102 protein-coding genes, 1 rRNA gene, 1 pseudogene and 1 riboswitch are annotated in these 113069 nt (G+C 72.6%); of the genes and pseudogenes, 50 read left to right on the top strand and 54 right to left on the bottom strand.

All coding sequences use genetic code 11. The features are described from left to right. The first annotated feature begins 36 nt into the window (after positions 1 to 36). The 5 genes from AB0F03_RS25430 to mug all read left to right on the top strand — a co-directional run bounded on the left by AB0F03_RS25430 (position 37) and on the right by mug (position 5559). A complete protein-coding gene (locus tag AB0F03_RS25430) occupies positions 37 to 1524 on the top strand; it encodes a hemolysin family protein (protein ID WP_361995869.1) in 1488 nt (495 codons plus the stop codon). After that, positions 1521 to 2555: a hemolysin family protein gene (locus AB0F03_RS25425; RefSeq protein ID WP_361995867.1), complete on the top strand. Its 1035-nt coding sequence runs from the start codon at positions 1521 to 1523 to the stop codon at positions 2553 to 2555. Before AB0F03_RS25430 ends, AB0F03_RS25425 begins: the two co-directional genes overlap by 4 nt. Before the next feature lie 59 nt (positions 2556 to 2614). Further along, a complete protein-coding gene (locus AB0F03_RS25420) occupies positions 2615 to 3403 on the top strand; it encodes an SGNH/GDSL hydrolase family protein (protein WP_361995866.1) in 789 nt (262 codons plus the stop codon). Positions 3404 to 3505: 102 nt separating this feature from the next. Next, positions 3506 to 4948 carry an adenylosuccinate lyase gene (purB, locus tag AB0F03_RS25415; protein WP_361995864.1) on the top strand — a complete coding sequence of 481 codons (1443 nt, stop codon included), beginning with the start codon at positions 3506 to 3508 and terminating at the stop codon, positions 4946 to 4948. Positions 4949 to 5049: 101 nt separating this feature from the next. Continuing rightward, positions 5050 to 5559, top strand: a complete 510-nt coding sequence (mug, locus tag AB0F03_RS25410; protein WP_361995862.1) for a G/U mismatch-specific DNA glycosylase — start codon at positions 5050 to 5052, stop codon at positions 5557 to 5559. On the opposite strand, the gene AB0F03_RS25405 is transcribed toward mug, so the two are convergent. The 3 genes from AB0F03_RS25405 to AB0F03_RS25395 all read right to left on the bottom strand — a co-directional run bounded on the left by AB0F03_RS25405 (position 5520) and on the right by AB0F03_RS25395 (position 7668). Beyond that, a complete protein-coding gene (locus tag AB0F03_RS25405; protein ID WP_361995860.1) occupies positions 5520 to 5972 on the bottom strand; it encodes a hypothetical protein in 453 nt (150 codons plus the stop codon). The two genes, mug and AB0F03_RS25405, sit on opposite strands and share 40 nt — an antisense overlap. Positions 5973 to 6034: 62 nt before the next feature. After that, the gene (locus tag AB0F03_RS25400; protein ID WP_361995858.1) at positions 6035 to 6745 is read right to left on the bottom strand and encodes an ABC transporter permease; all 711 of its coding nucleotides are present in this window, start codon (positions 6743 to 6745) and stop codon (positions 6035 to 6037) included. A gap of 2 nt (positions 6746 to 6747) precedes the next feature. Then, positions 6748 to 7668, bottom strand: coding sequence for an ATP-binding cassette domain-containing protein (locus tag AB0F03_RS25395; RefSeq protein ID WP_361995856.1), 921 nt, complete (start codon positions 7666 to 7668; stop codon positions 6748 to 6750). Between the two features lie 107 nt (positions 7669 to 7775). On the opposite strand from AB0F03_RS25395, the gene AB0F03_RS25390 reads away from it, so the two are divergent. The 3 genes from AB0F03_RS25390 to AB0F03_RS25380 all read left to right on the top strand — a co-directional run bounded on the left by AB0F03_RS25390 (position 7776) and on the right by AB0F03_RS25380 (position 10857). After that, positions 7776 to 8930, top strand: a complete 1155-nt coding sequence (locus AB0F03_RS25390) for a histidine kinase (RefSeq protein WP_361995855.1) — start codon at positions 7776 to 7778, stop codon at positions 8928 to 8930. A gap of 14 nt (positions 8931 to 8944) precedes the next feature. Then, positions 8945 to 9601, top strand: a complete 657-nt coding sequence (locus AB0F03_RS25385) for a response regulator transcription factor (protein WP_361995853.1) — start codon at positions 8945 to 8947, stop codon at positions 9599 to 9601. Between the two features lie 98 nt (positions 9602 to 9699). Then, a complete protein-coding gene (locus tag AB0F03_RS25380) occupies positions 9700 to 10857 on the top strand; it encodes an ROK family transcriptional regulator (protein ID WP_361995851.1) in 1158 nt (385 codons plus the stop codon). A gap of 655 nt (positions 10858 to 11512) precedes the next feature. Here AB0F03_RS25380 and AB0F03_RS25375 read toward each other — a convergent pair. Together AB0F03_RS25375 and AB0F03_RS25370 are read right to left on the bottom strand one after the other, a co-directional pair. After that, positions 11513 to 12274 (bottom strand): GntR family transcriptional regulator, encoded by a 762-nt coding sequence (locus AB0F03_RS25375; RefSeq protein WP_361995849.1) that lies wholly within the window; start codon positions 12272 to 12274, stop codon positions 11513 to 11515. Positions 12275 to 12549: 275 nt separating this feature from the next. After that, positions 12550 to 13434: an RNA polymerase sigma-70 factor gene (locus AB0F03_RS25370; protein ID WP_361995847.1), complete on the bottom strand. Its 885-nt coding sequence runs from the start codon at positions 13432 to 13434 to the stop codon at positions 12550 to 12552. A gap of 180 nt (positions 13435 to 13614) precedes the next feature. Between AB0F03_RS25370 and AB0F03_RS25365 the strand changes: the two genes are divergently transcribed. The 3 genes from AB0F03_RS25365 (at position 13615) to AB0F03_RS25355 (ending at position 17732) form a co-directional block, all read left to right on the top strand. Beyond that, positions 13615 to 14445 (top strand): alpha/beta fold hydrolase, encoded by an 831-nt coding sequence (locus AB0F03_RS25365; protein WP_361995845.1) that lies wholly within the window; start codon positions 13615 to 13617, stop codon positions 14443 to 14445. A 130-nt stretch (positions 14446 to 14575) separates the two neighbouring features. After that, positions 14576 to 16162 (top strand): alkaline phosphatase D family protein, encoded by a 1587-nt coding sequence (locus tag AB0F03_RS25360; protein ID WP_361995843.1) that lies wholly within the window; start codon positions 14576 to 14578, stop codon positions 16160 to 16162. Between the two features lie 145 nt (positions 16163 to 16307). Beyond that, the gene (locus AB0F03_RS25355) at positions 16308 to 17732 is read left to right on the top strand and encodes a GNAT family N-acetyltransferase (protein ID WP_361995841.1); all 1425 of its coding nucleotides are present in this window, start codon (positions 16308 to 16310) and stop codon (positions 17730 to 17732) included. A 94-nt stretch (positions 17733 to 17826) separates the two neighbouring features. Here AB0F03_RS25355 and AB0F03_RS25350 read toward each other — a convergent pair whose 3' ends face one another. Continuing rightward, positions 17827 to 19074: a PLP-dependent transferase gene (locus AB0F03_RS25350; RefSeq protein WP_361995839.1), complete on the bottom strand. Its 1248-nt coding sequence runs from the start codon at positions 19072 to 19074 to the stop codon at positions 17827 to 17829. A 60-nt stretch (positions 19075 to 19134) separates the two neighbouring features. Between AB0F03_RS25350 and AB0F03_RS25345 the strand changes: the two genes are divergently transcribed. From AB0F03_RS25345 to AB0F03_RS25320, 6 genes are all read left to right on the top strand, one after another. Next, positions 19135 to 19620, top strand: a complete 486-nt coding sequence (locus tag AB0F03_RS25345; protein ID WP_121789935.1) for an Lrp/AsnC family transcriptional regulator — start codon at positions 19135 to 19137, stop codon at positions 19618 to 19620. 51 nt (positions 19621 to 19671) lie between these two features. After that, positions 19672 to 21363 carry a DUF885 domain-containing protein gene (locus AB0F03_RS25340; protein WP_361995837.1) on the top strand — a complete coding sequence of 564 codons (1692 nt, stop codon included), beginning with the start codon at positions 19672 to 19674 and terminating at the stop codon, positions 21361 to 21363. Between the two features lie 179 nt (positions 21364 to 21542). Beyond that, positions 21543 to 22220: a hypothetical protein gene (locus AB0F03_RS25335; RefSeq protein WP_361995835.1), complete on the top strand. Its 678-nt coding sequence runs from the start codon at positions 21543 to 21545 to the stop codon at positions 22218 to 22220. 159 nt (positions 22221 to 22379) lie between these two features. Then, positions 22380 to 22628: a ferredoxin gene (locus AB0F03_RS25330; protein ID WP_361995833.1), complete on the top strand. Its 249-nt coding sequence runs from the start codon at positions 22380 to 22382 to the stop codon at positions 22626 to 22628. Next, a complete protein-coding gene (locus AB0F03_RS25325) occupies positions 22618 to 24009 on the top strand; it encodes an FAD/NAD(P)-binding oxidoreductase (protein WP_361995831.1) in 1392 nt (463 codons plus the stop codon). The genes AB0F03_RS25330 and AB0F03_RS25325 overlap by 11 nt, the downstream gene beginning before the upstream one ends. 33 nt (positions 24010 to 24042) lie before the next feature. Further along, positions 24043 to 25278 (top strand): cytochrome P450, encoded by a 1236-nt coding sequence (locus tag AB0F03_RS25320; RefSeq protein ID WP_361995829.1) that lies wholly within the window; start codon positions 24043 to 24045, stop codon positions 25276 to 25278. Positions 25279 to 25294: 16 nt separating this feature from the next. Here AB0F03_RS25320 and AB0F03_RS25315 read toward each other — a convergent pair whose 3' ends face one another. Then, positions 25295 to 25771 carry a rhodanese-like domain-containing protein gene (locus AB0F03_RS25315; protein ID WP_361995827.1) on the bottom strand — a complete coding sequence of 159 codons (477 nt, stop codon included), beginning with the start codon at positions 25769 to 25771 and terminating at the stop codon, positions 25295 to 25297. A 94-nt stretch (positions 25772 to 25865) separates the two neighbouring features. Between AB0F03_RS25315 and AB0F03_RS25310 the strand changes: the two genes are divergently transcribed. Continuing rightward, positions 25866 to 26312 (top strand): Lrp/AsnC family transcriptional regulator, encoded by a 447-nt coding sequence (locus AB0F03_RS25310; protein ID WP_361995825.1) that lies wholly within the window; start codon positions 25866 to 25868, stop codon positions 26310 to 26312. On the opposite strand, the gene AB0F03_RS25305 is transcribed toward AB0F03_RS25310, so the two are convergent. The 5 genes from AB0F03_RS25305 to AB0F03_RS25285 all read right to left on the bottom strand — a co-directional run bounded on the left by AB0F03_RS25305 (position 26309) and on the right by AB0F03_RS25285 (position 32531). Beyond that, the gene (locus AB0F03_RS25305) at positions 26309 to 29302 is read right to left on the bottom strand and encodes an SMC family ATPase (protein ID WP_361995824.1); all 2994 of its coding nucleotides are present in this window, start codon (positions 29300 to 29302) and stop codon (positions 26309 to 26311) included. The two genes, AB0F03_RS25310 and AB0F03_RS25305, sit on opposite strands and share 4 nt — an antisense overlap. Beyond that, positions 29299 to 30462, bottom strand: a complete 1164-nt coding sequence (locus tag AB0F03_RS25300; RefSeq protein WP_361995822.1) for an exonuclease SbcCD subunit D — start codon at positions 30460 to 30462, stop codon at positions 29299 to 29301. Before AB0F03_RS25300 ends, AB0F03_RS25305 begins: the two co-directional genes overlap by 4 nt. 107 nt (positions 30463 to 30569) lie before the next feature. After that, complete coding sequence (locus AB0F03_RS25295; protein WP_361995820.1) at positions 30570 to 31196, bottom strand: YigZ family protein; 627 nt, start codon at positions 31194 to 31196, stop codon at positions 30570 to 30572. 43 nt (positions 31197 to 31239) lie between these two features. Beyond that, positions 31240 to 31794 (bottom strand): histidine phosphatase family protein, encoded by a 555-nt coding sequence (locus tag AB0F03_RS25290; protein WP_361995818.1) that lies wholly within the window; start codon positions 31792 to 31794, stop codon positions 31240 to 31242. Further along, a complete protein-coding gene (locus tag AB0F03_RS25285; RefSeq protein WP_361995817.1) occupies positions 31791 to 32531 on the bottom strand; it encodes a hypothetical protein in 741 nt (246 codons plus the stop codon). Before AB0F03_RS25285 ends, AB0F03_RS25290 begins: the two co-directional genes overlap by 4 nt. A gap of 142 nt (positions 32532 to 32673) precedes the next feature. Between AB0F03_RS25285 and AB0F03_RS25280 the strand changes: the two genes are divergently transcribed. The 3 genes from AB0F03_RS25280 to AB0F03_RS25270 all read left to right on the top strand — a co-directional run bounded on the left by AB0F03_RS25280 (position 32674) and on the right by AB0F03_RS25270 (position 36222). Continuing rightward, positions 32674 to 33081, top strand: coding sequence for a CoA-binding protein (locus AB0F03_RS25280; RefSeq protein WP_361995815.1), 408 nt, complete (start codon positions 32674 to 32676; stop codon positions 33079 to 33081). 215 nt (positions 33082 to 33296) lie between these two features. Beyond that, positions 33297 to 34934: an APC family permease gene (locus AB0F03_RS25275; protein WP_361995813.1), complete on the top strand. Its 1638-nt coding sequence runs from the start codon at positions 33297 to 33299 to the stop codon at positions 34932 to 34934. Positions 34935 to 35001: 67 nt separating this feature from the next. After that, positions 35002 to 36222 carry a 4-hydroxybenzoate 3-monooxygenase gene (locus tag AB0F03_RS25270; protein WP_361995811.1) on the top strand — a complete coding sequence of 407 codons (1221 nt, stop codon included), beginning with the start codon at positions 35002 to 35004 and terminating at the stop codon, positions 36220 to 36222. Between the two features lie 25 nt (positions 36223 to 36247). On the opposite strand, the gene AB0F03_RS25265 is transcribed toward AB0F03_RS25270, so the two are convergent. The 3 genes from AB0F03_RS25265 to AB0F03_RS25255 all read right to left on the bottom strand — a co-directional run bounded on the left by AB0F03_RS25265 (position 36248) and on the right by AB0F03_RS25255 (position 38318). Continuing rightward, positions 36248 to 36805: a YbaK/EbsC family protein gene (locus tag AB0F03_RS25265; RefSeq protein WP_356824126.1), complete on the bottom strand. Its 558-nt coding sequence runs from the start codon at positions 36803 to 36805 to the stop codon at positions 36248 to 36250. 43 nt (positions 36806 to 36848) lie between these two features. Then, a complete protein-coding gene (locus AB0F03_RS25260) occupies positions 36849 to 37421 on the bottom strand; it encodes an XRE family transcriptional regulator (RefSeq protein ID WP_361995995.1) in 573 nt (190 codons plus the stop codon). A gap of 132 nt (positions 37422 to 37553) precedes the next feature. Continuing rightward, positions 37554 to 38318, bottom strand: coding sequence for an acyltransferase (locus AB0F03_RS25255; RefSeq protein ID WP_361995809.1), 765 nt, complete (start codon positions 38316 to 38318; stop codon positions 37554 to 37556). A gap of 108 nt (positions 38319 to 38426) precedes the next feature. Here AB0F03_RS25255 and AB0F03_RS25250 point away from each other — a divergent pair, with 108 nt between their 5' ends. Continuing rightward, entirely contained in the window at positions 38427 to 38954 is a 528-nt protein-coding gene (locus tag AB0F03_RS25250; RefSeq protein WP_361995808.1) for a gamma carbonic anhydrase family protein, read from the top strand. A gap of 24 nt (positions 38955 to 38978) precedes the next feature. Here AB0F03_RS25250 and AB0F03_RS25245 read toward each other — a convergent pair whose 3' ends face one another. Further along, entirely contained in the window at positions 38979 to 39626 is a 648-nt protein-coding gene (locus AB0F03_RS25245; protein WP_361995806.1) for a DedA family protein, read from the bottom strand. A gap of 425 nt (positions 39627 to 40051) precedes the next feature. Here AB0F03_RS25245 and AB0F03_RS25240 point away from each other — a divergent pair, with 425 nt between their 5' ends. Further along, positions 40052 to 40831, top strand: a complete 780-nt coding sequence (locus AB0F03_RS25240; protein ID WP_361995804.1) for a hypothetical protein — start codon at positions 40052 to 40054, stop codon at positions 40829 to 40831. A 395-nt stretch (positions 40832 to 41226) separates the two neighbouring features. Here the strand turns inward: AB0F03_RS25240 and AB0F03_RS25235 are convergent, their stop codons facing one another. Continuing rightward, positions 41227 to 43221: an RICIN domain-containing protein gene (locus AB0F03_RS25235; protein WP_361995802.1), complete on the bottom strand. Its 1995-nt coding sequence runs from the start codon at positions 43219 to 43221 to the stop codon at positions 41227 to 41229. Positions 43222 to 43644: 423 nt separating this feature from the next. Then, complete coding sequence (locus AB0F03_RS25230) at positions 43645 to 44097, bottom strand: DUF4442 domain-containing protein (protein WP_361995800.1); 453 nt, start codon at positions 44095 to 44097, stop codon at positions 43645 to 43647. A gap of 129 nt (positions 44098 to 44226) precedes the next feature. Here AB0F03_RS25230 and AB0F03_RS25225 point away from each other — a divergent pair, with 129 nt between their 5' ends. Then, a complete protein-coding gene (locus AB0F03_RS25225; RefSeq protein ID WP_361995799.1) occupies positions 44227 to 45231 on the top strand; it encodes a hypothetical protein in 1005 nt (334 codons plus the stop codon). Positions 45232 to 45250: 19 nt separating this feature from the next. Here AB0F03_RS25225 and AB0F03_RS25220 read toward each other — a convergent pair whose 3' ends face one another. After that, entirely contained in the window at positions 45251 to 46096 is an 846-nt protein-coding gene (locus AB0F03_RS25220) for a fused MFS/spermidine synthase (RefSeq protein WP_361995797.1), read from the bottom strand. Positions 46097 to 46177: 81 nt separating this feature from the next. Further along, the gene (gene tuf, locus AB0F03_RS25215; protein ID WP_361995795.1) at positions 46178 to 47347 is read right to left on the bottom strand and encodes an elongation factor Tu; all 1170 of its coding nucleotides are present in this window, start codon (positions 47345 to 47347) and stop codon (positions 46178 to 46180) included. Between the two features lie 307 nt (positions 47348 to 47654). Between tuf and AB0F03_RS25210 the strand changes: the two genes are divergently transcribed. From AB0F03_RS25210 to AB0F03_RS25195, 4 genes are all read left to right on the top strand, one after another. Further along, complete coding sequence (locus AB0F03_RS25210; RefSeq protein ID WP_361995794.1) at positions 47655 to 48476, top strand: TVP38/TMEM64 family protein; 822 nt, start codon at positions 47655 to 47657, stop codon at positions 48474 to 48476. Between the two features lie 73 nt (positions 48477 to 48549). Further along, complete coding sequence (locus AB0F03_RS25205) at positions 48550 to 48897, top strand: protein kilB (protein ID WP_361995792.1); 348 nt, start codon at positions 48550 to 48552, stop codon at positions 48895 to 48897. 121 nt (positions 48898 to 49018) lie between these two features. Then, positions 49019 to 49894 (top strand): undecaprenyl-diphosphate phosphatase, encoded by an 876-nt coding sequence (locus AB0F03_RS25200; RefSeq protein ID WP_361995790.1) that lies wholly within the window; start codon positions 49019 to 49021, stop codon positions 49892 to 49894. A gap of 283 nt (positions 49895 to 50177) precedes the next feature. Continuing rightward, a complete protein-coding gene (locus tag AB0F03_RS25195) occupies positions 50178 to 50357 on the top strand; it encodes a hypothetical protein (RefSeq protein ID WP_361995788.1) in 180 nt (59 codons plus the stop codon). A gap of 231 nt (positions 50358 to 50588) precedes the next feature. Here AB0F03_RS25195 and AB0F03_RS25190 read toward each other — a convergent pair whose 3' ends face one another. Then, the gene (locus AB0F03_RS25190; RefSeq protein WP_361995786.1) at positions 50589 to 50873 is read right to left on the bottom strand and encodes a hypothetical protein; all 285 of its coding nucleotides are present in this window, start codon (positions 50871 to 50873) and stop codon (positions 50589 to 50591) included. Between the two features lie 494 nt (positions 50874 to 51367). Beyond that, complete coding sequence (locus AB0F03_RS25185; protein ID WP_361995784.1) at positions 51368 to 51979, bottom strand: DUF4291 domain-containing protein; 612 nt, start codon at positions 51977 to 51979, stop codon at positions 51368 to 51370. Between the two features lie 91 nt (positions 51980 to 52070). On the opposite strand from AB0F03_RS25185, the gene AB0F03_RS25180 reads away from it, so the two are divergent. Then, positions 52071 to 52547 (top strand): nuclear transport factor 2 family protein, encoded by a 477-nt coding sequence (locus AB0F03_RS25180; protein ID WP_361995782.1) that lies wholly within the window; start codon positions 52071 to 52073, stop codon positions 52545 to 52547. A gap of 146 nt (positions 52548 to 52693) precedes the next feature. After that, the gene (gene lnt, locus AB0F03_RS25175; RefSeq protein WP_361995780.1) at positions 52694 to 54268 is read left to right on the top strand and encodes an apolipoprotein N-acyltransferase; all 1575 of its coding nucleotides are present in this window, start codon (positions 52694 to 52696) and stop codon (positions 54266 to 54268) included. Here lnt and AB0F03_RS25170 read toward each other — a convergent pair. The 8 genes from AB0F03_RS25170 to AB0F03_RS25135 form a co-directional block, all read right to left on the bottom strand. Beyond that, positions 54186 to 55097 carry a Gfo/Idh/MocA family oxidoreductase gene (locus AB0F03_RS25170; protein ID WP_361995993.1) on the bottom strand — a complete coding sequence of 304 codons (912 nt, stop codon included), beginning with the start codon at positions 55095 to 55097 and terminating at the stop codon, positions 54186 to 54188. The two genes, lnt and AB0F03_RS25170, sit on opposite strands and share 83 nt — an antisense overlap. Positions 55098 to 56155: 1058 nt before the next feature. Beyond that, a complete protein-coding gene (locus tag AB0F03_RS25165) occupies positions 56156 to 56674 on the bottom strand; it encodes a hypothetical protein (protein ID WP_361995778.1) in 519 nt (172 codons plus the stop codon). 152 nt (positions 56675 to 56826) lie between these two features. Then, positions 56827 to 57510, bottom strand: a complete 684-nt coding sequence (ung, locus tag AB0F03_RS25160) for a uracil-DNA glycosylase (protein ID WP_361995777.1) — start codon at positions 57508 to 57510, stop codon at positions 56827 to 56829. 82 nt (positions 57511 to 57592) lie between these two features. Next, positions 57593 to 59170 carry an ABC transporter substrate-binding protein gene (locus tag AB0F03_RS25155; RefSeq protein ID WP_361995775.1) on the bottom strand — a complete coding sequence of 526 codons (1578 nt, stop codon included), beginning with the start codon at positions 59168 to 59170 and terminating at the stop codon, positions 57593 to 57595. A 188-nt stretch (positions 59171 to 59358) separates the two neighbouring features. Then, a complete protein-coding gene (locus AB0F03_RS25150; RefSeq protein ID WP_356947047.1) occupies positions 59359 to 60120 on the bottom strand; it encodes an SDR family oxidoreductase in 762 nt (253 codons plus the stop codon). Positions 60121 to 60141: 21 nt separating this feature from the next. Further along, complete coding sequence (fabG, locus tag AB0F03_RS25145; protein ID WP_361995773.1) at positions 60142 to 60903, bottom strand: 3-oxoacyl-ACP reductase FabG; 762 nt, start codon at positions 60901 to 60903, stop codon at positions 60142 to 60144. 149 nt (positions 60904 to 61052) lie between these two features. After that, positions 61053 to 61502, bottom strand: a complete 450-nt coding sequence (locus tag AB0F03_RS25140) for a DUF3037 domain-containing protein (protein ID WP_361995771.1) — start codon at positions 61500 to 61502, stop codon at positions 61053 to 61055. Beyond that, a complete protein-coding gene (locus tag AB0F03_RS25135; protein WP_361995769.1) occupies positions 61499 to 62269 on the bottom strand; it encodes a HipA family kinase in 771 nt (256 codons plus the stop codon). The genes AB0F03_RS25140 and AB0F03_RS25135 overlap by 4 nt, the downstream gene beginning before the upstream one ends. Before the next feature lie 421 nt (positions 62270 to 62690). On the opposite strand from AB0F03_RS25135, the gene lanL reads away from it, so the two are divergent. The 6 genes from lanL to AB0F03_RS25105 all read left to right on the top strand — a co-directional run bounded on the left by lanL (position 62691) and on the right by AB0F03_RS25105 (position 69237). Then, positions 62691 to 65351: a class IV lanthionine synthetase LanL gene (gene lanL, locus AB0F03_RS25130; RefSeq protein WP_361995767.1), complete on the top strand. Its 2661-nt coding sequence runs from the start codon at positions 62691 to 62693 to the stop codon at positions 65349 to 65351. 46 nt (positions 65352 to 65397) lie between these two features. Then, complete coding sequence (locus AB0F03_RS25125) at positions 65398 to 65553, top strand: VenA family class IV lanthipeptide (protein WP_361995765.1); 156 nt, start codon at positions 65398 to 65400, stop codon at positions 65551 to 65553. Between the two features lie 421 nt (positions 65554 to 65974). Beyond that, the gene (locus tag AB0F03_RS25120) at positions 65975 to 67045 is read left to right on the top strand and encodes an ATP-binding cassette domain-containing protein (RefSeq protein ID WP_361995763.1); all 1071 of its coding nucleotides are present in this window, start codon (positions 65975 to 65977) and stop codon (positions 67043 to 67045) included. Further along, positions 67042 to 67905 carry an ABC transporter permease gene (locus AB0F03_RS25115; RefSeq protein ID WP_361995761.1) on the top strand — a complete coding sequence of 288 codons (864 nt, stop codon included), beginning with the start codon at positions 67042 to 67044 and terminating at the stop codon, positions 67903 to 67905. Before AB0F03_RS25120 ends, AB0F03_RS25115 begins: the two co-directional genes overlap by 4 nt. Positions 67906 to 68175: 270 nt before the next feature. Next, positions 68176 to 68634 carry a Rieske (2Fe-2S) protein gene (locus AB0F03_RS25110; RefSeq protein ID WP_361995759.1) on the top strand — a complete coding sequence of 153 codons (459 nt, stop codon included), beginning with the start codon at positions 68176 to 68178 and terminating at the stop codon, positions 68632 to 68634. A gap of 132 nt (positions 68635 to 68766) precedes the next feature. Continuing rightward, the gene (locus AB0F03_RS25105) at positions 68767 to 69237 is read left to right on the top strand and encodes a pyridoxamine 5'-phosphate oxidase family protein (RefSeq protein ID WP_361995757.1); all 471 of its coding nucleotides are present in this window, start codon (positions 68767 to 68769) and stop codon (positions 69235 to 69237) included. Positions 69238 to 69304: 67 nt separating this feature from the next. Here AB0F03_RS25105 and AB0F03_RS25100 read toward each other — a convergent pair whose 3' ends face one another. Beyond that, the gene (locus AB0F03_RS25100; protein ID WP_361995755.1) at positions 69305 to 70207 is read right to left on the bottom strand and encodes a LysR family transcriptional regulator; all 903 of its coding nucleotides are present in this window, start codon (positions 70205 to 70207) and stop codon (positions 69305 to 69307) included. A gap of 74 nt (positions 70208 to 70281) precedes the next feature. Here AB0F03_RS25100 and AB0F03_RS25095 point away from each other — a divergent pair, with 74 nt between their 5' ends. After that, entirely contained in the window at positions 70282 to 71214 is a 933-nt protein-coding gene (locus AB0F03_RS25095; RefSeq protein WP_361995753.1) for a DMT family transporter, read from the top strand. Between the two features lie 366 nt (positions 71215 to 71580). Here the strand turns inward: AB0F03_RS25095 and AB0F03_RS25090 are convergent, their stop codons facing one another. After that, entirely contained in the window at positions 71581 to 72912 is a 1332-nt protein-coding gene (locus AB0F03_RS25090; RefSeq protein ID WP_361995751.1) for an aminotransferase class I/II-fold pyridoxal phosphate-dependent enzyme, read from the bottom strand. A 63-nt stretch (positions 72913 to 72975) separates the two neighbouring features. On the opposite strand from AB0F03_RS25090, the gene AB0F03_RS25085 reads away from it, so the two are divergent. Further along, positions 72976 to 73656, top strand: coding sequence for a pyridoxamine 5'-phosphate oxidase family protein (locus AB0F03_RS25085; protein WP_361995749.1), 681 nt, complete (start codon positions 72976 to 72978; stop codon positions 73654 to 73656). A 10-nt stretch (positions 73657 to 73666) separates the two neighbouring features. On the opposite strand, the gene AB0F03_RS25080 is transcribed toward AB0F03_RS25085, so the two are convergent. The 4 genes from AB0F03_RS25080 to AB0F03_RS25065 all read right to left on the bottom strand — a co-directional run bounded on the left by AB0F03_RS25080 (position 73667) and on the right by AB0F03_RS25065 (position 77862). After that, positions 73667 to 74635, bottom strand: coding sequence for an EamA family transporter (locus AB0F03_RS25080; protein ID WP_361995747.1), 969 nt, complete (start codon positions 74633 to 74635; stop codon positions 73667 to 73669). A 189-nt stretch (positions 74636 to 74824) separates the two neighbouring features. Then, positions 74825 to 75829, bottom strand: a complete 1005-nt coding sequence (locus AB0F03_RS25075; protein ID WP_361995745.1) for an EamA family transporter — start codon at positions 75827 to 75829, stop codon at positions 74825 to 74827. 473 nt (positions 75830 to 76302) lie between these two features. After that, positions 76303 to 76935 carry a Clp protease N-terminal domain-containing protein gene (locus tag AB0F03_RS25070; protein ID WP_361995991.1) on the bottom strand — a complete coding sequence of 211 codons (633 nt, stop codon included), beginning with the start codon at positions 76933 to 76935 and terminating at the stop codon, positions 76303 to 76305. Positions 76936 to 77235: 300 nt separating this feature from the next. Beyond that, positions 77236 to 77862 carry a PadR family transcriptional regulator gene (locus AB0F03_RS25065; RefSeq protein WP_361995743.1) on the bottom strand — a complete coding sequence of 209 codons (627 nt, stop codon included), beginning with the start codon at positions 77860 to 77862 and terminating at the stop codon, positions 77236 to 77238. Positions 77863 to 78076: 214 nt separating this feature from the next. Here AB0F03_RS25065 and AB0F03_RS25060 point away from each other — a divergent pair. Beyond that, a pseudogene (locus AB0F03_RS25060) lies at positions 78077 to 78358 on the top strand (hypothetical protein); the annotation flags it as partial. On the opposite strand, the gene AB0F03_RS25055 reads toward AB0F03_RS25060, so the two are convergent. The 3 genes from AB0F03_RS25055 to AB0F03_RS25045 form a co-directional block, all read right to left on the bottom strand. Continuing rightward, positions 78244 to 78669 carry a P-loop NTPase fold protein gene (locus tag AB0F03_RS25055; protein WP_361995742.1) on the bottom strand — a complete coding sequence of 142 codons (426 nt, stop codon included), beginning with the start codon at positions 78667 to 78669 and terminating at the stop codon, positions 78244 to 78246. The pseudogene AB0F03_RS25060 and the gene AB0F03_RS25055 overlap by 115 nt on opposite strands. 278 nt (positions 78670 to 78947) lie before the next feature. Next, positions 78948 to 79640: a serine peptidase gene (locus AB0F03_RS25050; protein WP_361995740.1), complete on the bottom strand. Its 693-nt coding sequence runs from the start codon at positions 79638 to 79640 to the stop codon at positions 78948 to 78950. Positions 79641 to 79810: 170 nt separating this feature from the next. Further along, positions 79811 to 84238: an NACHT and WD repeat domain-containing protein gene (locus AB0F03_RS25045; protein ID WP_361995738.1), complete on the bottom strand. Its 4428-nt coding sequence runs from the start codon at positions 84236 to 84238 to the stop codon at positions 79811 to 79813. 415 nt (positions 84239 to 84653) lie between these two features. Between AB0F03_RS25045 and AB0F03_RS25040 the strand changes: the two genes are divergently transcribed. Both AB0F03_RS25040 and AB0F03_RS25035 read left to right on the top strand, forming a co-directional pair. Further along, the gene (locus AB0F03_RS25040; RefSeq protein WP_361995736.1) at positions 84654 to 85079 is read left to right on the top strand and encodes a VOC family protein; all 426 of its coding nucleotides are present in this window, start codon (positions 84654 to 84656) and stop codon (positions 85077 to 85079) included. Positions 85080 to 85186: 107 nt separating this feature from the next. After that, positions 85187 to 85999, top strand: a complete 813-nt coding sequence (locus tag AB0F03_RS25035; protein ID WP_361995734.1) for a PhzF family phenazine biosynthesis protein — start codon at positions 85187 to 85189, stop codon at positions 85997 to 85999. 19 nt (positions 86000 to 86018) lie between these two features. On the opposite strand, the gene AB0F03_RS25030 is transcribed toward AB0F03_RS25035, so the two are convergent. Together AB0F03_RS25030 and AB0F03_RS25025 are read right to left on the bottom strand one after the other, a co-directional pair. Continuing rightward, positions 86019 to 86819 (bottom strand): type II CAAX endopeptidase family protein, encoded by an 801-nt coding sequence (locus AB0F03_RS25030; protein ID WP_121789860.1) that lies wholly within the window; start codon positions 86817 to 86819, stop codon positions 86019 to 86021. Between the two features lie 613 nt (positions 86820 to 87432). Next, positions 87433 to 88950, bottom strand: a complete 1518-nt coding sequence (locus tag AB0F03_RS25025) for a glutamate--cysteine ligase (RefSeq protein WP_361995732.1) — start codon at positions 88948 to 88950, stop codon at positions 87433 to 87435. A 572-nt stretch (positions 88951 to 89522) separates the two neighbouring features. Between AB0F03_RS25025 and AB0F03_RS25020 the strand changes: the two genes are divergently transcribed. Both AB0F03_RS25020 and AB0F03_RS25015 read left to right on the top strand, forming a co-directional pair. Next, positions 89523 to 90107 (top strand): hypothetical protein, encoded by a 585-nt coding sequence (locus AB0F03_RS25020; protein WP_361995731.1) that lies wholly within the window; start codon positions 89523 to 89525, stop codon positions 90105 to 90107. A gap of 340 nt (positions 90108 to 90447) precedes the next feature. Further along, a complete protein-coding gene (locus AB0F03_RS25015) occupies positions 90448 to 90654 on the top strand; it encodes a DUF5999 family protein (protein WP_356824190.1) in 207 nt (68 codons plus the stop codon). Between the two features lie 73 nt (positions 90655 to 90727). On the opposite strand, the gene AB0F03_RS25010 is transcribed toward AB0F03_RS25015, so the two are convergent. Further along, a complete protein-coding gene (locus tag AB0F03_RS25010; protein WP_361995729.1) occupies positions 90728 to 92209 on the bottom strand; it encodes a glycoside hydrolase family 43 protein in 1482 nt (493 codons plus the stop codon). A gap of 449 nt (positions 92210 to 92658) precedes the next feature. Here AB0F03_RS25010 and AB0F03_RS25005 point away from each other — a divergent pair, with 449 nt between their 5' ends. The 6 genes from AB0F03_RS25005 to AB0F03_RS24980 all read left to right on the top strand — a co-directional run bounded on the left by AB0F03_RS25005 (position 92659) and on the right by AB0F03_RS24980 (position 98793). Further along, positions 92659 to 94617 carry an amino acid transporter gene (locus tag AB0F03_RS25005; RefSeq protein WP_361995727.1) on the top strand — a complete coding sequence of 653 codons (1959 nt, stop codon included), beginning with the start codon at positions 92659 to 92661 and terminating at the stop codon, positions 94615 to 94617. A 47-nt stretch (positions 94618 to 94664) separates the two neighbouring features. After that, positions 94665 to 95063 (top strand): helix-turn-helix transcriptional regulator, encoded by a 399-nt coding sequence (locus tag AB0F03_RS25000; RefSeq protein WP_356824081.1) that lies wholly within the window; start codon positions 94665 to 94667, stop codon positions 95061 to 95063. 300 nt (positions 95064 to 95363) lie between these two features. After that, a complete protein-coding gene (gene modA / locus AB0F03_RS24995; RefSeq protein WP_361995725.1) occupies positions 95364 to 96173 on the top strand; it encodes a molybdate ABC transporter substrate-binding protein in 810 nt (269 codons plus the stop codon). Then, complete coding sequence (locus AB0F03_RS24990; protein WP_361995723.1) at positions 96170 to 97030, top strand: ABC transporter permease; 861 nt, start codon at positions 96170 to 96172, stop codon at positions 97028 to 97030. Before modA ends, AB0F03_RS24990 begins: the two co-directional genes overlap by 4 nt. Further along, positions 97027 to 98346 (top strand): ATP-binding cassette domain-containing protein, encoded by a 1320-nt coding sequence (locus AB0F03_RS24985; protein ID WP_361995721.1) that lies wholly within the window; start codon positions 97027 to 97029, stop codon positions 98344 to 98346. The genes AB0F03_RS24990 and AB0F03_RS24985 overlap by 4 nt, the downstream gene beginning before the upstream one ends. A gap of 27 nt (positions 98347 to 98373) precedes the next feature. Then, positions 98374 to 98793, top strand: a complete 420-nt coding sequence (locus AB0F03_RS24980) for a TOBE domain-containing protein (RefSeq protein ID WP_361995719.1) — start codon at positions 98374 to 98376, stop codon at positions 98791 to 98793. Positions 98794 to 98848: 55 nt separating this feature from the next. On the opposite strand, the gene gcvP is transcribed toward AB0F03_RS24980, so the two are convergent. Further along, positions 98849 to 101734 carry an aminomethyl-transferring glycine dehydrogenase gene (gene gcvP, locus AB0F03_RS24975; protein WP_361995717.1) on the bottom strand — a complete coding sequence of 962 codons (2886 nt, stop codon included), beginning with the start codon at positions 101732 to 101734 and terminating at the stop codon, positions 98849 to 98851. 174 nt (positions 101735 to 101908) lie between these two features. Continuing rightward, positions 101909 to 102003, bottom strand: a riboswitch (glycine riboswitch). Positions 102004 to 102122: 119 nt separating this feature from the next. On the opposite strand from gcvP, the gene AB0F03_RS24970 reads away from it, so the two are divergent. Beyond that, complete coding sequence (locus AB0F03_RS24970; protein ID WP_361995715.1) at positions 102123 to 102512, top strand: PRC-barrel domain-containing protein; 390 nt, start codon at positions 102123 to 102125, stop codon at positions 102510 to 102512. Here the strand turns inward: AB0F03_RS24970 and AB0F03_RS24965 are convergent. The 11 genes from AB0F03_RS24965 to rrf form a co-directional block, all read right to left on the bottom strand. Further along, positions 102416 to 103951, bottom strand: coding sequence for a DNA polymerase IV (locus AB0F03_RS24965; protein ID WP_361995714.1), 1536 nt, complete (start codon positions 103949 to 103951; stop codon positions 102416 to 102418). The two genes, AB0F03_RS24970 and AB0F03_RS24965, sit on opposite strands and share 97 nt — an antisense overlap. A gap of 68 nt (positions 103952 to 104019) precedes the next feature. Beyond that, complete coding sequence (locus tag AB0F03_RS24960; RefSeq protein ID WP_361995712.1) at positions 104020 to 104703, bottom strand: MerR family transcriptional regulator; 684 nt, start codon at positions 104701 to 104703, stop codon at positions 104020 to 104022. A gap of 261 nt (positions 104704 to 104964) precedes the next feature. Then, positions 104965 to 105438, bottom strand: coding sequence for a bifunctional nuclease family protein (locus tag AB0F03_RS24955; RefSeq protein WP_003988851.1), 474 nt, complete (start codon positions 105436 to 105438; stop codon positions 104965 to 104967). Between the two features lie 154 nt (positions 105439 to 105592). After that, the gene (locus AB0F03_RS24950) at positions 105593 to 106330 is read right to left on the bottom strand and encodes a MerR family transcriptional regulator (protein WP_361995710.1); all 738 of its coding nucleotides are present in this window, start codon (positions 106328 to 106330) and stop codon (positions 105593 to 105595) included. A 44-nt stretch (positions 106331 to 106374) separates the two neighbouring features. Next, positions 106375 to 107205: an FHA domain-containing protein gene (locus AB0F03_RS24945; RefSeq protein WP_361995708.1), complete on the bottom strand. Its 831-nt coding sequence runs from the start codon at positions 107203 to 107205 to the stop codon at positions 106375 to 106377. Positions 107206 to 107395: 190 nt separating this feature from the next. After that, on the bottom strand, positions 107396 to 108271 hold the full coding sequence (locus AB0F03_RS24940; RefSeq protein ID WP_361995706.1) for a DUF881 domain-containing protein: 876 nt from the start codon (positions 108269 to 108271) through the stop codon (positions 107396 to 107398). 5 nt (positions 108272 to 108276) lie between these two features. Continuing rightward, entirely contained in the window at positions 108277 to 108609 is a 333-nt protein-coding gene (locus AB0F03_RS24935; protein ID WP_003988855.1) for a small basic family protein, read from the bottom strand. Continuing rightward, positions 108606 to 109514 (bottom strand): DUF881 domain-containing protein, encoded by a 909-nt coding sequence (locus AB0F03_RS24930; RefSeq protein WP_361995704.1) that lies wholly within the window; start codon positions 109512 to 109514, stop codon positions 108606 to 108608. The genes AB0F03_RS24935 and AB0F03_RS24930 overlap by 4 nt, the downstream gene beginning before the upstream one ends. Before the next feature lie 121 nt (positions 109515 to 109635). Next, entirely contained in the window at positions 109636 to 112131 is a 2496-nt protein-coding gene (locus AB0F03_RS24925; RefSeq protein ID WP_361995703.1) for a mannose-1-phosphate guanyltransferase, read from the bottom strand. Between the two features lie 124 nt (positions 112132 to 112255). Then, entirely contained in the window at positions 112256 to 112864 is a 609-nt protein-coding gene (locus tag AB0F03_RS24920) for a CDP-alcohol phosphatidyltransferase family protein (RefSeq protein ID WP_361995701.1), read from the bottom strand. A gap of 110 nt (positions 112865 to 112974) precedes the next feature. Further along, positions 112975 to 113069: ribosomal RNA gene (gene rrf, locus AB0F03_RS24915) — 5S ribosomal RNA — on the bottom strand; the annotation flags it as partial.

Genomic DNA, 113069 nt, shown 5'->3' with positions numbered 1-113069 from the left:
CCCTGCCCTGTCCGACCATGGGACGGGGGTGACCCGATGACCGAAGTGCTCCTCCTCCTGGTGGCGATCCTGCTGTCGGTCGCCTGCGGCGCCTTCGTGGCGGCGGAGTTCTCGCTGACCACGGTCGAGCGGGGTGAGCTGGAGCGGGCCGCGGAGCGCGGCGAGCGCGGCGCCGCGGGCGCCCTGAAGGCCGTACGGAACCTGACCTTCCAGCTCTCCGGCGCGCAGCTCGGCATCACCGTCACCAACCTGGTGGTCGGCATGCTCGCCGAGCCGTCCATCGCGAAGCTGCTCGCCGGCCCGTTCCGGGCGATGGGCCTGTCCGCCGGCGCGGCGAGTTCCGCGGCGCTGGTGCTGGGCACGGCCCTGTCCACGGTGTTCCTGATGGTCGTCGGCGAGCTGGTGCCGAAGAACTGGGCGATCTCCACACCGCTGGCCGTGGTCCTGCGCGTGGGCAACGCACAGCGCTGGTTCAGCGCGGCCTTCCGGCCCTTCATCACCCATCTGAACAACACCGCGAACCGTCTCGTACGGCGGTTCGGCGTCGAGCCCGCCGAGGAGCTGGCCTCCGCGCGCGGGCCGCAGGAGCTGGCCGCCCTCGCCCGGCACTCCGCCAAGCAGGGCTTCCTGGAGGCGGACACGGCCGAGCTGTTCGTCCGCACCCTGAACCTGGCCGACCTGACCGCGGAGAACGTGATGACACCGCGCGTCCAGGTCGTCGCCCTGGACCTCCAGGCGACCTGCGAGGACGTGGCGAACGCGACCCGGGCCACCGGCCTGTCCCGGTTCCCCGTCTACCGGGGCGGCCTGGACTCCGTCGTCGGCACCGCCCACATCAAGGACGTGCTGGCGGTCCCCGCGGACCAGCGGCGCCACCGCACGGTCGCCCAGGTGATGCGCGAGCCGCTGCTGGTGCCCGAGTCCCTGACCGTCGACCGGCTGCTGGACCGGCTCGGCGGCCGGCGCACCATGGCCGTCGTCATCGACGAGTACGGCGGCACGGCCGGCGTGGCGACGCTGGAGGACATCGTCGAGGAGGTCGTCGGCGAGGTACGGGACGAGCACGATCCGCACGAGACGTCCGGTCTCGCCCCCGCCGGCGCCGACGAAGAGGGCCGGGCCCTGTACCTGGTCGACGGCGCCGCCCGCGCCGACCAGCTCGCGCGCGTGGGCCTGCGGCTGCCGGAGGGACCGTACGAGACGCTGGCCGGTCTGGTCGCCACCGAGCTGGGCCGGATACCGGCGGTCGGCGACCGCGTGCACGTGGCCGGCTGGCGGCTGGACGTGGTCGACGCGTCCGGCCGCCGGGCCGCCCGGGTGCTGCTGCACGCACCGCTGGACGACGAGAGCGTCGCCGGGAGCACCGGCGGGAAGGCCGGCGGGCGGGCCGAGGCACGAGCCGGCGCAGTGGCCGACGCGCGACCCGGCGACATGCCCGGCGACCGAGCCGGCGACAAGCCCGGCGACCGAGCCGGCGAGAAGGCCGGCGGACGGACCGACGAGAGGCCGGAGGGGACTCGATGACCGCCCTGCAACTGCTGATCGGCCTGACGACCCTCGTCGTCAACGCCTTCTTCGTCGGCGCCGAGTTCGCGCTCATCTCCGTGCGCCGCTCACAGATCGAGCCGCTCGCCCAGGAGGGGGACCGGCGGGCGCGGAGCGTGCTGTGGGGGCTCGAGCACGTGTCGGCCCTGCTGGCCGCCACCCAGCTCGGCATCACGCTGTGCACCCTGGTGCTCGGTGTGGTCGCCGAGCCGGCGATCGCGCATCTGCTGGAGCCGGTGTTCCACGCGGCCGGCGTGCCGACGGGAGTCGGTCACGCCGTGTCCTTCGTGATCGCGCTGGCCCTCGCGACCTATCTGCACATGCTGCTCGGCGAGATGGTCCCCAAGAACATCGCACTCGCCGAACCGGTGCGCAGCGCGCTGGCCCTCGGCCCTCCCCTGGTCGCGCTGTCCCGGGCACTCCGGCCGGTGATCTTCACCATCAACACCTTCGCCAACGGTCTGCTGAAGCTGCTCCGGGTGGAGGCGAAGGGCGAGGTCGCGGCGACCTTCACCGACTCCGAACTGGCGCAGATCGTGAAGGACGCCAGCGAGGCGGGCCTGATCGACGACCGCGCGCAGGAACGGCTGCACGACGCCCTGGAGCTGGGCAGCCGCCCGGTACGGGACGTGGTGGTGCCGCTGGCACGGGTGGTCTACGCACGCGTGGGCGTCACCCCCGAGCAGCTGGAGCGGCTGTCGGCCGAGTCGGGCTTCTCCCGCTTCCCGGTGGTCGACGCGGGCCGCCGGATCGTGGGCTATCTGCACGTGAAGGACGCGCTGGACATGACCCCGCGGGACGTGCCGTTCCGGCTGGGCGACATGCGGTCCATCGCGCGCGTACGGGAGCGGACGCCGCTGGACGACGTGCTCACCGCGATGCGGCGCAGCCGGACGCACCTCGCGGCCGTACTCGGCGACGACGGCCGGCTGGCCGGCCTGGTGACCATGGAGGACGTGCTGCGCCAGCTGTTCGGCCAGCCCGCCCAGACCGGACCTGACCTGACCTGACCACTGTGGCGGACCCGACCGACCGGCAGGTATGGGGCCGGGATAACATCGCTGTCGCCATGCAGACGAATCCCACTCCTCCCCCCTTCACCAGCCTCGTCGCCCTCGGTGACTCGTTCACCGAGGGCATGTCGGACCTGCTGCCCGACGGCTCCTACCGGGGCTGGGCCGACCTGCTCGCCGCGCGGATGGCCGCCCGCACCCCCGGGTTCCGCTATGCCAACCTCGCCGTGCGCGGAAAGCTGATCGGGCAGATCGTCGACGAGCAGGTGCCTCTGGCGGCGGCCATGAAGCCCGACGTCATCACCCTGGTCGGCGGGCTCAACGACGCCCTGCGCCCCAAGTGCGACATGAACCGGGTCCGGGATCTGCTCACCGAGGCCGTGAAGCGGCTGGCGCCCTCCTGCGAGCAGCTGGTGCTGATGCGCAGCCCCGGCCGCCGGGGCCCGGTGCTGGAACGGTTCCGGCCGCGCATGGAGGAGCTGTTCGCCTGCGTGGAGGAGCTGGCGGACAAGCACGGGGCCCGGGTGGTCGACCTGTACGGGGCGCCCGCGCTGGCGGACCCGCGACTGTGGGACGTGGACCGGCTGCACCTCACGGCCGAGGGCCACCGCCGGGTCGCCGAGGCGGTGTGGCAGACGCTCGGGCACGAGGCGGAGGACGCCGAGTGGCACGTGCCGATGGAGCAGACGCTCCCCCCGGGCTGGGTGTCCCGGCGGGTCGCCGACGCCCGGTTCGCCCGGCAGCACCTGCTCCCGTGGATAGGCCGCCGCCTGACCGGCCGCTCGTCGGGCGACGGCCGCCCGCCCAAGCGCCCGGAACTACTGCCGTACGAGGGGCAGGCGTAGCGTCCCGGCGGGGCGCCGCCGGGACGTGACACGGGTCTCGTAGCTTCCGCCGAACACCCCCATGGCGCTGGCCTGCACGAACCGCCAGTAGACTCTGGACACGTGACTTCTGCGCCCGCCAAGCCCCGCATCCCGAACGTCCTCGCCGGACGCTACGCCTCCGCCCAGCTCGCCACGCTCTGGTCCCCCGAGCAGAAGGTGAGACTGGAGCGGCAGCTCTGGCTCGCCGTGCTGCGGGCCCAGAAGGACCTCGGCATCGAGGTGCCGGACGAGGCGATCGCCGACTACGAGCGTGTCCTCGACACCGTCGACCTGGCCTCGATCGCCGAGCGCGAGAAGGTCACCCGGCACGACGTGAAGGCGCGGATCGAGGAGTTCAACGACCTCGCCGGGCACGAGCACGTGCACAAGGGCATGACCTCCCGCGACCTCACCGAGAACGTCGAGCAGTTGCAGATCCGGCTCTCGCTGGAGCTGATGCGCGATCGTACGGTGGCCGTGCTGGCGCGCCTCGGCAAGCTGGCCGGCGAGTACGCCGAGCTGGTCATGGCCGGCCGCTCACACAACGTCGCCGCGCAGGCCACGACCCTGGGCAAGCGGTTCGCGACCGCCGCCGACGAGCTGCTCGTGGCCCACGGGCGCGTGGAGGAGCTGCTGGCCCGCTACCCGCTGCGCGGCATCAAGGGTCCGGTCGGCACCGCGCAGGACATGCTGGACCTGCTGGGCGGCGACGCCGGCAAGCTCGCCGAGCTGGAGACCCGGATCGCCCGGCACCTGGGTTTCTCGCGGGCCTTCACCTCGGTCGGCCAGGTCTACCCCCGCTCGCTGGACTACGAGGTCGTCACCGCGCTCGTGCAGCTGGCGGCGGCGCCGTCGTCGCTGGCGAAGACGGTGCGGCTGATGGCCGGGCACGAGCTGGTCACCGAGGGCTTCAAGCCGGGTCAGGTCGGCTCCTCGGCGATGCCCCACAAGATGAACACCCGCTCCTGCGAGCGTGTCAACGGACTGATGGTCATCCTGCGCGGCTACGCCTCGATGACGGGCGAGCTGGCGGGCGACCAGTGGAACGAGGGCGACGTGTCCTGCTCGGTGGTGCGCCGGGTCGCGCTGCCGGACGCCTTCTTCGCGCTGGACGGCCTGCTGGAGACCTTCCTGACCGTCCTCGACGAGTTCGGCGCCTTCCCGGCCGTCGTCGCCCGTGAACTCGACCGCTACCTTCCGTTCCTGGCCACCACCAAGGTGCTCATGGGCGCGGTGCGGGCCGGTGTCGGCCGCGAGGTCGCGCACGAGGCGATCAAGGAGAACGCCGTGGCCACTGCGCTCGCGATGCGCGAGCAGGGCGCCGAGCGCAACGACCTGCTGGACAAGCTCGCCGCGGACGAGCGGCTGCCGCTCGACCGTGCGCAGCTGGCCGCGCTGATGGCCGACAAGCTGTCCTTCACCGGCGCCGCCGCCGACCAGGTCGCATCGGTCGCCGGCCGGATCGAGGAGATCGTCAAGCGGCACCCGGAGGCCGCCGGTTACACCCCCGGAGCGATCCTCTGACCCCCGCGCCCCGCACCCCCCGCGCTCCCCGCTTCACCCAGGCGGAACTGGAGGCCGCCCGCGACCGTCTCGTCCCGGACCTGGTCGCGGACGGTCTGCGGGTGCTGTTCTGTGGCATCAACCCCGGTCTGATGACGGCGGCGACCGGCCACCACTTCGCCCGGCCCGGCAACCGGTTCTGGCCGGTGCTGCACCTGTCGGGGTTCACGCCCCGGCTGCTGAAGCCGGCCGAGCAGGGGGAACTGCTGTCGTACGGGCTCGGCATCACCAACATGGTGGCGCGGGCGACCGCCCGGGCGGACGAGCTGACCGCCGAGGAGTACGCCGCGGGCGGGCGGCTGCTGACCGAGAAGGTGACGCGGCTGAGGCCGAGGTGGCTGGCCGTCGTCGGAGTGACCGCGTACCGGGCCGCCTTCGGTGACCGTACGGCCCGGGTGGGCCCGCAGGAGCGGACGATCGGCGGCACGCAGGTGTGGGTGCTGCCCAACCCCAGCGGGCTGAACGCGCACTGGACGACGGCCACGATGGCGCAGGAGTTCGCCCGGCTGCGGGAGGCCGCGGACGGGGCCGGTCACGGCGGGTCGGTTTCCGTCACTATCCCGAGCAGCTGACAGGGCAGTTCCCTGTCCCGCCGGGACACCCCGAGGGCGACCCAGCGGTCCGCCCCCGGGGCCCGCCACAGCTGGACGTCGGGGACGTGACCGCTCAGCCCGGCCCACGGCTCGGCGACGTCCTCGCCCGCCACGGTCCGGTCGAGCACGCTGTACAGGCTGAAGTACTGCGGCTGTCCCCACCGCTCTTCGAGCCGCTCCGCCAGGCCGTCCCGGTCGGCCTCGTACTGCGCCTCCGTCTCGTCCCGCCCGCTGCCGTCGCCGTCTTCCCCGCCCAGGATGTCCCCGCTCGCCCGTAAGGCGGCTATGTGATAGCCGGGCCCGCTCTCGCCGTGCTCCGTCCTGCCGTGCGCCGCCGGGAACTCCCGGGCGCACAGCACGTCGATGAGGTTCAGACACGTCGCGATGTCCATGCCGTCAAGTAAAGCGGGCACCACTGACAATTGGCGGTCTGTCAGGCGTGCCCCGCCCGCCGTCAGGCGTCCCGGTGCCGCAGGCTCCATCCGCCCGCCACCAGGGCCGCCGCCGCCCACAGCGCGGTCACCGCGAGTCCGCTCCACGGGCCGAGGGCGCCGTTCCAGCTGCTGTGCAGGGCCACTTGGCCGGCCCGGTCGGGGAGGAAGTCGGCGACGCCGCCGGACAGGTCGCCGACGACGAAGGACACGATCAGCAGGAACGGGATCAGCACGGAGAGGGTCGCGGTACCGCTGCGCAGAACGGCCGCCACACCGGCGGCGAACAGCGCCATCAGCGTCAGGTGCAGGCCGCAGCCGACGGCGCCGCGCAGCCCCTCGGCCCAGCCGGGCGCGGACGCGCCGAGGGCCGCCCGGCCGCACAGGAGCGTGACGAGGCCGGTGAACAGCCCGACCGCCAGCGTCGGCAGGGCGATCGCGGTGGCCTTCGCCGCGAACCAGCGCACCCGGTCGGGCACCGCCACCAGGCTCAGCCGCAGCGCGCCGCCCCGGAACTCCGACGAGACGGCCGTCGTCCCGAAGGCGATCGCGGCGATCTGCCCGAAACTGATGCCGAAGAACATCGAGTACAGCGGATCGGAGTCGTCCGCGTCGACCCGGGCGAGCGCGGAGAACGCGGCGGTGGCCACGAGGATCGCGGCGAGGCTGCCCAGCAGGGAGCGCAGCGTACGGATCTTCATCCACTCGGCGTGCAGCACGGGTGCGAACGGCATGGTCAGGCCTCCTGGGACGGTGCGGTGAACTCGGCCTCGGCCGCGGTCAGATCGAGGTAGGCCTCCTCCAGGGTGGCCTCCCGTGCGGCGAGTTCCAGGACGGGCACACCCGCCTCGGACATCAGCCGGCCGAGGTCGTCCGCGCGCGCGTGCCGCACGGTCCAGGTGCCGTCCTCGCCCGGGGACGCCTCGTGGCCGTGCCGGGCGAGCAGGGCACCGAGGGCGGCGGGATCGCTGGTCCGGATGCGGACGTGGGGCCGTACGCGCGCGTGGATGAACTCCCGGACCGGTGTGTCGGCGAGCAGACGGCCCCGGCCGAGGATCAGCAGGTGGTCGGCGAACACGGCGGTTTCGCCCATCAGATGGCTGGAGACCAGGACCGTACGGCCCTCCGCGGCCAGCCGGCGCAGCAGCGTCCGGATCCAGACGATGCCTTCCGGGTCGAGGCCGTTGGCGGGTTCGTCGAGCAGCACGACCTCGGGGTCGCCGAGCAGGGCGGCGGCTACGCCCAGCCGCTGGCGCATCCCGAGGGAGTACGTCCGCACCCGGCGCCGCGCCACCGGGGCGAGCCCGGTCTCCTCCAGCACGGTGTCGACACGGCCGGCCGGGATGCGGTTGCTGACGGCGAGGGCGCGCAGGTGGTCACGGGCGGTGCGGGAGCCGTGGGCGGCGCGGGCGTCGAGCAGGGCGCCCACCCGGCGCAGGGGATCGCGGAGCCGGGCGTAGGCGTGGCCGCCGATGGTGGCCGTGCCGGCGGTGGGCCGGTCCAGGCCGAGCAGGAGGCGCAGGGTGGTGGACTTCCCGGCGCCGTTGGGACCGAGGAAGCCGGTGACCCGGCCGGGGCGGACAGCGAAGGTGAGGCCGTCCACGGCCCGCCGTCCGCCGTACTCCTTGGTGAGGTCTCGTACGTCGATGCTGGTCATGGCACCAGCCTGGCCGCCCGGGCGCGTCGGCTCCTCCCCCGGCGGTGGGGACCCTCTCCCCCGTGCGGGGGACGGCCGTTGTCGGTGCCGCCTGCCACGATGAGGTCATGGCCGGCTTTCTGCGCCCGCTGCTGCGCGGGACGACGTACACGCGCCTGCTGCATCTGTGGGTGCCGATGCTGGCGGTCAGCGTCTGGCTCTTCATCGACATGTCGACCCCTTGGGTGCCCGCGCTGCTGCTCGTCCCGTTCGGGCTCCTGCCCGCCGTGCGGCGAGGGGAGGGCATGCAGGCGCGGTTGCTGCTCACGCCCGACGAGCCGGAACCGGGCATCTCCGAGGCCCCGTCGGCGACCTGGCCGGACCGGCTGCGTACCGTGCTCTGGCTGGAACTGCGCATGCTCCTCGGCGCGGTGGCCGCATTCGCCACCGTGTGGCTTCCCGTCCTCTGCTTCGAGCTGGCGCGCTGCGCGTGGACCGGGGGCCCGGCCGGGGTACCGCTGCTGGACCGGCTGCCGGCGCACCGCGCCTGGGCCCTGCTGGCCCCGTTCCCCCTGCTCGCCCTGTACGGCGTGGCGGTCGGGCTCGGGGAGCTGGTCACGGCCGCCGGGCGGCGGCTGCTCGGGCCGTCCGCGGCCGAGCGGCTGGCCGCCCTGGAGGAGCGCACCGAACAGCTGCTGGAACGCACCCGGATAGCCCGGGAGTTGCACGACTCGATCGGGCACGCCCTGACGGTCGCGGTGGTGCAGGCCGGTGCCGCGCGCGCGGCGGGCGACCCGGAGTTCACCGACCGCGCACTGGTGGCCATCGAGGAGACCGGCCGGGCCGCGCTGGAGGACCTGGAGCGGGTGCTGGGCGTCCTGCGGGAGGCCGGACGGCCGGTGAGCGCCCGGCCCACGCTCGCGGACGCCGGGCGGTTGCTGGAGTCGGCGCGGGCCTCCGGGGCGAAGGTCGACGCCGAGGTGACGGGTGCGGTGGCGGCGGTGCCGGGGCCGGTCTCGCGTGAGGGGTACCGCATCCTTCAGGAGGCGCTCACCAATGTGCTGCGGCACGCGGGCGCCGTGCCGGTGCGGGTCCGCGTCTCGGTCACGGGCGGCACGCTCGTGCTGGAGGTCCGCAACCCGCTGCCCGGGCCGGTACCCGGCTCCGGGCGGGGCAGCGGGCTGCGCGGGATACGGGAGCGGGCCGCGCTGCTCGGCGGCACCGCCCGCAGCGGTCCGGACGAGGGCGACTGGCAGGTGCGCGCGGAGCTGCCGCTGGACTGATCTACGCTGGCCGGATGCCGGTCACCGTTCTGCTCGTCGACGACGAACCCCTGGTGCGCGCGGGTCTGCGGGCCGTGCTGACGGCGGAGCCCGACATCGAGGTGGTGGGCGAGGCGGCCGACGGCGCGGCGGTCGTCCCACTGGTGCGGCAACTGCGGCCGGACGTGGTCGCCATGGATGTGCGGATGCCGCTGCTGGACGGCATCGAGGCCACGCGCGCTGTGCTGCGCACGGTGGCCGAGCCGCCGAAGATCCTCGTGGTGACCACCTTCGAGGACGACGAGTACGTGTACGAGGCGCTGCGCGCGGGCGCCGACGGGTTCCTGCTGAAGCGGGCCCGGCCGGCCGAGATCGTGCACGCGGTACGGCTGGTGGCGGAGGGCGGATCGCTGCTGTTCCCGGCCTCCGTACGGCGCCTCGCCACCCGGTACGGCGACGCCCGCGGTCCGGCGCGGGCCGCGCTGGAGCGGGCCCGGCTGACCGAGCGCGAGGCGGAGGTGCTGCGGCTGATGGCGCGGGGGCTGTCGAACGCGGAGATCGCCGGCCGGCTGTTCGTCGGCACCGAGACGGTGAAGTCACATGTGAGTGCCGTCCTGGCCAAGTTGGGGGCCCGCGACCGCACCCAGGCGGTGATCGCGGCCTACGAGTCGGGCTTCGTGGAGCCGGGGTGAGCGAGTGGCTCCTGCCGCGGGCGGTACCGGGCACTCGCCGGGGCGGACCGGGCCGAGTACGATCCGGCCAACACGGCCGCGAGCTGGGAGGACGGACGGTGGGGCAGCTGACCGGCGGCGATCCCTCGCTGCTGCGAAGGATCAATTCCGCGGTGGTGCTGCACGCGCTGCGGGCGACGGACTGCGCGACGCTCACCGAGATCACCCGCGTCACCGGGCTGTCCCGGCCGACCGTCGAGGGCGTCGTCGAGGGCCTCATCGAGGCCGGGCTCGTCGTGGAGGCGGCGGCCGACGAGGGCGGCGCGCGCCGGCAGGGCCGGCCCGCCCGCCGGTTCCGGTTCCGGGCCGAGGCGGGGCATCTGCTGGGCCTGGAGATCGGGCCGCACCGGGTCGCCGCGGTGCTGTCCGCGCTGGACGGACGGGTGCTGGGCGCGCAGGCCAAGGACGTCGACGAGACGGCCCCGGCGGACGAGCGGCTCGACCGGCTGCGCGGAGCGGTCGCCGAACTGCTGCGCCGGGCCGGCGTCGCCCGCGATTCGCTGCGGGCGGTGGGCGTCGGCACGCCGGGCATCGTGGACGCGGACGGCACGGTACGGCTGAGCACGGCCCTGCCGCAGTGGACCGGCCTGAAGCTCGGCGAGCGGCTGAGCCGGTCCTTCAAGTGCCCGGTGCTGGTGGAGAACGACGCCAACGCGGCGGCCGTCGCCGAGCACTGGAAGGGCGCGGCGAGCGAGTCGGACGACGTGGTGTTCGTACTGGCCGGGCTGAGCCCGGGGGCGGGTTCGCTGATCGGCGGACGGTTGCACCGGGGGTACGGCGGGGCGGCCGGGGAGATCGGCGCGCTGCATCTGCTGGGCCGCGAGGCGACGCCGGAGACGCTGCTGTCCACCACCGACGAACCGCTGCACCCACTGGACGAGCAGGCCGTCGCCGAGGTGTTCGCACTGGCCCGCGAGGGTGACCAGCGGGCGCGGGCGGCCGTCGAACGGTTCATCCAGCGGCTCGTGCACGACGTGGCCGCGCTGGTGCTGGCGCTCGATCCCGAACTGGTCGTGATCGGCGGCTGGGCGGCCGGCCTGGACGGTGTCCTGGAACCCCTGCGCCGCGAACTGGCCCGCTACTGCCTGCGTCCGCCCCAGGTGGCCCTGTCCCTCCTGGGCGAGGCGGCCGTCGCCACCGGGGCACTGCGCCTCGCCCTGGACCACGTCGAGGAACAACTGTTCGCGCTCGACGCCACGGTGACCGCCCGCCGCTGACCGGCGGGCGGGGGTGTGAGGCGCCGGGTGCGGGGGTGCTGGGTCAGGGGCGCGGGGCGCGGGGTGCGGGCTGCGGGCTGCCAGGTGCGGTAGTCGGCCGACCGGTGCGGTGGTCGCGGACCGGGCGCGGTGATCGATGGCGGTAGTAAGGGCGCCTGAGCGCGGTGATCCGGCCGCCGGCCCGCCGGGGGCGGGGTCGCCGGGCAAGGCGATCGGGCCGCCGGGAGACCGGGGGCGGTAGCCGGCCGACGAGTGCGCTGACCAGCGGTGCTGAGCACGGCGGTCCGGCCGTCGGAGCGCCGGGCGCGTGAGTCGGGGCGCCGGGCGCTCCGGCTGCGGCCCGTCGAGCACGGCCTTCCGGCTGCCGGGGCCGTCCTCGTGGCCCCGGGCGCTCGCCGGGCCGTCGGGGCGACAGGCCCGGTAATCGCGGTGCTGGGGACGGCAGTCGTACGGCGGTCGGGCCGCCGCGGCGCCGGAGGCGGGGCTCGCGACGCCGGGTGCGCCCGGTGCCGTGAGCGTGCCGCTCCGACGCCGGGCATGGCCGTCCGGCCGCCGGAACAGCGAGGCGACCTGGGGGGAGCGTGCTGGTCCGGCGCGTCCGGCAGGGCACTGTCCCCCGGCTACGCGCAGCCGTGCGGGGAAGGCCTGGCCGGGGTCAGGACGCCCGGCGCTCCGGGTCGTGGTGTATCTCCACGCCCGCCGAATCGCCGAAGGTCAGCCGGCAGGTGTCGGCGCGGTAGGTGGCGACCGACAGTGCGGCGGTACGGCCCTGGGCGAAGAAGCGGGTGGTGACGACCAGGACCGGCGAGCCGGGAAGCCGGTCGAGTTCCCTGGCGTCCTCCGCGCGCGCGGAGCCCAGCTCGACGGCGCGGTCCTCCCCCTCCAGCGGCAGGTGCTGCAACTCGCGCAGCACCGCACGCGCGCGTGCCGCGCCGGACGGGGCGTCGATCGCGGTGAGGTCGGGCAGGGAGGCCGCCGGGATGTAGAGCAGCTCGGTGGCGACCTGCTGGCCGTGGGACATGCGGGAGCGGCGGACGGTGTGGACGGCCTCGTCCGCGCCTGTCTCCAGGGCCGCGGCGACGACGGCGGGCGGCGGCGCCTGCACGCTGTCGAGGAGCTGCCAGTCGTCCCCGGCGGCGCCGGGCCAGGTGTGCTGTTCGGTACCGACGGCCACACCCACGCGCGGCGGCGCGACGGTCGTGCCCACCCCGCGGCGGCGTTGCAGCCGGCCCTCCAGCTCCAGCTGTTCGAGGGCCTGGCGGAGCGTCGCGCGGGCCACGCCGAAGCGGGCCGCGAGGTCACGCTCGTTGGGCAGGATCTCACCGACCGAGAACTCGGAGTCCAGTGCCTCGGTGAGCACGGTCTTGAGATGCCAGTACTTCGGTTCCGGCACCGTTTCCAGCTGCGTGGTCCCCACCCTGTCCTCCGCAAGAGCCTTGGTCCGGCGGCTTTTAGCGCCCTTGTTTATTAAAGGTTGTTGCACTTATCTGCGACCATAGGGCTGCCGCCACCCTTGGTCAAGACCAATCCTCGGTCCGTGGGGAACCCGTGGCGGACCCGCCGCGGAGCGTTCACGAGCCGTTCGCACCGGGCGGCGTGTGTGACATCGCGGCAAAACCCCCGTCGCACCGCGGAGTCGCCACGGCACGGCGGAGCCCCCGCCGTACGACGGGGGCTCACGGAGTGGCCGGTTCAGCGGGCGGCGAGCGAGCGCAGCTTGTCCGGGTTGCGGACGACGTACACGGCCGCGACCCGGCCGTCGGCCATGTCCAGCTGGAACAGGCTGTCGGGCTGGTCGCCGGTGAGGACGAGCACGGCGGGGCCTCCGTTGACCTCCACGAGCCGGAGGGCGAGTCCCGGCGGGCCGGACCGCGAGACGCCGACGAGGAAGCGGGCGACCTTGTCGGCGGTGTGCAGAATCCGCAGCGGCGCCTTCGCCTTGCCACCGCTGTCGCCGACCAGCCGGACGTCCGGCGCGAGCAGGGACATCAGCCCCTCGAGGTCGCCCTCGACCGCGGCGGCGATGAAGCGTTCGGTCAGGTCCCGGCGCCGGGCGGGATCGACGTCGTAGCGCGGGCGCCGTTCCGCCACATGCCGGCGGGCGCGCCCGGCGAGCTGCCGTACCGCCGCCTCGCCGCGGTCGAGCAGCGCGGCGATCTCGGCGTACGGGTAGCCGAACGCCTCCCTGAGCACGAAGACCGCCCGCTCCAGCGGCGAGAGCGACTCCAGGACGACGAGGACGGCCAGGGACACGGTGTCGGCGAGCACGGCGCGGTCGGCGGAGTCCGGCGCGGTGTCGCCGAATGCGGTGAGGTACGGCTCCGGCAGCCATGGCCCGACATACGCCTCGCCGCGCGACTGCACCTGCCGCAGCCGGTCGATGGCCAGGCGGGTGGTGATGCGTACGAGGTAGGCGCGCGGTTCGCGGACGTCCGTGCGGTCGGCCCGGTACCAGCGCAGCCAGGCGTCCTGGACCACGTCCTCGGCGTCGGCGACGCGCCCGAGCATGCGGTAGGCGACGCCCATGAGGAAGGGCCGGTGTTCTTCGAAGACGTCGGTGGCGAGGTCTGCGGTCACGGCCCCATCTCATCCCGGCACATCTGCCGGTGTCCACCCGGAACGACCTGCTCCGGGGCGGGGCGGGTGCGGGCGAGGGCCGGGGTGCGTGCCGGAGGGACGCCGGGGGCTACCCGCCGGTAGCAATTGCTGACAAGCTGTCTACGGCGTCCGTCACCAGCCCAGACGAGGAGCACCCCCATGTCCGCCACCGTCTCCTTCCCGGTCCCCACTCCGCACGGCCCGAAGGACGTGACCGTGTCCTACGCGCGCGTGGGCCGCGGGGAGCCGCTGGTCCTGCTGCACGGCATCGGCCACCACCGGCAGGCCTGGGACCCGGTCGTGGACATCCTCGCCACCGAGCGCGACGTCATCGCCGTCGACCTGCCGGGCTTCGGCGCGTCGCCGGCCCTGCCCGACGGCCTGGCGTACGACCTGCCCACCACCCACACCGTGCTCGGCTCCCTGTTCGAGGCGCTGGAGCTGGACCGGCCGCATGTCGCCGGCAACTCGCTGGGCGGTCTGCTCGCGCTGGAGCTGGGCCGGGAGAAGCTCGTACGCTCCGTCACCGCCCTCTCCCCGGCGGGCTTCTGGACGGAGGCCGAGCGGCGGTACGCGTTCACGGTGCTGCTCGCGATGCGCGGTATCGCCCAGCGGCTCCCGCTGCCGCTGGTGGAGCGGCTGGCGCGCACCCCGGCCGGCCGGACGGCGCTGACCAGCACCATCTACGCCCGCCCCCGCCGCCGTTCACCGGAGGCCGTGGTGGCCGAGACGCTCGCGCTCGTGGGGGCCGCCGGCTTCGAGGCGACCCTGCGGGCGGGCACGACCGTCCGGTTCGCCGACACCCTGCCGGGCCTGCCGGTCACGGTGGCCTGGGGCACCCGGGACCGTATTCTCGTACGCCGCCAGGGCGTCCGGGCCAAGCAGCTCATCCCGCACGCCCGGCTGGTCCGGCTGCCCGGCTGCGGGCACTGCCCGATGAACGACGACCCCGCGCTGATCGCCCGGGTCATCCTGGACGGCAGCCGCTGAGCCACCGGACCGGGTGAGCGGTGGCCGGCCGGAGCGGGCCGTTGTTCACCCGGCGTTCGCGCACGCGCCGCGGCGCCCCAGTAGGTGTGGCTTCGCACACCGGCCGGATCCCGTCCCTGGAGGCGCAGCCATGTCCCACCGTCCGCTCCCCGGCCGCCGCAGTGTTCTGCGCGGCTCCCTCGTCACGTCGGCGGCCCTGACCCTGCCCGTCGGTCTCGGCGCGGCACCGGCGTTCGCCCGCTCCGGACGCCCCGAGGCGGGCTGGGGCGTGCAGACGGGCGACGTGAGCGCCGACTCCGGTCTGGTGTGGGTGCGTTCGGACCGGCCGGCCCGGATGATCGTGGAGACCTCGGCCACCGAGTCGTTCCGCGACCCGCGCCGATGGCACGGCCCGCTGCTGGACGCCGGCACGGACTTCACCGGCACCACCCGGCTGCACGGCCTGCCGTCCGGCGAGCAGATCCACTACCGGGTCCTGCTCGCCGACCCCGACGACCCGCGCCGCACCGGCGCACCCGTGACCGGCACGTTCCGCACGGTCTCCCGGCGCCGCCGGGACGGCGTGCGCTTCCTGTGGTCGGGCGACCTGGCCGGCCAGGGCTGGGGCATCAACCCCGACCGCGGCGGCTACCGCATCTACGACGCGATGGCGAAGCTGGACCCCGACTTCTTCCTGTGCAGCGGCGACGCCGTCTACGCCGACGGGCCGATCGCCGCCACCCAGGCCCTGCCCGACGGCAGCGCCTGGCGGAACGTCACCACCGAGGAGAAGTCGAAGGTCGCCGAGACCCTCGACGAGTACCGGGGCAACTTCCGCTACAACCTGCTCGACGCCAACCTGCGCCGCTTCAACGCCCAGGTGCCCTCGGTCGTCCAGTGGGACGACCACGAGGTCCGCAACAACTGGTACCCGGGCGAGGTGATCGCCTCCTCCGACACCCGGTACACCGAGAAGAGCGTCGATGTCCTCGCGGCGCGCGCCCGGCGGGCGTTCGGCGAGTACTCCCCGGTCTCCACCCTGCGTCCGGGCGCCCGTGAGGGCCGCATCTACCGGGTACTGCGCCAGGGGCCGCTGCTGGACGTGTTCGTGCTCGACATGCGCACCTACCGCGACGCCAACTCGCCGGACGACCGGACCGTCGACCCGCAGGGCATCCTGGGCCGCGAGCAGCTGGAGTGGCTCAAGCGGGAGCTGGCCCGCTCGCGCGCGGTGTGGAAGGTGATCGCCGCCGACATGCCCCTCGGGCTGGTGGTGCCCGACACGACGGAGAACCGGCCGAACTTCGAGGCGGTGGCGCAGGGTGACCCGGGGGCCCCGCTCGGCCGGGAGCTCCAGATCGCCGAGCTGCTGCGGTTCGTCAAGCACCGGCGGATCACCGGCACGGTGTGGCTGACGGCGGACGTGCACCACACCTCCGCCCAGCACTACCAGCCGTCGCGGGCCGCGTTCACCGACTTCGAGCCGTTCTGGGAGTTCGTCTCCGGGCCGCTGAACGCCGGTGCGTTCCCGGCGAGCGTGCTGGACGGCACGTTCGGCCCGGAGCGGGTGTTCGTGAAGGCACCGACCGCGTCGAACGTCTCGCCGGCGGGCGGCTACCAGTTCTTCGGCGAGGTCGACATCGACGGGGGCAGCGGCGAGCTGACGGTGCGGCTGCGTGAGCAGGACGGCACGGTGCTGTTCACACGGACGTTGCAGCCGGGCCGGGTCGGTCAGTAGCGGTGCGACGGGCGGGCCGGCGGCCGGTGGACCGGCCGCCGGCCCGCCCGTCCGTAGAAAGGACAACAAATAGGACGGAGCATGCTTTACCCATCGGTCACAATCAGTTCGTGATCACGCAACACCGTTCCTTCACAGTGGCTGCATGACTCCAGACATGCCTGACGTGACCCGGACCAAGCACGGGCGGCCCGTGCACCACTGGCGGCGGGACGTCGTCGAACTCGCCGCGCTGTTCACCGCGGTCGCCGTGGCGGACGCCACGGCGAACCTGATCGGACACGGACCGGACGGCCCGGCCCTGCTGGTGATCTCGGCCGTGGTGCTGGCCGCGACGGCGGGTTTCCACGTGTGGTGGTCACGCCGCCACGGACACGCGCCGCCGGTGAGTGATACCGGCGCCCGGCCGGGCGCCGCCCCGCGGCCGGCCGGGCCCTCGACCCGGCCCGGCACCACGGCCGGTGAGGTCACCGGCGCCGGCACGCTGTGGCGGATGCGTACGACGGTGCGGGACGCGCCCGGTTCGCTGGCCGCGCTGTGCACCGCGCTGGCCGAACGGCGGGTGGACATCCTGAGCCTCCAGACGCACCCGCTGGCCGACGGCACCGTGGACGAGTTCCTGCTGCGCTCCCCGGGCGCACTGGCCGCGGCGGAGATCACCCGGGCGGTCGCGCTGGCCGGGGGTACGGCCACCTGGATCGAGCGGGCCGACGCCCACGACCTGGTCGACGCGCCCACCCGGGTGCTCGGGCTGGCCACCCGAACCGCCCTGGACGCCGCGGAACTTCCCTTGGCTCTGCGCCAGTTGCTGGGCCGCTGCACGATCCGGTCACTGCCCGGCACCCCGGTCGGCGGCGGCCGTGGTCCCGAACCGGTGCCGGCCGGGGGCGTCCTCGAAGAGACCGTGATGCGGCTGCGGGCACCGGAGGGCGGTGTGCTCACCGTGGAGCGGCCGTATCTGCCGTTCACCCCGACCGAGTTCGCGCGGGCCCGGGCGCTGGTGGAGCTGGACAGCCGGCTCGGGCCGCGGATCCCGGCCGGTCAGGACGTGCTGACGCTGCCGGAGGGCAACGACATCACCGTGCGCCGGGTCGACACCGGTGACCTGGCCGCGGCCAGGGAGATGCACGAGCGGTGCTCGCCCCGCACCCTCGGCATGCGCTACCACGGCCCGGTCGGTGACGCCGACCGCTATCTGACCCACCTGCTCAGCCCCCGTTTCGGCCGGACGCTGGCCGCGCAGACCGCCTCCGGCCGGATCGTGGGTCTCGGGCACCTGCTGTGGGACGGCGACGAGACGGAGGTCGCGCTGCTGATCGAGGACGACTGGCAGCAGCGGGGCATCGGCGGGGAACTGCTCGGCCGGCTGGTGGCGCTGGCGGTGGAGGCCGGCTGCGAGAGCGTGTACGCGGTGACGCAAGCCTCCAACACCGGCATGGTCGCCGCCATGCGCGGCCTCGGCCTGCCCCTCGACTACCAGATCGAGGAGGGCACCCTGGTCATCACGGCCCGCCTGGACACCACGGCACTGGCCGTGGCCCCCCGGACCAACCCACCGCACCTCGGCTGACGGCGAGTCGAACCGCCCTGGCCGGAGCCGTCACGCCTCGGGCGCCCCCACCGGACCGCGTCGGGGCAGGGGCGCCACAGGCCGACAGGGGCCGTCAGCGCACCGCCTCGCGCACCGGCTGTCGTACCGCCTCCCGCACCGGCTGCCGTACCGGCTTCGGCGTCGGCTCCCCCGAGGGACCGGGGGCGCCCAGGGCCTGGTCGAGGTCACTCCACAGGTCGTCCACGTCCTCCAGGCCCACCGACAGCCGCAGCAGCCGGTCGCTCACCCCCGCCCCGCGCCGGTCGTCGGCGTCGACGATGCGGTGGCTGATGGAGGCGGGATGCTGGATCAGCGTGTCGACGCTGCCCAGGCTCACCGCGGGGGTGACGAGCCGGACCCGGGAGATCACCTCGTGCGGGTCGCCGTACACCTCGAAGGCGATCATCGCGCCGCCGAGCCGCGGATAGTGGACGCGGGCCACACGGGGGTCGGCGCCGAGGCGGCGGACCAGTTCGGCGGCGTTCGCGGAGGCGGCCCGGACCCGTACCGGGAGCGTGGACAGTCCCCGCAGCAGCAGATAGCCGGCCAGCGGATGGAGGACTCCCCCGGTGGCGAACCGTATCTGCCGCAGCCGGCCCGCGAACTCCTCGTCACAGGCGACGACGCCGGCGAGCACGTCGCCATGGCCGCCGAGGTACTTGGTGGCGCTGTGCAGCACCAGCCGCGCGCCGTGCTCGGCCGGGCGTTGCAGCACGGGCGTGGCGAAGGTGTTGTCGACGAGCAGCGGCACCGAGCCGCAGGCGTGCCCGACGGCCCGCAGGTCGAGTTCGGCGAGCGTCGGGTTGGCCGGGGACTCGACCAGCACCAGGCCGGTGTCCGGGCGCAGCGCGTCACCGATGCCGGCCGGGTCGGTCCAGGTGACCTCCGTGCCGAGCAGCCCGGCGGTCAGCAGGTGGTCGCTGCAGCCGTACAGGGGCCGTACGGCGACCACGTGCCGCAGGCCAGTGGCGGAAAGCGCGAGGAGGACGGCGCTGAGCGCGGCCATCCCGCTGGCGAAGGCGACCGCGGACTCGGTGCCCTCCAGACGGGCGAGGGCCGTCTCGAAGCGGGCCACGGTCGGGTTGCCGAGGCGGCCGTAGACCGGCGGCCCGGCCGGATCGGCGCCGTCGGTGGCGAAGGCGTCGATGCGGGCGGCCTCGGCGCGGCTGTCGTACGAGGGGTAGGTGGTCGACAGGTCGATCGGCGGGGCGTGCAGGCCCTGGCGGGCGAGATCGTCGCGGCCGGCGTGCACGGCCTCCGTGGCCAGGGCTCTCGATACGGCGCGTACGTCGTCGTAGGCGCCGGTGCTCGCTGTGTCCATGGCCGGAAGGGTGAACAGTGAACGGTTCACCGGGGGCGGGCACCGTGTTACGTTCGGCCCATGGCCGATTCCGTCGTACTGGATCCGGTGGACCTGCATCTGCTGCGGCTGTTGCAGAACGACGCCCGGACCACCTACCGCGACCTCGCCGCGCAGGTGGGTGTGGCACCGTCGACCTGCCTGGACCGGGTGACCCGGCTGCGCCGCTCCGGCGTGATCCTCGGGCATCGGCTGCGGCTGGATCCGGCCAAGCTCGGGCGCGGGCTCCAGGCCCTGCTGTCGGTGCAGGTGCGTCCGCACCGACGGGAACTGGTGGGGCCCTTCGTGGAGCGCGTCCGGGCGCTGCCGGAGGCGCGTTCGGTGTTCCATCTGACCGGGCCGGACGACTATCTGGTGCATGTGGCCGTCGCGGACATGGCCGATCTCCAGCGGCTGGTGCTGGACGAGTTCACGGCGCGGCGCGAGGTGGCGCGGGTGGAGACCCGGCTCATCTTCCAGCAGTGGGAATGCGGGCCGCTGTTGCCTCCTGGCCACGCCCAGAGCTGAATCCTCCGTACGTGGTGACGTGGGGATCATCCTCGTACGAGGATGGACCGCATGTCTGAGACCAAGAGCCCGCTGCCCCGTCAGGTCGCCGACGCGTACGTGGACGACCTCATCGCCCTCGACCCGGTCACCGGCACGTATCTCGGCGTGCCCGAGAGTTCGCGGCGGCTGCCCGACTACTCACCCGCCGGTCAGCAAGCCCTGGCGGCGCTGATCCGCACCACGCTGGCCCGGCTGGACGAGGCGGAGCGGCGGCCCGGCGCGGACAGCGACGCGGAACGGCGCTGCGGACGGCTGCTGCGGGAGCGGCTGACCGCCGAACTCGCCGTCCTGGAGACGGACGAGCACCTGCGCATGGTCGGCAACATGGGCACGCCCGGCCACGCGGTGCGGGACGTGTTCACCGTCATGCCGGTGAACACGGACGAGGACTGGTCGGCGATCGCCGAGCGGCTGCGTGCCGTGCCGGGCGCGCTCGCGGGTTACCGGACGTCGCTGGAACTGGGTCTGGAGCGCAAGCTGTTCGCGGCGCCCCGGCCGACCGCGACCTACATCGACCAACTGACCGAGTGGGTGGACACGGACGGCTCGGGCCGCGGCTGGTACGAGGACTTCGCCGCCGCCGGTCCCGAGGCGCTGCGCGCGGAACTGGACGAGGCGGCGCGGGCGGCGACCGGCGCCCTGCGGGAGCTGCGGGACTGGATGCGGGACGTGTACGCGCCCGCGGTCGCGGACGCCCCGAACGTGGTCGGCCGCGAGCGGTACGCGCGCTGGGCCCGCTTCTACAACGGCACCGACCTGGATCTGGACGAGGCGTACGCGTACGGCTGGGCCGAGTTCCACCGGCTCCTCGCCGAGATGAAGAAGGAAGCCGAGAAGATCCTGCCCGGCGCCGGGACGCCGTGGGTGGCCCTCGCGCACCTGGACGAGCACGGCCGGCACATCGACGGCGTGGACGAGGTCCGCACGTGGCTCCAGGGCCTGATGGACAAGGCCATCGAGGACCTGGACGGCACGCACTTCGACCTCGCCGAGCGGGTGCGGAAGGTGGAGTCGCGCATCGCCCCGCCCGGCGGCGCGGCCGCCCCCTACTACACGCCCCCGTCGGAGGACTTCTCCCGGCCGGGCCGCACCTGGCTGCCCACGATGGGCCAGACCCGGTTCCCGGTCTACGACCTGGTGTCGACCTGGTACCACGAGGGCGTGCCGGGGCACCATCTCCAGCTCGCCCAGTGGGCGCACGTCGCGGAGAACCTCTCCCGCTACCAGGCGACGGTCGGCGGGGTCAGCGCGAATCTCGAGGGCTGGGCGCTGTACGCGGAGCGGCTGATGGACGAACTGGGCTACCTGACGGACCCGGAGGAGCGGCTCGGCTACCTCGACGCCCAGATGATGCGGGCGATCCGGGTGATCATGGACATCGGCATGCACCTGGAGCTGGAGATCCCCGCGGACTCGCCGTTCCACCCGGGTGAGCGGTGGACGCCGGAGCTGGCGCAGGAATTCTTCGGCGCGCACAGCAGCCGGCCGGCGGACTTCATCGAGAGCGAGCTGACCCGGTACCTGACGATCCCGGGCCAGGCGATCGGCTACAAGCTGGGCGAGCGGGCGTGGCTGCTGGGCCGGGAGAAGGCACGCGAGCGGCACGGCGACGCGTTCGACCCGAAGGCGTGGCACATGGCGGCGCTGTCGCAGGGTTCGCTCGGCCTGGACGACCTGGTGGACGAGCTGTCCCGGCTCTGACGGTCCGCCGCTGCCCGCGTCCCCTTCCGTCGGCCGAGGAGGCCGGGGCCGACGGTGTGCGCCGTCCTTCCCCGTGCGGCGAAGGCCCGCGGGGTGTCCGTACGGGCGCCCTGCGGTGGCGCGGGCGGGGTGGAGGCGGCTAGCTGGTGCCGGGGGCCGATGCGGAAGGCGGGCCTGGCATGCGCGAGAAAGGGCCGGGACAGCAGGCGCTGGAGACACCGCGGGCGGCGGGGCTGGCCGGCGTCGTCTTCGCGCTTCTTCTGGCGGCGGCGATCGTCCTGGTCCGGCTGGGCATCCCCGAGGGAGCCGACGCGGTCGGCGCGCGGGGGTTCACGGACCCCGGCCGGCGCGACGCGCTGCGCACGGCCCTGGCGCTGGTGCCGTTCGCCGGCATCTTCTTCCTGTGGTTCATCGGCGCGGTACGCGCGCACGTCGGCGACGCCGAGGACCGGTTCCTCACCACCGTCCTCCTCGGCAGCGGACTGGTCTTCACCGCCATGATGTTCGGCGCCGCGGCGGCGGCGGGTGCCGTGCTCGCGGTCGCCCACCCCGCCGGTGCGGCGCCCGCGCCGGCCACCTGGGACTTCGGCCGCCACTTCGCGTACACCCTGATGACGGGGTACGGCATGCGGATGGCGGCCGTCTTCGTGTCCTCCCTGTCGGTGATCGGCCACCGCCTCGGCGTCCTGCCGCGCCCGCTCACGGTCCTGGGCGTCCTCACCGCGCTGACGCTGCTCTTCCTGTCGTCGAACGTGCCCTGGGCGGAGCTCGTCTTTCCCGCGTGGTCACTGGTGATCAGCGTGTACATCCTCGTGGCCGGCCGCCGTGACCGGCTCCGGCCGGCGACGGCCCGGTGACCCCCGTGCCCCGGGTGTCCCTCACTCGAACGGCGTGCCGGGCGCGCGGGTACCCCGGTCCCGCTCGCATGCTGGCCCGGGGGACGACCGCCGTCCGGAGCCGCCCGCGCGAGCCGCGTGGCCGCACCGGACCTGGCCATCGGGAAGGGCGGAGCGTCGATGAGGCTCGTCGTCGATCTCAACAAGTGTCAGGGGTACGCCCAGTGCGCGTTCCTCGCACCCGACGTCTTCGCCATGCACGGCGAGGAGTCGCTGATCTACAACCCGCGCGCGGACGAGGAGCAGCGGGAGCGGCTGGCGCGTGCCGTCGCCGCGTGCCCGGTGCAGGCGATCACGGCGGACGGGCTGGACGGCGCCGCGGGTGAGCCGGTGACCGGTTCCGCCGGGGAGGCGTCCGATGCCCGCTGACCACGTGGAATGGCTCAGGCGCGAGGGCCGGATCGTGATCGTGGGTGCCTCGCTGGCGGGCCTGCGGGCAGCCGAGACGCTGCGCGCCGAGGGCTTCGCCGGCGAGCTGACCCTGATCGGCGACGAGCCGTACGAGCCGTACGACCGGCCGCCGCTGTCCAAGTCGGTGCTGCTGGGCAGGGCGTCCCCGCATCACACCGAGTTGCCGCACCGCCGGGAGATCGACGCCAAGTGGCGCCTGGGCGTCGCGGCGGCCGGGCTGGATCTGACGGCCAAGCGGGTCCTGCTGGCCGACGGTGACGGGGTGGAGTACGACCGGCTGCTCATCGCGACCGGCGTCCGCGCCCGGCCGTGGCCGAAGGAGGAGGAGGCCCGGCTGGACGGCGTCCGTCTGCTGCGCACGCGGCAGGACGCCGCCGACCTCTACCGGCGGCTGAAGGCCGGGCCGCGCCGGGTGTTCGTCATCGGCGCCGGGTTCGCCGGTTCGGAGGTCGCCTCGGCGTGCCGGGAGATGGGCATTCCCGTCACCGTGGCGGAGCGTGCGGGCGCGCCGCTGGTGGGCGCGCTCGGCGGGGTGATCGGCGCGGTCGCCGCCGGCCTCCAGACCGAGAACGGCGTGGATCTGCGCACCCATGTCACGGTGACCGCCCTGGAGGGTGACCCCGTCGGCAGGGTGCGGGCCGTCCACCTGTCGGACGAGACCGTCGTCGAGGCGGACGTGGTCGTCGTCTCGCTGGGTTCGCTGCGGAACACGGAGTGGCTGGCCGGGTCGGGGCTGGGCGCCGGGCCGCGGGGCATCGCCTGCGACGCGGGGTGCCGTGCCTTCGACTTCCGGGGCATCGTCACCGACGACGTCTTCGTGGCCGGTGACGTGGCACGGTCCCCGCACGCCCTCTTCGGCTACCAGTTCCTGTCGCTGGAGCACTGGGGCAACGCCGTCGCCCAGGCGGAGACGGCCGCGCACAACATGATCTGCCACGGCGCCGAGCGGCGCCCGCACCTGTGGATGCCGGCCTTCTGGTCCTCGATGTTCCGGGTGAACATCAAGTCGGTCGGGGTGCCGCCCATGGGTGACCAGCTCATGATCACGCAGGGTTCGCTGGCCGAGCGCCGGTTCGTCGGGGTCTACGGCTACCAGGGCCGCATGATCGCCGCCGTGAGCTTCGACAACACCCGGTGGCTGGAGTTCTACCAGCGGCAGATCGAGCGGGGCGCGCCGTTCCCGGTGGAGTTCCCGACGATGGACCGGCGGCCCGAGGGCCTGCGGCCGGTGGCGGCCGACTTCCCCGACCCGTCCCTTCCGACCCACGGCCCCACGGTGACCCTCAGCGGTTACTCACCGGCCGACCAGCAGCTGGTCTTCCACCCCTCCCGGCACTGACCGCCGCCGGCCCCGACGCTCCAAGGACCTGTCATGACGCAAGCCTCGCTGGTGCGCCAGATCACCGACTTCGCCAACCGCGCCGACCCGTACCCGCTGTACGAGGAGTTGCGCAGGACGCCCGTCCTGCACGAGGAGGAGGGCGGCCCCTACGTCGTCAGCTCGTACTACGACATCGAGGGCCTGCTCCACGATCCGCGGGTCAGCTCCGATGCCGCCAACCTCGCCGCGACGGGGGACGACGAGGTCTCGCAGGGGGAGAACACGGGACTGCCGCCGTCCTTCCTGCGGCTCGACCCGCCCGAGCACGACCGGCTCCGGCGCATCGCCAACAGCGCCTTCGGGCCGCCGCACCGGCCGCGCCGGGTCGAGAACATGCGGGGCGAGATGGCGGCCATCGTCACCGGGCTGATCGACGGTCTCGCGGACACCCGGCAGATCGACCTGGTCGACCAGTTCGCCTACCCCTTCCCGGTGACGGTGATCTGCCGGCTGCTCGGCGTGCCCCGGGACGACGAGCCGCGGTTCCGCGCCTGGGTCGATCCGGTGGTCGCCGGCCTCGATCCCGCGACGCGCACGACGGCGGACGCCGAGTCCGTGAAGGCGGCCCAGGAGGCGCGGATGCAGCTCGGCATGTATCTGGCCGGTCTGGTCGAGGAACGCACCAAGGAACCGCGGGACGACCTGCTGTCCGACCTGGTGCACAGCCAGGGCGCGGACGGTTCCATGACGATGATGGAGGTGCTCAGCACCGCGGTGCTGCTGCTGATCGCCGGTCACGAGACGACGGTCAACCTGATCACGAACGGCATGCTGACGCTGTTGCGCCATCCGGACATCCTGGCCCGGCTGCGGGTGGAGCCGGGCCTGTCGGTGCGGATCGTGGAGGAGCTGCTGCGGTACGAACCGCCGGTGCAGATCGTGCCGCAGCGGACCTGCATCGCCGACATCGAGGTGCGCGGGGTGACCATCCCCAAGGGGTCACGGCTGTGGCTGGTCCTGGCCGCGGGCAACCGTGACCCCGAGCGTTTCAAGGATCCCGGGCGCTTCGACCCGGACCGCGAGGACATCCAGCACCTCGGATTCGGCAGCGGCATCCACAGCTGTTTCGGTGCCCCGCTGGCCCGGCTGGAGACCCAGATCGCCCTGACCGAGCTGGCCCGGCGGATGGAGAATCCCCGGCTGGCCGAGGACCCGCCACCGTACCGGCAGAACGCCGTGCTGCGCGGCCCCCGGCATCTGGACATCGTCTTCGACGGGTGGCGTTGACCCGCGCGGGCGGGCGTCAGCAGCCGCACCCGCCCGCCACGGGCGCCGTCAGCGGGTCGGCGTCCCGGCGGGCCGGCCCCTGCCGGGTCTCGTAGGCGAGACCCTCACGCGCCCAGTACTCGAAGCCGCCGAGCATCTCCTTGACCCGGTAGCCGAGTTCGGCGAGGGCGAGGGCGGCGCGGGTGGCGCCGTCGCAGCCGGGGCCCCAGCAGTACGTCACCACGGGCACGGACCTGTCGAGGAGCTGTCCGGCCCGCTCGGGGATGAGCGCGGTCGGCAGGTGGACGGCGCCCGGGATGTGGCCCTGGTCCCAGGACTCGGTGGAGCGGGAGTCGACCACGACGAAGCCGGGGTCACCGCCGGCCGCGAGCGCCTCCGCCACGTCGGCGACGTCGGCGTGCCGGGCGAGGCTCGCCCGGAAGTGGGCGGCGGCCTCGGCGGGAGCGGCGGGCGGGAAGCGCAGGACGGGATTCTCGGAAGCTGCGTTGATCACGACGGGAAATCTACGGTCCGTGCGCCACGGCCTGAAGGGACGATCCACGGGCCTCCCCTTGCCCCACCGGGGATTTCCCTGCTATCCATCCCTGATGACCGTGTATTCCCCGGACGCCACCGACTGGCGCATTCTCGAGGTCCTCCAACGCGACGGACGGGCCACCTACGCCGAGCTGGCGCGCGCCGTGTCGATGTCACCGAGCGCCGTCACCGAACGGGTACGGCGGCTGGAGGAGGCGGGCGTCATACAGGGGTACGCGGCGGTGGTCGACCCGGAACGGCTGGGCCTGCCGATCCTGGCGTTCGTACGGCTGCGCTACCCGAACGGCAACTACCGCCCGTTCCACGACCTGGTGGCCGCGACGCCCGAGATCCTGGAGGCGCACCACGTGACGGGCGACGACTGCTTCGTCATCAAGGTCGCCGCGCGCTCCATGTCCCACCTGGAGGAGGTCTCGGGCAGAATCGGCTCCCTGGGCTCGGTCACCACCAGCGTCGTGTACTCCTCCCCGCTACCCCGACGCCCGCTGGGCCGCTAGCCCACTCCGTGCTGGCGCAGCGTGGAGCCCGATCTGCCCTTCACGACCTCCAGTTGGGCGTGGATGCGGCGGCGCAGGTCGGCTACGTGGCTGACGATGCCGACGCTGCGGTCGCGTTCGCGCAGTGAGTCGAGGACGTCCAGGACCTCGTCCAGGGTCTGGTCGTCCAGGCTGCCGAAGCCCTCGTCGATGAAGAGGGTGTCCAGGCGGACGCCGCCCGCCTCGTCGGTGACGACGTCGGCGAGGCCGAGGGCGAGCGCGAGGGAGGCGAAGAAGGTCTCGCCGCCGGACAGGGTCGCGGTGTCCCGGGCCCGCCCGGTCCAGGCGTCGACGACGTGCAGCCCGAGCCCGCTGCGTCCGCGGCCGGCGCGGTCGTCGGAGTGGACGAGGGTGTAGCGGCCGGACGACATGCGCTGGAGGCGGACGGTCGCGGCGGCGGCGACCTGCTCCAGCCGGGCCGCCAGGACGTACGACTCCAGGCGCATCCGGCGTTCGTTGTCGGCGGAGTTGCCGGCGGCGAGCGCGGCGAGCCGGGCCACCCGGCCGTACTCCTCGCGCAGCGGGGCGAGGCGGCGTACGGCCTCGGTGGCGTGCGCCGAGAGGCGGTCCAGCTCGGTGCAGCAGCGGGCGGCGGCGTCGCGGGCGGAGGCGGCCTCGCGCAGCCGGCGTTCGGCGCCGGCCGCCGTCCGTTCGGCGGTGGCCGGGTCGGCGGGCGGCTCCTTCGCGGCCGCCGCGGCGCCGGGCTCGTCGAGGACCGCGCGGACGGCGGCCTCCTCCTGCTGCCAGGCGTCGAGGCGGTGTTGCAGGTCCCGGTAGGCGGCGGCGTCCAGCAGGGCCGCCGCCGCGGCCTGCGGGGTGTCGAAACCGGCCCGGTAGGCGGCGTCGGCGAGGCGCGCGTCGGCGTCCTTCAGCCGCTGGGCGGTGTCCTCGGCGGCGCGCACGGCGTCGGCGGCCTCGGTGAGCAGTGCCGCGAGCCGCTCCAGCTGCGCGGCGCGCGCCGCCACGCTGTCCGAGGTGCCGCGCGCCTGCGTCAACTCGGCTTCCAGCGCAGCCTGTTCGCGTTCCAGGGTGTCGCGCCGGGTGAGCCGGGAGGCGGCCCGAACGGCGGCCTGGTGGCGGTCGGCGAGACGCTGCTCGCGTTCGTGTCCGGCGCGCCGCAGTTCCTCCTGGGCGGCGTGCAGGGCGGAGGCCGCACGCCGGGCGCGAACGTACTCCTCCTCCAGTTCGCCGGCCTCGGCGGCGAGCCGGTCGGTGGGCGTCTCGCCGGCCTCGGCGGTGGCGGCGGCCAGTGCCTCGCGGACCTCGCCGAGTCGCCGCTCGTCCGCGGTGTGCTGCTCCTCGGCCCGCCGGTATGCGGCGAGGGCGCGGTCCTCGGTGTCCCGGTCGACGTGTCCGGCGGTCTTGCGGGCGGGGGCGGGGTGTGCGGTGGCTCCGCAGACCGCACAGGGCTCGCCGTCGGTGAGGTGGGCGGCGAGTTCGGCGGCGATGCCGTTCAGCCGCTGTTCCTTGAGGTCGAGCCAGTGGGCGCGGGCGTCGAGGGCTCGCTGTGCCGAGGCCTCCGCGCGCTGCCGGGCCTGCGCGAGGTCGGTGGCGAGGCGGTCACGGGTGCGGGCCGCGTCGAGCCGCCGCTGCATCGGGGCGCGCTGGACGGCGAGCTGTTCGGCGCGGGTGGCGGCCTCCTGGGCGGAGTCGACGCGGGCCTGGAGTGCCGCGCGGGTGCCGTCCCAGTCGGCGAGCCAGGCGTCGGCCTCGCGCAGGATGTCCTCGTCGGCGCTCTCCTGCCGTTCGAGTCCGGTGCGTTCGTCGGTGAGTTCGGCGAGCCGCCGTTCGGCGCGCCGGGCCGCGTCGAGGCCGCCGAGTTCCTCGGCGGTCCGGCGGGCGGCGGCGGTCAGTCCGCCGGCGTCGGCGCCGGCGTGGGGGCCGGAGAGCCGCCCGCGCGCGTGGGCCTCGGCCGTGGCGGCCCGGCGGTGGTCCGCCTCGGCGGCGTCGCGCAGCTCCAGCGCGGGCGCGACGGCCTCGGCCTTGCGGGCCCGTTCCATGCGCTCGCGCGTCTCCCGGCGGGCGGCGGCGCTCTCCTGGAGGCGTTCGGCGCGCTGCCGGGCCTCGGCGAACCTGTTCTGGAGGCGGGCGCGTTCACGTATGTCGTCCAGGGCGCGGCGGGCCGCGGCGTGGGCGGACTCGGCGGCGGCCAGCCGGCAGCGGGCGACGGTGAGGCGTTCGCGGGCGGTGCTGCGGGCGACGGCGGCGGCCCCGAGAACGGCCTCGGCCAGGCCGGGGTCGCCGGGGGCCAGGCCGGGCAGGTCCATGGCGTCGCCGGCCGCCTGCTGCATGCGGTGGGCGTCGGCGAGGAGCGCCGCGTCGCCGTCGCGCACGCGCGCCTCGGTGGCCTTGCGGCGGTCGGCGAGGCGTTTCTCGACGTCGGCGAAGCGCCGGGTGTCGAAGAGGCGGCCGAGCAGTTTGCTGCGGGCTTCGGCGTCGGCGCGCAGGAAGCGGGCGAAGTCGCCCTGGGGCAGCAGGACGACCTGGCAGAACTGGTCGCGGCTCATCCCGAGCAGCTGGGTGATCTCCTCCCCCGTCTCCTGGTGGGAGCGGCTGCGGTCCTGCCAGGCGCCGGCCGTGCTGTCGTACTCGCGCAGCCAGGTCTGGGCCTTGTCGACGGTGGTGCCCTTGCCGCGCAGCTTGGGCCGCTCCCAGGGGGGCTGCCGGGTGATCTCCAGGCGGCGTCCGGCGACGGTCAGGTCGAGGCGGACCTCGGTGCGGGTGCCGGGCGGGGCGTGGTCACTGCGCAGGTGCGCGCCCTGGCCGCTCTGCCGGGCGCCGGGGACGGAGCCGTAGAGGGCGTAGCAGACGGCGTCCAGGACGGAGGTCTTGCCGGCGCCGGTGGGACCGTGCAGCAGGAAGAGGCCGGCGGCGGAGAGGGCGTCGAAGTCGACGGTCCGGGCGCCGCCGAAGGGTCCGAAAGCGGTGATGTCGAGCCGGTGCAGCCTCATCGTGCCACCTCTCGTACGGCGTCGTCGGCGCGGACGGCGTCGAACGCGTCGCGCAGCACGGCCGTCTCGTGCGCGTCGGGTCCGGTGCCGCGGACATGGGCGACGAAGTCCTGGGCGATCTGGTGGTCGCTGCGGCCGGCGAGCCGCCGGGCGTACGACAGGTGGGGGTCGTCGGGGGCCCGCTCGGGGTCGAAGACGAGGCTGAGGGTGTGCGGGAAGCGTGCGGTGAGGCGGGCCATGGGGTCGGCCGGGCGGGCCGGGTCGGTGAGGGTGGCCTCGATCCAGGCTTCCTCGTGGCGGGTCAGTTCCGGGTCGGTGAGGAGCGCGTCCAGGGTGCCCCGGATGCGGGCGAGCGGGCGCGGCACCGGGCAGTCGACGCGTGCGGCGGTGACCGAGCCGTCCGCGTCCAGGTCGACCAGCCACATGCTCTTGCGGTGGCCGGCCTCGGAGAAGGAGTAGGCGAGCGGGGAGCCGGAGTAGCGCACGCGTTCGGTGATGGTCTGGCAGCCGTGCAGGTGCCCGAGGGCCACGTAGTCGACGCCGTCGAACACGCCGGCCGGTACGGCGGCGACCCCGCCGACGGTGATGTCCCGCTCGCTGTCGCTGGCCTGGCCGCCGGTGACGAAGGCGTGGGCGAGGACGACGGAGCGCGTGCCGGCCGCGCGGGTGGCGAGGTCGGCGCGGACCCGGTCCATGGCGGCGCCGAGCACGGCCTCGTGCCCGGCCTTGGCGACGGCGAACTCGTCCTTGACGAGGGCGGGTTCGAGGTAGGGCAGGCCGTAGAACGCGACGTCGCCGTGGGCGTCCTGAAGCACGACCGGGGTGCCGGCGGCGGCCGGATCGGTGCGCAGGTGGATGCCGGCGCGGTCGATGAGCCCGGCGCCGACGCCGAGGCGGCGGGCCGAGTCGTGGTTGCCGGAGATCATCACCGTGGGCACGCCGAGGTCCGCGAGACGGTGCAGGGCGGTGTCGAACAGTTCCACGGCGGCGAGCGGGGGCACCGCCCGGTCGTACACGTCGCCCGACACGACCACCGCGTCCACCGCGTGCTCACGCACGGTGGTGACGAGGTGGCCGATGAACCCGGCCTGGGCCCCGAGCAGGTTCGCCCGGTGGAAGGCCCGGCCGAGATGCCAGTCGGACGTGTGCAGGAATCTCATGGGCCCCGAGACTATCGGCCGGGTCTGACATCACGGGCGGTCACTCCCGTACCCACCCGTCACGGCCCGCCTCCACCAAGGGCGTTATGCCCGATTCGCCGCAATGGTCAGGCATCTCCGTAGGCTTCGCCGCCCAGTTCGAAGCCGGCCGTGCCCGCCGTCACATCGGCGAGCCACGCGCGGAAGGCGGCCACGTCGGCGTCCGGCAGGCCGATCTCCAGGGTGACGGCCTCGCCGTAGCGGACGTCCCGCACCTCGCGTCCGGTGGCCCGCAGGTCGTTCTGGACCTTGCCCGCGCGCTGGTGGTCGACGGTCACCGTGGCCAGCCGGAAGCGGCGCCGGGTGCGGGTGCCGAGCGCGTCCAGGGCTTCGCCGACGGCTCCGCCGTACGCGCGGATGAGCCCGCCGGCGCCGAGCTTGACCCCGCCGTAGTAGCGGGTGACGACGGCGACGACGTACCGCATGTCACGGCGCAGCAGCATCTGGAGCATGGGGACGCCGGCGGTGCCGCCCGGTTCACCGTCGTCGCTGGCCCGCTGCACGGAGGCGTCGGCACCGATCACGTACGCCCAGCAGTTGTGGCTGGCGTCGGCGTGGTCCCTGCGGACGGCCGCGACGAAGTCCTGCGCCTCCTTCTCGGTGGCGGCCGGGGCGAGGGCGCACAGGAAGCGGGAGCGGTTGATCTCGGTCTCGTGCACACCCGCGCGGGCGACGGTGCGGTACTCGTCCTGCATCCCGTCACCCTATGCGCAGCACGTCACCGGTCCGCCCCCCGCGTCAGCGCGGCCGCTCCCCCTTCGCTCCGCGCGGCACCGTGAACGAGGTCAGCAGGGCCGTGCCCGGGGCCAGTGCCGGCCAGCCGGTGCCGCGCCAGGCGAGGACGGCGATCGCGGCCGTCGGGAACTTCTCCCCCACCCGGGCCAGGGTGTCGTCGAGGCCGTCCGCGGCGAGCGCCCGCACCAGATCGGCCAGGCCCGGGTTGTGCCCGACCAGCAGCAGCGTCTCCACCTCCGGCGGCACCTCGTGCACGACCTCCAGCAGCTCCGGCACGCCGGCCGCGTACAGCCGCCCGTCCAGGCGCACCGGCGGCGGGGTGCCCCACTCGGCGGAGGCCAGCTCCCAGGTCCGGCGGGCGCGGACGGCGGTGGAGCACAGGGCGAGGTCGGGCAGGGAGCCGGAGTCGGCGAGGGCGCGGCCGGCGGCCGGGGCGTCCCGCAGCCCCCGGGGCGCGAGCGGCCGGCGAGGGTCCTCGACGCCTTCGGGCCACGCGGACTTGGCGTGCCGCAGCACCACCAGCCGGCGCAGCGGGCCCGCGCCCGCGCGTTCGATCACGTGGGGTTCCCGAGGTCGCGCAGGAGATCCAGGGCGAGCAGCCGGTCGGCGTGGGCGTAGGTCTCGAAGCGTGCGCCGTCGGGCAGGTCCGGGGCGTGCTCCACGTCCCGGAGCACCGCGAGCGAGCGGGGCAGGTCGAGGTCGTCGTCCCAGGCGGCCCGCAGCCGCGTCCGGATCTCCTCGGGCACCGGCCGGGAGGGCCGCCGGGCCCAGCCCGCCACGGCCCGCCGCCAGTGGGCGAGCTGCCCGGCGGCCCGGTCGAGGGTGCTGGCGTCCAGCCGAGCGGTTTCCCGCCGGGGGACGGAGAGCAGGGCGAGCCGCAGGGCGGCGGGGTCGGCGAGGAGGGCGGGCAGCGGCGGCTCGGGGCCGGTCCAGGCCACCGGCGCGACGGCCGCCACCGGTCCCTCGGCGCGGACGGTCGCGGCGTGGGGCCCGGCGACGTGGACCACCTGGGCCTCACCCAGCCCGGACGCGAGGTCCCGGCCGTCCTCGAAGGGGCGGATGGCGAGGTGGGTGGCGGCCGTGCGCAGCTCGGGCTGTTCCCGGGGTGCGGTGAGGATCGTCCAGACCGGGGTGCCGCCCAGCTCCAGGGCCCGGACGAGCAGGTCGGCGGTGAGCAGCACCCGCAGCGCGGTCGGGTCGAGACCCGAGGCGTGGGCCTCGACGCGGGTCAGGCCGCGGCGGGCGGGCGCGGCGGCGACGGGCTCACCGGTTCGGACGTCGAGGATGCGCAGCACGGGGCGAGCGTAGGCGGACGGACGGCCGTATGCGGGCAGCTTGCGCCGATTCCGGTCATCGTGGCGCGCCGCGGCGGGAATCCGCACCGGTGGGGGCGCTGTTGCCCCCACGTTCTGTTCCCGCAGCCCGAGGAGGCGGCCGATGTACGGCGACGAGGCGACGATCCGCAGGATTCTGACCGAGCTGGGCGACACCTGGGCGGTGGTCGGCCTGTCCGCGAACCGGAGCCGGGCCGCGTACGGGGTGGCGCGGGTGCTCCAGCGGTTCGGCAAGCGGATCGTGCCGGTGCACCCCAAGGCGGAGACGGTGCACGGCGAGCGGGGGTACGCCTCCCTCGCGGACATCCCCTTCGACGTGGACGTGGTCGATGTCTTCCTCAACAGCGCCCTGGCCGGCGCGGTGGCCGACGAGGCCGTGGCGCGGGGCGCGAAGGCGGTGTGGTTCCAGCTGGGGGTCGTCGACGCCGGCGCGTACGACCGGACCAGGGCGGCGGGTGTGGAGATGGTCATGGACCGGTGCCCGGCGATCGAGATTCCACGCCTGAACTAGCCCGGCCCACCCCCTGTCTCACTTTCTTCTCACAATTAGCCGCTGAATATTGACATTCGGAGTGGATCTCTGACCTGTGTGAACGCTGTTCCCAAGACCGACAAGATCCTGGGTCAAGTTTTGGGAAACAGTCTTCTGCCGAAGCAGAAAGTCTTTCTAGCCTGTGGCGTCCTTGCTCGTTTGTTTCGTGTTCATGAACTGAGAGGCCACCTGACATGGCGAAAGTCGACCATGCCGTGCCACAGGCCACGACGGAGTCCGGCGGCCTGCGCCGCGATGTCGGACTGATCGGTCTGATGTGGGCCTCCGTCGGCTCCATCATCGGCTCCGGCTGGCTGTACGGCGCCGAGAAGGCGGTCGTCGTGGCCGGCCCCGCGGCGATCATCTCGTGGGTGATCGGCGCGGTCGCGATCGTGCTGCTGGCGCTCGTGCACGCCGAACTCGGCGGCATGTTCCCGGTGGCGGGCGGCACGGCCCGCTACCCGCACTACGCCTTCGGCGGCCTGGCCGGCATGTCCTTCGGCTGGTTCTCCTGGCTCCAGGCGGCCACCGTGGCCCCCATCGAGGTCGAGGCCATGATCGGCTACGCCGGTCACTGGGAGTGGGCGCAGGGCCTCCAGCACACCGACGGGACGCTGACGCCCGTCGGTCTCCTCACGGCCGTCCTGCTGATGGCGGTCTTCGTCGGGGTCAACTTCTTCGGCGTCCGGGCCCTGGCGCACACCAACAGCGCCGCCACCTGGTGGAAGATCGCCGTCCCGCTCGGGGCGATCTTCATCATCGCCATGGGCAACTTCCACGCCAGCAATTTCACCTCGGAGGGCTTCGCGCCGTTCGGCGCCAAGGGCATGCTCGGCGCCATCAGCTCCAGCGGCATCATCTTCGCGCTGCTCGGTTTCGAGCAGGCGATCCAGCTGGCGGGTGAGAGCCGCAACCCCAAGCGCGACCTGCCGCGTGCGACCCTCGGCTCCGTCGCGATCGGCGCCGTGATCTACATCCTGCTCCAGGTCGTGTTCATCGCCGCACTGCCGCACGCGTCCTTCGCGCACGGCTGGGCCAAGCTGGACTTCCCCGGCATCAGCGGTCCCTGGGCGGGCCTGGCGACCCTGGTGGGCCTGGGCTGGCTGGGCTGGGTGCTCTACATCGACGCGATCATCTCCCCCGGTGGCACCGGCCTGATCTACACCACCGCCACCTCGCGCGTCTCCTACGGCCTGGCCAAGAACGGCTACGCGCCGAAGGCCTTCGCCAGGACCGACAAGCGCGGCGTGCCGTGGTTCGGTCTGCTGATGTCGTTCGTCACCGGTGTGATCTGCTTCCTGCCGTTCCCGAGCTGGCAGGAGCTGGTCGGCTTCATCACCTCGGCGAGCGTGCTGATGTACGCGGGCGCGCCGCTGGCCTACGGCGTCTTCGCCGACCGGCTGCCGCACCACGAGCGCCCCTACCGGCTGCCCGGCGGCAGGTTCATCTCGCCGCTGTCGTTCGTGGTCGCCAACCTCATCATCTACTGGGCCGGCTGGGACACCCTGTGGCGGCTGGGCTTCGCGATCCTGCTCGGCTACCTGCTGCTGGGCTCCTACGCCTGGTACGCCACCAGCAAGCGGCTGCCCGACGCGCCCCGGCTGGACTTCCGGGCCGCGCAATGGCTGCCCGGTTACCTGCTCGGCCTGGGCGTGATCTCCTGGCTGGGCGGCTTCGGCGGCCGGGGCGTCATCCCGCTGTGGTGGGACATCCTGGTCGTGGCCGCCTTCTCGCTGGGCATCTACTACTGGGCCAGGGCCACCGCGTCCAGCCCCCAGGCGATCGAGCGCAGCATCGAGGAGGTCGTGGTCACGGACGCGCCCGCGCACTGATCCCTCCCCCGTCCCACCCCGCGGTGTCCCGTCGGCTCGTCTGACGGGACACCGTCATAATGCTCGGATGACGTCTCCTTCCCCCCACTCCGGCTCCCCCGCCGCGCCCTACTGTCCGGTCGTCATCGTGGGCGCCGGCCCGGCCGGGCTGACCGTCGGGAACATCCTGCGAGCCGCCGGCGTCGACTGCCTGGTCCTGGAGGCCGGCAGCCGCGCGTTCATCGAACAGCGGCCCCGCGCCGGGGTCATCGAGGAATGGGCGGTACGGGGCCTGGAACAGCGCGGCCTGGGGAGCAACCTGACGGCGCACGCCCAGCGGCACACCGAGTGCGAGTTCCGCTTCGACGGCCGCGGTCACCGCTTCGCCTACGGTGACCTGACGGGACGTCACCACTGGATCTACCCGCAGCCGTCGCTGGTGACGGATCTCGTGCGCGAGTACGCCGACGTGCGCGGCGGCGCCGTCCGTTTCGGCGTGCGCGACGTCCGCCTGCACGACCTGGACTCCGACCGGCCCTCGGTCTCGTACACCGACCCGGACAGCGGCGAACGGCTGCTGGTGCGCTGCGACTTCGTGGCGGGCTGCGACGGGGCCCGCGGGGTGAGCCGGGCGGCGCTGCCCGAGCGGGCGCGGATCTCCCGGCACGACTACGGCATCGGCTGGCTGGCGCTGCTCGCCGAGGCACCGCCGTCCTCCGACTGTGTGCTGTTCGGCATGCACCCCGACGGATTCGCCGGACACATGGCCCGGAGCCCGCACCTGACCCGGTACTACCTCCAGTGCCCGCCGGGCGACGACCCGGACGACTGGCCGGACGAGCGGGTCTGGGACGAACTCCAGCGGCGCCTGCACGCCGCGGACCGCCCGCCGCTGACACGGGGCCGGCTGCTGGAGAAGCGCGTGCTGGACATGCACAACTACGTGGTGGAGCCCATGGTGTCCGGCCGGCTCTTCCTGGCCGGTGATGCCGCGCACCTCGTCGCGCCGATCGCCGCGAAGGGCATGAACCTGGCCCTCCACGACGCGTTCCTGCTCGGCGACGGCCTCGTCGCCCACCTGACCGCAGGCGACGGCACGGCCCTGGACGGCTACGCGGAAGCCTGTCTGCGCCGGGTGTGGGACTACCAGGAGTTCTCCCAGTGGCTCTCCGAGATCTACCACGGCATGTCCCACGGCGACCCCTACCGGGCCGGCACCGCCCGGGCCCGCCTGCGCCGGCTGTTCACCTCACCGGCAGCGGCGGCGGCCTTCGCCGAGCAGTACCTCGGTACGGCGGGCGCGTACTGAGCGCGTGACGGCCGCCGCTCGGCGGTCAGGCGACGCCCAGGCCCTCCCGTACGACCGCGCCCGGCAGTTCGGCGAGGGCCTTGCCCGGCACCAGCAGTTTGCCGCGCCTGCGGCCACTGCCGATCAGCACGTAGGGCAGGTCGACGACGGCCGCGTCCACCAGCACCGGCCAGCCGGTGGGCAGTCCGAGCGGGGTGATGCCGCCGTACTCCATGCCGGTCTCGCCGGTCGCGGTCTCCATGGGAGCGAACGAGGCCTTCCGGGCGCCCAGTTGACGGCGTACGGCGCCGTTGACGTCGACCCGGGTGGTGGAGAGCACCACGCAGGCGGCCAGGGTGGTCATGCCGCCCCGCTTGCCCGCGACGACGACACAGTTCGCCGACCGCTCCAGCAGGTCGCGGCCGTAGTGCTCCACGAAGACGGCCGTGTCGGCCCACTGCGGGTCGGTGTCCACGTAGAGAATCCGGTCGGCCGGGACAGCGCCCTGCCAGTCGCGTACGGCATCGGCGACGGGCGCGGTCAGCTCGTCCAGGCAGTCCGGGGCAGGGGTGGCGGTGTCGAAGTCTCCGATGGGTGGGCGCATGGCCGCACGCTAGCAAGACCCGCCCGCGCGCCGTACCCGCGTCTCAGGGCACGGGCGGCACGGACACCGCCATCACCATCTCCATCGGCAGGTCGCCCCGGTTGGTGTACCGGTGCGGGACGCTGGCCTCGAAGGAGGCGCTGGCGCCCGCCGGAACGCGGTACTCCGTCCCGTCCACGACCAGCGTCAGCTCGCCCGCGGTCACGTGCACCAGCTCGACGGTGCCACCGGGATGCGGCTCGGAGGGGCTGCTCTCGCCCGGCATCAGCCGCCAGTCCCACATCTCCAGCGGTCCCGGCGCCTCCGTGCCGGCGAGCAGCCGGTTGTAGCTGCCGGCTTCCGTGTGCCACAGCCGTACCGCCCGTTCGGCGGGGACGATCCGGACCGTCGGGCCCTGTTCGTAGTCGAGGAGCGTGGTGACACTGACGCCGAGCGCGTCGCCGATCTTGACGACCGTGCCGATGCTGGGGTTGGTGCGGGCCTGCTCGATCTGGATGAGCATGCCGCGGCTGACCCCGGCCCGGGCGGCGAGCACGTCCAGCGTGAAGCCGCGCACGGCACGCCAGTGCTTGACGTTGCGCGCCAGGGACTGGGTCAGGAGTTCGAGGTCCGACACGTGGGGTCCAATATCCGGGAAGTCCGAGGTGACGCCTGGCGCGGTGCTGTGCACCGCACTACGGTGCGATGCACCCGAGCGTTCACCGAACTGTACTGCGAGGCCGGCCGTGCCGGTGGCCGGCCGGTCGCCTCAGGCCTCCGGTTCGAGTGCGGCGAGCCGGGCGACGACGTCCTCGTCCAGCTCGCCCAGCGCCCGCAGCTGCTCCGGCGTCGTCCCGTCGGGGATGGGCACCGGGGCCGGGGTCCGCAGTGGCGGCTGCCAGCCGTCGCCGGCCGTCCAGCGCCGTACGACCCGGGCGGGCGCCCCCGCCACCACCGCGTGGTCGGGCACCGCGCCCCGGACCACCGCGCCGGCCGCCACGACGACGTTCCGGCCGATCCGCGCGCCGGGCAGGATCACCGCGCCGGTGCCGATCCAGCAGCCCGGGCCGATCTCGACGGGCTCCATCCGCGGCCACTGCCGGCCGATGGGCTGGTGCGGGTCGTCGTAGGAGTGGTTGGTGGAGGTGACGTAGACGTACGGGCCGAAGTAGCAGTCGCTGCCGATCGTGACCGTCGTGTCCGCGATGACATGGCTGCCGCGGCCGAGGACCACGCCGTCGCCGATGCGCAGGATGGGGTCGGGGCCGAGGTCCAGGTCCGGCATCAGGCCGGCCGTGAGGGTGACCTGCTCGGCGATGATGCAGTGGGAGCCGAGCCGGATCCAGGGCTCGCCGAAGACCGTGCCGAGCGGGAAGGCCAGCCGGGTGGCTTCGCCGATCGCGCCGAACCGGTAGCGGCCGGGGTGCTCGGCCGTCACCGAACCCGCGCCGCGCACCCACGACCAGCCCGCGTGCACGGCGCGCTGCGCCAGCCGGCGTCGCCAGGATGAGAACGTGTTCTTGCGCTTCGACACGGGCTCACGTTACTCACCGGTCGCCCGGCGGAGGGCGCGGGCTGCTGTGATCTTCACCCCACCCGGTGTCGTACCGTGCGGTGTACTGCCGACACGAGGAGACGGGTGATGACGCACAAGGCGCTGGTCGTGGGTATCGGGGGCAAGGAGCCCCAGGTGGATCCGGAGGCGTTCGTGGCGCCCACGGCCTCCGTCATCGGGGATGTCACGCTGCACGCGGGAGCGAGCGTCTGGTACGGGGCGGTCCTGCGGGGCGACGTGGAGAAGATCACCGTGGGCGCGCGGGCCAATGTGCAGGACAACGTCACGCTGCACGCCGATCCCGGGTTCCCGGTGACCGTCGGGGAGCGGGTGTCGATCGGGCACAACGCGGTGGTGCACGGGGCGACCGTGGAGGACGACTGCCTGATCGGCATGGGGGCGACCGTGCTCAACGGGGCGGTGATCGGGGCCGGGTCGCTGGTCGCCGCGCAGGCTCTGGTGCCGCAGGGGATGGTGGTGCCGGCCGGGTCACTGGTCGCGGGGGTGCCGGCGAAGGTGAAGCGGGAGCTGACCGCGGAGGAACGGGAAGGGGTCACTCTCAACGGCACCTTGTACGCGGAGCTGGGCAAGGCCCACAAGGATGTGCACCGCTAGGACCGGGCGCGGGGGCGGGGGCGCTCAGTCCCCGGCGTTCACGGGTTCCGGTTCCCGCTCGGCCGGCGGCTGCGCCGTCTTCGCCTTGCGCTTCAGGACCAGCACCGACACCAGGCCGATCAGCAGGGCCGCCACCAGGCCCAGGTAGGAGAACCGCTTCAGCCAGTCCTCGGCGACGAGACCGACGTAGTAGATGACGGCCGTGGTGCCGCCGGCCCAGCAGATGCCGCCGAGGACGTTGGCGATCAGGAACTTCCAGTACGGCATGTGCAGGACGCCCGCGAGGGGACCGGCGAAGATACGCAGAAGGGCGACGAAGCGGCCGAAGAAGACCGCCCACATGCCCCACTTCTGGAAGGACCGCTCGGCGGTGGCCACATGGCCCGCGCCGAAGTGCCGCGGGAACCTGGCGCCGAGCCAGGCCAGCAGCGGGCGTCCGCCCTTGCGGCCGATCGCGTAGCCGATGGAGTCGCCGATCACGGCGCCCGCGGTCGCGCACACTCCGAGGACGACCGGGTTGACACCCGACTGCTGGGAGGACATGAGGGCCGCCGAGACGAGGATGATCTCGCCGGGCAGCGGGATGCCCAGGCTCTCCAGGCCGATCACCAGGGCCACCACGGCGTAGACGGCGGTCGCCGGCACCGAGTCGAGCCATTCCTGGACGTGCACCGCCGGTACCTCCCCTGTCGCTGCCCTTGCCCTCCGGGTCACCGCATGTGCGGCGCGCCCCAAGGGAAGGCTACCTGGTCGGCGATGAACGGCTGCCTGCTCGCGCCGCCCGGCCGCACCGTCCCGTCCTCGCCCCGCACGTTTCCGGACACCGCGATGTCCGACCGCGGGGGAACACTCCTCGCGGTCCGCCCGGCCCGCCTCTTCCAGGTCCCCGCCGCGGGGCCCGCCGCGGAAGGACGACGTCCCCGTGTCCTCACCGGCTCCTCCCACCCCCTGTCCGCCCGCCGCCCCGCGAGCCGGAACCCCCGTGCCCCGGGGCCCCGGCCGGCCCGGCGTCGCGGACCCTGCCCCGGCCGCTGCGGCTCGGCCTGTCCCTGGCTCCCCTGCTCCTCGCCGCCGGCTGGGCCGCGGCCCACCGGTCCGTGCTGTACGAGGGGCCGGCGGCTGCCGCGGCCGAGCCGCGGTGGCTGCCGGCCGGGGCCGGCCTCACCTGTCTGAGCTGGGTGGCCGCGTCCTGCGTACGGCAGGGGGCACTGCCCGAACGGCTGCCGTCGGGGCTGTTGCCGGCCTCCCGGTTCGCCGCGGGCGCCGCCGACCACGCCCTTCCCTGCGGGCTCGGCGCCCACGCCGTCACCCTGCGCTTCCTGCGCGGGCGGGGCGTGCCGCTGGAGCGGGCGACCGCGTCGATCGGCCCGCACTCGCTGGTGAGGTCCACCGCGAAGACACTCATGCCGCTGGTCTTCCTGGCCGTCTCACCGGTCCGGCGGCGCCTGGGTGACCTGGCCCCGGAGGAACGACTCCTGCTGCCGCTCGCTCTCGCGGCGGGCGGGACGGTCGCGCCGGCCGCGGTGCTGCTGACGGTCGTACGGCCGGTGCGGCCACCGATGACCGAGCTGCTGCGCTCCGCCCCGACCGACGTACGGGTGGTGCACGCGCGGCCGTCCTGGGTGCTCGCCCTGTGGGGCGGGGCGGTCGGGATGCCCCTGGTGCAGGCGGGCACCCTGGCCTGTGTCGGGCCTCGCTCGGGCTGGGACTGCCCTGGCAGCAGGTGGTACTGGCCTGCCCGGCGGCGGGCACGGCCGTCGGGGCGGTGCACGCGCCGGGCGGGCCGGCGGTCGACGCGACCCAGGTGTGGACGCTGGTCACCTTCGGCGCCCCGCCCGCGTCGGCCACGGCGGCGGTCGTCGGTCACCGGCTGCTGACCGACTGGGTACCGCTGTTGCCGGGCGCCCTGACGCTGTCCGCGCTGATCCGCGCGGGCGTGCTGTGAGGGGCGGCGGCTGCGAGCGGCGACTGTCGCGGTGGCCGCTCCGGGCGGGCCGCCGGCCGGCGGGCGTCGGCCCGGCGCGGCCGGTCGGCCGACGCCGGTGCGCCGACGGACGGCCGGTGGGCCGGCGGCCCTCCCAGGAACCGGTCCGCGACCCCGCTACCTCGCGCCGCCCTCGCCGGAGGCGCGTCCCGCCCGCTGTTCACCGAGTCTGTCGCAGTGGTCCCGGTGACAGAGCGCGGGTCGCGCGTCGGTGAGCCGGGGACTCCGGAAGGCGTGGCCGCAGTCGGCGGAGCGCCCGGGCCGCCCGGCGGGCGGGCCCGGTGCCGATCAGCCGGCCAGTGCCCGTACGACCGCTGAACCCGCCTCTGCGGTGCCGGTGGCCAGTGAGGTCGTCCGGGCGTTCAGCGGCTGGGTGAGCGTGCCCCCGGCCGGCCTGACGGCATCCCCCGCGGCCACCACCACGTCCGCCACGTCCGTCGTCGCGGCATCCGCCGCAGGGCCCGCGCGGTCCGCACCGCCGGTCCCGCCCCGGCGCCGGTCCTCCTCGGCGTGCGCCTGGGCGATCCGCGGTCCGGTCTCCTGCCCGGCTCCCGTTCGGTCGCGTTCCGGCTTCCCGGGTGGGACGGCGCCGTCGCCCCGCTGGACGGAGTCCGGCCCGGCGGCGTCCGGCGGCGACGCCCCCGGTCCCGCCGTGCCGGTCCCGCCGGACAGCCTCGGCCGGTCCCGCTCTCCAGGCACCCCGGACGTCTCGGGTGCGCGCTCGCTCTCCGCCGTACCGGAGGCCTGCGGCACCTCGGCGGTCACCGGCTCCAGCACCCACCGCTGCCGCGGCGAACCGTCCCGTCCGGCCACTTCGACCCGCGTGGTGGAACGGCCGGAACCCGGTGTGAGCACCAGGCCCTTGTACCGGCGGAGCAGGATCTCGCCGCGGACCGTGACGTCGTAGGACACCTCGCCGGTGGGAGCGAGGCAGCCGGCCAGTCCGACGCGCCGCGGGCCGGGGCCGGCGGCCAGGCAGAGGGACGGGTCCGCGGCGCTGCGCAGTCGTCCGTCGTCCCGGTACGACCACTGCTGCGAGGCGGCCGGGGAGCACAGCGCGAGCCGGACGCCCGCGCCCGCGGTGACCCGGTTGCCGCGCACGTCCAGGCAGAGCCGGGAGCCGAGGCCGCGCAGGGCGCCGTGGGCGGTCTCCGCCGGCTCACCGGCGGAGGCGGCCGAGGCGGCGGAGGGCGAGGATGCGGAGCGGGTGCCGGTGCCGCCCGGGCGCGCGGCGTCGCCGGCGGGGGCGCTCCAGGTGGCGGGTGCGGAGACACCGTTGTCATCGGACCAGCTCCTGGCCGCGAGGACGGTGGCGAGCAGCGCGAGGGAAGTCAGTCCGACTCCGACGGCCACGGCCGTGCGGCGGCGGTTCTCCGGCCCGGTGCGGTGCCGGCCGGTGGTCGCCGGGGGCGCGGGCCGCGCCGCCGACGGGGGCGGCCATTCACCGGGGGCGCCGCGGCCCGGGCGGGAGTCGAGGTAGCGGCGGGCACCCCAGCCGAGCACGGTCTCGGCGAGCAGGAGGTGCAGGCCGCCGTCGAAGTGGCCGAGTTGTCCGGCGGCATACCGGCAGTGCTCACAGACCGTCAGATGCCGGCGTACGTCGGCCAGCAGGGCGCCGCCACGGCGGATCGGGGCGTCGAGGAGGCGGTTGTGGAAACGGCATTCACTGGAGGGTGCGAGTTCCCGGTGGGCGCGGACGCAGCCGGCACGGAATTGCTCGCGTGCCTGTTCCAGGGCGGCGACGGCGGTGGCCGGGTCGACCCCCAGCAGACCTGCCGGTATGTTTATGGGTTCGGCTTCGACCTCGGTGTGCCAGAGAAGGCATTGCGAGGCGCCGGGAAGAGCCTGGAATGCGCGCGCGGCGAGCTGCCGGCTTTCCGGTGTCCCGGGGTTCGTCGCGCGAAGGCCCCGGCCGCCGGTGGGTTTGCGCAATTCCGGCAGGGCGATGCGCGCCGCCTCGTCGGCGGCCCAGGAGCGGACGGTGTCCCGGACGGCGACGAGCAGTTGCGGCCGGAGGGCGCCGCCGAGGACGCCACCCGCCATGCGGCCGAGCACCTGATGGAAGGCCGCGGTGGCGACCAGCTGGGCGGCGGAACCGGCCGAGGCCAGGCAGACCACGGCATAGTCTCGGGTGGGCCGCCAGTGCCGGGCCAGCAGCAGGGCGAGGGCGTGATGGCAGGCGTCGCCGGGGCCGGTCAGCCGGGCGACGAGGGCACGGTCGGACTCACCGGCCGGCGCGGGTGGGGGCCGGAACGGCGGGCGTGGGGGGTGAGGGGACGGCACGGGACCATTTCCTTTCCAGCCGCAGGAACGCAGACACAGGCGCGTCCTGTCGGAAAGCAGTACCTGGTAGGTACGTACCTGATGGGTATGTACCTGAGAGCCGGCCCTGACATCGGCGTCTGCCGCTGCCCTCCCGCGGGGAGGCTCACCTTCGCACACGCGGGTCACAGGAAACAAGAAGTGCGGATATCTCCGACGCCAAAATCGTTTTACCGCACGACAGTTACCGCCGGTATCCCCAGGGCGGTCTGATAGGTGCGGCCAACTCGGCCACCGTAAAAGCCATATGGCGCACGAAATTTCCAACTTCCGTCCGCTGTCCCACAGTCGGCTGCCGGGCTTCGCCGCGCCCGGTCACCCTCTCCCCTCCCCGGCGCCGCCGTCGGTGCGCCGGGGAACGGGCCGCGATCGCGGACCACCGCGTCAGCCGTTGGGCCGCAGCGTCCAGACGACCGTCATCTCTCCGGTCACGGCGCCGTCCGCGCGCCGGATCTCGATCGTCACCGGGAACTCCGGGCGCTGACCGGCGTCCAGCTCGGCGACGACGTCGGCGGCCGGGCGGCCCAGCGTCGCGGTCGCGGTGACGGCGCCCATCGCCAGCTTCCGGTAGGCGATCTCGGCGCGTACGGCGAGCGGTACGGCGCGCGAGAGCTGGTCCCCGAAGGCGGCCAGGACGATGGCGCCGCTGGCCGACTCCCCGAGGGTGAACATCGCGCCGGCGTGCGGGCCGCCCACGTGGTTGTGGTACGCGCCCTGATCCGGCAGGGACACCACGGCCCGGTCGGCGGTGGTCTCCCGGAACTCCAGGTTCAGCGTCCGGGCCATGGGCACGGTGGCGGCGAGCATGTCGCCGATCGACATCTGGTCTGCGCTCATGTCCGTCATGTTACTCACGAGTAGCCGAAGCTGACCAGAGCCGGTGTCCGCGGTCACCACGGTTTCGCCACGATCCTGACGAACACCGGTGACCGGAACGTGTCCCGCGCCCCACTAGGGTTACTGGCCATGTGGCCAGATCAGCAGCCGCCAGGGGGCGCGCAGAACCCGCAGCACAACCCGTACCAGCAGCCGGGTTACCAGCAGCCGAACCCGTACCAGCAGCCCGGATACCAGCAGTACCCGCAGCACGGGCAGCAGGCGCAGTGGGGACAGCCGCCCACGGCGTCCTCGCCGCAGCCGCCGCACGGCGGTGGCGGCCGTACGAAGCTGGTCGCGATCGTCGCGGCCACGGCCGTGGTGATCACCGCCGCCGTGACCGGCTATCTGGTGCTCGGCGGCGGCTCGAAGGACGACGAGGCGGACAACGGCAAGGACGGGCACAGCACGAGCCCGTCGCCGAAGGGCAGTCCCGCCGCCTCGCCGGCCTCCTCCGCGGCCGGCAACCCGCGGGCGAGCGGGACCGAGAAGCCGACCGTCGCGGGCTGGAAGCTCGTGGTCAATCCCAAGTACGGCACCGCGTTCGACGTGCCCGCGGACTGGGAGGTGGAGCGGCCCGGCATCTTCTCCTTCTTCGAGGACGAGCAGAAGGGCGACGGCTCCCCGTACATCGGCTTCTCCAGTCCCACGTACCTGAAGCCGGACTACTGCACGTCCGAGAAGGGCGGCACCAAGGAGTCGCACGCGCTGGTGGCGAGCGGCACGAAGGGCGAGAACGGCGCGAAGGACACCGCCGGGATCGCCCGCGGCGACTCGGCCGCGTTCGTGTTCGGCGGCTACACCGACCAGTCGGACGCCGCCAAGAAGTACCTGCGGATAGGCAAGCCCAGGAACTACACGACGGCGTCGGGCGTCAAGGGCAGTGTGGCGACGTCGTACGTCGTCGGCGTGCCGAAGAAGGACAAGTGCGACACCGACGGGAAGGCCACGACGTTCGCCTTCAAGAACTCCACGGGCAGCTTCGTGGCGTGGACCCTCTACGGCGCCAAGGGCGTCAAGGACGAGATCCCCGACGCCACGGTCGACAGGATCCTCGCCACGGTACGGCTGCACGGCGACCCGGTCGTGGAGTGACGTCGCCTCCCCCGCCGCGTCAGCCGATGCCGAAGGCGCCGGCGGGGGGCTCGGGTGACGGTACGGCGTCGGCGTCCTCGACCGGCCGGGCCGAGCCGATGAACTCCCGCACCGAGGCGCCGTGTTCGACTCGTGCCGGAAAGACGTCGGCCGCGCTGCGCCGGGCCAGCGCGGCGACGTCCAGCGGCCGGTGCGAGGCCACGACCACCGCGTTGCCGAACCGCCGTCCACGCAGCACCGCCGGCTCGGCGATCAGCGCGAGTTCCTCGAACACGGCGGCCAGGTTGGCGAGTTGGGCCCGCAGGAAGCCGAACGGCGCCGCGTCGGCGAGGTTGGCCAGATAGACCCCGCCGGGACGCAGCACCCGCTCGGCCGCACGCGCGTAAGCCAGCGTGGACAGGTGGGCGGGGATCCGGGACCCGCCGAACACGTCGGCGACCAGTACGTCGGCACGGTCGTCCGGAGCCTCCTCCAGCCAGGACCGGGCGTCCTCGGCGTGCAGCACGACACCCGAGTCCCGCGGCAGCGGCAGGTGCTCGGCGACCAGTTCCAGCAGCCCCCGGTCCGCCTCGACGACGTCCTGCCGCGAGCCGGGCCGGGTCGCCGCCACGTACCGGGGCAGCGTGAGGGCGCCGCCGCCGAGGTGCACCACGTCCAGCGGCGCGCCCTCGGCGGCCACGGCGTCCAGCGCGAACCCCAGCCGGCGCGCGTACTCGAACTCCAGGTACGCCGGATCGTCCAGATCGACGTACGACTGCGGCGCCCCGTCGACCGTGAGCAGCCAGGCCCGCTCCCGGTCGACATCGGGCATCAGCTTGGCGGTGCCGTGATCGGTGGTGCGGAACACGGGTATCTGCTCGGTCACCCGTTCATTGTGACCTGCCCCGGAGCGCCGCGGGACCGTGCCGGTACGGCCCCGCGGCTCCCGGCGGCGCCCCCGGCCGTCTCATCCCACGGCGGTGACGGTGCCCGCGCCCACGGTCCGCCCGCCCTCGCGGACCGCGAACCCGAGCCCCGGCTCCAACGGCACCTCCCGGCCCAGCTCCACGCTCATCTCCACCGTCTCCCCGGGCCGGGCGGCACCCGCCCCGCCCAGGTCGACATGCCCCACCACGTCCGCCGTACGGATGTAGAACTGCGGCCGGTAGCCGGTGGTGACCGGGGTCGTACGGCCCCCGTCGCGCCCCGGCAGCACGTACACCCGGGCAGAGAACCGCCGGGCCGGCACCACGCTTCCCGGCGCCGTCACCACGTGTCCCCGCCGGACGGCGTCCCGGGGAACGCCCCGCAGCAGCAACGCGACGCTGTCCCCGGCCTGCGCCTGTGCCATCGGCCTGCCGAAGGTCTCCAGCCCGGTCACGACCGTCCGGACGTCCGCGCCGAGCACGTCGACCCGGTCGCCGACCCGCACCACGCCCCGCTCGACGGCACCGGTCACGACGGTCCCCCGCCCGGTGATGGTCAGCACGTTCTCCACCGGCAGCAGGAACGGCGCGTCCAGATACCGCTCCGGCGTCGGCACATAGGTGTCCACCGCGTCGAGCAGCGCCTCGACGGACGCCGTCCAGCGCGGGTCGCCCTCCAGCGCGCGCAGTCCGGAGACGCGTACGACGGGGACGGCGTCGCCCGGGTAACCCTGGGCGGTGAGCAGGTCGCGGACCTCCAGCTCGACGAGGTCGGTCAGCTCCGCGTCCCCCGCGTCGGCCTTGTTGAGCGCGACGACGATGTGGTCGACGCCCACCTGCCGGGCGAGCAGCACGTGTTCGGCGGTCTGCGGCATGATCCCGTCGAGCGCGGAGACGACGAGGATCGCCCCGTCGAGCTGCGCCGCGCCGGTGATCATGTTCTTGACGTAGTCGGCGTGACCCGGCATGTCGACGTGGGCGTAGTGCCGGGTGTCGGTCTCGTACTCGACGTGCGTGAGGTTGATGGTGATGCCGCGGGCGGCCTCCTCGGGGGCGCGGTCGATGCGGTCGAACGGCACGAAGGTGCCGGTGCCGCGTGCGGCGAGGACCTTGGTGATGGCGGCGGTCAGGGTGGTCTTGCCGTGGTCGACGTGACCCATGGTGCCGATGTTCAGGTGCGGTTTGGTGCGCAGGTAGGCCCTTGCGGACATGGCTGTACCTCGAAGCCTCTCAGCCGGGAAGAAGAACGCGGGGACCCCTGGGACCCGCCGACCCTCCCCCTGCGGGGTCCGCCGGACTGTCCGGAGAAGGTCAGCTTCGGGTGCCGCCGGCAGCGGCCACGAGGAGCGCGACGGCAGCCTTCGGGGCATCCGCGACGGCGGATGCTGCGGGGAGGAAGGCGAACCGGGACATGCCGTCCATCATCACCGACGGTTTGTCCGACGTCGAACCCTTTTCCACCGTGGGCGAGTTCCGACCATACGGCGATCACACACGTCCGTCGGTTAGTGTCACAAGATGCTCGATGCCAACCGCTCTGGCACCGCCACGGCCTCTCCCCGGGCCGCCGGCACGGAGCTCACCGTCCCCCTGACCGCCCCCACGGCCACGGCCGTCACCGCGGGTGTCCCCGTGGCCACGCCCGCCGCACCGCTGCCGCACTTGAGAGTCACCGCCCGCTGCGCCCGTGTGCTGCGGTCCCCGCATGCCCGGCTCTCGCTGCTGTTCGCCCTCCTCGCGGGCGGCGTGGTGGCCGTGCTGCTGTTCGAGCCGCAGCGGCTGCTGACACACGGCTGGCCACCGCAGCTCGGCGGGGTCGCGGCGGCCGTCGTCTTCTCGGCGGCGTACGGGCTGTGCACCGTGGCGTTCGTCCCGCGTCCCCTGCTGAACCTGGCCGCGGGCGCGTTGTTCGGCTCGCAGCTCGGGCTGACGACGGCACTCGCCGGCACCGTGCTGGGCGCCGGGGTGGCGTTCGGGCTGGGCCGGATGCTCGGGCAGGACGCGCTGCGCCCGCTGCTGCGGGGCCGCTGGCTGAAGGCGGCCGACGGGCAGCTGAGCCGGCACGGGTTCCGGTCCATGCTGATCGCCCGGCTGTTCCCGGGGGTGCCGTTCTGGGCGGCGAACTACTGCGCGGCCGTCTCCCGGATGCGCTGGCTGCCTTTCCTGCTGGCGACGGCCCTGGGCTCGATCCCGAACACGGCCGCCTACGCGGTCGCCGGCGCCCGCGCCTCGACGCCGACGTCCCCCGCCTTCCTGATCGCGATGGGCTGCATCGCCGTACCGGCGCTGGCCGGCTCGGTGGTGGCCTGGCGCAAACGCCACCAGCTGCGCGGCCGGTGAACCGTCCCGGCGGACCGGCCGGCCGAGGAGGCGGCTCAGCCGCTTGCGGCAGTCAGCCGAGGAAAATGTCTCGATGTGGTCCAGCCTCATCGCCGTGGCCGGCACGCTGCTCGGTGGCGCGCTCACCGGGCTGATGCAGTTCAGGCGCGACCGGGCCGCCCCTGCCGACCGCAGGGCCGATGCGCTGCGGTCGGCGCCGGGCGAGCTGGTGGCCGCGCTGGGCGACCACCGGCGGGCCATGTGGCACCGCGAGGACCTGCGGCTGAGCTGTGCGAGCGCGGAGGCCGTCGCGGCGGCCCGGGCGGCGTCCCACGCCACCCGGTCCGCCGTCACCGCTCCCCTGGCCGCGGTCTGCGTGCTGGAGCCGTCCCCGGCGGAACCGGCCCGCCGGGCTCCGCAGAGGCCCCCGGCTGGACCGTGACCGGGCCGACAGCCGCCTGAGAGCGCGTCAGGCCCCTGTTCCCGCGCTCTCACCCGGGCCCGCTACGCTTCGGTCGTCACATGATCACCTTTTCTCCCCAGCGCTTGGACGCCGTACCTCCATGTCTTGGTTTGAATCCCTCGTCCTCGGACTCGTCCAGGGACTGACCGAGTTCCTGCCCGTCTCCTCCAGCGCGCACCTGCGGCTGACCGCGGCGTTCTCTGGCTGGGAGGATCCCGGGGCGGCCTTCACGGCGATCACGCAGATCGGCACGGAGGCGGCGGTGCTGATCTACTTCCGCAAGGACATCGGCCGGATCATCGCGGCCTGGTTCCGGTCGCTGTCCGACCGGGCCGTGCGCCGCGACCACGACGCGCAGATGGGCTGGCTGGTGATCGTGGGCTCCATACCCATCGGCCTGCTGGGCGTGACCCTGAAGGACCAGATCGAGGGGCCGTTCCGCGATCTGCGGATCACCGCCACCATGCTCGTCGTCGTCGGCGTGGTCATCGGCGTCGCCGACCGGCTGGCGGCCCGGGACGAGACCGGTGGCCGGCACCGCGCGCCCAAGCAGCGCAAGACACTGGACGACCTGGGCGTCAAGGACGGTCTCGTCTTCGGCCTCTGCCAGGCCTGCGCCCTGATCCCCGGCGTGTCCCGTTCCGGCGCGACCATCAGCGGCGGCCTGTTCATGGGCTACCGGCGCGAGGCGGCTGCCCGCTACTCCTTCCTGCTCGCCGTCCCGGCCGTCCTCGCCTCCGGCGCGTTCGAGGTGAAGGACTCCCTCGGCGAGGGTCAGGTGGCCTGGGGGCCGACCCTGTTCGCCACGTTGATCGCGTTCGCGTCCGGATACGCGGTGATCGCGTGGTTCATGAAATGGATCTCCAACAAGAGCTTCATGCCGTTCGTCTGGTACCGCGTCGCCCTCGGCATCGTCATCATCGCGCTGGTCTCGGCGGGCGTGCTGAGCCCGCACGCGGCCGAGTCCGCGAGCTGATCCCGCCCCGGCGGTCCCCGTAGCGCTGTCGCGCGTCGCCGCCCGGCTCCCCCGGCGGCGCACCCGGCCGGCACCCGCCCCGGAGCGGCGCCCCGCTCCGCACTGCCGTTTCGGCCATCTCCCGCGCTCTTCCGCTCGCCGGCCCGGAACGGCATATGCCTCCTGGGCTGGGTGGACGGAGGGGAACTGGTGTACGCCGCAGGCCTCGGCGGTGACCGAGCCCATACCTGCTGTGTAGCCATTCGGTGGCGCACGGTCAGCTTCTGCCCCTAGGCTGGCCCGCATGTCCCCCGATTCCCTGCCCCCTGGTTCCGTGCGGCCCGCCGCCGAGGTCAACGACCAGATCCGGGCGCTGTGGCTGCGCGCGGGCGGCACCCTGTCGGCCCAGGAGCGCGCGGAGTACGAAGCGCTGGTCGTCGAGTGGGCGGCCGCGGTCCGCGGGCGGGTCGTGGAGGCGGCCTGATCGGCGGCCTGCGCCCACAGCCGCGTCGGCACCTCGTCCGCCACCGGGAACGGCCGCTCCCCGGGCCGCAGCCGGCTCGCCCGCTCCTCCTCGCCCGCCCGCGCCAGGCCACGGATCTCAGCGGTCGGCGGGGCCGCGGGCCGGCTCCCGCTCGGAGGCCGCCCGGTCCGGGTGCGGCATCGCGGGCCGGTACGGCCTCGGAGACCGTCGCGTGTGTCTGGTCCGGAGCCGTCAGGCGGAAGCCACGACCTCGCCGGCCATGACCTGGGGAGGGTTGGGGAGCAGTGACGCGAGGTTGTCCCGCACGAAGTCCGCAGCCCTCGAGATCGACTCGTCGGCACCGGCCTGGTCCTGGAAGACGCTGGTCGAGACCATCGCTCCGTCCCCGGTATCGATCCAGTAGTAGGCCACGAAGCCGGAGACCTGGCGCATGAGCGGCACGAACCCCTCGTTCACGATACGTGCGGCCTCGGCCGAATCGGTCACTCCTGTGTACCGCCGGACTGCTGCGTACACGCCCAAGCTCCTCACGGTGTCTCCGGGTTCGTCCTCTGCTGGGACGTCGTACCCCTGCGACGGCTGCCTGGCCCACAAGGCGTCCGGCGATCACCCGAAGGGCCGCCTCGAGTGATCCGAACGGCGGCGGCCGCGGGCCCGATCACACGGCCCTCGGCACGTCGTCCGCCCGCCGTCAACGAGGGCCGTTTCCCCGCCGGGCGGGAGTGGAACCCGACGGGTTCTTGTGGCGGTCGGCGACGGCGGCGATCAACCCCGGGCGGGACGGGGCCGCCGAACTCGGCCGGCGGGGTCCTTGCCCGGCGGCCGTGTCGGAGGCTCGCGGAGTGCGCCGGCCGGCGGTCTTCTCCGCGCGTGTACGTTCCGAGGCCCATCGGCGGCGTCGGCCCTCGGCCTTCGCGACGCCGATCGGGCAGGACGCCCGGTGCCGGCGCACCTGTGCCGCGATGTGTCCCAGGGGCCCGCGGCCGGCTGCCGGGTGAACCAGCCGGCCGTCATTCGCACAGCCGGGCGTGAAGTTCGTCTGCGACGGGATAGGGGCGTTCCGGGGGCAGCAGTCGGGCGGCGGAGTCCAGGTCATCGGCACTGACGAGGGCGTGGATCTCGTGGGCGAGCGCGGTCACGTCGCGGATGGAGACCGTCCACTCGTCCGCGTAGCGACGCGCCGCCTCACCGGCGAGACCGAGTTGCAAGGACCGGTACGGCAGCGGGTTGTGGTGCAGGTCCCGCTCGGGGTCCCACTGGACACGGGCGGGCGCCCGCTTCAGCTCACGCCGCCAGGCGGCGCGGTCGGGGTGCACTCCGGGTACGTAGCTCGACAGACACGCGTGGCGCAGCGCCCACTCGAAGCCCGCACGACTGATCTCGACAGCCAGAACGGTCTCCTGCCCGGGCTTCGCTCCCCACCCGGAGCGGTACATCATCCACAGGAACGACGGTTTGATCCAGGTCATCCGGTCCCGTTTCCAGGTGGCCGGGAAGCGTCCGGTGCGGGCGGCTGGGCGGCCGATCTCGGGGCGGTAGGCCTGGTAGACGACGATCGTGGAGTCGGTGTGCCGGGCCCGGACCCGGAACTTCGGCTCGGTGTCGATGGATTGTTCGTTCACAGCGACAAGGTTCGAGTGCCGGCCGCACCGGGCACCACCGAATATCGGGGCCCCTCTTGGCGCCGCGTCCCCCGTGCCCAACACTGTGCCGATGACGCAGCGTGCGGAACTCGCGATCGTGATGGACCGGCTGGCCGTGGACGACCTGGTCACCGAGTACGCCGTGGCGGTGGGCGACGGTGACTGGACGGCGTACGAGGGGCTGTTCACGGCGGACGGGCGGGCCGACTACCGTTCGGCCGGCGGCATCGAGGGTGACGCGGGGCAGGTCGCCGGCTGGCTCGCCGGTAACACGGCGCTGTCCGCCGTCCGCCAGCATCTGATCCTCAACCGGCGGGTACGGTTCGGCCTCCTGGACCACGACACCGGCGACACCGCCCGGGTACGGGCCGACTACCTCACCCCGACGCGGTGGACGGACGCCGGTGTCCCCGCCGCGCCGGACCTGGTGTCCGGGGGCCGGTACGACTTCGCCCTGCTGCGCACCCCGGACGGCTGGCGGCTGCGCGATGCCGTCGTGCACGAGAAGTGGCGCCGGCCGCCGACCGGGGAAGCGCCGGCCTCCTGACGGCTCGGACGGCCGGACACCCGGCCGCGTACGGCCCGCGGCCGCTGGCGGGACCGGGCCGTGGGGGCACCGGTTTCGGACCCGCCCTGTCAGGGATCGGGCTCCCGCACGCACACTGAGGCATTCCCTGGGTAGGGAGGGTCCCTATGAGGACGATCGACCGCTGCCTGACCTCCCCCTGGCCGCGCTCCGGCGCCGCGGCTCTCGCGGGCGCCCTGCCCGTACTCGCGTTCCCCGCGCCGTCGCTGTGGTGGTTCGCGTACGTCGCCCTGGTGCCGTGGCTGCTCCTGGCCCGCTCGGCGCCGACCGGGCGGCGGGCGGCGTACGACGGCTGGTGCGGCGGCTTCGGCTTCCTGGTGGCCGTGCACCACTGGCTGCTGCCGAGCCTGCACGTGTTCATCTTCCTGATAGCCACCCTGCTCGGCGCGCTCTGGGCGCCCTGGGGCTGGCTGGTGCGACGGTTGCTCGGCGGGGTGCCGTCGCCGGGCCGGGGCGCCGCCGCGCTGCTGGTGCTGCCGTCCGCCTGGCTTGCGGTGGAACTGGTCCGCTCCTGGCAGGGCCTGGGCGGGCCGTGGGGCATGCTGGGCGCCAGCCAGTGGCAGGTCGGCCCGGCGCTGCGGCTGGCCTCGGTCGGCGGGGTGTGGCTGCTCAGCTTCCTGGTCGTGGCCGTCAACGTGGCGGCGGCCGTGCTGGTCTCCGTTCGTGCCGCACGCGTGCCGGCGGTGGCCTCGCTGGTCGCGACGGCCGCCGCGGCCTCGGCCGTCTGGGCGTGGGCGCCGCGCCCGGAGGTCGACGGACGGGTGCGGGTCGCCGTCGTCCAGCCGGGCGTCGTGGCCGGGCAGGACAGTGGCGAGAAGCGGTTCGACCGGGAGGAGCGGCTGACCCGGCGGCTCGCCGGGCAGGACGTCGACCTGGTCGTATGGGGCGAGTCCAGCGTCGGTTTCGACCTGGACGACCGGCCGGACCTCGCCCGGCGGCTCGCGGCCCTGGCCCGGCGGACCGGCGCCGACGTGCTGGTGAACGTGGACGCACGCCGCTCCGACCGGCCCGGCATCTACAAGAGTTCGGTCCTGGTCGGCCCGGACGGCCTGACCGGCGACCGGTACGACAAGATGCGGCTGGTCCCGTTCGGCGAGTACATACCGGCCCGTTCCCTGCTCGGCTGGGTCACCTCGGTGGGCCGGGCGGCCGGCGAGGACCGGCGGCGCGGCAGCGGACAGACGGTGATGAACGTGGGGCACGGGCTGCGGGTCGGCCCGCTGGTGTGCTTCGAGACGGCCTTCCCGGACATGAGCCGGCATCTCGCCGAGGACGGCGCGGACCTCCTCCTCGGCCAGTCGTCGACCTCCTCCTTCCAGCACAGCTGGGCGCCGGAGCAGCATGCCTCGCTGGCCGCGCTGCGCGCCGCGGAGACCGGCCGCCCGATGGTGCACGCCACCCTCACGGGTGTGTCGGCGGTGTACGGCCCGGAGGGGGAGCGCCTCGGGCCGTGGCTCGGTACCGGCGCGGACACCGCCCGCGTGTACGACGTGCCGCTCGCGCACGGTGTCACGCCGTACGCCCGTTACGGTGACTGGCCGGTGCCCGCCGCGCTGCTGGTGCTTGCCGTGCTGTGCGCGACCGAGTGGGCGCGGGCCCTCAGGCTGCGCCGCAGCGGTCCTGCACCGCTCGTACGACCCGTTCGCACAGTTCGTGAGTCGCCAGCGCGTCCCGGGCGCTGAGCGTCTTCCCGGCCCGGACGGCGTCCAGGAAGGCGAGGGCCGCCTGCTCGATGCCGCGCTGCCGGGCCACCGGCACCCAGTCGCCGCGCCGGCGCACGGTCGGCTGCCCCTTGTGGTCGATCACCTCGGCGAGGTTGAGCACCTGGCGCTTGCTGTCCTGCCCGGAGACCTCCAGGATCTCCTCGCTGGAGCCGCTGAGCCGGTTCATCACGCCGAGCGCGGTGAAGCCGTCGCCGCCGAGCTGCACGACGAGGTGGTGGAGCAGGCCGCCCTCGACGCGGGCCCGGACGGTCACGTCGTCGACCGGGCCGGGCGCCAGGAAGCGCAGGGTGTCCAGGACGTGGATGAAGTCGTCCAGGATCATCGAGCGCGCTTCCTCGGGCAGCCCGATCCGGTTCTTCTGCATGAGGATCAGCTCGCGGGGGTGGTCCAGGCACTGCGTGTACCCGGGGGCGTACCGGCGGTTGAAGCCGACGGCCAGCGGGACACCGCGCCGGTCGGCGAGGTCCACGAGCCGTTCGGAGTCTTCGAGGCGGTAGGCGAGCGGCTTGTCCACATAGGTCGGTACACCCGCCTCGAGCAACCGCGTGACGATCTCGGGGTGGACGGCGGTCGGGGCGTGCACGAAGGCCGCGTCGGGTCCGGCGGCGAGCAGCGCGTCCAGGGTGGTGTGCCGCCGCTCCGCCGGCAGGTGCAGGGTGTCGGCGACCCGGTGCAGGGTGGCGGGCGTGCGGGTCTGTAGGTGCAGGTCGATCCCCGGCTGCGTGCCCAGCACCGGCAGGTACGCCTTCTGCGCGATGTCCCCGAGTCCGATGCAGCCGACCTTCACGTGTTCTCCCCTGCCGCTCGCCGATGTGCGCGTCCCCGGCAGCATACGGCGGCCGCCGGCCGGCGATGCCGTCGAAGCCGCGCAGGACAAGCGGGGCCCGGCCTGCGGCAGGACCGCGATCACGGTGTCGCGTACGGCGACGACGGCACGGTTGCCGGCCATGTCGATGCGGGCGGCCCTGACGGCCCGACGGCGATCGCGGTCGTACGCGGCAGCCGGGCGGCGGCGATCACGGCGGGGCCGTTTTCGGCGGGTGGGCGAGGTTCTCCTGCGCGGCCGGTTCCGTCAGCGCGCGGGTGCCGGGTCCGCAGGAGATCCACGCGGGACTGCGGGAGTTGCCGGCGGGGATGTCCCGGCTCCACGGCTCTCCGGCCGCGCCCGGCGACGTGGCGCGACCCGCGGACGTGGCGCGACCCGCGGACGTGCCGGGCGCGGGGCAGGAAGCCGCCACCTGAGCGTCATCTCCGGTACCCGGAGCGCCGCCGTACGGGGCAAGAGACCACCCGTGCGAGGGTACGGACCCCGGTTTCCCGGTGCCGGGCCTGGCGCCGACCCAGCAGAGTGGCCCGGGTGCATCGAACGACGACGACCGCAACGCTTCTGGTCACCGTTGCCGTCTCCGCCCTCACCGGCTGTGTGACGGTGCGGCATCCGACGGCGCCCGGCCCACCACCGAGCACCGTCTCCTCGCAGCCGGCGGCGCCCCGGCCGGACGGCAGCGCGGGGCCCCGGGTGGTGCGGGCACCGGCCCGGGAGGCACTGGAGCCGGCCCGACCGTCCCGGCCCCCGGGAGGCTCCGGGCCCCGGGCGCCGCTCCGGACGGCGCCCCCGGCCCCCCACCGGCCGCCGCCTCCCCCTCGTCCCCCGCACCCGGACCGGCCCTGGCGCTTGCCCGCCGAGCTGCCGTCCTCCCGGCTCCCGACGGGCCGGGAGATGTGCGCCCTGGGCGAGCGGTACGGCGGCTGGTACCCGGACGGCCCGCACCTGGTCTGCTGACGGGCGTACGGGCACTGAGGCGCCCGGTGTCCGGTGTCCGGGCGCTACCGGGTCGGCCTGCGCTAGCTGGGACGTTGCCGCGGGGGCGACCAGCCGTCGTCGCCCGGGGTGCCGTCCTGGCCGAGCCGCAGTTCGAGCCGGCTGATCGCGGACCGCACGCCTGTGCCGTAGCCGTCGTCCGTCAGGTGGCTCGCGGCGCGGCGGGCGCGGCGCAGGTGGCTGCGCGCCGCGTCGGTGCGGCCCAGCTTGACGTAGTCGGCGGCCAGGTTGAGGTGCAGGGAGGGCAGGAAGCCCCGGACGCTGTCCGGGCCGTCGGCCGCCCGGCCGTCCGACAGTTCCTCGGCCGCCGACAACGCGCGCAGGTCCCAGGCGAGTTCGTCCCCCGGATCGTCCTGGGTGTCCGCCAGGTAGTGGGCCAGGGTGCAGCGGTGCAGGGGGGCACCGTCCTCGCCGATCTCCGCCCACAGGTCCAGGAGACGGCTGCGGGCCTCCTCGCGGTCGCCGCCGTGGTGCAGCATCACGACCTGCCCGATCCGCGTCAGCACGGCATCGGGCGCCGCCTGTTCCCGTCGCTCCGCCACCGCGTCCTCCAGGCCGTCGTCGGCTGTTCGTCCGGTCAGCCGTCTGCCCCGACGCTAACCGGCGCCGCCGGCAATCCCCGGCAGGCCGCCCCGGACGGCCGGTAACGGGCCGGCGGCGGACGGGCGCGGCCCGGGCCGGGCCGCGCGGGCCGTCAGCCGAGGTCCGGGATCCGCCAGTCGACCGGCTCGTGGCCCTGGCGGGCGATGGCCTCGTTGATCTGGGTGAACGGGCGGGAGCCGAAGAACTTCTTCGCGGACAGCGGCGAGGGGTGCGCGCCCTTGACCACGGCGTGCCGGGTCTCGTCGATCAGCGGGAGTTTCTTCTGGGCGTAGTTCCCCCACAGGACGAAGACCGCCGGGTCGGGGCGGGAGGCCACCGCGCGGATGACGGCGTCGGTGAACCTCTCCCAGCCCTTGCCCTTGTGCGAGTTGGCCTCGCCGGCCCGGACCGTGAGGACCGCGTTGAGCAGCAGCACGCCCTGTTCGGCCCACGGCATCAGATAGCCGTTGTCCGGGACGGGCAGCCCCAGCTCGTCCCGCATCTCCTTGTAGATGTTCCGCAGGGACGGCGGGGTCCGCACGCCCGGGCGGACCGAGAAGCACAGGCCGTGGCCCTGGCCCTCGCCGTGGTACGGGTCCTGGCCCAGGACGAGGACCTTGACCCGCTCGTACGGCGTCGCCTCCAGCGCGGCGAAGACCTCTTCGCGCGGCGGATACACCGGCCCCTTCGCCCGCTCCTCCTCGACGAACTCGGTCAGCTCCTTGAAGTAGGGCTGCTGTAGCTCGTCACCCAGAACCCCGCGCCAGGACTCGGGCAGCATGGCGGTGTCGGTCACGTCAACGTCCTCACGGTGTGCGGTCACTTCCAGGCGTCCGAACCTACAGGCGACCACTGACAACCGGTGTTCCGAGGGCGGATCACCAGCTGGTCTTGCGGTGCAGCGTCCACATCATCATGATCGTCGACGGGTCGAGGGCCTGCTCGCCGCCGGAGATGTCGTCACTGGCCGCGACGAACTGCCGTCCCTGCCACAGCGGCACCAGCCGGGCGTCGTTCACCATGATCTGCTGGGCCTGCTCCACGTCCTTCACGGTACGGGCGCGGTCGCTCTCCGCGCGTGCGTGGGGCAGCAGCCGGCCGGTGATCTCCTTGGCGGGGTAGGGCGTGCCGAGCGCGTTGTGCTCGCCGACGAACGGGGCGATGAAGTTGTCCGCGTCCGGGAAGTCGGGGAACCAGCCGCGCCCGAACACCGGGTACTCGCCCTTCTGGTAGCCGACCACATAGCTCTTCCAGGGGCGGCTTCGCAGGGTGATGGTGAACAGGCCGGAGTCCTCCAGCTGCCGCTTCAGCTCCTGGAACATCCGGCCGGTCTCGGAGCCGTAGCGGTCGGTGGTGTACCAGAAGGTGAGCGGGACGCGCCGGGTGATGCCCGCGTCGGAGAGGATCTTGCGGGCCTTGGGGACGCTCGGGTCGCCGTAGTCGTCGAAGAAGCCGGTGGCGTGTCCGGTCAGGCCCTTGGGGACCATCGAGTACAGCGGGTCGACGGTGTCCTTGTAGACCTTGTGCGCGATCGCGCCACGGTCCACGAGCTGGGCGATGGCCCGGCGCACGGCGGGCTGCTTGGCCCAGGGGTCCTTGGGGTTGAACACCAGGTAGCTGATGTCGGTGCCGGCGCCGTCGACCAGTTGCAGGTCCCCGGTGTCGTGCTGCTGGAGGGCGAGGATGTCGTCGGCGGCGAGGCCGCGGTAGGTGACGTCGATCTGCTTGTTCCGCAGCGCCTTGACCATGGCGGCGGAGTCCTGGAAGTAGCGGATGGTCACCGCGTCGTTCTGCGGCTCGGCGAAGCCCCGGTAGTTGCCGTTGCGCACCAGGACGGCCTTCTCGTCCTCCGTGTACGACTGGAGCTTGTACGGGCCCGAGCCGTGGACCGATGTGTCCTTGCGCAGGGACGTCGCCGGGTAGTCGTCGGGGTCGACGATCGACATGGCGGGGGTGGCCAGGACGAACGGGAAGGTCGCGTCGGACTTGTTCAGGTGGAAGACGATCTCGCGGTCGCCGGAGGTCTCGACGCGGTCCAGGCTGCCGAGCAGCCCGGCCGGGCCACCGGAGGCGTTGATGGTGCGGATGCGGTCGATGGAGTGCCGCACGGCCTGGGCGGTCAGCGGGTCGCCGTCGGAGAACTTCATGCCGGCGCGCAGCTTGCAGCGGTAGACACGGCTGGTGGAGTCGGTGAAGGCGCAGCTCTGGGCGGCGTCCGGCTGGGGGGTGGTGGCCCCGTTCGGGTAGGCGAGGAGCGTCTGGAAGATGTTCCGGTACAGCTCCCAGGAGCCGTCCCAGGCACCGGCCGGGTCCAGCGTACTGGGGGCGCTGGTGGTGCCCACGACGATCGGCCCCTGGCTGTCGGGGTCGCCGTCGGACAGCAGGCCACAGCCGGCCACCAGGGATATGGACGCGATCGCCGCGACTCTTCGCAGGAATCGGTTCCGGTTGAACACGCGCACGCTCCTCGATCCGCCGTACCAAGGGTCGGCAGACCATACCGCAGCGTCCGGCCCCCTGAACCTCCCCGGAAACAGGCCTTCTCGACCGACTGGGCGATGACGACGTTGTCAGTCCGCTCTGCGGATTCCCGACGGTGTTCCGGGCGCCGATCCGTCCGAAAATCGGCGCCCGGAAGGGATGCTCAGTGCACGCCGGCGTTGAGGAAGATGCCGCCGTCCACGACGAGCGTCTGACCTGTGATCCAGTCGGACTGCCCGGAGGTGAGGAACGCGGCGGCGCCGCCGATGTCGGAGGGCACGCCGAGCCGGCCGAGCGGGTAGGGGGCCGCGGCCTCCTCCTCCCGGCCCTCGTACAGGGCCTGTGCGAACTTGGTCTTGACCACGCCGGGCGCGATCGCGTTGACCCGCACCCCGGGCGCGAACTCGTGCGCCAGCTGCTGGGTCAGGTTGATCATGGCGGCCTTGCTGATGCCGTAGGCGCCGATGAACGGCGAGGCGGACAGGCCGGCGATCGAGGCGATGTTGACGATCGCGCCGCCGTTGTCCTTCTGCCAGGCGTGCCAGGTCTTCTGGGCGAAGCCCAGCGCGGAGACCACGTTGGTCTCGAAGACCTTGCGGGCGACCTCCAGGTCGAGGTCCGCGATGGGGCCGAAGACCGGGTTGGTGCCCGCGTTGTTGACCAGGAAGTCGACGCGGCCGAAGGCCTCCATGGTCCGCTGGACGGCCTCGCTCTGGTGGTCGAGGTCGTGGGCCTTGCCGGCGACGCCGATGACCCGCTCGGCGCCGAGCGTGCCGACGGCCTCCTTCAGGGCGTCCTCGTTGCGGCCGGTGATGCACACGCGGTCACCGCGGGCGACCAGCGCCTCGGCGATGCCGTAGCCGATGCCGCGGCTCGCGCCCGTGACGAGGGCGACCTTGCCGGACAGCTCCGGGAGTTCAGTCATGTCCGTGTTACCTCTGAATCCCTAGTCGAGCGGTCCGCCGGCGACGTACAGCACCTGGCCCGAGACGAAGCCGGCCGCCTCGCCGGTGAAGAAGGCGATGGCGTTGGCGATGTCCTGGGGCTCGCCGACGCGCTGCACCGGGATCTGGGTGGCGGCGGCCTTCTTGAAGTCCTCGAAGCCCATGCCGACGCGGTCGGCCGTGGCCTTGGTCATCTCGGTGGCGATGAAGCCGGGCGCGACGGCGTTGGCGGTGATGCCGAACTTGCCCAGCTCGATGGCGAGGGTCTTGGTGAAGCCCTGGAGACCGGCCTTGGCGGCGGAGTAGTTGGCCTGGCCGCGGTTGCCGAGCGCCGAGGAGGAGGACAGGTTGACGATCCGGCCGAAGCCCGCGTCGACCATGTGCTTCTGGACGGCCTTCGTCATCAGGAAGGAGCCGCGCAGGTGGACGTTCAGGACGGTGTCCCAGTCGGAGACGCTCATCTTGAACAGCAGGTTGTCGCGGAGCACGCCCGCGTTGTTGACCAGGATCGTCGGAGCGCCCAGCTCCGCCACGATCCGGGCGACGGCCGCCTCGACCTGCGCCTCGTCGGAGACGTCCGCGCCGACCGCGACGGCCTTGCCGCCGGCCGCGGTGATCTTCTCGACGGTGTCCTTGCAGGCGGCCTCGTCGAGGTCGATCACGGCGACCGCGTGGCCCTCGGCGGCCAGTCGTACGGCGGTGGCGGCGCCGATGCCGCGCGCCGCGCCGGTGACTACCGCGACCCGCTGTTCAGTGGTGGACATTGCTGCTTCTCCTCGCCCTTGAGAGAACTGCCGGGACTCCCGGGGGGAGAGCCCCTCAAGCGGTGAGCGACCGCTTAGTACCTTCAGCACAGGTGACGCTAGAAGCCCTGGCACCCGGTGTCAACGGCACACCCGGCCGGTGTGATCCATTACCTCACCAGAAGGTCCAGCAACCGCTCCGTCTCGGCGGCCGGGTCGGCGGTCAGCCCGGTGTGCACGGGGCCGGGCTGGACGACCGTGGAACGGGGCGCGATCAGCCAGCGGAACCGGCGTCCGGCGTCGTCGCGGCCCGCCTGCCCGGCCTCCGCCCCGCCCGCGCACACCTTCTCCACGGCACCGAGCGCCGCCCGGACCCCGGCGACGTCGGCCCGCGGGTCCAGCGCGAGCAGCCGCGCCTCGTCCAGGTGGGTCCGGGCGCCGACGTACGCCCGGGCGCGGCAGTAGACGACCACACCCGCGTTCACGCACTCCCCGCGCTCCACCCGGGGGACGACCCGCAGCAGCGCGTACTCGAACACGTCCCGGTCGCCGCCCTGGCCCGCGCGGGTGATGTGCCGCTCGGTGACATGGCCGGCCATGTGGATGTGGCGCTCGCTCACTTGCCCTCCTCGGTGCCGATGCCGGTGATGCGCCCAGCGATGACGGCCGCCCGCGCCAGCAGCGGCCGGACGTAGGCCCGGCGCAGGTCGTCCGGGGTGTCGAAGCCCGGCTCACCGGCGAGCCAGGCGTCCGGGATCTCGGCGGTGACCTCGGCGAGCAGGTCCTCGGTGACCCGGGGCGCCAGCTCGGCCGCGGCGGCGCTCACGTCCGGGGCGAACCGGGCGAGGGCATGGTCGCCGGCGTCGTAGGGGCGGGCCGCGGAAGCCTCGGCGGAGGGCCAGTTGTGGTGCCAGATCATCGTGGCGCCGTGATCGATGAGCCACAGCTCGCCCCGGTGCACGAGCAGGTTGGGGTTGCGCCAGGAGCGGTCGACGTTGTTGATCAGCGCGTCGAACCAGACGATCCGGCCTGCCTCCTCGGGGCTCACCGGGAAGGCGAGCGGGTCGTAACCGAGGGCGCCGGAGAGGAAGTCCATGCCGAGGTTGGTGCCGCCGCTGTTGCGCAGCAGGTCCTGTACCTGCTGGTCGGGTTCGCCGAGCCCGAGGACCGGGTCCAGCCCGACGGTGACCAGGCGGGGCATCCGGAATCCGAGGCGCCGGGCGAGTTCACCGCACACCACCTCGGCGACCAGCGTCTTGCGGCCCTGCCCGGCACCGGTGAACTTCATGACGTACGTCCCGAGGTCGTCGGCCTCGACGAGCCCCGGCAGCGAACCGCCCTCCCGCAGGGGCGTGATGTAGCGGGTCGCGGTGACCTCTTTCAGCATTTCCCCGGGCCATCCGTCTCTTCAGCCTTGCCATACCAGAGCGACCTCGGGCGGAGTGCGGACGTCCGCGTCTCCCCCGGCAGTCCGTCAGCGGCCGTTCGCCCCTTGCTTCCGGCCTCGGACCTGAAGGGAGCATAGTAACCGAGGGTGATCGTCCGCGAGGAGCGCCCGAGCCGGTGGGCCGGGGACACGACGGACTCCGCCGGGCGCCTCCGCACGTGGCGGCCGGCCGCCGGGACGGCGACCTGTCATCCGGCACATACGCCCGCTCACCTCTGCCTGCGCCAGGCGCGCTCCCCGGGTGGGAGGGACACCACCACGCGCTAACCGGATGGGATGAATCCGGTCAATTGTGTGTTGGTGTGTTTATGTCATCGGGGCACGTCTCCACCAACGGTTCTCGCCGTTCGGAGGGACACGCATGACGAGCCAGACCACCGAAGTCGACCTGCAAGGCCTTCTCGACCGAGCGCTGCGCGCCACAGCCACGGACGCGCGCTGGACCACCGGCACGGACGGGATGTGGTGCCTCGTCACGCCCCGGTCCGGGACACGGCGCGAGCAGGGCTGGAAGCTGCATCTGTCGGCGACGGCCGCCTCCGCGCCGACGGTCCTCGCGAAGGCTTTGGACGTACTGCTTCCGGAGGAGTCGGCGTTCAAGTTCGCCCGCTCGCTCGACCAGGTCAGCGCGCTCAACACCCGCGCGACCCCCCGGGGCAACTCGGGCAAGTTCATCACCGTCTACCCGCGCTCCGACGCCGACGCGGCCCGGCTCGCCCAGGAGTTGCACCGGGCCACAGCGGGGCTGGCCGGCCCCCGGATCCTGTCCGACCACCCCTATGCCGCACACAGCCTGGTGCATTACCGCTACGGCTCCTTCGTCGGCCGGCAGCGGCTGGCGGACAACGGCCTGCTGGTGTGGTTCATCGAGGATCCCGACGGCAACCCCGTGGAGGACAAGCGGACGGGCCAGTACTCTCCGCCTGACTGGGCGGTCTGCCCGTTCCCCGCCGCGGTGCCTGTCCCGCCGCGCCCGGCGGAGGCGGCGAGCGGCCCGGTGGTGCTCGGCGGCCGTTTCGCGGTGCGGGAGGCGATCCGGCACACGAACAAGGGCGGCGTCTACCGGGGCACCGACGTCCGCACGGGCGCTCCCGTGGTGATCAAGGAGACCCGGCCGCACGTGGAAGCGGACGCGGCCGGCCGCGACGTCCGTGACTGGCTGCGCGCCGAGGCCCGGACTCTGGACAAGCTCAAGGGCCTGGGGCTGGCTCCGGAGCCGCTGGGCCTGTTCGAACACGGCGGGCACCTGTTCCTGGCCCAGGAGGAGGTGCCGGGGGCGGCCCTGCGCACCTGGGTCGCCGAGCACTCCCGTGACTTCGGGGGCGAGCGCTACCGCGCCGACGCGCTGGCCCTGGTCGCACGCCTGATGGACCTGGTCGCCGCGGCCCACGCCCGCGGCTACGTCCTGCGGGACCTCACACCCGGCAACGTCATGGTCCGCCCGGACGGCGAACTGCGCCTAATCGACCTGGAACTCGCGGTCCTGGAGGACGACTCCCCCCGGCCGACGCGCCTGGGAACCCCGGGATTCAGCGCGCCCGAACGCCTCGTCGACGCGCCCGTCTCCCCGACGGCCGACTACTACAGCCTGGGCGCCACCGCGTGCTTCGTCCTGGCCGGGAAGGTGCCGAACCTGCTGCCCGAGGAGCCTGCCGGCCGGCCCGCGGAACAGCGGCTCGCCGCATGGCTGGCCGCTGTCACCGGGCCGCTGTGCCTCCCGGACGGTCTGGCGGACATCCTCCTCGGCCTGATGAGGGACGATCCGGCCGAGCGCTGGAAGCCGAGCAGGGCCCGCGAGGCTCTCCGGAAGGCGCTTCCGGCACGGCCGGTGTGCGCCGCCGCCGGCCCGGCACGGGACGGTAACCTCCGGGATCCGGTGGCCGGGCTCGTCGACCACCTCATCGACTCGATGACCCCGGCCGGCGACCGGCGGCTGTGGCCCGTGTCCACCACGGCCGGGGAGACCGACCCCTGCACCGTGCAGCAGGGCGCGGCCGGCGTCCTGGCGGTGCTCACACGGTACTGGGAACTCACCGGAGACCCGCGCCTGCCGGAGCTGATCTCCACCGCGGGCCACTGGATCGCACGTCGCGCCGAGAGCGGCGCCACCCGCCCCGGCCTGCACTTCGGCGGCCGCGGAACCGCCTGGGCCCTGTACGACGCCGGACGCGCCGTCGATGACCGCGAACTCACCGATCAGGCGCTGGCCCTGGCCCTGGCACCGCAACAGTCCACGCCCAGCCACGACATCACCCACGGCGCCGCGGGCAGCGGACTCGCCGCCCTCCACCTGTACCACCGCACCGGCGACGCACGCTTCGCCGAACTGGCCGTCGCCGCCGCGGACCGGCTGGTCACCGCCGCGGAGCGCAAGCAGTCCGGAGTCAGCTGGGCGGTTCCCGCCGAAGCCGTTTCCCAGGAAGCCGGCAAACGCTACCTGGGCTTCGCCCACGGAACGGCCGGCATCGGCTTCTTCCTCCTCGCCGCCGCGGCCGTCTCCGAACGCCGCGAGCACCTGGAACTGGCCGTGGAGGCCGGCGAGCACCTGGTGGCCAGTGCTGTGCTCACCGGTCCCGCGGCCCACTGGCCCGCCCAGGCCACGGACGCGCCCACCTCCCCCTACTGGTGCCACGGCGCCGCGGGCATCGGTACCTTCCTCGTCCGGCTGTGGCAGGTCACCGGCGAGGAGACGTTCGGCGATCTCGCCCGCCGAGCCACGCACGCCGTCATGGAACGTGCCTCCTGCGCCGCGCTCACCCAGTGCCACGGGCTGGCGGGCAACGGCGACTTCCTCCTCGACATGGCCGACGCCACCGGTGATCCCGCCTACCACGCCATGGCCGGGGAGGTGGCCCGCCTCATCGTCGCCGAACGGGCCCACCGCCACGGCCACGTGGTCTTCCCCAACGAGTACGGGGACGTCTCGACCAGTTGGAGCGACGGGAGCGCCGGAATCCTGGCCTTCCTCCTCCGGATCCGCCACGCCGACCCCCGGCACTGGATGGTCCAGCTGCCGGTCTGAGCGGCAGGAAGATCTGCCGCCGCCCCCACAGAAGAAGGAGAAACCCATGGAGAACCAGGACCTCGAACTGCTGGCCCGGCTGCACGCCCTTCCCGAGACCGACCCCGTCAGCGTCGACGGAACGCCGTTCGCCGGCGGGACGTGTGTCTGCGTCGGCCTGCTGACCGCCCTCAACACCATCTGCATCGGCGTCACCTGCTAGTTCGATGGCACCACTCGGCCGGCAGCTGACCCGGGCAGCCCCGGACAGCCGCCGGCCGGAGTGACGGCCGGACCTCGGACGCAGCCGTCCCACCGGCCAACGGCCTCCGCTGCTTTCCATGACCGCGTGAGAAGCGCCGGAGAGCCTCACGCGGCAGCGGCCCGCCGCCTCCGCGACCGCGACCCAGCCGCTCCCACGACCAGTGAGGCCGACGAGACGACATGAGCCCCTTGGCCCCGCGCCCGTACATCCGTACCGCTCCGACCGCCGACGGAGCGGTCCCGCCCGTCCAGCGCGCCGGCACCATCGGCCGTCAGCGCCGCCATTCCGCCGGCCCCCCTGTTCCCTGCCTGGCGGTGGACGGGGTCCGGACCGCAAGCAGCCGTACGCCGCTGGAGACGATCACACCCGGGCAGCCCTCATGACAGCTCCCCTCACCAGCCCGCACGCCACCCAGCACACTCCCGGGCCCGCGTACGCCATCAGCACTCGTGGTCTGACGAAGAGCTACCCGGGACCGGAGGGCACCCTCACCCACGCCGTACGCGACCTGGACCTGGACGTACCGCAAGGCGAGACCTTCGCCTTCCTCGGCCCCAACGGCGCCGGGAAGTCCACCACCATCGCGTTGCTCTGCGCCCTGGCCCGGCCCACCGCCGGTCACGCCACGGTGGCCGGGGCCGATGTGCTCACTCAGCCCCACCAGGTACGTCAACAGGTCGGCATGCTCTTCCAGCACAGCGCCATGGACCCCGACCTGACAGCCGACCAGAACCTCTACATCCACGCGCGCCTGTACGGGCTGCGTCGCCGCCACGCCCGCCGGCGCGCCACGGAAGTGCTGGAGATGGTCGGCCTCACCGCCCGGCGGAGCTCCCCGGTACGCACCCTGTCCGGCGGCATGCGACGGCGCCTGGACATCGCCCGCGGGCTCCTGCACGCACCCCGGGTGCTGTTCCTGGACGAGCCGACCACCGGACTCGACCCCTACGCCCGCGCCCAGGTCTGGGAGCACCTGCGCGCACTGCGCGACCGGCACGGCAGCACCCTCTTCGTCACCACCCACTATCTGGAGGAGGCGGAGAACTGCGACCGGATCGCCATCATCGACCGCGGCCGTCTGGTGGCACAGGGCGCGCCCGCCACGCTCAAGGCCGCCATCGGGGACGACCGGGTGGTGCTGCGCACCAGCGACGACGCGACGGCACGACGGGTCGTGCGCCGGATGGCGCCGTCGAACGGCGTCATCACCGTGGACGCCGACGGGGTCTGCCTGCGGGCGCCCGACGGCAGCACCTGGATCCCCCGCCTGTGCGCGGCTCTGGAAGGACACGGCGTCGCCGTGCACGCCGCCTCCGCGACCGCGCCCACGCTCGACGATGTCTTCTTCCACCACACCGGCCGCAGCCTTCGGGCCACGCAGCCCGCCCGGACTCCGGCCACCACCCCCATCCCGCGCGCAACCACGGCAGAAGCTGACGGCGGCCCATGACCACACTCACACTCCAGACCCCAGGCCCCTCGGGCCCCTCCGGCAGCGAACGGCCGGCCCGTCTACGGCACGAGCTGCGCGCGGTCCACGCGTTGGTCCACCGCGATCTGCTCCGCCTGGCCGGCCAACGCACCCACACCGCGCTGATGCTGCTCCAGCCCGTGCTCTACCTCCTCATCCTGGGAGGCGGACTGGCCGCTCTCATCCCCAGCGCCTCACTGGGCGTCGGCTACCGGACGTACCTGTTCCCCGGGATGCTGATGATGACGGTACAGATGCCGGCCATCACCGTCGGCGTCCGTCTGATCAACGACCGGGAGAGGGGTTATCTGCGTGAACTCCTGATGGCTCCGGTCAGCCGCACCACCCTGCTCCTGGGCAGCTGCGTCGGCGGCACACTGGCCGCCACGGCCCAGGGCGCCGTACTGCTCGGCCTGGCCGGGGCCGCCGGTCTGCCCTACGACCCGCAACTCCTGGTGCTGCTCCTCGTCAGCATGATCCTGGCCTCCTTCACCATCACCGCCCTGGCCCTGGCCCTGGCGGTGAGCCTCCGCCGGGCCGAGACGTTCCACGTGCTGCTCGGCCTGGTGATGATGCCGCTGCTGTTCGTCTCCGGTGCCTTCTTCCCGCTGCGGACCATGCCCGACTGGGCGCGCGTACTGGCCGATGCCAATCCGATCGCCTACGGAGTCGACCTGCTCCGCGGCTGCATCTCGTCGCGGGCGCCGGACCGGGCAGCCGTCGGGGGCGTCGAATGGGCCGGCTGGCAACCGCCCCTCCCCCTAGAAGCCGCCCTCCTCCTCGCCGGTGGCGCGATGGCCCTCCTCTGGGCCGCCCACCGCTTCAAGCGCCCGGAGTGACAAGCAACGCATCCGCCGCAGTCGCGCGACGGGCAGGGTGCACCGCCGGCCGGCCGCCACTCAACTGCTGCCCGGTCAGGTGACTTTCTTGAGTGTCGCCGGAGGTCAACGGGCTGGACGGACGTCCGGCCGGCACCCGCCGCACCGTCGCGGCCCACGGCCCGCCGATCACCGGACGGCAGGGATCCGGGCACCCGCCTGAACGGCCGCCGCCGCCGGGCCGTACCCCATGACGGATCACGAAAAGGCTCCGCGGAAGGGAATCCCCACATGACCAGCGCTTCGCTCCCGCCGGAAACGGCACCGGCCCGCCGAACCGTCATGGCGGCGGCCGGAGCGGCGGGGCTCGCCGCCGCACTGACCGCCTGCGGCTCGGCCGACACCACCGGCACCGGGGCCGGCGCCGGCGGCTCCTCGCAGGACAGCGGTTCCCCGGCCGGCGGCACGGCGCTCGCCAAGACGTCGGACATCCCCGAGGGCGGCGGGAAGATCTTCAAGGATCACGGTGTCGTCGTCACGCAGCCGACGGCCGGCACGTACAAGGCATTCTCGTCCAAGTGCACCCACCAGGGATGCGCGGTGGGCAGCGTGGCGAACGGCGAGATCGTCTGCCCCTGCCACAACAGCCACTTCTCCGCGGAGGACGGCAGTGTGAAGAAGGGCCCCGCGACCCGGGCACTTCCCCCGGCGAAGATCACGGTCTCCGGTGACCGGATCGAACTGGCCTGACCCGGCCCGGCCCCGCCCGCGCGCCCGCCCGGGGCCGAGCGCAAGCCGGAAAGTTCCCTTTCCTGACGTGATGCCGGAGGATCGCCACAGGGGGGCGTTCCTCCGGCACGACTTGGGAGAAGAGGAGGCGGCATGACCGTCACGCAGCAGCGCCGGGGCCGGCGGATCATGATGACGCCCGGCGAACTGGACGCGTTCCTCACCGCCCAGCGCACCTGCCGGGTCGCGACCGTCTCGTCCGACGGCACCCCGCATGTGAGTGCGCTGTGGTTCGCCTGGGACGGCACCTCGCTGTGGCTGTACTCGGTGGTCCGCAGCCGGCGCTGGACACAGCTGCGCCACGATCCGCGGGTGGCGGTCGTGGTCGACTCGGGTGAGGAGTACGACCAGTTGCGCGGGGTGGAGCTGTCCGGCCGGGTGGAGTTCGTGGGCGAGGTGCCGCGCACGGGCGAGCTGTGCGCCGAACTCGACACGGCCGAGACGCTGTTCGCACGGAAGAACTTCGGCCTGGACGAGATGCCGCACGACGGCCGGCACGCCTGGGCCCGGCTCACCCCGGAGAAGATCGTCTCCTGGGACTTCCGGAAGCTGGGCGGGGCGTAGGCCGTGTCGTCGGACTCCCGCCTGTCCCACGGGCTAGCGGCGGGAGTCCGACGGCACGTCCTGGCACTCAGCCCAGCTTCCGTGCCGCCGCGCGCAGCGCGTCCACCGCCGCACGGATGGAGGGGCGCCGGTCGGCGTCCGCGCGCCAGACCACGTACACATGCCGCCGCATCCGCTGCTTGAGCGGCAGCAGCACGACCCCCTCGGGCACCGGGTGGCGGCCCAGCAGCGGCGCGATGCACACTCCCAGGCCGGCGGCCACGAGACCGAGCTGCGTGTGGGTCTCCCCCGCGCGGTGGCCGACGATCGGCTCCACGCCCCTGGACCGCAGGGTGAACATCAGCCACTCGTGACAGAACTCGCCCTGGCCCCAGGTGATCCACTCGTCCTCGGCGAACTCGGTGAGGTCGACCTCGTCCCGGTCCGCGAGCGGATGCCCGGCCGGCATGGCGACATCGGCCGGGTCGTCCAGCAGGGCCGCCTTGACCAGGCCGTCGGGCACGGGCATCGGCTTGTTGTACCAGTCCAGGACCACCGCGAGGTCGAGATCGCCGCGGACCACCCCGGCGATGCCCTGCTCCGGCTCCAGTTCGCTGGAGCGCACCCGCAGGCCTGGGTGCTCGGCGCGCAGGGCGCCGAGCGCGTCCGGGAAGAGCCCCCGGGCCGCGGTCGGGAACGCCGACAGCCTGAGTTCGCCGACGACCTGGCCGCGGTGCGCCTCCAGGTCCGACTCGGCCAGCTCGACCTGCGACAGGATGCGGCTCGCGTGCTCCGACAGCAGCCGGCCGGCGTCCGTGAGCCGTACGCCCCGGCCGTTCCTGGCGAGGAGCTGCTGGCCCGCCTCCCGCTCCAGCTTGCTCAGCTGCTGTGAGACCGCGGAGGTCGTGACGTGCAGCGCGTCGGCCGCCGCGCTGACCGAGCCGTGCCGGGCGAGGGCGTCGAGGGTGCGCAGGCGCTCCAGGTTCAACATGTAAGCAATTCTAAGAGGTACCGGGTGGAAAATCTCGATTGTGCTACGAGGTTGGCTGCCGCATCGTTGAAGCCATGAGCACGGTCATCACACCCCCGACCCGGTCCGCATCCCCCGCCCGCCCCCGCGCCCGCCTCGACTGGAGGCTGCGCTTCGGCGCCCTGTCCGCGATCTGGGGCTTCAGCTTCCTGCTGATCAAGGTGGGGACGGACGGGTACGCCCCCTTCCAGGTCACCCTGGGACGGCTGGTGTTCGGCACGGCGGTGCTGATGGCGGCGATGGCCGTGAAGCGGCAGCGACTGCCGCGCGGGGCCCGGCTGTGGGGGCACATGGCGGTCGCCGCGTTCCTGCTGAACGCCCTGCCGTTCTCCTTGTTCGCCTACTCGGAGCTGACGATCCCGTCCACGCTGGCCGGCATCTGCAACGCCACGTCCCCGCTCTGGGGCATGGCCCTCTCCCTCGTCGCCCTCTCCGAGGACCGGCCGACCCGGGTGCGCGTGGCCGGCCTCGGGCTGGGCTTCCTCGGAGTGCTGACGGTGCTGGGGGCCTGGCAGGGTTTCCACGGCCTGGACGCGAAGGGCACGGCGCTGGCGCTGCTCGCGTCGTTCAGCTATCCGGTCGGGTGGATCTACGTCCGGCGGACGCTGGCCGGCACCGGGAACTCGCATCTGGCGATGACCGGGGGCCAGCTGCTGCTGGCGACGGTGCAACTGGCCGTGGTGACACCGCTGTTCACCGATGTGCCGCGGCATCTCACGCTCGTGCCGCTGCTGGCCGTCGCCGCGCTGGGCGCGCTGGGCACCGGGCTGGCCGTGCTGCTCCAGTACGGGCTGGTGGCCGAGGTCGGCCCCACCACCGCCCAGATGGTGACGTACTTCATCCCCGTCATCGCCACGGCCGCGGGGGTGGCGATCCTCGGCGAATCGCTCCACTGGAGCACCCCGGTGGGTGCGGTGATCGTACTGGCGGGCGCCGCACTCACCCAGATACGCACGAAGAAGGACTGAGGGGGGCGCGGGGCCGGGCGCGAACGCGGGGCGCCGGGCCAGGCGGGGCCGTGGGGGGCGGCGGGCGAGAGTGCAGGGCCTGCTCACGGTGGGGCCCGACGTCATGCCCGGTCGGAGGCGCCCGAGCGGGCGGGGCGCGGGGTCACCTGCAAGTGCGGGGTGCCCGAGCCGGGGGTGCGGGGTCGTGCGCCGGAGCGGGCCGGGCGCGGGGTCGCGCGCGAGCGCCGGGGTGTCCGAGCGGGGAGCGCGCGGGAGCGGGCGGCTGCGGCGGGCGCCGTCGGCGCGGACCGTACGGCTGCGGGGGCGCCTGTCGGCGCGAGCACCACGCCCCGGTGCCCGCGCCCGCGCCTCCTCGACAGCCGGCCCCTAGCCGTAGGTGCGCGCCGGTGAGGGACGTACCGCTGTCGCCACCGCGTCAGCCAGCGGGATGACGTCCTCCTCGGTGAGCGGGGAGACCGTGATGCGGATGCCCGGGGGTGAGGCCAGGCGGAAGCGGGCCCCCGGGGCCGGTGCCCAGCCGGCCTGGAGGAGGCGGGCCACCGCGCCCGTCTCGTCGGGGACCGGAACCCAGACGTTCATGCCGCTGCGGCCGTGCGCGGCGACCCCGCGTTCCGTCAGCGCGCCGACCAGGGCGTCCCGGCGGGCGCCGTACGACCGCGCCACCGCGGCCCGGTCGATCGCGCCGTGCGTCCAGAGGTGGGCCACGGTCCGTTGCAGCAGCAGGCTGACCCAGCCGGGTCCGAGGCGCTGGCGGCCCCGGACCCGGTCGACGGTGAGGTGGTCCCCGGCGAGGACGGCGAGGCGCAGGTCGGGACCGTAGGCCTTGGCGGCGGAGCGGACGAAGGCCCAGTGGCGGGTGACACCCGCGAGGGGGTGCAGCGGAAGGCCGACGATGCCGTGGCCGTGGTCGTCCTCGATGAGCAGGGTCCGCGGATGGTCGCGCAGGACCGCACGCAGGGCACGCGCGCGTGCGGCGGACACGGAGGCTCCGGTCGGGTTCTGCGCGCGGTCGGTCACGATCAGGGCGCGGGCGCCGGACTCCAGGGCGTGCCGCAGTTCGCCGTCGAGCGGTCCGTCGTCGTCCACGCCGACCGGGGCCGCGTGCAGGCCCAGGGCGGGGATCAGGTCGAGCAGGCAGCCCCAGCCGGGATCCTCGACGGCGACCGTGTCCCCTGGCTTGAGATGCGCGGTCAGGACGCGCTCGACGGCGTCGAGGGAGCCGGAGGTCACGGCCAGCGGGCCCGCGGGAACGCCATCGGCGTCGAGTTCGGCGCGGGCCACGCGCGCGAGGTCCGCGTCGACGGGGTCGTCGCCGTACAGGACGGGCCGCCGGCCTGCCACCTCGGCCGCGGCGGTGAGGGCCGGGGCCAGGCCGGGCAGCAGGGCCGGATCCGGGTTGCCGGTCGACAGGTCCCGGCCCCCGGCGGGCACCTCCACGCGGAGCTGCTCACGTCCGGTGGTGGCCGGCCGGGGACGGACGCGGCTGCCCCGGCGGCCGGCCGTCTCGATCACGCCGCGCTCGCGCAGGCTGCGGTAGGCGGCGGCCACCGTGTTGGGGTTCACCCCCAGCCGGGCCGCCAGCTCCCGCATGGGAGGCAGGTGCTGGCCCGGTCGCAGCTCCCCGGTGCCGACCGCGCGTTCGACGTCGGCCGCGATCTCGGCTGCGCCGCGCCCACTGATCCTATATTCTCCTAGCACAAAGCACATTATGCACTAGTGCAATCACGATGACACGCGCAGGCCGCCATGGAGGGGACCGTCATGCAGGGCACGACCGAGGACACGCAGGCCACCGCCTACACACCCACCGACCGGACCGTGCCGACGCGCTCCGCGGACCGGGCGTCGTACGACAGGGAACTGGTGCACGCGATACTGGACGAGGGGTACGTCTGCCACCTCGGCTTCGTGCGGGACGGCGCCCCGGTGGTCCTGCCGACGCTGTACGGCCGGGTCGGCGAGCGGCTCTACGTCCACGGCTCCACCGGCTCCCGTCCGCTGCGGATGACCGGCCAGGCCGACCCGGGCCTGCCGGTGTGCCTGACGGTCACCCACGTCGACGGGCTGGTGCTGGCGCGCTCCGCCTTCCACCACTCGATCAACTACCGCTCGGTGGTGGTGCACGGCACCGCCCACGAGGTCACCGACCCCGAGGAGCGGCGCCTCGCCCTGGACGCGCTGGTGGACCATGTCGTCCCTGGCCGGGCCGCCGACTCCCGGCCCGCGAACAAGAAGGAGCTGGCCGCCACCGCGGTGATCCGCCTGGATCTGGAGGAGGTCTCCGCCAAGGTCCGCACGGGCGACGCCAACGACGAGCCCGAGGACCTCGGCCTGCCGCACTGGGCCGGGGTCGTCCCGCTCCGCAAGGGGTACGGCACACCGGTCCCCAACGCCGACCTGGCGGCCGGTACCGGTCTGCCGGACTACCTGGCGGCGCGGTGACGGCGCGGCCTCACACCGGCACCGGCTCCGGCCGGCCGGCTCCGCGGGCCTCGCTCACGGCGAGGCCCGCCACGGCGCCGAGGAGGAGCAGGGTGCCGGCCACGGTGGTCACCGTGAGCCGCTCGCCGAGCAGGACGACGGCGAGGACGGCCGCGGTCACCGGCTCCAGCAGCATGACCACGGAGACCGTGGCGGACCGTACGACGGCGGCTCCCGCGAAGTAGAGCGCGTACGCGAGGGCCGTGGGTACGGCGGCGACGTAGAGCAGCAGCCCCAGCAGCCGGGCCGGGTGGGCGGTGTGCGGGAGCAGTCCCTCGTGCACCGCGAACGGCAGCAGGCACAGGGTGGTCACCGCGAAGGCGCTCACGGTCGTACCGGAGGCGTCGGCGTTCCCGTCCCGGCCCCACCACCGGGTGAGCAGGGTCATGGCGCCGTAGCCCGACGCGGAGACGAGCGCGAGGAGCACACCGGCCGGGTGGACCGTCGCTGCGGAACCGCCGAGGGTCAGTACGGCCAGCCCGGCGGGCGCGCCCGCCACGGCCACGACGCCGCCGGTGCCGAGCCGCTCGCCGAGCAGCAGCCGGGCGCCGAGCGCGATGAGCACGGGACCCGCGCCGAGGGTGACGACGGTGGCCACGGCCAGTCCCGTCGAGGCCACGGCGGCGAAGTAGGCCGTCTGGAAGACGGCGAGCCCGGTCCCGGTGGCCACCGCGCGGGCCATCCTGCGGCGTGCGGGTACCGGCGCGGGACCGGCTGCTCGGCCGGCCTCGCCCGGCCGGACCCGCGGGCGCAGCAGGCGGCCGGCCGACAGGAGGGCGAGCCCCAGCGCACAGCGCCAGAACGACAGGCCGAAGGCGCCCATGTCGCTGGCCCGGAAGACCAGCGAGGCGGCGGCACCGGCGGTGCCCCAGGCGGCACCGGTGATGATCAGGTAGAGCAGGCCACGCCCGACGGGCAGGCCAGAAGCAGCGTTCGACAAGGGAATCTCTCCGCAGAAACGCACACGAGGTGCGGAAGCTCGGGGCGCCCCGCTTCAGCGGGACGCGCGGACTTCGTCTGCGGGCAGCACCGTCCGGCCCGGCGCGGATGCGCGGGACCGATCTCCCGGAGGCCCGCCTCAGGCGGCCGGGGGCGGAAGGACGAGTGCGTTCGTCGGCATGGGGGAACCCTATGGGGCGGTACCGCGGGCGGACAACTCCCGTTCCGCGCCGTCCGGGGCGACCGGCTCCGGGTCGCCGTTGGCGCGGGCCGACGTCTGGGCGATGAACGCACCGGCCAGGACGACGGCGCCGCCGAGGACCTGGGGCGCGGAGAGGTGCTCGCCGAGCAGCACCCAGGCCAGCACGGTCGCGATGACCGCCTCCAGGCAGGCCACGACACCGGCGACCTGCGGCGACAGCCGCCGCACGGACAGCACGCCGGTGACGTACGCCAGGACGGTGGCGACCAGGACGATCCAGGCCAGCAGCACGAGAGCCGGTACGGCGGTGCCGTTCAGGCGGGCCGGGCCGGCCAGCACCGACCAGTTCATGCGCCAGGGGCGGGCGACGGCCGTCAGCACGGCGGCGCCGACGAGGAGTCCGTAGGCGATGACGCCGAGCGGATCGGGCGCTTCGGTGCCGGCGTCGCTGCCCTGGTCGGACAGCACGAAGTAGCCGACCTGGCAGCAGGCGGCGCCCAGGGCGAGGAGCAGGCCCACCGCATCGAAGCTCAGGCCCGACCACACCTCCACCACACAGGCGAGACCGCCGGCCGCCAGGACCACACCGGCCGCGGCGGCACGCGTCACGGGTCGCCGCTGCACGAACCGGACCCAGCCCAGGACCAGCGCGGGCGCCAGGTACTCGATGAGCAGTGCCACGCCGACCGGGATGCGGGAGAGCGCGGCGAAGTAGCAGGCCTGGACGCCGGCGACGGCGAGCAACCCGAACCCGGCGAGCAGCAGGGGCCGGCGGCGCGGCAGGACGCGGTGCCGCACGGCGAGCGGCAGCATCATCAGGGCGGCGCCCGCGACCCGCAGCCACACCACGTGCAGCGGGTCGAGCCCCGCCTCGATCAGGGGCTTGGCGGCCACCCCGGACCCGCCGAAGGCCAGCGCCGAGACGAGCGCGAGGCCGAGCCCGGCACCCTTGCCGGGGCTGTCGTGACTGCTCACAGACGTATGCACCGGCACATGATGACAGCGGACGACAGCAGCGTCACGCGTGTTGACACCTGTCTCAGGTGGTGGACGGGGGGGGAGGGAGCCGAGGGGTGGCCCCGCCGGTGTCCGCGGACGGGAGGGGCCAGGGGCCCCGCCGTCGGCGACGGATGGAGGGAGGGGGCGGGGGTGGCCCCGCCGTCGGCGACGGAGAGCGGGAGGGGGGCAGGGGTGGTCCCGCCGTCGGCGACGGAGAGCGGGAGAGGTCAGGGGGGCGTCCCGCCGGTGTCCGCGGATGGCGGGAGGGGGCAGAGGGCGGCCCCGCTGTCGGCGGATGGCGGGGCAGATCAAGGAGCGGTCCCGTCTCCGCGGCGGGACCGCGGGGGGACCAAGGAGCCGCCCCGTCGCCTTCGGCGGACGGTGGACGCGTCAGGGGGCGGCCCCTCCGCCTGCGGTCGGCGGGGCGGGCCAGGGGGCGGCCCCTCCGGCGGCGGACGGCCGGAGGGTCAGCGGGCGGTCCCGTCGCCGTCGGCGGACTCGTCGGCACTCCCGGTCCGCGCGACCAGTGTCCGCGCGACCAGCTCGGGGGCGGAGATGCCGGCACGCGCGAGGACCTCGACGGCCCGGGAGCCCGGATCCGTGACGAGCGCCGCGAGCAGGTCCGGGCCGGCGACCTCGATCGCGCCCCGCCGCCGGGCCCGCGCACGGGCGTCCGCGAGGGCGGCCGACGCGGCGGGAGACCACCCGTCGGCCTCCCTGAGCCCACCGTCACGGGCGGCCGGATCGGCGTACGTGGCCGGAGCGGCGCCGCTCGCCGGGTCCGCGTTGTCAGTGGGGCCGGGGGGACCGGCGGGGTCCGCCGGTGGCGGTACGACGGAGAGCGGCCCGGAGTCCTCCACGCTGCCCTGCCAGCGCAGCCCGTAGCCGATGCTGCGCTGGACGAGGTAGCCGAGGAGGCGGGCGAGCCTCGTGGGCCCGCCCACGGCGGCACGGACCTCGGGGTCGTGTTCGAGCAGGGAGTGGAGCAGATGGGCGGTGTCGGTCTGCCGGTCCCCGTCCCGGACGGCCCTGCGACGGGCACCGGTGACCACCGCCGCCAGCTCGGCACCGAGCTCGGCGGCGCCGTCCTGGTGCGGCACCGGCTCGTCGTGGGCGGTGCGGTGGGCTGTACGGGTGTGCACGTCCTCCACCCCATCAGGCGGGAGGGGGGCCGGTCATCCACGGGGGGAACCATTCTCGCGTCCCACGCAGAGTGGACATCGGCGACCGGAATGTCATCCTCGCGGAGGAGATCCAGCCCACTCTCATCATGGGGCGCACGCGGACCGCCCGCGCGCCCGCCCTGACCACACAGGTCCCCCGTGATCGCCCCGACCGTCCGTCAGTACGGCAGGCGCCCCGCGCGGTTACCGCACGGGGCGCCCGGGCACGTACGAGCGTCACTGCTCGTCGGCGAGGATCAGGTACAGCTTCCTGCGGGCGTCGTTGATGACGGCCAGCGCCTTCTCCCGCTGTTCCTTGCTGCCGGTCCTGAAGACCTGCCCGAAGGCTTCCATCAGCCCTGAGCCGGCCTGGCGGATCTCGCCGAGGGCTTCCCAGTCGATCCCCCGCGAGGCCTCTTCCCAGGGCGCTTCCGCACCTTCCTCGGCGGCGCCGCGTCCGCTCTCCGTGAGGGAGAACAGCTTCTTGCCGCCCTCGCTCTCGCTGGTGATCAGCCCCTCGTCCTCCAGCAGCTGGAGGGTGGGGTAGACCGAGCCGGGGCTCGGCTTCCACGCGCCGCCGCTGCGTTCGGCGATCTCCTGGATCATCTCGTAGCCGTGCATGGGCCGGTCCTTGAGCAGGGCCAGGATCGAGGCGCGCACGTCACCGCGCCGCGCCCGTCCCCGTCCGCCGCCCCGGCCTCGTGACCCCCAGGAGCCCGGCCCGAAGCCGGGGCCGCCGGGACCGAATCCCGGCCCCCCCGGCCCGAAGGGCCCGAAGGCGGCCCGACGGCCCTCGAAGCCGCCCATGCCGCGACGGCCGGGGCCCTCGTGCCGATGTCCACGCTCGAATCCGTGGGTACGCATCGTGTTCACTCCATTCACCAAGATCTGTCATGTATGCATCGCATATCGCTCGCGATGCCTCAACGATATATCGGAGAAGTTCGCGTGACAACCCCCTTCCGAGGGGGTGACTGTCCCGTCTCACTCAATCGAGTCGTTTTTTAAACGAACCGAGTCGTTCGGGCTTCTGTCTCAGCGAACCTAGTCGCGCGGTTGGGCGCGCTGGGGGTGCTGGATGGCTGTACAGGCTGGGGTGGAGCAAGCGGAGGCGGGGCCGTGCGTCGAGTTGTCGTACGTGGACGCGGTGCACGGACGCTGTCGGCGTCCGCTGCGGGACTGCGTGACGGGCCGGTTCGAGGATGTCGCTCCGGTACGTACGTTCCGCTGGTCGCGCGGTGAGCGTCACTTCCCGGGCTGGTACTGGGCGGCGACGATCGGGCGGCACGTCGGCTTCGAGTCGTGGCTGGAGCGGGACCGGCTACTGCTGATGGACTTCGACCCGAGCGTGGTGGGCATTGGCCGCTCACCGACGTAGGTGTCGTAGTCGATCAACTCCTTTTGATGTGCTGCCTCAAGCAAGGCGTACATCAACGCGCGTGCCCGGGCGACGCCACTGTGGTCGCTCACGTGAAGAACCGCCCAGTCGGAGTTGACGGCAAGTTCCGTCGTCAGCAGTCGCACCACGGATGACTTGCCGCTGCCGAACGGCCCGGTCAGGCCCACCGCTAGAGAACCGGTCGTTTCCTTGACCGTGCGCGCCAGTTGCTGTGCCACGGAATGGTGATCGAACAGATCCTGGTCACTCTGGCCAATGGCGATGTCCTCCATCGCCCATGGTCGTTGAGGCGCCACTTGTACTTCCGTTCCACGGCTCACACGTGTCCAGATCGTATGGGCTGGCACTGACATCAACGACTGTCCGTGTGCAGGGTGCCCTGTGATCTCCCGCCCCGCCGACGGAAACGGCGTGAACACCGGCCTCTATGTTCCTTGCCATCCAATCGAGTCGTTTGACAGTGAATCTAGTCGTGCGAGGTGAGCATGCGACTGCGTGCAGGAGTGTTACCTGCGACGACGGATCATTCAAGACGCGCACTGCCGAAATCTCAGGCGATCTGGTCCGGGATACTCGAGCTGTGCACGAAGGGAGAGATCGCCACAGCGGTGAGGGGGGAGGCCAAGTACGCCCCGAAAGTATGGAAGTCGATGCGGCCGATCGAAGTGTCGGCATGCTGGTCAACTGGGAATCGGTCGCCGAGCCGGTGAGGAATCGCTACCAAGTCACCTGTGTCGGCGAGGTTCACCCAGTAGCGGACGCCGGCAGGCCGGGCGCCACGGTCAGCGATCGGCGCGGGCACCAGGTGGTCGAAAATCCCACTCGGCAGGCCGAGAGGAGAGCCCAACGTTACGAGGCAGTCCACGGTCAACTCCGGGTGGGCATGTAGCGCCTCGTACGCGACGACGGAGCCAAGGGAGTGTGCCAGTACCACCTGGGGACGTGCCCGCCGGATCGACTCAGCCACGGCGGATCTGGCGGCAGCGCGTACTTGCGGAACGTGGAGGTAGCGGTGGACCTCGCCCGCCAACTGGACGGCGATCCTGATGATCGTAGCGATGGGGATCTTGCGGCGGCGGGACACCCACGACAGGATTTGGCGCAGTGGTGCAGTGATCAGTCCTTGTCGCTCTTCCAATGAGGGCGAGCCCAGGGCCAGGGCCCAGGAGATGATGACGGACTGCTCTTGTTCGTCGATGGACGAAAGGTCGGCAGCGACAGCCTGCCGTTCCATGGCCTGCATGTGGTGGGCGTAGTACGCGACATGCACTTCCGGGAGTTGATGGCCGTCCAGTCCAGCGGACGCGAAACCCTGGTGAAGCTTGGGTTGTCACTGCGCTGCTAGTTCGGCGGCGGCCCGTTCCGATGAGCGGCCGGCCAAATGGTTGCCGATGCCGTGCACTGCAACGATCGTCACTGTTCTGGTCCTTCCTCGAAGTGGCAGTGAACGGTGTACGCCGGGAATCGCCATGGCCCACCCGTAGTCAGGCCGTCGACCTCGCTGATCTCGTACCAACCTGCCTCCAGCCACACGACTTCGAATCCGTCCGGCGTCAGAACCTTGACGAGAGCATCGTGGAGTTCGGCCTTCGTTACGCTGACGGGACAGGTGCAGACCCGGCCGAAGGAAGGCGGCAGTCCTCCCTCCCATTCGTTGCCGGTGTACAACTCCCACCCGTCCGCGCGGGTGTCGCCACAGAGCAGTTCGCCCGGCAGCCAAGCCAGGACATGGGTGACGTGGACGGTCGGCTGTGCCGGGCGGAGTACAGACGCAGCTGAGGAGCAGGCCCAGCCGAGAGCCGTGACGTGGCCAGACTTGCTGCCTACCAGCACGCCATTCTCGTAGGGGACGATCGTGTGCACCCGATCCGGAACTGGGGCCGGGGGGCCGAGCGGCTCGCCGGATTCGACGTCCCATGCCTGAACTTCCGCCTCGCCGGCAGCGGCCACGAGCGCCGGTCGACCGTTCACTTGGCTGACGGTCATCACCTGTGTGCCGGCCAGAGGGACGGAACCCAGGAGCGAGGTTGTCACGAGATCCCAGATCCGCACCTGATCGTCGTTTGGCGATTGCTCGGCAGCGAATAGGCGCTCGCCTTGCATTGCTATCGCTCCGATTTGTCCGAGCGTGACCAATTGCCGCAGGGTGCTGTCAGCCAGGGACCAGAGGCAGACTTTCCGTTCGTTGTGGACGCTGACCAGGAGAGATTCGCCGCCGACCTCGCCTGCGACTAGATCCGTGACTGGCCCCTCCACGCCAGTGAGGACGTGGGAAGGCGACTCCTTGATGGTGTCCCACACGTGGATACCGCCGTCGGCACCACCAACCACGGCCCACACCGAATCGCCGTGCGGGACTGCGGTCAGCGCGGTGGCTGCGGCGGGGAGGCGGATCGTCGATTCGAGGTCATCCTCAAGGACGTTCCAGGTGTCGAGCTCATTCTCCGTGGTCATCGTGACGACATAGGCCACGTCGCCGGTTGTGACGGCCACGGCGTGAGTGAGCCCGCCCAACTCGGTCAGTTCGTGCTCCTCAGTGCCGGTGTTCAGGTCCCAAGCCTTGATCTCCCCAGAGGCGAGTTGGATGCTAAGGGCGAGCTCCGAGCTGCCGAACTGGAGGGCGCCGAGAGCCGTGGCGGGGTACCAGAGATTCTGGCCGTGCCCATACCGAGGGCAGACATCGAGGTCCCAGACGCGCATGTTGCCGTCGCGATGGGCGGTCAGCGCGAGCTGAAAGCGGTCGACATAGCGGATATCTCCGCAGGTCATTCTACGGTCCTCGACCTGCGTGACCATGTAAACGTTCGCGTTATTCGTCCGGTACGCGTACTGGGTGTGGTCGTATGCGATGAGGGAGAGCAGTGGGGCTGACGCGTTGGTGGGCTGGATTTGCACCGCCTGATTCGGGCTGTCCGACGAGAGAGTGACAGGCTGCTCATTCAGTTCGCGGAGCACCCTGGCACCGTGTACCTCGGGCTCGGCGGAAAGGGATAGGAAGTCGAGAGCACCGTCGGTGGACTCCACGCCGAGTAGCGAACTGATAGCGGCGTCCCCAGCCCCAGCATCGACTGTGTCGAGGATCGTGCCGCACGATTCGCCCAGCAGGCCGACCAGGCTGATTTCGCCACTGACCCGACCGACTGCTAGGACTGTTTCGTCCCTGGTGCCGACGACCGCCACGGCTGAAATCCTTGCGCCTTGGACATGTGCTCCGGCAATGACCTCGCCCGTCGCGAGATCGTGCAGAAGGAGTGTGTTCTCGTCAGTTACAGAGGCGACAACCGACTGCTCTGCCAGATCAGCGATCGCCACCTGAGTGATGGCGCCCTCGGCTGCCCGGGGAGCCAAGAAGTACCGTGACGCCCCGTCAGGACTCGGTGTGATGTCCCATGCTTGAAGGGAGCCGTCGGTACCGGCGAATACAGCGAGGAGCCGTTGATCGACTGCTCCGAGGGCCAGGGCCGACACGGTGGTGCCCAACTCGTCCTCGCCGATAACGTGCAGAAGTGACTCCTCAGGGAGGCCCGTGCTCCAGTGAGTGCCGAGCACGGCCCGTTCGTCGCGCAGGCGGCGTGCGAGCCCGGCCGCCCGGCAGATCACCAGACGCTGCTGCAGCTTGGCACGGCGCTCCTCCAGCGGTACACGCTGGCCAAAGAGGGGGCCGAGATCGGCCCAGCCGAAGGCCGCCCGGTATGCAATCCCAGCCCGCCGCGCCGCCGCGGTCCTCGTCCGGTGGATGGCCTGCCAGACTCCGGTGTGGTCGGCGCGGACAAGGTACTCCGGCTCCAGGAAGAGCTGGTCGACCGCGGATCCGTCCGGTAGAGCGACGGCATGCTCCATGAGATGGCGCAGCAGATATGGTGCGGCGAGGTCCCACCGAGGCCCCTCTGCGGCCCACCGGCCGGGGACGGTCGACAGCAACTGATGGAAGAGCACATCGGCGAGCCCGTCCAGCTCGGCCGCGGCGTCACGAAAATGCTCGGTGATCGACTCGTGGAAGAATCGGTAGAGTTGACGACCGTCCGTGTCGATGGTCGTCCGCAGATAGAACCGGGCAGTGGCTAGCTTCTCGCGAGCCGCGCCCGGGGTCAGCGGCAAGAGCTCCTGACCCGCAGCCATGGCCGCAGCGGTGGCGGCGGCGGCCACGAGCGCCAGCGGCATTCCCTGACCCCGTGCTTGTGCCAGCCCTACCAACAAGGGCCGCATCCAAGGGTCATCGTCGAGTGTGGTGCGCAGGTGGAGCTCGAGGAGGTTCGGCAAACTCTGGGGCAGTTGGGCGACTGCCTCGACCGGATTCAGGGGTTCGCCGGTCCGCAAAAAGTCGGCGAAGAGTGCTGCGACAAGGAAGGTGCTGCGGTCGGGGCTTTGGGCGATCGCGGTGGCAACAGCTTGGGCCACTGACTCACGGATGGCCAGATCGCTGTAACCGGCTGCACTGGACAAAATGTCGGCTATGTAGGTCGAGAGGTCGTCCGCGAGGTCCTCGACATTGGTAGACGTGTCCAGGTCGAGCACTGTCCCGTGGGAGCCTGGCCAGTCGTGGAACCGGTTGTCGTCCGGCAGCGGTGGGTGCATCCCCACGAGCGCCCGAAAGACGGGACGGCCGTCAGCGCGTTGTGCGCCCAGGAGTTCCGGGAGTAGATCGCAGGCGATGCGACCGCTCTCCAGAGCCTCGTCAACGGCATCGAGGATGAGTATCACCGGTTCTGGCAGGTCGCTGGCGACGCGAATGAGCTCATCCCGAGGATTGTCGCTGCGAGAGGCATCTGGCTCCAGGTCACCGGGAGTCAGTTGAGCCAGAATCGAAGCGATTACCTCGTCCTCGCTTCGGTGCCGGGCGTGGACCGCGACAAGGGTCGGGTAGCGACGCTCCGGGCGGTACTGAGCAGGGATGCGACTGACCAACATGGTGCTCATCTCGGCGAGCTGGGGGTGCGCAAGGAAGAGGGTCACCCCAAGCAGGGCCGACTTTCCGACCCCGGGCCTTCCAGTAACGAGCAACAGGGGTTCATCTCGCGTCAGCCATGAGCGAATCTGAGTCAACTCACGCGTGCGCCCGGTGAATAGACAGCCCGTCATCGCCACTACATCATCCGAGCGGCCCGACGCCCGGGTGAGGAAATGCACAGGATCCAGACCGGGATCGAATTCCGATGCGAGTTCGCGAAGCGCCAACCGGAGGCGGCTTCGAAGCCGCTGCCAGCCGTCGGTGCTGAACGCCGGATTGGCGAAGAACTCAGGTACCGGCAACGAGGCGGCTCGGCGTGGAGAGTGCAGCACGGTTTGTGGGTATGCCCCGCCAAGGCGAACCAGCTCCCGTGCGATCTCATCGGCGACAGACTCCACCGGCACGTAGGGCAGAGCTGGAGAGATGTCCCAGTGCCCAAGCCGGAGCTGCTCCAGAGCCCGGGCCGTGGCCTTAGTGAACCGTGCGCCGAAGGCACTTTCGTCCGCCGTACATGCCGCGATTACCCAAGTTCTGCGGTCGCCGTCGGGAACGTCTTGAAACAGTTGGTAGTCCGTTGCGGCCCCTGCACCGCAAACATCGAGCATGAACAGGACGGGAGACTGGTCGGAGCTGTGCTCGACCTCGTTCAGCCATCGGCCGAGATCGATACTCGACTTCGGGAGGTCGGCCGGACGGCTGTCGTGCACGGGCAGGTACAAGACCCGGCCACGAGGGACCCCGTGACCTGCAAAGTGGACGATACGCGGCCGGCCCACCGAATCATTCCGCAGCTGCCGCCAGCTCTCCTCGATGCTGACCAGGTCAGCATCGATCACCGGTTCACTGACGTTCAGTCCGTCGAAGCGCGAGAGCACCACGGCGAGTTCACGCACCTGCGGTTCAACCGACGGTAGCGGAGGCAACCCCTCCGACGTAGGGCTCCACTCGCCGTCGACCGCACCCTCAAAGGTTCCAACTCCGAGCAGAAGTGTTCGAACCATCATCCCCCCGTGCCCGTACCATTCAGTCCCCAGACTATCGGGATCGAGGCTGCTCACCGCTCACGACTAGATTCGCTGTCAGAGAAGCCGAAACGGCTGGGCTCGCTGTCAAATGCATCGATGGATGACAGAGAACACTCGACACGCGATGCGGCAGGCACGAAACACGCGATCTGTCTCAACGAACCGAGTCCACGCGTCTCACCCAATCCAGTCCACGCAGGTCAGCAGCACGCGAACGACTAACTTCGATGAGACAGGACAGTGACTCACCAGCTGCGACAGAGCTCCCTGCTACGGTCCGCCGATGTCATCGATCAAGCAGTTCCAGGTCACCTTTGACTGCGTGCAACCTGAGCGCGTCGCTCGTTTCTGGTGCGAGGTGCTGGGGTACGTCGTGTCGGCGCCGAAGGGGTTCGCCACTTGGGACGATTTCGACCGCTCGCGGCCACCCGAGGACCAGGGGTCATGGTGGGCCTGCACGGATCCCACGGGTGTGGGCCCGCGACTGTTCTTTCAGCGCGTTCCCGAGGGCAAGACCGTCAAGAACCGGGTGCATCTCGACGTGCGGGTCGGCACCGGGCTCGTGGGTGAGGAGCGTCTGGCCACGCTCGAAGCCGAGTGCGCGCGGCTGATCGAGCTCGGTGCGGTGCGCGTGCGACTCCTGTACGACGGCACCGATTCGTGCATCTGCATGCAGGACATCGAGGGCAACGAGTTCTGTCTCGACTGAGCAGCGGAAGCCGGCGGCGCCCGTCGCGGTGATGCCCTCGGGAAGGAGACCAGTTCACGTGAATTGGCCGTGGGCCGGGAACCTGCGCGGGCGCTAGCGTCAGCGGCATGCGTATGCGAATCGTGGATGCCTTCACCGACCGCCCCTTCGCCGGCAACCCGGCCGGGGTCCTGCTCCTGGACGATGTCTTCCCGGACGACGACTGGCTCCAGAACGTCGCCATGGAGGTGAACCACGCCGAGACGGCGTTCGCGCACCGGCTGCCGACCGGCGGTGCGGCGGACTGGGCGCTGCGCTGGTTCACGCCCGTCACCGAGGTCGCGATGTGCGGCCACGCCACGCTGGCCACCGCCCACGTGCTGCACACCACCGGCGCCCACACGGGTTCCGTGCGGTTCGCCACCCGCAGCGGGGTCCTCGTCGCCACGCCCGCCGCCGACGGGTCGATCACGCTCGACTTCCCGACCGCCCCGCTCACCCCCGTCGCGCTGCCGGCCGGGGTCACCGAGGCGCTGGGCGCGGCGCCGGTCGGCGCCTTCGACACCGGGCCGAACGTGGGCGACCTGCTGGTGGAGCTGGCCGACGAGAAGACCGTCCTCGGCCTCTCCCCCGACCACAGGGCCCTCGGCGCGTTCTCGTCCCGCGGCGTCATCGCCACCGCCCGCGCCGACGACCCGGCCCGCGGCTACGACTTCGTCTCCCGCTGCTTCTTCCCGAACGTCGGTATCGACGAGGACCCGGTCACCGGCAGCGCCCACACGGCGCTCGCCCCGCACTGGTCGGCGCGCCTCGGCCGTGACGACCTCACCGGACTCCAGGCCTCCCGCCGCACCGGACTGGTCCGCACCGGGCTGCGGGGCGAGCGGACGCTGCTCACCGGCAGCGCGGTCACGGTCATCGACGGCGAGCTGCGCGCCTGACCGGTCCGGCCGCCGGTGCTCAGGCCGTCGGCAGCCAGCCCACCTTGCCGGCGAGGAGGGCGTAGCCGACGAACGCGCCGATGTCGAGCAGCGAGTGCGCGACGACCAGCGGCCCGACCCGGCCCCAGCGTCGGTACAGGTACACGAACACCACGCCCATGACCATGTTGCCGAGGAAGCCGCCGATGCCCTGGTAGAGGTGGTACGAGCCGCGCAGGACCGCACTGGCCACCAGCGCGGTCCCCGGGGTCCAGCCCAGCCGGCCCAGCCTGCGCAGCAGGTAACCGACGACGATGACCTCTTCGAGGATCGCGTTCTGGAGGGCGGAGAGGATCAGTACCGGGTACTTCCACCACACGTCCGGCAGTGCCTCGGGGACGACGGTGAGGTTGAAGCCGAGGCCGCGGGCGGCCAGGTAGAAGGCGATGCCGGTGCTGCCGATCACGGCCGCGACGCCGGCGCCCCGGGCCAGGTCGGGCCCGGGGCGGGTGCGGTCGAAACCGAGCGTCCGCAGGCTCGCGCCCTCGCGCAGCAGCAGGTGCGCGACCAGGGCCACGGGGACCAGGGCGCTGGCGATGCCGAAGAGCTGCCAGGCCAGGTCGAGCCATGGGCGGCCGGGCGCGGCCGAGGCGTTGAGGGTGGCCGCCTGGTCCTTGAGGCCGCCGGGCCGGGTGACCGAACCGATGAAGCTGATGAGCGCGGACACGCCGCTCGCTCCGAGCGAGAGTGCGAGTACGAGCAGTGTCTCGTCCCGCAGTATCCGCCGCGGGTCCCTCGCCCGCGCCGGGGAACCGGCCACCGAGTCAGCCTCCACCTGCACCCCTGCCTCCAGCCACCTCACGGGCCTCCGGCCCGCCTTCGCCCGGCAAGGATCCCAGAAGGCGCCCCGGGCAACGCGCACCGGGCTCGCTACGGCAGAACCCGCGGCCGCCTGCCCCGAAGCGACGGCCGGCACCTTACCCAGCGCCCCGGCACCCTGCGCCAAGGCCAAGCCCCCGGCCGGGGAGCCCGGCACCAGGCCCGGAGGCCCGGCACACGCTCGAGGGCCCGGCAGATGCCCCGGGACCCAGCGCCCTGCCCGGAGGCCCAGCGCCCTGCCCGGAGGCCCGGCGCCATACCCGGGACCGGAGGCCGTACCCGGGAGCCTCGCGCAATACCCCGGGACCCGGCTCCGTGCCCGGGGGGGACCAGCGCCGGCCCCGGGCACGGCGCATGCCCGGGGCCCCGGTGCCCTACCCGGAGGCCCGGCACAAGGCCCGAAAGCCCGGCGCCGTACCCGGGGACCCGACGCAAGGCCCGGAAGCCCGGCGCAAGGCCCCGAAGCCCGGCGCAACGCCCCGAAGCCCGGCGCAACGCCCGGGAGCCCGGCCTCCTGCGCGCGACCTTCGGCGTCCGGCGCGGGAGTCGCGGCGTGCGGGGCGTGCGGGGCGGCGTCAGCCGAGCGGTACCGGGTCCGGCAGGCCCACCGGCCACGTGTGGACCGGCTCCCCGACATGCATCAGCTCGGCGTACCGCCGCGTCGTCGCGGCCAGGGCCGCGTCGCGCGACATCCCCTTTTCCAGCGCCCGGTGGAACGTGGCCGCCTGCCAGGACGCCCCGTTCACCCGGCGCCGGCAGCGTTCCTCGATCACGCCCAGGTAGAGGTCCCGGTCCGCGGCCTCCACGCCCCACGCGTCCAGCCCGGCGGCGGCGAGCGGCAACAGCTCGTCGCGGACCAGTGTGACCGCGTCGACCTCGCCCGTGCCGCCGTACCGGCCCCGCTTCGGCCAGACGAAGCGGGCGTCGATGCCGTGCCGGCACGCCGCGTCGAAGTTCGCCTCGGCCGCGGCGAACGGCAGGCGCGTCCACACCGGCCGGGGTTCCTCGGCGAGGGCGCGGACGAGGCCGTAGAAGAAGGCGGCGTTGGCGATGATGTCGGTGATGGTCGGCCCGGCGGGCAGCACCCGGTTCTCCACACGAAGGTGCGGGACACCGTCGGCGATGCCGTACACCGGCCGGTTCCACCGGTAGATGGTGCCGTTGTGCAGGACGAGTTCGGCGAGCTTGGGCACCCCGCCGGCCTCGATGACCTCCAGCGGTTCCTCGTCGTCGCAGATCGGCAGCAGAGCCGGGAAGTAGCGCTGGTTCTCCTCGAAGAGCTCGTACGCGGACGACACCCACCGCTCGCCGAACCACGTCCGCGGCCGTACGCCCTGCGCCTGTAGCTCGGGCGGGCGGGTGTCGGTGGACTGCGTGAACAGAGGGGGCCGGGACTCGCGCCACAGCTCGTGGCCGAAGAGGAACGGCGAGTTGGCGCCGACGGCGATCTGCGCGGCGGACGCGGCCTGCGCCGCGTTCCACACGTCGGCGAACCGCTCCGGGGTGACCTGGAGGTGCAGCTGCACGGAGGTGCACGCGGCCTCGGGGACGATGGACTTCGACGTGCACACGAGGTGCTCCACGCCGTCGATGTCGAGCCGGAAGTCCTCCCCGCGCGCGGCCACGATCTGGTCGTTGAGCAGGGTGTACCGGTCGACCTCCGAGAGGTTGGAGGAGACCAGGTCGTCGCGGCCCAGCGTGGGCAGGATGCCGATCATCACGATGCCCGCGTCCACCTCACCGGCCTTCCGGTCGGCGTAGGCCAGGGAGGTCCGCAGCTCCTCGGCGAGCTGGTCGAACACCCGGCCACCCAGGCGGTGCGGGGCTATGTTGACCTCCAGGTTGAACATGGCGAGTTCGGTCTGGAAGTCACGGCTTGCGATGCGCTCAAGTACCTGTCCGTTCAACATTTTCGGCATGCCGTCACGGCCGGCGAGATTCAATTCGATCTCGACCCCCATGAGGTTCTTGGGACGGTCGAATCGCTTCTCCGCCAGTAGTCGCTCCAACCCCGTCAGGCACTTCTGGAGCCTTTCGCGGTAGCGCTGGCGATCGGACAGGTCGAACTGCCCTGCCACGACCTTCTCCCCCATGGAAGAGTCCCTCCTCGGACGGGCGGGCCGACGATCCGTTCGCCGGGCTCCCACGTCAGGTGGGATGATGCCCAGCCGAAGCGATCGATAACGTCCCGTGTCGGCCCGTCGCCCGCTACTCTGTCGGAATGTTCCCCGCGGCACATTCACGGGGCATGCCGCAGCTCGCACCTTCGGGTGCCCCGTACACCTCGTGAAAAACGCCGACGACATTCGGCCGACCGCTACCGGCGCGTACGACGAGGTCAGCGGCGAGGCATCCCCCACGAAATCGGGATTTTCTCCGCGAATCAGCGGCCCAATTCCGCCTTGCCCGTCACGCGGAATTGGGATAGCCGAAACACCGGCCGAACACGCGTCGTATAAACTCCGTCCACAAGGCACAAGGTTGGCGCCCTCGGTCCTGGTTCCTGCCGCGTTTCTGCCGTCACGGTTGACGGGCGACAGACAGAGCCGCACCCTCGTCCACACCCGGCCAGGGCCCCCACCTCTCCGGCCTTCCGTGAGCAGACAGCGCCGTCCGCCCCACCCTCCTCGCGCCGCCGCGCCTGTCGAACGAGAGGCGACCCACCATGCCGTTGCATGTTCCCCCTGCCCCCGCGCCTGCCCTGCGCTCCGTCCTCACCGCCCTCGGTTCCCCCACCGCGGTCCGTGAGGCGCGTACCCCCTCCCTGCGAGCCGCGCAGGGTCCCGCGACACCCGAACTCCCTTTGCCCGTCCACGTGTTGGACCGGATCACCGCGCAAGGCCTGTCCGCGACACGACTGGCCGGCTGGCGCTTCCTGATCCGGTGCGGCGAGCGCGCGGTGGCCGCGGCCGAGACCATGCTCACTCCCGACGGCTGGGCCTTCTCGCACTTCTTCGAGGGTCCTTACGTCGCCTCCACCGAACGCGCCCTGCACCAGGCCGAGGCGCTCCAGCAGCCGTACCAGGCACGGCTGCTGTCCCTCCCCGGCCTGTACATGCTCACCCTCTGGCTGCACGACGACTGCACCGGTGACGGCACCGAGGGCCACCCCGCCGCCGGTGACCTGCTCGTGCCGCTCGCCCCGGCGCCACCCGGCATCCCGGCGCACCGCCCGTTCCGGGTGGCCGAGTTGCTTCCGGTGCTCACCCATCGGGCGACTCCCCTCCCGCTGCTCGGCTCGCCCGCCTGACCCACGCCGCGTACCCCGTTTCCCGGGAGGGAAGCGGGGTACGACTCTTTTTCCACGGCCGCCACGTGGACGTCGGTGCCGCGCGCCTGGCACGAGCGTTCGGGATGGGCATATGCCAACGGATCACTTCCGTATGGACTAGCCCTATCCGGTCAGTGCGAACCACCCAAAGGGACAGTGCAGTTCGGCTGAACCGACCGGGCGGGTGACGCGTCATGAACCTGTGAGAAGCGGTGCCGTGAAATCCCTGCGGAATGACGCCCAGAGGACAACACTGGATCCGACCGACTCACCACCACGGGGGACGGACATGACCACGACCCAGCGAGAGATCCCGCCCATGTGCCAGCACCAGCCGCCGTGCCCGACAGCCGAATCCGCCGACCGGGAGTCCGCCCGCCTCACGGCGCACCACCCGGAACAGGGATGGAGCCTGCTGTGCAACGGCGTCCTGTTCTTCGAGGACACCGGCGAACTGCTGCCCGACGGCCGCGTCATCGCTCCGCACCGCCCGCTCGGTGCGGAGCGGGTGATGACCGCCGCCTGAGAGCGGCACGGCAACCGAGGGGCCGGCCGTACCCACCGGGTGCGCACCGGCCCCCGACCCATGTCCGCAAGGATCAGGCCGTGGCGTCCGCGGGCACGTAGTCGAACCAGTCGAAGGCCGCTTGGCCCTCGGTGACGTACATGCCGATGACACGGCCGGTGAAGCCGGTGGCCACCTGGGTCGACAGATAGCGGCCGTCGAGTTCGGCGAGCCGGATCGTCCCCTCGCCGGTCCCCACGGTGAGGACGAGGGTGTCGGGGGCGTCCTGCGGTCCCGGGTTCCGGCTCGCGCGGATGTCGACGGCCAGGGTGAGGGGTCCCGCCGGCACCGGCCGTTCGGCGACCGTTCGACGCAGTGGGCCGATGCGCGCGATCACGGCCGCCGTTCCTCCGCTCACCTCCAGGTCGTAGTGATGTGCCTCGTCCAGCCGGACGGACAGCCCGGCCCGTGCCGCCCCGGGCTCCAGCAGCGCGGCCACCCGGCAGTCGTGGTGCTGCTGGCGGCGGCCGACGAAGGTGTGCCCGGGCCGGTCGAGGCTGTCCCCGGTGGCCGTCAGGGTGAGCCGGCCGGGCCGTTCGGTCAGCGACCAGCAGCCCTCGGGCCTGCGGTGCGGGGATATCCAGTGCGGCGCGAGCTCCGGGCCGGTGAAGTCGTCCCGGACGGGTGGCTGTTCGACGGGTGCCCAGGCGGCCGGCGCCGGATGCCGCTCCCGCACCGCTCCCGCCTCGGGCCAGCCGTCGGACCATGCCACCGGCACCAGGAAGGTCTCCCGGCCGAGCACGTGGAACCCGGGGAACCAGCCGCGGGGCCGGGTGCCCAGCAGCACCATCCACCAGCTGCCGTCGGCCGCCCGGACCAGGTCGCCGTGCCCGGTGCACTGGACGGGCAGGCCGGTGCCGCGGTGGGACACCAGCGGATTGCCGGGCGCCGGTTCCCAGGGGCCGCGCGGCGAGCGGGCCCGCGCGACCGACACTCCGTGTCCCGGGCCGGTGCCGCCCTCCGCGATCAGCAGGTACCACCAGTCGCCGATCCGGTACAGGTGCGGCGCCTCGGGGTCCGCGAGGCCGGTCCCGGACCACATCGGCAGCGGGCCCTCCAGCACCTTGCCGGTGCCCGGATCGATCCGGGCGACCGTGACCCCGGCCATCGCGCACCAGCAGTTGCCGTCCTCGTCCCAGGCGAGGTCGGGGTCGATGCCCGGCAGGTCGATCCACACCGGATCGGACCACGGCCCTTCCGGGCGGTCGGCGGTGACGAGGAAGGTGCCGCCGGCGCCGACGGCGGTGGTGATCACGTAGAACCGTCCGTCGTGGTGGCGGATCGTCGGCGCGTAGATGCCGCCCGAGGCCGGGACGTCGTCGGACAGCGTGAGCTGCTCCGGCCGGTCGACGACGTTGCCGATCTGACGCCAGTGCACCAGGTCCCGGCTGTGGAAGAGGGGAACGGCGGGGACGTACTCGAAGCTGGAACACACCAGGTAGTAGTCGTCCCCGGCCCGGCACACACTCGGGTCGGGGTGGAAACCGGGGAGGACGGGATTGCCGTAGGTCCGCATGCTCGCTCCCGAGAGGGGTCCGAAAGTTTCGAGATCAATAACGAATCCTATCGAGGAGCGGTGGCCGCCGGGGGCGGAACGGCCGCGTGAATGATCGACGTGCGGCCGGCAGCGGCCCGTACGGGTATGGCGCCTGCGGGCGTACCGAGTGGCTCCCTGGCGCCAAGCCGAGGGGTGGCGCGCAGGGGCGTCCGGGCGGGAAGGTGACGCTCCGTGGTCGTCGGCCGTCCGGGGTGAGCCCTCCCCTACGCACCCGCCCTCGTCGGCCGTCACCGGCCTCCCGCCTCCCCATTTCGTGCGGACTCCGCGCTCGCGGGCCATTCTTAACGCAAGTTTGACGCCGCTCGGGCCTTGATTCCCAGGCCTTGGCATCACGCTCTGCTTACGCTGTTGCCGCCGTCCCGCGTGATGGCCGGAAAAAGCTGAGCCGCACGTCAGGAGCACGCCGAATGGCCACGACCGAGCGCCCTCCCAGTACCAACCGCCTGCGCGCCTGGATGCTCGAGGGGCTGTCCGACATGGGCAAGGGCGGTGGCCACACGGGAGCGCACTCCCAACCCGAGCCGCGGCACAAGGGACAGCGCTGGTGGCGGGTGATGTGTCTGACCGGTGTCGACTACTTCTCCACCCTCGGCTACCAGCCGGGCATCGCCGCGCTGGCGGCCGGCCTGCTCTCCCCGGTGGCGACCATCGTGCTCGTCATCGTGACCCTGGCCGGCGCCCTGCCGGTCTACCGCCGGGTGGCCGAGGAGAGCCCGCACGGCGAGGGCTCCATCGCCATGCTGGAACGCCTGCTGTCCTTCTGGCAGGGCAAGCTGTTCGTGCTCACGCTGCTGGGCTTCGCGGCGACCGACTTCCTGATCACCATGACGCTGTCCGCCGCCGACGCCGCCACCCACCTGGTGGAAAACCCGCACCTGACGCACGCCCTCCAGGGCAAGCAGATGCTGATCACCCTCTTCCTGGTGGCACTGCTCGGCGCGGTCTTCCTCAAGGGCTTCCTGGAGGCGATCGGGGTCGCCGTCGCCCTGGTCGGCGTCTACCTCGGGCTCAACGTCGTCGTCGTGATCGTCGGCCTGTGGCACGTCGTCACCGCCGGCCACCTGGTCACCGACTGGGCCGGTGCCCTGACCACGGAACACGGCAACGTCTTCGCGATGGTCGGCGTGGCACTGCTCGTGTTCCCCAAGCTCGCCCTGGGCCTGTCCGGCTTCGAGACCGGTGTCGCCGTCATGCCGCACGTCCAGGGCGACCCGGGCGACACCGAGCAGCGGCCGGCCGGCCGCATCCGGGACACCAGGAAGCTGCTGACCACGGCCGCGCTCATCATGAGCTGCTTCCTGATCGCCACCAGCTTCATCACCACGCTGCTGATCCCGGAACGGGAGTTCGAGGCCGGCGGCGGCGCCAACGGCCGCGCGCTCGCCTACCTCGCGCACGAATACCTCGGCGGCATCTTCGGCACGGTGTACGACGTCTCGACCATCGCCATCCTGTGGTTCGCGGGCGCCTCCGCCATGGCCGGTCTGCTGAACCTGATGCCGCGCTACCTGCCCCGCTACGGCATGGCCCCGCACTGGGCGCGTGCCGTACGCCCGATGGTCATCGTCTTCACGCTGATCGCCTTCCTGGTGACCTGGATCTTCGACGCCGACGTCAACAAGCAGGGCGGCGCCTACGCCACCGGTGTGCTGGTGCTGATCAGCTCGGCCGCGATCGCGGTGACCATCGCCGCGCGCAAGGCGGGGCAGCGGGGCTGGACCATCGGGTTCGCGGTGATAGCGGCGGTGTTCCTGTACACGACCGTCGTCAACGTCATCGAGCGCCCGGACGGCGTGAAGATCGGCGCCTGCTTCATCGCGGGCATCATCCTGATCTCCTTGCTGTCCCGGCTGGCCCGCGCCTTCGAACTGCGGGTGACCAGCGTGACGCTGGACCCGCTGGCGGAACGGTTCATCCGGGACATGGCCAGCCGGAAGATGCGGTTCATCGCCAACGAACCGGACCGCCGTGACAAGGCCGAGTACCGCGAGAAGATCGAACAGATCCGGGCCGACAACGACATACCCGAACAGGAGGACTTCGTCTTCGCCGAGGTCACGGTGACCGACCCCTCCGAGTTCGAGACGGGCCTGACCGTGCGCGGTGAGGTCCTGCACGGCCGCTACCGCGTGCTGACCCTGGAGCACTCCTCCATCCCCAACGCCCTGGCCGCGCTCCTCCTCCACGTCCGGGACGTCACCGGCTGCACCCCGCACATCTATTTCGAGTGGACCGAGGGCGATCCGTTCACCAACTTCCTGCGTTTCTTCCTCTTCGGCCAGGGCGAGGTCGCCCCGGTGACCCGGGAGGTGCTGCGCGAGGCGGAACCGGACCGGACCCGCCGGCCGCGCGTGCACACCGGGTGAGGGCAGGGCCGCGAGCCCCAGGTCCGCGGTGCCCTATCGTGACCGGCATGCAGTCCTACACGATCGGCCAGGCCGCACGGCTGCTCGGCGTCAGCCCGGACACCGCACGCCGCTGGGCCGACGCCGGCCGGATGACCACCCATCGAGACGAGTCCGGACGGCGCCTCATCGACGGCCGGGACCTGGCCGCGTTCTCGGTCGAGTTGGCCCGGGCGGGCGGCAGCGGTGAGGAGGACGCCTCCCACACCTCCGTGCGCAACGCCTTCCCCGGCATCGTCACCGCGATCAAGCTCGGCGACGTCGCCGCCCAGGTGGAGATCCAGGCGGGCCCGCACCGGCTCGTCTCGCTGCTCACCCGGGAAGCCGTGGAGGAACTCGGCCTCGAGGTCGGCGTGGAGGCCACCGCCCGCGTGAAGTCCACCAACGTGCACATCGACCGGGTCTGACCGGCGCCGCCCACCGGTCGGCCGGTCCACGCCCCCGTTCCTCTTCCCCTTTCCGCCGTCCGTGCGGCCCGGCGCCCGCCGGGCCGCACGTTCGTCGTACCCCGGGCCGGGACACAGCCGCGCCCGACCGGAAACACCGTACGAACGCACATGCAAGCTATAAGGCGTGAGTTCAGGGCTCATGCGATGCGACAGGAGACTTACGGCTGGCAGATGCGGCAGTATCATCACCGCACGGCCGATGCCCGGCCGTTCAGGGGCGCGACAGGTTGATCCACCGAACCGAGGAGTAGAACCGTGATGACCCGTTCCGTGCGCCGTACCCGGCGGATCCTGAAGCCGGCCGGCGTGGGGGCAGCCGCCCTGCTGGCGCTCAGCGCCTGCTCCTCCTCGGACTCGTCGACCGACCAGGCGGACAAGCCCGCCCCGAAGCTGTCCGGCACGGTCACCGTGTTCGCCGCCGCCTCCCTGAAGGAAAGCTTCACCGCGCTGGGCAAGCAGTTCGAGAAGCAGCACCCGGGCACCAAGGTCAGCTTCAGCTTCAACGGCAGCGACAGCCTGGCCGCGAGCATCACCGGCGGAGCCCCGGCGGACGTCTTCGCCGCCGCCAGCCCCAAGACGATGGCGATCGTGACGGACAAGAAGGGCACCGCCGGCACCCCGGCCACCTTCGTCCGCAACCAGCTGGAGATCGCCACCGTGCCGGGCAACCCGCACAAGCTGTCCCACCTGAAGGACCTCGCCGCGCCGGGTCTGAAGGTCGTCCTGTGCGACAGGACGGTGCCGTGCGGCGCCGCCGCCCAGAAGGCCCTGACAGCGGGCAAGGTGAAGCTGACCCCCGTCTCCTACGAGCAGGACGTCAAGGGCGCCCTGACCAAGGTGGAGCTGAAGGAGGCCGACGCGGCCCTGGTCTACAAGACCGACGTGAAGTCCGCGCAGGGCAAGGTGGAGGGCGTGGAGTTCCCCGAGTCCGCCGACGCCGTCAACGACTACCCGATCGCCCTGCTGAAGGACGCCCCGAACACCGAGGCCGCCAAGGCGTTCATCGCCCTCGTACGGTCCGCCGAGGGCCAGAAGGTGCTGAGCGGGGCCGGGTTCCTCAGGCCGTGACCTCGCTCGACAAGCCCGGCGCCGCGACCGGCCCCCGCACGGGCCGGCCGCGGCGCCGCCGCGCCGGCACGGGGGGCCGGCGCGGAGTGCCGTTGCCGCTGCTGCTGCCGGGCCTGCTGGCCCTGGCGTTCCTGCTGCTGCCGCTGCTCGCCCTGCTCGTCCGGGCGCCCTGGCGCAGCCTGCCGGACCAGCTCACCAGCGCCGAGGTGTGGCAGGCGCTCCAGCTGTCCCTGGTCACGGCCACCGCGGCGACCGCCGTCTGCCTCGTCCTCGGCGTACCGCTGGCCTGGCTGCTGGCCCGCACGGACTTCCCCGGCCGCGGCCTCGTGCGCGCCCTGGTGACCCTTCCCCTGGTGCTGCCGCCGGTCGTCGGCGGTGTGGCCCTGCTGCTCGCCCTGGGCCGCAACGGCGTCATCGGCCGGTGGCTGGACTCCTGGTTCGGGATCACCCTGCCGTTCACCACCGCGGGCGTCGTGATCGCGGAGGCGTTCGTGGCCATGCCGTTCCTGGTCATCAGCGTGGAGGGCACGCTGCGTGCCGCCGACCCGCGCTACGAGGAGGCGGCCACCACACTGGGCGCCTCCCGCTTCACCGCGTTCCGCCGGGTCACGCTGCCGCTGATCGCCCCCGGCATCGCGGCCGGCGCGGTCCTGGCCTGGGCACGCGCGCTCGGCGAGTTCGGCGCGACGATCACGTTCGCGGGCAACTTCCCCGGCCGCACCCAGACCATGCCGCTGGCGGTCTACCTCGCCCTCCAGAACGACCCCGAAGCCGCCGTCTCCCTCAGTCTCGTCCTGCTCACGGTGTCCATCGCGGTGCTGGCCGGCCTCAGGGACCGCTGGACGACCACCTCATGAAAGACACCGGCCCCGAGCCCCCCGACGCCCCCGCGTACGCACCGAGCCCAGGCGTACCGGCAGCCGCCGACCGTGCTGCCGAACCGACGGCCAGCGGCAACCCCACCGAACACCCACCCCTGCACCCGGACGCACCCGCGGCCCGCGACGGCGCTCACGCCCCACAGGGGCCACCGGCAGGCGACGACGAGACCCGCACCGGTGATGCGGGTGGGAACCCGAGCCCCGCCGAGGGCCGGCCGACCACGCCCCGCCCGCACCCGGAAGCCGCTCCCGACGAGGGCCTGGACGCCCACCTCATCGTCGACCGCCCCCCGTTCCGCCTGGACGTGTCCCTGACGGCCGCCCCGGGCGACGTCATCGCCCTGCTCGGCCCCAACGGCGCCGGCAAGACCACCGCCCTGCGCGCCCTCGCCGGTCTCACCCCGCTCACCGACGGCCACCTGCGCCTGGACGGCACCCCGCTGGAGCGCACTCCCCCGGAATCCCGCCCGGTCGGCGTGGTCTTCCAGGACTATCTGCTCTTCCCGCACCTGTCCGCCCTGGACAACGTCGCCTTCGGCCCCCGCTGCCGGGGCGCGGGCAAGGCCGAGGCCCGTGCGCAGGCGGCGGCCTGGCTGGAGCGCATGGGCCTGGCCGGTCACGCGGGCGTCCGGCCGCGCCGTCTCTCGGGCGGCCAGGCCCAGCGCGTCGCGCTCGCCCGCGCCCTCGCCACCCGCCCCCGGCTGCTGCTCCTGGACGAGCCGCTGGCGGCCCTGGACGCCCGTACCCGCCTGAAGGTCCGCGCCCAGCTCCGCCGTCACCTGGCCGAGTTCGAGGCGGTCTGCGTACTGGTCACCCATGACCCGCTGGACGCGATGGTGCTCGCGGACCGGCTGGTGGTCGTGGAGGACGGCCGGGTCGTGCAGGAGGGCACACCCGCCGACATCGCCCGCCACCCGCGCACGGACTACATCGCCCAGCTCGTCGGCCTCAACCTCTACCGCGGGCAGGCCGCGGGCCACACGGTACGGCTCGACCGCGGGCCCGCGATCACGACCACGGAGGAACTGTCGGGACCGGTCTTCGTGGCGTTCCCGCCGTCGGCCGTGACCCTGTTCCGGGACCGGCCCGCCGGTACCAGCGCCCGGAACGTGTGGCGCTGCGAGATCGCGGGCCTGGAGACGCACGGCGACCGGATCCGCGCCGATCTCACCGGCGGACTCCCGCTCACCGCGGACCTGACGACGGTCGCCGCGGCCGAGCTGGACCTGCACCCCGGTGCACCGGTCTGGGCGATGGTCAAGGCGACGCAGACGCACGCGTACCCGGCCTGATCCCCTCGCCCACTACGGTGGGGGGCCATGAGCCTCAGCATCCGCAACCAGTTGCCCGGCACCGTCACCGAGGTCCACCCCGGCGAGGTGATGGCGACCGTCGGCGTCCGCCTGACCGGGGGCCAGAACCTGACGGCGGCCATCACCCTGGAGGCCGTCGAGCAGCTCGCTCTCGCCCCGGGCTCCCCCGTGCACGCCCTGGTGAAGTCGACGGAGGTGTCCCTGGCCACCAACCGGGTCGCGGGCCTGTCGATCCGCAACCAGCTGCCCGGCGCGGTCACCCACCTCGTGGTCGGCGACGTCATGGCCTCCGTGAAGGTCACCGTGGACGGCGGCGAACTCACCGCCGCCATCACCAGGGACGCCGCCGAGGACCTCGGCCTCTTCGTGGGCTCCGACGTCGTCGCCCTGATCAAGGCGACCGAGGTCTCCCTGGCGACGGCGTAGCGAGAACGCGAGGGTCCCGCCCGGATTCCGGGCGGGACCCTCACCGGCGGCTCGCTCAGTCCTCGTACGCGTCCAGCGGCGGGCAGGAGCAGACCAGGTTGCGGTCGCCGAAGGCCTGGTCGATGCGGCGCACCGGCGGCCAGTACTTGTCGGCGGCCGAGACGCCGGCCGGGAAGACGGCCTCGTCGCGGCTGTAGGCGTGCGCCCACTCACCACCGAGCGCGGCGGCGGTGTGCGGAGCGTTGCGCAGCGGGTTGTCCTCGGCGGGCCACTCGCCCGAACCGACCTTCTCGATCTCCGCGCGGATGGTGATCATCGCGTCGCAGAAACGGTCCAGCTCGGTGAGGTCCTCCGACTCGGTCGGCTCGATCATCAGCGTGCCGGCCACCGGGAACGACATGGTCGGGGCGTGGAAGCCGTAGTCGATCAGGCGCTTGGCGACGTCGTCGACGCTGACGCCGGTCGCCTTGGTCAGCGGGCGCAGGTCGATGATGCACTCGTGCGCGACCAGGCCGCCGGGGCCGGTGTACAGGACCGGGAAGTGCGGCTCCAGACGCTTGGCGATGTAGTTCGCCGACAGCACGGCCACCTGCGTGGCCCGCTTCAGGCCCTCGCCGCCCATCAGACGGACGTACGCCCAGGAGATGGGCAGGATGCCCGCGCTGCCCCACGGGGCGGCCGAGACGGGGCCGACGCCGGTCTCCGGCCCCGCGGCCGGCTGGAGCGGGTGGTTGGGCAGGTACGGCGCCAGGTGCTCGCGGACGGCGACCGGGCCGACGCCCGGGCCACCGCCACCGTGCGGGATGCAGAACGTCTTGTGCAGGTTCAGGTGGGAGACGTCGCCGCCGAAGTGACCCGGCTTGGCCACCCCGACCAGGGCGTTGAGGTTGGCGCCGTCGACGTACACCTGGCCGCCGGCCTCGTGGACCCGGGCACAGATGTCGGCGACGTGCTCCTCGAACACACCGTGCGTGGACGGGTAGGTGATCATCAGCACCGACAGCTCGTCACGGTGCTTCTCGATCTTCGCCCGCAGATCCTCGATGTCGATCTCGCCGTCCCCGGCGGTCTTGACGACGACGACCTTCATGCCGGCCATCACGGCGCTGGCCGCGTTGGTGCCGTGCGCGGAGGACGGGATGAGGCAGACGGTGCGCTGCTCGTCGCCGTTGGCGCGGTGGTAGCCGCGTACGGCGAGCAGACCGGCCAGCTCGCCCTGCGAACCGGCGTTCGGCTGGAGCGAGACCTTGTCGTAGCCGGTGACCTCGGCGAGACGTTCCTCCAGCTCGCGGATGAGCGTCAGGTAGCCCTCGGCCTGCTCGGCGGGCACGAAGGGGTGCAACTGCCCGAACTCCGGCCAGGTGACCGGCTCCATCTCCGTGGTCGCGTTGAGCTTCATGGTGCAGGAGCCCAGCGGGATCATGCCACGGTCGAGCGCGTAGTCGCGGTCGGCCAGGCGGCGCAGGTAACGCAGCATCGCGGTCTCGGAGCGGTGCTGGTGGAAGACCGGGTGGGTGAGGTAGGCGTCGGTGCGCAGCAGCGCCTCGGGCAGGGTGTCCTCGGCGACCGGGTCCAGCGCCTCGACGTCGGCCTCGACACCGAACGCGGACCAGACGGCGGCCAGCTGGGCCCGGCCGGTGGTCTCGTCACAGGCCATGGAGACGTGGTCGGCGTCCACCAGGCGCAGGTTGACACCCTTGTCCCGGGCGGCGGCGACGACCTCGGCGGCCCTGCCGGGCACGCGGGCGGTGACGGTGTCGAAGTAGGCGCCGTGGACGATGTCGACCCCGCCGGCCCTCAGGCCCGCGGCGAGGACCGTGGCGTAGCGGTGGGTGCGGCGGGCGATCGTCCGCAGGCCCTCGGGACCGTGGTAGACGGCGTACATACCGGCCATCACGGCGAGCAGCACCTGCGCGGTACAGATGTTGCTGGTGGCCTTCTCACGGCGGATGTGCTGCTCACGGGTCTGCAACGCCAGGCGGTAGGCCCTGTTGCCGTCGGCGTCGACGGAGACACCGACCAGACGGCCGGGCAGGCTGCGCGCGAACTTCTCCTGGACGGCCATGTAGCCGGCGTGCGGTCCGCCGAAGCCCATCGGCACGCCGAAGCGCTGGGTCGTACCGACGGCGATGTCCGCGCCCAGTTCGCCCGGGGAGGTCAGCAGGGTCAGCGCGAGCAGGTCGGCGGCGACCGTCACCAGGGCGCCCAGCTCGTGCGCCTGGTCGATGACCGCCTTGATGTCCCGTACGGCACCGGAGGCGCCCGGGTACTGGAGCAGCACGCCGTTGATCTCGCGCTCGGCGATCCCGGCCGGGATGCCGTCGCTGAGGTCGGCGACGACGACCTCGACGCCGGCCGGCTCGGCCCGCGTCTCGATCACGGCGATGGTCTGCGGCAGCGCGTCCGCGTCGACCAGGAACAGGCCCTTCTTGTTCCGGCCCATGCGCCGGGAGAGCGCCATCGCCTCGGCGGCGGCGGTGCCCTCGTCCAGCAGGGAGGCACCCGAGGTGGGCAGGCCGGTCAGCTCGGCGACCACCGTCTGGAAGTTCAGCAGGGCCTCCAGACGGCCCTGGGAGATCTCCGGCTGGTACGGCGTGTAGGCCGTGTACCACGCCGGGTTCTCCATGACGTTGCGCAGGATGACGGGCGGCGTGAACGTCCCGTAGTAACCGAGCCCGATCATCGAGCCGAGCACCTGGTTGCGGTCGGCGAGGGAACGCAGCTCGGCGAGCACCTCGGCCTCGGTGCGGGCGCCCGGCAGGTCGAGGGCGTCGGCGTTCTTGATCACGTCCGGGACCGCGGCGGCGGTCAGCTCGTCCAGCGAGCCGTACCCGACCTGCGCGAGCATCTTGGCCCGCGCCTCCTGGTCAGGGCCGATGTGGCGCTGCTCGAACGGGATACCCGCTTCGAGTTCGGAGAGCGGAATGCGATGGGCGGTCATTGCGGAGGCCTCCTGGTCTGACGCGACCTTCGAGGGGCACCCCGGTACGGATACCCCGACGGCCTCCCCCTCTGTCATCTCGACCTGAGAGCTTCACCGGGCCCTTGCGGGCACCGGCTTTCACCGTCGGTGAGAGCGGACGCCGTGCACACCCGCCCTGCTTTCCAGAGTGGCCTCGTCCGCGCGGTACGTGAGCCTGAGAGATTCCGGGGAGGATTTGCTCCTTCGGCGCCTCCGACGTGGTCGGAGGACTCTCCCGCGCGGGGTCAGCAGCCGCTGTCAGCGTACCAGCGGGGGCAACACCTGAGCCCTCGAGTGGCCGCCTCCCTGAATCTGCTCTTTTGTAGTGCTTACGGATGTGTTGCGACCACGTGGAGAGAGAGGGACCGTGCGAACCGACATCGATCCGCGCAACCTGATCGGCCGCAAGGCGTTCGACGTCAATGGCGCCAAGATCGGCACCATCGACGAGGTGTACCTCGACGACGCGACCGGCGTGCCCGAGTGGGCGGCCATACGTACCGGTCTCTTCTCCCGGGACGCCTTCGTCCCCCTGGAGCCCAGCGAATTCCTCGACGGCACGCTGCACATCCCGTTCGACCGCGCCCTGATCAAGGACGCCCCCGACTTCGGCGTGGGCCGCCACCTCTCCCCCGAGCAGGAACTCCAGCTCTACCACCACTACGGCCTGGACACGGCACCCCCGCCCGAGGTCCCGGACCACGACTTCGGCACCCTGGCACCACCGGAGGAGTCCCGGCCCGCACCGGGCCCCTGAACGCCGTCGCCGGGTCTCCCGTCGTACCCGTCCGGGTCCGCGGCCGGACGCCCGAGCCGCTCACCCGAAGCCGGTCGCAGGGCCGTGGCCGGCCGGGTGGGCGAGGCCGGCTCCGAGACCAGCGGCAACGGCTCGGCCGGTGCCAGCGCGGGATCGTCGACCCGGAACGTCCGTACCCGGCCCGGCTCGGACTGCGGCGTCTCGAAGCGCACGGTGACCCGGCCCAGCCCACTGCCCTGCACCCATCCGTGTCCCCAGTCGTCGTGCCGCACGTCCTGCCCGGCCCGCCACTGCCGCCCGGCCGGGTCCACCTGCTCCGCCGGGGCCTGAGGCACGGCCTCCTCGGCGAGGTCCACCGCCCCCTCCCCCGCCGCCTGCGCGAACAGGTCCTCCTGTGTGTAGTCGGCGAGCCCGGACACGCCGACGCCGAGCAGCCGCACCCCGCCCGTGGTGTCCACGGAGTCCAGCAGCCGCGCCGCCGCCTCACGGATGACCGCGGGATCGTCCGTGGGCCCTCTGAGCGTCTCGGAGCGGGTGAGGGTCGAGAAGTCGTACCGCCGCACCTTCAGCACGATGGTCCGCCCGGACAGCCCGGCCTCGCGCAGCCTCCGGACACACCGGTCGGCCAGCCGCTGCACCTCCATGCCGACCCGCGGCCGGTCGTGGATGTCCACGTCGTACGTGTCCTCCACCGACACCGACTTGGTCTCCCGCTCGGCCACCACGGGCCGCTCGTCCCGGGCCAGGGCCATGGCGTACAGCGCGTGCCCGTGCGCCTTGCCGAGCATCCGGACGAGTTCGTCCTCGCCCGCCTCGGCCAGCTCCTCGACCGTGGTGATCCCGGCCCGGCGCAGATGGTCCCCGGTGGCCGGCCCGACCCCCGGCAGGGTCCGCACCGGCATCGGCCCCAGCAGCGCCCGCTCGGTCCCCGGCTCGATCAGCACCAGGCCGTCCGGTTTCGCCTGCTCGGAAGCGATCTTCGCGAGCATCTTGGAGGCGGCGAGCCCCACCGACCCGGTGAGCCCGGTGACCGCCCGGATGTCCGCGCGGAGCCTCTCCCCGGCCCGCCGCGCCGACTCCCCGTCCCAGGCCGCTCCCCCGGCCTCCAGGTCCACGAACGCCTCGTCCAGGCTGAGCGGTTCGATCAGCGGTGACAGCTCCCGCAGCAGCGCCATCACCTGCTCGCTGACCGTCCGGTACAAGGTGAAGCGCGGCACCAGATAGGCGGCGTTGGGTGCCAGCCGGCGCGCCTGCCCCATGGGCATCGCCGAGTGGACCCCGAACACCCGTGCCTCGTACGACGCGGTGGCCACCACTCCGCGCGGTCCGAGCCCGCCCACGACGACGGCCTTCCCGCGCAGGCTCGGCTTGGACGCCTGCTCCACCGAGGCGAAGAAGGCATCCATGTCGAGATGCAGGACCGTGGGCGCGTTTCTCACATCTCCGATGCTGCACCACGGCACTGACAACGCGGTGACGGCGGAGGCCACCGCGAGGACTCCGGCGGTCAGACCGCCCGGTTGCGCCGCCGCGCCAGCTCGTCCGTCGGGTTCTGCCCGACCAGCGTCTCCCCGGTGTCGATGCGCTCGCCGTGCAGCTGGGAGAGCGCGCCCTCCACGTCGCGCCACACCACGCCGACGGCGATCCCGAAGACGCCCTGACCGCCCTGGAGCAGGGCGTGGACCTCGTCCGGCGAGGTGCACTCGTACACGGTGGCGCCGTCGCTCATGAGGGTCATCCGCTCCAGGTCGCGGAAACCGCGTTCTCTGAGGTGCTGCACGGCCGTGCGGATGTTCTGGAGCGACACACCGGTGTCCAGGAATCGCTTCACGATCTTCAGGACGACGACGTCCCGGAAGCTGTACAGACGCTGGGTGCCCGACCCGTAGGCGGGCCGCACGCTGGGCTCGACCAGCCCGGTGCGGGCCCAGTAGTCGAGCTGCCGGTAGGTGATGCCGGCGGCCGCGCAGGCCGTGGGCCCGCGGTAGCCGATCTCCTCGGACGCCATGGACGCCACCCCTCCGCCGTTCGGCACCGCCGTCGGCAGCTGCGGAGCGTGCTCTGCCGCGCTGCCGGGATGGGGGTAACCCCCGCTCGAGCGCAGCCGCGAGTCCGGGGGCGGGTACGGACCGCTCTCCCCGAAACCGCGTCCGGGGGCACCCCCAGCCGTACCGTCGCCGCTGGTTCTCACGCCGACCTCCGTCCTTGACCTGCCTTCTCGACGGTAGGCAGTCACCAGGGGTGCGTCAACGATCGCCACACTCGGCACGCCGAGTGATAATCACCCTAGGAGTGGTTTCCCGTGTCCCACCGCGGGGAAAGGCTAGCCGAATGCGCTCGCGGGAAGCCGTAGGACGCTCTCACTGGCCGGAGGCAATTGCCGGGGCAGCGGCCCCGCGGAGCCGCCCACCGCCCAGGAGGAACCCGGGGTCCGGCTGGCCGGCGCCGCGTCTCACTGGCTGCTGCTGCCGAAGTCCTCGGGCGAGATCTGGTCGAGGAACTCGCGGAACTTCTCCACCTCGTCCTCCTGCTCGTCCGGAATGGCGATACCCGCGTCGTCCAGCACCGTGTCACTGCCGTAGATCGGCGTTCCGGTGCGCAGGGCCAGCGCTATGGCATCGGAGGGACGGGCGCTGACCTCGACCCCGCTGGCGAACACCAGTTCCGCGTAGAAGACCCCTTCCCGCAGGTCGGTGATGCGGACTTCGGTCAGCTCCTGGCCGACGGCCTCCAGCACGTCCTTGAACAGGTCGTGGGTCAGCGGTCGCGCGGGGGCCATGCCCTGCTGGGCGAAGGCGATCGCCGTCGCCTCCCCCGGCCCGATCCAGATGGGGAGGTAACGATCGCCTCCCACTTCGCGCAGGAGCACGATCGGTTGGTTGGAGGGCATTTCGACCCGGACACCTACGACATCGAGCTCGTTCACACAGCAACCCTAGGCCGTGCCCGGGACGTTTGGGTAGTCGGGCCGGGAACAGGTGCCCGATCCGGCCGCCCGGCCCCCACCCCTCGCCCGCTCCAGGGCCGGTCCCCGCCGGGCTCGGCCCGGCCCCTGGGCCGGTTCCGGGGGCCCGTGAGCCTCAGGGGAGCCGTACGCCGAGAGCGGTCTTCACGAGAGCGGCGTGCAGCTTCGTCGTGAGCGCCGCCAGTTCCTTCGTACGGGCCTCGGCGAGCGCCCTGGTCTGCGGATTGCGGTGGCGCTTGAGCGGGGCCACCACCTGGTCCACCAGCCCCGCCTCGCGGTCCGCGGCGGCCTTCATCACCCGGAGGTGGCGCGGCTCGATGCCGAAACGGCCCAGCTCGGCGATGAGCTCGGCCACGGTGACCGCCTCGGCGTCGTACGCCCCGTCCTCCAGAGGAGCGACGAGCCCGTAGGACTCCCAGTCCTTCAGGTCCGCCTCGTCGACGTCCGCGGCGGCCAGCAGCTCGGCCTTGCCGATCCGGGCCACCGTGGGCCTCTCCGGCGGCTCCGGGCCGTCCTCCGCGGTGCGCTGGCGCCCGACCAGGGGCAGCGGGGCGGCCTCACCCCGCTCCATGGCGTCCAGGTACTCCCGGATCACCTTGAGCGGAAGATAGTGGTCCCGTTGCATCCGCAGGACGTGACCGAGGCGCTCGACGTCCCCGGCGCTGAACTTGCGGTACCCCGACGGGGTCCGCTGCGGCTCGATGAGCCCCTCCGCCTCCAGGAAACGAATCTTGGAGATCGTGACTTCGGGGAACTCGTCGCGCAGCGTGTTCAGCACCGTGCCGATGCTCATCAGCCCACTGTCCCTGGCGGCGGTACCGCTTCCGGCACCGCCGCTCGGTGTTCGCAGCATGGACCTTCCCTGGGGGTCCCCCCGGACGTCGGTCCGGGGGTGGGTCAGATGCCCTGCCGGCTCGCGTAGAACACCAGCCGGTACTTGCCGATCTGCACCTCGTCGCCGTTCGACAGAGCGACCTGGTCGATGCGCTCCCGGTTGACGTACGTGCCGTTCAGGCTGCCCACGTCGGCCACCGTGAAGGAGCCGTCCGGGGAGCGCCGGAACTCCACATGCCGCCGGGAGACCGTCACGTCGTCCAGGAAGATGTCGCTCTGCGGATGACGGCCGGCCGTGGTCAGGTCGCTGTCCAGCAGGAAGCGACTGCCCGAGTTCGGACCCCGCCGCACCACCAGCAGCGCCGAGCCCAGCGGCAGCGCGTCCACCGCGGCCTGCGCCTCCGGGGAGAGCATCGGCAGCGGCGTCTGGCCGGTCACCTCGGAGTCGTAGGCCTCGAGGCCGGAGATCGAGATCGTGGACGTCGTCTCGGAGGCCCGCTCGGGTGCCACTCCGGGGCGCAGCGGCGCGCCGCAGTGGGAGCAGAACCGGGCGTTCTCCGCGTTGCGGTTACCGCACCTCGTACACACCAGGACCGACATCGACGGATCCTCCTGCCGCGGCTGCCCCGCCGGGGCGTGGGACGCGTACGGGCCGGGGGCGAACCCTCCACCCGCACCTGAGGTCGACGGTTGCCCGAAACCTATGTCGCCGGCCTGGGCAGGGTCAACAGACGCCGCGCCCTGACCACCGGAAATGTCACCGCCCGGACCAGCCACCTGGTCCCGGAACAGCGGGCGCTGGCCCTCCGCGTCAGGCTGCGCGCGATGACGGGCGGTGGCGTTCTCGCCGCCCTCTCGCGCGCTCTTGCCGAACAACTTCGCAAACAACTTCACGGGCGATTCCCCTTGACCGAAACAGACCCGCCCGTGGGGCAGGACGAACCCTGATTGCCTACACCGGCCGAGCCGGACATCTTCACAACGTCCGTATCCACCAAACAGTTTCCATCACGCGCCACCTCTTCGGTGCGCCGACCCCCCGCAAGCTCATGCCCGTACGCGACAGCCGCCATGCACCGCCGGTTCACCGGGAGGACGACCGAGCGTAGTCAGGCCGCTTCACCTGCCGCAAGGCAGCCACGACGATCTTGTCGGACTGCTGCACGGTCGCTGTGGCCTGCTCCTTCTCCAGGGTCTGCACCACGCCCCCGGGAATGTTGAGCGCCGGCTCGAGGTCCTGCGGCTTGCCGATGACCTTGAAACGATAAGGGGCGCCGATCTTGTTCCCGTCGACGCTCACGCTCTTGCCGGAGTCGGTGAAGTAGGTGCCGGCGACCACCCGGACCCCGTTGACCTGGATCGCCTCCGCCCCGGCCGCACGCAGCTCCTGGATCGCGTCGAGCAGCATGTCCGCCTTGACCGTCCCCTTCGTGTCCTCGATCGTCATGGTGATGCCGGGCCCCTGCGCCGCCACGGTGCCCGCCAGGATGCCGAGTTGCCTCTTCTTCTCGGCGGTCTGCCTGCGTGCCTCCGCGGCCTGGTCGGAGCTGCTCTGGAGCTCCTGGCGCTGCTTCTCCAGTCCCTGCTTCTCGTCCTCAAGACGCTGCGTACGCGAATCCAGTTCGTCGAGGATGCGTACAAGATCTTCCTGACGGGCGCCGCGCAGCGCGCTGTCGGTGTCGCTGTTGGACGCCACCTGGACGGCCAGGCCGAAGCCGAGGCCGAACAGCAGCACCGCGACGATGAGTTGGGCGCGGGTGAAGCGCGGCGGCCACAGGCCCTTGACGAGCCGCTGCCGTCCGGTCGCCGGCTGCTCGGGCTGCTCCCCGGCCGGCGGGCCGGCCCCGGGCGCGGACGCGGGCACCTCGGCCGGCAGTTCCCTGCGCAGCCCGTGCTCCGGCCGGCCGTTCTGCGGCAGCCGGCTCTCCGGCTGGTCGTTGCCGTCGTTGTGTTCGCTCATCGGTGTCACGCCCGGAAGACGTGTCGCCGGATCGCCGCGGCGTTGGAGAAGATCCGGATGCCGAGGACCACGACGACGCCCGTGGACAGCTGCGCGCCGACGCCCAGTTTGTCACCGAGGAAGACGATCAGGGCGGCGACGACCACGTTCGACAGGAACGACACCACGAAGACCTTGTCGTCGAAGATGCCGTCGAGCATGGCCCGCAGTCCGCCGAAGACGGCGTCCAGCGCCGCGACGACGGCGATCGGCAGATAAGGCTCGACGACCGCCGGAACCTCGGGCCGGACCAGCAGTCCGGCCACGACTCCCACGACGAGACCCAGTACGGCGATCACGATGTGCCCTTCTCGCTGTTCTCGTTGCTCGGCTGCGCTGTACGTACGATCACACTGGGGGCGGCGGGCAGCCGGACGTCACCCTCCGGGGAGATGGTCGCGCGGATGCCGTAGTTCTCCACCAGCGCGTGCAGATACAGGCCGTCGGCGCCGTTCTGGAACCTGGTGCCGAGCCGCTGCCCGTCCCCCACCGCCAGCACCGTGTACGGCGGCACCAGCGGCCTGTTGTCGACCAGGATCGCGTCCCCCGCGGCCCTGATCGCGGACAGGGCCGTGAGCCGCTGCCCGTTGATGGAGATCGCCTCGGCCCCCGAGGCCCACAGCCCGTTAACCACGCGCTGCATGTCGCGGTCGCGCAGCCGGCCGGTGTCGGAGAAACCCGACGTCTCCCGCGGATTGGACCCGTCCCCGCCGCCGGTGGCTTCCTTGGCGTCGTTCACGACGAGCCGGACGCCGGGCCCGTGCACGGCGGACGCGCCGGACAGTACGGTCACCAGGTCGGCCGTCGTGCTGCCGCCGCCGGCCTTCAGGGCCGCCCGCTGGCGCGCACCGACGTCGTCGCGCAGCTTGTCGACCGTGTTCTCGAGCTTGTCCGCGTCCTTGGTCTCGCTGCCGACGCGGTCGATCAGTTCCTGGCGTTCCTTGGCCACGACGGGCGCCGCCACGCGCGCCTGGGCCGCGCCGACGGTGACGACCAGCGCCGCGAGGACGAGGCCGGCGGCCAGGCCCAGTCTGGCCCGGAGCGTCTTGGGCAGACCGCCCTCACCCTGGGCCTTCTTCCGGGCGGCGGCCTCGGCGTATCCGTCGTCGAGGCTGTGGTCCATGACGTTGGTGATCAACGACATGGAGGCGTCCGGGCGCTGCGGCCGCGTGGGGCTGCTCCGAACGGGGGGTTGCTGCGGCATGCCGCACATCGTCGCATGTCGCGAGCAGTACCTCCGAACGGCCCCACCGGCATGCCGGACAGGCCCCCTTGGGGGCGCCTGTCCGGCACGCACGCGTGCAGCGGCTCACGCCGTTCCGGTACTACCGGCCGGCGCTGTCCACGACGGCCGCCCACTCGTCCAGCAGGGCCTGCGCGGAGGCGTCGTCCGGGCCCTCGGCCCACAGATGCGTGACCGCCTCGGCCGGGTCGGGCAGCACCATCACCCAGCGCCCGTCGGTCTCCACGACCCGCACACCGTCGGTCGTGTCGACGAAGCGGTCTCCGGCGGCCTCGACCACCCGCCGCATCACCAGGCCCTTGACGGCCCACGGCGTGGCCAGGTCCCGCTTGAGGACGTGCGCCCGCGGGATCCGCGCGTCGATCTGGCTGAGGGTGAGCTGGGTACGCGCCACGAGCCCGATGAGCCGTACGAAGGCCGCTGTGCCGTCGTAGACGCTGCTGAACTCGGGGACGATGAACCCGCCCTTGCCGTCGCCGCCGAAGATGGTGCCTTCCTCGCCGCCCACGCGCGTGAGGTCGTCGGGCGAGGTGGTGGTCCACTCGACCTGGGTGCCGTGGTAGGCGGCCACCTGTTCGGCGATCCGGGTCGTGGTGACCGGAAGCGCCACCCGCCCGCTGCGCCGCTCGGCGGCCACCAGGTCCAGCATCACCAGCAGGGCCCGGTCGTCCTCGATGATCCGGCCCTTCTCGTCGACGAGCGACAGCCGCTCACCGACCGGGTCGAACCGGACACCGAACGCGGCACCCGACGACGCGACGATCTCGCCGAGCCGCACCAGGCCCTTGCGTCGCATCTCCGCCGTCTCCGTCGGCCTGGACTCGTCGAGACCCGGGTTGATGGTCAGCGAGTCCACACCGAGTTTGCCGAGCAGGCTGGGCAGTACGAGCCCGGCGCTGCCGTTCGAGGCGTCTACGACGACCTTGAGACCCGACTCCGCTATGCCGGTCGTGTCCACGTTGCGCAGCAGCGATCCGGTGTACGAGTCGAAGACGCTCGCCGGGAAGTAGAGATCGCCGATCTCACCGGGGAACGCCCGCCGGTACTCCTGTCGCGCGAACACGCGGTCCAGCTTGCGCTGGCTGCCCTGCGACAGGTCCGCGCCCTGCGAGTCGAAGAACATGATGTCCACCGAGTCGGGGATGCCGGGCGAGGTACGGATCATGATGCCGCCTGCGCTGCCGCGCGCGGTCTGCTGCCGGGCCACGGGCAGCGGCACGTTCTCCAGGTCGCGTACGTCGATGGCGCTGGTCTGGAGCGCGGAGATCACCGCACGCTTGAGCGCGCGGGCACCTCGCGAGTGGTCACGGGCCGTGGTGACGGTGGCGCCCTTCTTCAGGGTCGTCGCGTAGGCACCGGCGAGCCGGACCGCCAGCTCCGGAGTGATCTCGACGTTCAGGATGCCGGAGACGCCACGGGCGCCGAACAGGTTCGCCTGTCCCCGCGACTCCCAGATCACCGAGGTGTTGACGAAGGCGCCGGCCTCGATGGTCTTGAACGGGTAGACGCGGACGTTGCCCTGGACGATCGATTCCTCACCGATCAGGCACTCGTCACCGATGACCGCGCCGTCCTCGATCCGGGCGGCCCGCATGATGTCGGTGTTCTTACCGACGACGCAGCCGCGCAGATTGCTGTGCTGGCCGACGTACACGTTGTCGTGGACGACCGCCTTGTGCAGGAACGCACCGCTCTTGACGACGACGTTCGAGCCGATGACGGAGTGCTCGCGGATCTCCGCGCCGGCCTCGACCTTCGCGTAGTCGCCGATGTACAGCGGTCCGCGCAGCTCGGCGTCGGGGTGTACCTCGGCGCCTTCCGCCACCCACACGCCCGGGGAGATCTCGAAGCCGTCGATGTCGACGTCGACCTTGCCTTCGAGGACGTCCGCCTGGGCCTTCACGTAGCTCTCGTGGGTGCCGACGTCCTCCCAGTAGCCCTCGGCGATGTAGCCGTAGATCGGCTTGCCTTCCTTCATCAGCTGCGGGAAGACATCGCCGGACCAGTCGACCGGAACATCGGGGTCGACGTAGTCGAAGACCTCGGGCTCCATGACGTAGATGCCCGTGTTGACCGTGTCGGAGAAGACCTGTCCCCAGGTCGGCTTCTCCAGGAAGCGCTCGACCTTGCCTTCCTCGTCCACGATGGTGATGCCGAACTCCAGCGGATTGGGCACCCGGGTCAGGCAGACCGTGACCAGCGCACCCTTCTCCTTGTGGAAGTTGATCAGCTCGGTGAGGTCGAAGTCGGTCAGGGCATCGCCGGAGATCACGAGGAAGGCGTCGTCCTTCAACGCCTCCTCGGCGTTCTTGACGCTTCCGGCGGTACCGAGTGGCTTCTCCTCGTTGGCATAGGTGAGCTCCATACCGAGCTCTTCGCCGTCACCGAAGTAGTTCTTGACCAGCGAGGCCAGGAACTGCACGGTGACGACGGTCTCGTTGAGCCCGTGCCTTTTGAGCAGCCGTAGCACGTGCTCCATGATCGGGCGGTTCACCACGGGCAGGAGCGGCTTGGGCATACTCGAGGTCATGGGGCGCAGGCGTGTGCCTTCCCCACCGGCCATCACGACGGCCTTCATGTCGGAAGCGTCCTCCTCAGAGACGACGGTCTAGCCGACTTCACCCGTCCAGATTGTCCCGCACTTTTCCACCGCGGGCCAACGAGGCGTTACGCCAGGACTTACGTCAGGACAATCGCCGAGTTCAATCGACCGTGGCGTCCGCACGCACCAATCGGCGGACTTGCACCACGTAGAGCACTCCTGCCCACCAATAGAGGGTTGTACCCCATCCGGCGAACGCCCATCCGAAAATGGCAGCGAGTGACGCGATCCAGCCATGCCCGTCACTGAGGAGCAGGAGGGGGAAGGCGTACATCAGGTTGAAGGTGGCGGCCTTCCCGAGGAAGTTCACCTGCGGCGGCGGATAGCCGTGCCGGCGCAGGATGCCCACCATGACCAGGAGGACCAGTTCTCGGGCCAGCAGCAGCCCGGTCAGCCACAGGGGGAGGATCTCCCGCCAGGTGAGCCCCAGCAGCGTGGTGAGGACGTACAGGCGGTCTGCGGCGGGGTCGAGGAGCCGGCCGAGGCTGCTGATCTGGTTCCAGCGCCGGGCGAGCTTGCCGTCGAGGTAGTCGCTGATCCCGCTGAACGCCAGTACCAGGAGGGCCCATCCATCGCTCTTGGGGCCCCCGAACTCCGGCCTGAGGATCAACCACAGGAAGAGCGGTACGCCGACGAGCCGCGCCATGCTGAGGATGTTGGGGATGGTGAGGACCCGGTCTGTCTGGACGCGGGTCTCCTGGACCTCCACCCGGGGGCCTCCTGTGCGAAATGAGCCAACGATGCCCCCTGACCCTACCGCAACGCAAAAAAGCTCCAGCTCCTGGGCAGTAGTGCCCAAGAGCCGGAGCTGTAAAAGGAGTTCGGCGGTGTCCTACTCTCCCACAGGGTCCCCCCTGCAGTACCATCGGCGCTGTGAGGCTTAGCTTCCGGGTTCGGTATGTAACCGGGCGTTT

The sequence above is a fragment of the Streptomyces sp. NPDC028722 genome (assembly GCF_040637655.1).
Taxonomy (GTDB): domain Bacteria; phylum Actinomycetota; class Actinomycetes; order Streptomycetales; family Streptomycetaceae; genus Streptomyces.
The sequence above is the reverse complement of the archived record's forward strand: the minus strand, read 5'-3'. Positions and strand labels throughout refer to the sequence as shown.

What these genes read in the sequence shown, in the direction of transcription:
- AB0F03_RS25430 (WP_361995869.1), top strand. Translation starts at nt 37, where the DNA reads ATGACCGAAGTGCTCCTCCTCCTGGTGGCGATCCTGCTGTCGGTCGCC.
- AB0F03_RS25425 (WP_361995867.1), top strand. Translation starts at nt 1,521, where the DNA reads ATGACCGCCCTGCAACTGCTGATCGGCCTGACGACCCTCGTCGTCAAC.
- AB0F03_RS25420 (WP_361995866.1), top strand. Translation starts at nt 2,615, where the DNA reads ATGCAGACGAATCCCACTCCTCCCCCCTTCACCAGCCTCGTCGCCCTC.
- AB0F03_RS25405 (WP_361995860.1), bottom strand. Translation starts at nt 5,972, where the DNA reads ATGGACATCGCGACGTGTCTGAACCTCATCGACGTGCTGTGCGCCCGG.
- AB0F03_RS25400 (WP_361995858.1), bottom strand. Translation starts at nt 6,745, where the DNA reads ATGCCGTTCGCACCCGTGCTGCACGCCGAGTGGATGAAGATCCGTACG.
- AB0F03_RS25395 (WP_361995856.1), bottom strand. Translation starts at nt 7,668, where the DNA reads ATGACCAGCATCGACGTACGAGACCTCACCAAGGAGTACGGCGGACGG.
- AB0F03_RS25390 (WP_361995855.1), top strand. Translation starts at nt 7,776, where the DNA reads ATGGCCGGCTTTCTGCGCCCGCTGCTGCGCGGGACGACGTACACGCGC.
- AB0F03_RS25385 (WP_361995853.1), top strand. Translation starts at nt 8,945, where the DNA reads ATGCCGGTCACCGTTCTGCTCGTCGACGACGAACCCCTGGTGCGCGCG.
- AB0F03_RS25365 (WP_361995845.1), top strand. Translation starts at nt 13,615, where the DNA reads ATGTCCGCCACCGTCTCCTTCCCGGTCCCCACTCCGCACGGCCCGAAG.
- AB0F03_RS25360 (WP_361995843.1), top strand. Translation starts at nt 14,576, where the DNA reads ATGTCCCACCGTCCGCTCCCCGGCCGCCGCAGTGTTCTGCGCGGCTCC.
- AB0F03_RS25355 (WP_361995841.1), top strand. Translation starts at nt 16,308, where the DNA reads ATGACTCCAGACATGCCTGACGTGACCCGGACCAAGCACGGGCGGCCC.
- AB0F03_RS25350 (WP_361995839.1), bottom strand. Translation starts at nt 19,074, where the DNA reads ATGGACACAGCGAGCACCGGCGCCTACGACGACGTACGCGCCGTATCG.
- AB0F03_RS25345 (WP_121789935.1), top strand. Translation starts at nt 19,135, where the DNA reads ATGGCCGATTCCGTCGTACTGGATCCGGTGGACCTGCATCTGCTGCGG.
- AB0F03_RS25340 (WP_361995837.1), top strand. Translation starts at nt 19,672, where the DNA reads ATGTCTGAGACCAAGAGCCCGCTGCCCCGTCAGGTCGCCGACGCGTAC.
- AB0F03_RS25335 (WP_361995835.1), top strand. Translation starts at nt 21,543, where the DNA reads ATGCGCGAGAAAGGGCCGGGACAGCAGGCGCTGGAGACACCGCGGGCG.
- AB0F03_RS25330 (WP_361995833.1), top strand. Translation starts at nt 22,380, where the DNA reads ATGAGGCTCGTCGTCGATCTCAACAAGTGTCAGGGGTACGCCCAGTGC.
- AB0F03_RS25325 (WP_361995831.1), top strand. Translation starts at nt 22,618, where the DNA reads ATGCCCGCTGACCACGTGGAATGGCTCAGGCGCGAGGGCCGGATCGTG.
- AB0F03_RS25320 (WP_361995829.1), top strand. Translation starts at nt 24,043, where the DNA reads ATGACGCAAGCCTCGCTGGTGCGCCAGATCACCGACTTCGCCAACCGC.
- AB0F03_RS25310 (WP_361995825.1), top strand. Translation starts at nt 25,866, where the DNA reads ATGACCGTGTATTCCCCGGACGCCACCGACTGGCGCATTCTCGAGGTC.
- AB0F03_RS25305 (WP_361995824.1), bottom strand. Translation starts at nt 29,302, where the DNA reads ATGAGGCTGCACCGGCTCGACATCACCGCTTTCGGACCCTTCGGCGGC.
- AB0F03_RS25300 (WP_361995822.1), bottom strand. Translation starts at nt 30,462, where the DNA reads ATGAGATTCCTGCACACGTCCGACTGGCATCTCGGCCGGGCCTTCCAC.
- AB0F03_RS25295 (WP_361995820.1), bottom strand. Translation starts at nt 31,196, where the DNA reads ATGCAGGACGAGTACCGCACCGTCGCCCGCGCGGGTGTGCACGAGACC.
- AB0F03_RS25280 (WP_361995815.1), top strand. Translation starts at nt 32,674, where the DNA reads ATGTACGGCGACGAGGCGACGATCCGCAGGATTCTGACCGAGCTGGGC.
- AB0F03_RS25275 (WP_361995813.1), top strand. Translation starts at nt 33,297, where the DNA reads ATGGCGAAAGTCGACCATGCCGTGCCACAGGCCACGACGGAGTCCGGC.
- AB0F03_RS25270 (WP_361995811.1), top strand. Translation starts at nt 35,002, where the DNA reads ATGACGTCTCCTTCCCCCCACTCCGGCTCCCCCGCCGCGCCCTACTGT.
- AB0F03_RS25265 (WP_356824126.1), bottom strand. Translation starts at nt 36,805, where the DNA reads ATGCGCCCACCCATCGGAGACTTCGACACCGCCACCCCTGCCCCGGAC.
- AB0F03_RS25250 (WP_361995808.1), top strand. Translation starts at nt 38,427, where the DNA reads ATGACGCACAAGGCGCTGGTCGTGGGTATCGGGGGCAAGGAGCCCCAG.
- AB0F03_RS25230 (WP_361995800.1), bottom strand. Translation starts at nt 44,097, where the DNA reads ATGAGCGCAGACCAGATGTCGATCGGCGACATGCTCGCCGCCACCGTG.
- AB0F03_RS25225 (WP_361995799.1), top strand. Translation starts at nt 44,227, where the DNA reads ATGTGGCCAGATCAGCAGCCGCCAGGGGGCGCGCAGAACCCGCAGCAC.
- tuf (WP_361995795.1), bottom strand. Translation starts at nt 47,347, where the DNA reads ATGTCCGCAAGGGCCTACCTGCGCACCAAACCGCACCTGAACATCGGC.
- AB0F03_RS25210 (WP_361995794.1), top strand. Translation starts at nt 47,655, where the DNA reads ATGCTCGATGCCAACCGCTCTGGCACCGCCACGGCCTCTCCCCGGGCC.
- AB0F03_RS25205 (WP_361995792.1), top strand. Translation starts at nt 48,550, where the DNA reads ATGTGGTCCAGCCTCATCGCCGTGGCCGGCACGCTGCTCGGTGGCGCG.
- AB0F03_RS25200 (WP_361995790.1), top strand. Translation starts at nt 49,019, where the DNA reads ATGTCTTGGTTTGAATCCCTCGTCCTCGGACTCGTCCAGGGACTGACC.
- AB0F03_RS25195 (WP_361995788.1), top strand. Translation starts at nt 50,178, where the DNA reads ATGTCCCCCGATTCCCTGCCCCCTGGTTCCGTGCGGCCCGCCGCCGAG.
- AB0F03_RS25180 (WP_361995782.1), top strand. Translation starts at nt 52,071, where the DNA reads ATGACGCAGCGTGCGGAACTCGCGATCGTGATGGACCGGCTGGCCGTG.
- lnt (WP_361995780.1), top strand. Translation starts at nt 52,694, where the DNA reads ATGAGGACGATCGACCGCTGCCTGACCTCCCCCTGGCCGCGCTCCGGC.
- AB0F03_RS25150 (WP_356947047.1), bottom strand. Translation starts at nt 60,120, where the DNA reads ATGACTGAACTCCCGGAGCTGTCCGGCAAGGTCGCCCTCGTCACGGGC.
- fabG (WP_361995773.1), bottom strand. Translation starts at nt 60,903, where the DNA reads ATGTCCACCACTGAACAGCGGGTCGCGGTAGTCACCGGCGCGGCGCGC.
- AB0F03_RS25135 (WP_361995769.1), bottom strand. Translation starts at nt 62,269, where the DNA reads ATGCTGAAAGAGGTCACCGCGACCCGCTACATCACGCCCCTGCGGGAG.
- lanL (WP_361995767.1), top strand. Translation starts at nt 62,691, where the DNA reads ATGACGAGCCAGACCACCGAAGTCGACCTGCAAGGCCTTCTCGACCGA.
- AB0F03_RS25125 (WP_361995765.1), top strand. Translation starts at nt 65,398, where the DNA reads ATGGAGAACCAGGACCTCGAACTGCTGGCCCGGCTGCACGCCCTTCCC.
- AB0F03_RS25120 (WP_361995763.1), top strand. Translation starts at nt 65,975, where the DNA reads ATGACAGCTCCCCTCACCAGCCCGCACGCCACCCAGCACACTCCCGGG.
- AB0F03_RS25115 (WP_361995761.1), top strand. Translation starts at nt 67,042, where the DNA reads ATGACCACACTCACACTCCAGACCCCAGGCCCCTCGGGCCCCTCCGGC.
- AB0F03_RS25110 (WP_361995759.1), top strand. Translation starts at nt 68,176, where the DNA reads ATGACCAGCGCTTCGCTCCCGCCGGAAACGGCACCGGCCCGCCGAACC.
- AB0F03_RS25105 (WP_361995757.1), top strand. Translation starts at nt 68,767, where the DNA reads ATGACCGTCACGCAGCAGCGCCGGGGCCGGCGGATCATGATGACGCCC.
- AB0F03_RS25100 (WP_361995755.1), bottom strand. Translation starts at nt 70,207, where the DNA reads ATGTTGAACCTGGAGCGCCTGCGCACCCTCGACGCCCTCGCCCGGCAC.
- AB0F03_RS25095 (WP_361995753.1), top strand. Translation starts at nt 70,282, where the DNA reads ATGAGCACGGTCATCACACCCCCGACCCGGTCCGCATCCCCCGCCCGC.
- AB0F03_RS25085 (WP_361995749.1), top strand. Translation starts at nt 72,976, where the DNA reads ATGCAGGGCACGACCGAGGACACGCAGGCCACCGCCTACACACCCACC.
- AB0F03_RS25065 (WP_361995743.1), bottom strand. Translation starts at nt 77,862, where the DNA reads ATGCGTACCCACGGATTCGAGCGTGGACATCGGCACGAGGGCCCCGGC.
- AB0F03_RS25055 (WP_361995742.1), bottom strand. Translation starts at nt 78,669, where the DNA reads ATGGAGGACATCGCCATTGGCCAGAGTGACCAGGATCTGTTCGATCAC.
- AB0F03_RS25050 (WP_361995740.1), bottom strand. Translation starts at nt 79,640, where the DNA reads ATGCAGGCCATGGAACGGCAGGCTGTCGCTGCCGACCTTTCGTCCATC.
- AB0F03_RS25040 (WP_361995736.1), top strand. Translation starts at nt 84,654, where the DNA reads ATGTCATCGATCAAGCAGTTCCAGGTCACCTTTGACTGCGTGCAACCT.
- AB0F03_RS25035 (WP_361995734.1), top strand. Translation starts at nt 85,187, where the DNA reads ATGCGTATGCGAATCGTGGATGCCTTCACCGACCGCCCCTTCGCCGGC.
- AB0F03_RS25025 (WP_361995732.1), bottom strand. Translation starts at nt 88,950, where the DNA reads ATGGGGGAGAAGGTCGTGGCAGGGCAGTTCGACCTGTCCGATCGCCAG.
- AB0F03_RS25020 (WP_361995731.1), top strand. Translation starts at nt 89,523, where the DNA reads ATGCCGTTGCATGTTCCCCCTGCCCCCGCGCCTGCCCTGCGCTCCGTC.
- AB0F03_RS25015 (WP_356824190.1), top strand. Translation starts at nt 90,448, where the DNA reads ATGTGCCAGCACCAGCCGCCGTGCCCGACAGCCGAATCCGCCGACCGG.
- AB0F03_RS25010 (WP_361995729.1), bottom strand. Translation starts at nt 92,209, where the DNA reads ATGCGGACCTACGGCAATCCCGTCCTCCCCGGTTTCCACCCCGACCCG.
- AB0F03_RS25005 (WP_361995727.1), top strand. Translation starts at nt 92,659, where the DNA reads ATGGCCACGACCGAGCGCCCTCCCAGTACCAACCGCCTGCGCGCCTGG.
- AB0F03_RS25000 (WP_356824081.1), top strand. Translation starts at nt 94,665, where the DNA reads ATGCAGTCCTACACGATCGGCCAGGCCGCACGGCTGCTCGGCGTCAGC.
- modA (WP_361995725.1), top strand. Translation starts at nt 95,364, where the DNA reads ATGACCCGTTCCGTGCGCCGTACCCGGCGGATCCTGAAGCCGGCCGGC.
- AB0F03_RS24985 (WP_361995721.1), top strand. Translation starts at nt 97,027, where the DNA reads ATGAAAGACACCGGCCCCGAGCCCCCCGACGCCCCCGCGTACGCACCG.
- AB0F03_RS24980 (WP_361995719.1), top strand. Translation starts at nt 98,374, where the DNA reads ATGAGCCTCAGCATCCGCAACCAGTTGCCCGGCACCGTCACCGAGGTC.
- gcvP (WP_361995717.1), bottom strand. Translation starts at nt 101,734, where the DNA reads ATGACCGCCCATCGCATTCCGCTCTCCGAACTCGAAGCGGGTATCCCG.
- AB0F03_RS24950 (WP_361995710.1), bottom strand. Translation starts at nt 106,330, where the DNA reads ATGCTGCGAACACCGAGCGGCGGTGCCGGAAGCGGTACCGCCGCCAGG.
- AB0F03_RS24940 (WP_361995706.1), bottom strand. Translation starts at nt 108,271, where the DNA reads ATGAGCGAACACAACGACGGCAACGACCAGCCGGAGAGCCGGCTGCCG.
- AB0F03_RS24930 (WP_361995704.1), bottom strand. Translation starts at nt 109,514, where the DNA reads ATGCCGCAGCAACCCCCCGTTCGGAGCAGCCCCACGCGGCCGCAGCGC.
- AB0F03_RS24925 (WP_361995703.1), bottom strand. Translation starts at nt 112,131, where the DNA reads ATGAAGGCCGTCGTGATGGCCGGTGGGGAAGGCACACGCCTGCGCCCC.